Origin of the sequence: Acinetobacter sp. YH12219, assembly GCF_013417875.1 — a bacterium.
GTDB lineage: Bacteria > Pseudomonadota > Gammaproteobacteria > Pseudomonadales > Moraxellaceae > Acinetobacter > Acinetobacter amyesii.
Genome location: NZ_VPDC01000012.1, coordinates 57,114 through 139,612, shown reverse-complemented (window position 1 = coordinate 139,612; position 82,499 = coordinate 57,114). Strand labels below are relative to the sequence as shown.

Annotated in this window: 77 protein-coding genes, 3 tRNA genes, 2 other RNA genes and 6 pseudogenes (1 of these 88 only partly in view); 47 read left to right on the top strand and 41 right to left on the bottom strand. The window is 40.4% G+C overall.

Translation table 11 applies throughout. The features are described 5' to 3' along the window. Together FTV04_RS09530 and FTV04_RS09525 are read left to right on the top strand one after the other, a co-directional pair. Window positions 1-91, top strand: a pseudogene (locus tag FTV04_RS09530) (IS5/IS1182 family transposase); the annotation flags it as partial. Between the two features lie 272 nt (window positions 92-363). Then, window positions 364-1,692 carry a hypothetical protein gene (locus tag FTV04_RS09525; RefSeq protein WP_180089323.1) on the top strand — a complete coding sequence of 443 codons (1,329 nt, stop codon included), beginning with the start codon at window positions 364-366 and terminating at the stop codon, window positions 1,690-1,692. 53 nt (window positions 1,693-1,745) lie between these two features. On the opposite strand, the gene smpB is transcribed toward FTV04_RS09525, so the two are convergent. After that, the gene (gene smpB, locus FTV04_RS09520) at window positions 1,746-2,219 is read right to left on the bottom strand and encodes an SsrA-binding protein SmpB (protein WP_078191351.1); all 474 of its coding nucleotides are present in this window, start codon (window positions 2,217-2,219) and stop codon (window positions 1,746-1,748) included. 137 nt (window positions 2,220-2,356) lie between these two features. On the opposite strand from smpB, the gene coaD reads away from it, so the two are divergent. From coaD to FTV04_RS09500, 4 genes are all read left to right on the top strand, one after another. After that, a complete protein-coding gene (gene coaD / locus FTV04_RS09515) occupies window positions 2,357-2,848 on the top strand; it encodes a pantetheine-phosphate adenylyltransferase (RefSeq protein ID WP_180089322.1) in 492 nt (163 codons plus the stop codon). A 1-nt stretch (window position 2,849) separates the two neighbouring features. Beyond that, window positions 2,850-3,113 carry a YfhL family 4Fe-4S dicluster ferredoxin gene (locus tag FTV04_RS09510; protein WP_078191349.1) on the top strand — a complete coding sequence of 88 codons (264 nt, stop codon included), beginning with the start codon at window positions 2,850-2,852 and terminating at the stop codon, window positions 3,111-3,113. A 26-nt stretch (window positions 3,114-3,139) separates the two neighbouring features. Beyond that, window positions 3,140-3,519, top strand: an RNA gene (gene rnpB / locus FTV04_RS09505) — RNase P RNA component class A. A 73-nt stretch (window positions 3,520-3,592) separates the two neighbouring features. Continuing rightward, window positions 3,593-3,669 (top strand) — tRNA-Met (locus tag FTV04_RS09500). Between the two features lie 68 nt (window positions 3,670-3,737). Here the strand turns inward: FTV04_RS09500 and FTV04_RS09495 are convergent. Further along, window positions 3,738-4,316, bottom strand: coding sequence for a hypothetical protein (locus tag FTV04_RS09495; protein WP_180089321.1), 579 nt, complete (start codon window positions 4,314-4,316; stop codon window positions 3,738-3,740). A gap of 127 nt (window positions 4,317-4,443) precedes the next feature. Here FTV04_RS09495 and FTV04_RS09490 point away from each other — a divergent pair. Beyond that, window positions 4,444-4,514 (top strand) — tRNA-Tyr (locus FTV04_RS09490). A 36-nt stretch (window positions 4,515-4,550) separates the two neighbouring features. On the opposite strand, the gene FTV04_RS09485 is transcribed toward FTV04_RS09490, so the two are convergent. The 3 genes from FTV04_RS09485 to FTV04_RS09475 form a co-directional block, all read right to left on the bottom strand. After that, window positions 4,551-5,315, bottom strand: coding sequence for a hypothetical protein (locus tag FTV04_RS09485; protein ID WP_257221006.1), 765 nt, complete (start codon window positions 5,313-5,315; stop codon window positions 4,551-4,553). A 145-nt stretch (window positions 5,316-5,460) separates the two neighbouring features. After that, window positions 5,461-6,087 carry a CatB-related O-acetyltransferase gene (locus FTV04_RS09480; RefSeq protein ID WP_180089319.1) on the bottom strand — a complete coding sequence of 209 codons (627 nt, stop codon included), beginning with the start codon at window positions 6,085-6,087 and terminating at the stop codon, window positions 5,461-5,463. An 84-nt stretch (window positions 6,088-6,171) separates the two neighbouring features. Then, window positions 6,172-6,582, bottom strand: a complete 411-nt coding sequence (locus FTV04_RS09475) for a RidA family protein (RefSeq protein WP_180005422.1) — start codon at window positions 6,580-6,582, stop codon at window positions 6,172-6,174. 111 nt (window positions 6,583-6,693) lie between these two features. Between FTV04_RS09475 and FTV04_RS09470 the strand changes: the two are divergent. Further along, a pseudogene (locus FTV04_RS09470) lies at window positions 6,694-7,280 on the top strand (TetR/AcrR family transcriptional regulator). A 77-nt stretch (window positions 7,281-7,357) separates the two neighbouring features. On the opposite strand, the gene greA reads toward FTV04_RS09470, so the two are convergent. From greA to carA, 3 genes are all read right to left on the bottom strand, one after another. Then, the gene (greA, locus tag FTV04_RS09465; RefSeq protein ID WP_078191345.1) at window positions 7,358-7,834 is read right to left on the bottom strand and encodes a transcription elongation factor GreA; all 477 of its coding nucleotides are present in this window, start codon (window positions 7,832-7,834) and stop codon (window positions 7,358-7,360) included. Window positions 7,835-7,941: 107 nt separating this feature from the next. Further along, window positions 7,942-11,172, bottom strand: a complete 3,231-nt coding sequence (gene carB / locus FTV04_RS09460) for a carbamoyl-phosphate synthase large subunit (RefSeq protein WP_180008915.1) — start codon at window positions 11,170-11,172, stop codon at window positions 7,942-7,944. A 13-nt stretch (window positions 11,173-11,185) separates the two neighbouring features. Continuing rightward, the gene (carA, locus tag FTV04_RS09455) at window positions 11,186-12,328 is read right to left on the bottom strand and encodes a glutamine-hydrolyzing carbamoyl-phosphate synthase small subunit (protein ID WP_180089317.1); all 1,143 of its coding nucleotides are present in this window, start codon (window positions 12,326-12,328) and stop codon (window positions 11,186-11,188) included. A 309-nt stretch (window positions 12,329-12,637) separates the two neighbouring features. Between carA and FTV04_RS09450 the strand changes: the two genes are divergently transcribed. Continuing rightward, on the top strand, window positions 12,638-13,123 hold the full coding sequence (locus FTV04_RS09450) for a hypothetical protein (protein ID WP_180089316.1): 486 nt from the start codon (window positions 12,638-12,640) through the stop codon (window positions 13,121-13,123). Between the two features lie 238 nt (window positions 13,124-13,361). Here FTV04_RS09450 and FTV04_RS09445 read toward each other — a convergent pair whose 3' ends face one another. Both FTV04_RS09445 and FTV04_RS09440 read right to left on the bottom strand, forming a co-directional pair. Then, complete coding sequence (locus tag FTV04_RS09445; RefSeq protein ID WP_180005425.1) at window positions 13,362-13,901, bottom strand: DOMON-like domain-containing protein; 540 nt, start codon at window positions 13,899-13,901, stop codon at window positions 13,362-13,364. A 6-nt stretch (window positions 13,902-13,907) separates the two neighbouring features. Further along, on the bottom strand, window positions 13,908-14,231 hold the full coding sequence (locus FTV04_RS09440) for a YhbY family RNA-binding protein (RefSeq protein ID WP_078191340.1): 324 nt from the start codon (window positions 14,229-14,231) through the stop codon (window positions 13,908-13,910). 195 nt (window positions 14,232-14,426) lie between these two features. On the opposite strand from FTV04_RS09440, the gene rlmE reads away from it, so the two are divergent. The 4 genes from rlmE to FTV04_RS09420 all read left to right on the top strand — a co-directional run bounded on the left by rlmE (window position 14,427) and on the right by FTV04_RS09420 (window position 18,481). After that, the gene (rlmE, locus tag FTV04_RS09435; RefSeq protein ID WP_078191339.1) at window positions 14,427-15,077 is read left to right on the top strand and encodes a 23S rRNA (uridine(2552)-2'-O)-methyltransferase RlmE; all 651 of its coding nucleotides are present in this window, start codon (window positions 14,427-14,429) and stop codon (window positions 15,075-15,077) included. 136 nt (window positions 15,078-15,213) lie between these two features. Continuing rightward, the gene (ftsH, locus tag FTV04_RS09430; RefSeq protein WP_078191443.1) at window positions 15,214-17,112 is read left to right on the top strand and encodes an ATP-dependent zinc metalloprotease FtsH; all 1,899 of its coding nucleotides are present in this window, start codon (window positions 15,214-15,216) and stop codon (window positions 17,110-17,112) included. Window positions 17,113-17,224: 112 nt separating this feature from the next. Further along, window positions 17,225-18,079, top strand: coding sequence for a dihydropteroate synthase (gene folP / locus FTV04_RS09425; RefSeq protein WP_218949917.1), 855 nt, complete (start codon window positions 17,225-17,227; stop codon window positions 18,077-18,079). An 87-nt stretch (window positions 18,080-18,166) separates the two neighbouring features. Then, on the top strand, window positions 18,167-18,481 hold the full coding sequence (locus FTV04_RS09420; RefSeq protein ID WP_078191338.1) for a DUF5713 family protein: 315 nt from the start codon (window positions 18,167-18,169) through the stop codon (window positions 18,479-18,481). Between the two features lie 61 nt (window positions 18,482-18,542). Here the strand turns inward: FTV04_RS09420 and FTV04_RS09415 are convergent, their stop codons facing one another. The 3 genes from FTV04_RS09415 to FTV04_RS09405 all read right to left on the bottom strand — a co-directional run bounded on the left by FTV04_RS09415 (window position 18,543) and on the right by FTV04_RS09405 (window position 20,289). After that, window positions 18,543-18,995 (bottom strand): hypothetical protein, encoded by a 453-nt coding sequence (locus FTV04_RS09415; protein ID WP_180089315.1) that lies wholly within the window; start codon window positions 18,993-18,995, stop codon window positions 18,543-18,545. 304 nt (window positions 18,996-19,299) lie between these two features. Further along, window positions 19,300-19,385 (bottom strand) — tRNA-Leu (locus FTV04_RS09410). A gap of 169 nt (window positions 19,386-19,554) precedes the next feature. Next, window positions 19,555-20,289: a hypothetical protein gene (locus tag FTV04_RS09405; protein WP_180005427.1), complete on the bottom strand. Its 735-nt coding sequence runs from the start codon at window positions 20,287-20,289 to the stop codon at window positions 19,555-19,557. Window positions 20,290-20,484: 195 nt separating this feature from the next. Here FTV04_RS09405 and FTV04_RS09400 point away from each other — a divergent pair, with 195 nt between their 5' ends. Beyond that, window positions 20,485-20,991, top strand: coding sequence for a hypothetical protein (locus FTV04_RS09400; RefSeq protein ID WP_078191335.1), 507 nt, complete (start codon window positions 20,485-20,487; stop codon window positions 20,989-20,991). A gap of 95 nt (window positions 20,992-21,086) precedes the next feature. Here FTV04_RS09400 and FTV04_RS09395 read toward each other — a convergent pair. From FTV04_RS09395 to FTV04_RS09385, 3 genes and pseudogenes are all read right to left on the bottom strand, one after another. After that, a pseudogene (locus tag FTV04_RS09395) lies at window positions 21,087-22,426 on the bottom strand (CitMHS family transporter). A 599-nt stretch (window positions 22,427-23,025) separates the two neighbouring features. Next, window positions 23,026-24,354, bottom strand: a complete 1,329-nt coding sequence (locus FTV04_RS09390; protein WP_078192153.1) for a hemolysin family protein — start codon at window positions 24,352-24,354, stop codon at window positions 23,026-23,028. 129 nt (window positions 24,355-24,483) lie between these two features. Next, complete coding sequence (locus tag FTV04_RS09385; RefSeq protein WP_078191331.1) at window positions 24,484-25,476, bottom strand: LysR family transcriptional regulator; 993 nt, start codon at window positions 25,474-25,476, stop codon at window positions 24,484-24,486. 684 nt (window positions 25,477-26,160) lie between these two features. Between FTV04_RS09385 and FTV04_RS09380 the strand changes: the two genes are divergently transcribed. From FTV04_RS09380 to FTV04_RS09370, 3 genes are all read left to right on the top strand, one after another. Further along, window positions 26,161-27,765 (top strand): isocitrate lyase, encoded by a 1,605-nt coding sequence (locus tag FTV04_RS09380; RefSeq protein ID WP_168378085.1) that lies wholly within the window; start codon window positions 26,161-26,163, stop codon window positions 27,763-27,765. A 519-nt stretch (window positions 27,766-28,284) separates the two neighbouring features. Next, on the top strand, window positions 28,285-29,481 hold the full coding sequence (locus tag FTV04_RS09375; protein ID WP_257221007.1) for a YncE family protein: 1,197 nt from the start codon (window positions 28,285-28,287) through the stop codon (window positions 29,479-29,481). Between the two features lie 90 nt (window positions 29,482-29,571). Further along, entirely contained in the window at window positions 29,572-30,036 is a 465-nt protein-coding gene (locus tag FTV04_RS09370; RefSeq protein ID WP_168378083.1) for a hypothetical protein, read from the top strand. A gap of 472 nt (window positions 30,037-30,508) precedes the next feature. Here FTV04_RS09370 and ssrS read toward each other — a convergent pair. The 3 genes from ssrS to FTV04_RS09355 all read right to left on the bottom strand — a co-directional run bounded on the left by ssrS (window position 30,509) and on the right by FTV04_RS09355 (window position 31,632). Further along, window positions 30,509-30,691, bottom strand: a non-coding RNA gene (gene ssrS / locus FTV04_RS09365) — 6S RNA. Window positions 30,692-30,790: 99 nt separating this feature from the next. Continuing rightward, window positions 30,791-31,078: a cell division protein ZapA gene (locus tag FTV04_RS09360; RefSeq protein WP_168378082.1), complete on the bottom strand. Its 288-nt coding sequence runs from the start codon at window positions 31,076-31,078 to the stop codon at window positions 30,791-30,793. A gap of 2 nt (window positions 31,079-31,080) precedes the next feature. Further along, entirely contained in the window at window positions 31,081-31,632 is a 552-nt protein-coding gene (locus FTV04_RS09355; RefSeq protein ID WP_078189180.1) for a hypothetical protein, read from the bottom strand. Window positions 31,633-31,696: 64 nt separating this feature from the next. Here FTV04_RS09355 and FTV04_RS09350 point away from each other — a divergent pair, with 64 nt between their 5' ends. From FTV04_RS09350 to FTV04_RS09325, 6 genes are all read left to right on the top strand, one after another. Further along, window positions 31,697-32,314 carry a UPF0149 family protein gene (locus FTV04_RS09350; RefSeq protein ID WP_168378081.1) on the top strand — a complete coding sequence of 206 codons (618 nt, stop codon included), beginning with the start codon at window positions 31,697-31,699 and terminating at the stop codon, window positions 32,312-32,314. A 102-nt stretch (window positions 32,315-32,416) separates the two neighbouring features. Further along, window positions 32,417-33,751 (top strand): Xaa-Pro aminopeptidase, encoded by a 1,335-nt coding sequence (gene pepP / locus FTV04_RS09345; RefSeq protein ID WP_180089314.1) that lies wholly within the window; start codon window positions 32,417-32,419, stop codon window positions 33,749-33,751. A 190-nt stretch (window positions 33,752-33,941) separates the two neighbouring features. Then, complete coding sequence (locus FTV04_RS09340) at window positions 33,942-35,117, top strand: tetratricopeptide repeat protein (RefSeq protein ID WP_168378079.1); 1,176 nt, start codon at window positions 33,942-33,944, stop codon at window positions 35,115-35,117. 382 nt (window positions 35,118-35,499) lie between these two features. Further along, complete coding sequence (gene ubiH / locus FTV04_RS09335) at window positions 35,500-36,708, top strand: 2-octaprenyl-6-methoxyphenyl hydroxylase (RefSeq protein WP_180089313.1); 1,209 nt, start codon at window positions 35,500-35,502, stop codon at window positions 36,706-36,708. After that, entirely contained in the window at window positions 36,705-37,949 is a 1,245-nt protein-coding gene (locus tag FTV04_RS09330; RefSeq protein ID WP_180089312.1) for an FAD-dependent monooxygenase, read from the top strand. Before ubiH ends, FTV04_RS09330 begins: the two co-directional genes overlap by 4 nt. 174 nt (window positions 37,950-38,123) lie before the next feature. After that, entirely contained in the window at window positions 38,124-38,372 is a 249-nt protein-coding gene (locus tag FTV04_RS09325) for a hypothetical protein (protein WP_078189169.1), read from the top strand. A gap of 113 nt (window positions 38,373-38,485) precedes the next feature. On the opposite strand, the gene FTV04_RS09320 is transcribed toward FTV04_RS09325, so the two are convergent. Together FTV04_RS09320 and rsmI are read right to left on the bottom strand one after the other, a co-directional pair. Then, complete coding sequence (locus FTV04_RS09320) at window positions 38,486-38,908, bottom strand: hypothetical protein (protein WP_180089311.1); 423 nt, start codon at window positions 38,906-38,908, stop codon at window positions 38,486-38,488. 104 nt (window positions 38,909-39,012) lie between these two features. Beyond that, a complete protein-coding gene (rsmI, locus tag FTV04_RS09315) occupies window positions 39,013-39,855 on the bottom strand; it encodes a 16S rRNA (cytidine(1402)-2'-O)-methyltransferase (RefSeq protein ID WP_180089310.1) in 843 nt (280 codons plus the stop codon). A gap of 10 nt (window positions 39,856-39,865) precedes the next feature. Between rsmI and FTV04_RS09310 the strand changes: the two genes are divergently transcribed. From FTV04_RS09310 to FTV04_RS09295, 4 genes are read left to right on the top strand one after another with little or no spacing between them, the layout of a single operon-like run. Next, entirely contained in the window at window positions 39,866-40,810 is a 945-nt protein-coding gene (locus tag FTV04_RS09310) for a penicillin-binding protein activator (RefSeq protein ID WP_180089309.1), read from the top strand. A gap of 46 nt (window positions 40,811-40,856) precedes the next feature. Continuing rightward, a complete protein-coding gene (locus FTV04_RS09305; RefSeq protein ID WP_180063273.1) occupies window positions 40,857-41,264 on the top strand; it encodes a YraN family protein in 408 nt (135 codons plus the stop codon). A gap of 60 nt (window positions 41,265-41,324) precedes the next feature. Next, window positions 41,325-42,023, top strand: a complete 699-nt coding sequence (locus FTV04_RS09300) for a BON domain-containing protein (protein WP_180004165.1) — start codon at window positions 41,325-41,327, stop codon at window positions 42,021-42,023. Window positions 42,024-42,048: 25 nt separating this feature from the next. After that, window positions 42,049-42,921, top strand: coding sequence for an alpha/beta hydrolase (locus FTV04_RS09295; protein WP_180008944.1), 873 nt, complete (start codon window positions 42,049-42,051; stop codon window positions 42,919-42,921). Between the two features lie 286 nt (window positions 42,922-43,207). On the opposite strand, the gene FTV04_RS09290 is transcribed toward FTV04_RS09295, so the two are convergent. Continuing rightward, window positions 43,208-44,140 carry a hypothetical protein gene (locus tag FTV04_RS09290; protein WP_180009976.1) on the bottom strand — a complete coding sequence of 311 codons (933 nt, stop codon included), beginning with the start codon at window positions 44,138-44,140 and terminating at the stop codon, window positions 43,208-43,210. Between the two features lie 266 nt (window positions 44,141-44,406). Between FTV04_RS09290 and FTV04_RS09285 the strand changes: the two genes are divergently transcribed. Then, window positions 44,407-44,895, top strand: a complete 489-nt coding sequence (locus FTV04_RS09285) for a YaiI/YqxD family protein (protein ID WP_372491130.1) — start codon at window positions 44,407-44,409, stop codon at window positions 44,893-44,895. A gap of 5 nt (window positions 44,896-44,900) precedes the next feature. Further along, window positions 44,901-45,806 (top strand): DMT family transporter, encoded by a 906-nt coding sequence (locus tag FTV04_RS09280; protein ID WP_168378072.1) that lies wholly within the window; start codon window positions 44,901-44,903, stop codon window positions 45,804-45,806. Window positions 45,807-45,813: 7 nt separating this feature from the next. Here the strand turns inward: FTV04_RS09280 and FTV04_RS09275 are convergent, their stop codons facing one another. Then, window positions 45,814-46,383: a PilZ domain-containing protein gene (locus FTV04_RS09275; protein ID WP_078192054.1), complete on the bottom strand. Its 570-nt coding sequence runs from the start codon at window positions 46,381-46,383 to the stop codon at window positions 45,814-45,816. A gap of 26 nt (window positions 46,384-46,409) precedes the next feature. Between FTV04_RS09275 and FTV04_RS09270 the strand changes: the two genes are divergently transcribed. From FTV04_RS09270 to FTV04_RS09260, 3 genes are all read left to right on the top strand, one after another. Continuing rightward, window positions 46,410-47,645, top strand: a complete 1,236-nt coding sequence (locus tag FTV04_RS09270; protein ID WP_078190389.1) for a lipoprotein-releasing ABC transporter permease subunit — start codon at window positions 46,410-46,412, stop codon at window positions 47,643-47,645. Continuing rightward, window positions 47,638-48,321, top strand: coding sequence for a lipoprotein-releasing ABC transporter ATP-binding protein LolD (gene lolD, locus FTV04_RS09265; RefSeq protein ID WP_168378071.1), 684 nt, complete (start codon window positions 47,638-47,640; stop codon window positions 48,319-48,321). Before FTV04_RS09270 ends, lolD begins: the two co-directional genes overlap by 8 nt. A 106-nt stretch (window positions 48,322-48,427) precedes the next feature. Then, window positions 48,428-50,887, top strand: a complete 2,460-nt coding sequence (locus FTV04_RS09260) for a DNA internalization-related competence protein ComEC/Rec2 (RefSeq protein ID WP_180089308.1) — start codon at window positions 48,428-48,430, stop codon at window positions 50,885-50,887. Between the two features lie 32 nt (window positions 50,888-50,919). Here the strand turns inward: FTV04_RS09260 and FTV04_RS09255 are convergent, their stop codons facing one another. Further along, window positions 50,920-51,888, bottom strand: coding sequence for a lysophospholipid acyltransferase family protein (locus FTV04_RS09255; protein WP_180089307.1), 969 nt, complete (start codon window positions 51,886-51,888; stop codon window positions 50,920-50,922). A gap of 127 nt (window positions 51,889-52,015) precedes the next feature. Here FTV04_RS09255 and sppA point away from each other — a divergent pair, with 127 nt between their 5' ends. Both sppA and FTV04_RS09245 read left to right on the top strand, forming a co-directional pair. After that, window positions 52,016-53,041 (top strand): signal peptide peptidase SppA, encoded by a 1,026-nt coding sequence (gene sppA / locus FTV04_RS09250; RefSeq protein ID WP_180089306.1) that lies wholly within the window; start codon window positions 52,016-52,018, stop codon window positions 53,039-53,041. Then, window positions 53,038-53,847, top strand: coding sequence for an alpha/beta fold hydrolase (locus tag FTV04_RS09245; protein ID WP_180089305.1), 810 nt, complete (start codon window positions 53,038-53,040; stop codon window positions 53,845-53,847). Before sppA ends, FTV04_RS09245 begins: the two co-directional genes overlap by 4 nt. A gap of 77 nt (window positions 53,848-53,924) precedes the next feature. On the opposite strand, the gene FTV04_RS09240 is transcribed toward FTV04_RS09245, so the two are convergent. The 3 genes from FTV04_RS09240 to purM all read right to left on the bottom strand — a co-directional run bounded on the left by FTV04_RS09240 (window position 53,925) and on the right by purM (window position 56,380). Then, window positions 53,925-54,362, bottom strand: a complete 438-nt coding sequence (locus FTV04_RS09240; RefSeq protein ID WP_078192049.1) for an META domain-containing protein — start codon at window positions 54,360-54,362, stop codon at window positions 53,925-53,927. A 308-nt stretch (window positions 54,363-54,670) separates the two neighbouring features. Further along, complete coding sequence (gene purN, locus FTV04_RS09235) at window positions 54,671-55,300, bottom strand: phosphoribosylglycinamide formyltransferase (protein WP_180089304.1); 630 nt, start codon at window positions 55,298-55,300, stop codon at window positions 54,671-54,673. A 9-nt stretch (window positions 55,301-55,309) separates the two neighbouring features. After that, window positions 55,310-56,380, bottom strand: a complete 1,071-nt coding sequence (purM, locus tag FTV04_RS09230) for a phosphoribosylformylglycinamidine cyclo-ligase (protein WP_078190382.1) — start codon at window positions 56,378-56,380, stop codon at window positions 55,310-55,312. A 134-nt stretch (window positions 56,381-56,514) separates the two neighbouring features. Here purM and cxpE point away from each other — a divergent pair, with 134 nt between their 5' ends. From cxpE to FTV04_RS09210, 4 genes are all read left to right on the top strand, one after another. After that, on the top strand, window positions 56,515-57,732 hold the full coding sequence (cxpE, locus tag FTV04_RS09225; protein WP_180089303.1) for a chloramphenicol efflux transporter CxpE: 1,218 nt from the start codon (window positions 56,515-56,517) through the stop codon (window positions 57,730-57,732). 18 nt (window positions 57,733-57,750) lie between these two features. After that, on the top strand, window positions 57,751-58,455 hold the full coding sequence (hda, locus tag FTV04_RS09220) for a DnaA regulatory inactivator Hda (RefSeq protein WP_078190380.1): 705 nt from the start codon (window positions 57,751-57,753) through the stop codon (window positions 58,453-58,455). A gap of 118 nt (window positions 58,456-58,573) precedes the next feature. Next, window positions 58,574-60,385 (top strand): rhombotarget A, encoded by a 1,812-nt coding sequence (gene rbtA / locus FTV04_RS09215; RefSeq protein ID WP_180089302.1) that lies wholly within the window; start codon window positions 58,574-58,576, stop codon window positions 60,383-60,385. 24 nt (window positions 60,386-60,409) lie between these two features. Then, window positions 60,410-62,824 (top strand): CSLREA domain-containing protein, encoded by a 2,415-nt coding sequence (locus FTV04_RS09210; protein WP_180089301.1) that lies wholly within the window; start codon window positions 60,410-60,412, stop codon window positions 62,822-62,824. An 85-nt stretch (window positions 62,825-62,909) separates the two neighbouring features. Here the strand turns inward: FTV04_RS09210 and FTV04_RS09205 are convergent, their stop codons facing one another. The 5 genes from FTV04_RS09205 to FTV04_RS09185 all read right to left on the bottom strand — a co-directional run bounded on the left by FTV04_RS09205 (window position 62,910) and on the right by FTV04_RS09185 (window position 66,199). Continuing rightward, on the bottom strand, window positions 62,910-63,314 hold the full coding sequence (locus FTV04_RS09205; protein ID WP_078192044.1) for a DUF3106 domain-containing protein: 405 nt from the start codon (window positions 63,312-63,314) through the stop codon (window positions 62,910-62,912). After that, window positions 63,304-63,624: a hypothetical protein gene (locus FTV04_RS09200; RefSeq protein ID WP_078190377.1), complete on the bottom strand. Its 321-nt coding sequence runs from the start codon at window positions 63,622-63,624 to the stop codon at window positions 63,304-63,306. Before FTV04_RS09200 ends, FTV04_RS09205 begins: the two co-directional genes overlap by 11 nt. After that, window positions 63,621-64,235, bottom strand: a complete 615-nt coding sequence (locus FTV04_RS09195) for an RNA polymerase sigma factor (RefSeq protein WP_180089326.1) — start codon at window positions 64,233-64,235, stop codon at window positions 63,621-63,623. The genes FTV04_RS09200 and FTV04_RS09195 overlap by 4 nt, the downstream gene beginning before the upstream one ends. Before the next feature lie 160 nt (window positions 64,236-64,395). Beyond that, entirely contained in the window at window positions 64,396-65,172 is a 777-nt protein-coding gene (locus FTV04_RS09190) for an RNA methyltransferase (RefSeq protein ID WP_078192042.1), read from the bottom strand. 52 nt (window positions 65,173-65,224) lie between these two features. Next, complete coding sequence (locus FTV04_RS09185; RefSeq protein ID WP_078192041.1) at window positions 65,225-66,199, bottom strand: class 1 fructose-bisphosphatase; 975 nt, start codon at window positions 66,197-66,199, stop codon at window positions 65,225-65,227. A gap of 184 nt (window positions 66,200-66,383) precedes the next feature. Between FTV04_RS09185 and FTV04_RS09180 the strand changes: the two genes are divergently transcribed. Continuing rightward, window positions 66,384-66,581 carry an NF038105 family protein gene (locus FTV04_RS09180; protein ID WP_078190373.1) on the top strand — a complete coding sequence of 66 codons (198 nt, stop codon included), beginning with the start codon at window positions 66,384-66,386 and terminating at the stop codon, window positions 66,579-66,581. A gap of 266 nt (window positions 66,582-66,847) precedes the next feature. On the opposite strand, the gene pal is transcribed toward FTV04_RS09180, so the two are convergent. The 3 genes and pseudogenes from pal to FTV04_RS09165 form a co-directional block, all read right to left on the bottom strand. Then, window positions 66,848-67,417 (bottom strand): peptidoglycan-associated lipoprotein Pal, encoded by a 570-nt coding sequence (gene pal / locus FTV04_RS09175; RefSeq protein ID WP_180034379.1) that lies wholly within the window; start codon window positions 67,415-67,417, stop codon window positions 66,848-66,850. A 68-nt stretch (window positions 67,418-67,485) separates the two neighbouring features. Then, window positions 67,486-68,769 (bottom strand): Tol-Pal system beta propeller repeat protein TolB, encoded by a 1,284-nt coding sequence (gene tolB / locus FTV04_RS09170; RefSeq protein ID WP_171319182.1) that lies wholly within the window; start codon window positions 68,767-68,769, stop codon window positions 67,486-67,488. Window positions 68,770-69,323: 554 nt separating this feature from the next. Then, window positions 69,324-69,629, bottom strand: a pseudogene (locus FTV04_RS09165) (cell envelope integrity protein TolA); the annotation flags it as partial. Window positions 69,630-69,872: 243 nt separating this feature from the next. Between FTV04_RS09165 and FTV04_RS09160 the strand changes: the two are divergent. From FTV04_RS09160 to tolA, 6 genes are all read left to right on the top strand, one after another. Beyond that, window positions 69,873-70,532: an IS1595 family transposase gene (locus tag FTV04_RS09160; protein ID WP_180010416.1), complete on the top strand. Its 660-nt coding sequence runs from the start codon at window positions 69,873-69,875 to the stop codon at window positions 70,530-70,532. Window positions 70,533-70,667: 135 nt separating this feature from the next. Beyond that, on the top strand, window positions 70,668-70,973 hold the full coding sequence (locus tag FTV04_RS09155; protein WP_180089300.1) for a hypothetical protein: 306 nt from the start codon (window positions 70,668-70,670) through the stop codon (window positions 70,971-70,973). A gap of 215 nt (window positions 70,974-71,188) precedes the next feature. After that, the gene (gene ybgC, locus FTV04_RS09150; protein ID WP_078190367.1) at window positions 71,189-71,596 is read left to right on the top strand and encodes a tol-pal system-associated acyl-CoA thioesterase; all 408 of its coding nucleotides are present in this window, start codon (window positions 71,189-71,191) and stop codon (window positions 71,594-71,596) included. Between the two features lie 27 nt (window positions 71,597-71,623). Next, on the top strand, window positions 71,624-72,322 hold the full coding sequence (gene tolQ, locus FTV04_RS09145; RefSeq protein ID WP_180064292.1) for a protein TolQ: 699 nt from the start codon (window positions 71,624-71,626) through the stop codon (window positions 72,320-72,322). Then, complete coding sequence (tolR, locus tag FTV04_RS09140; protein ID WP_078190369.1) at window positions 72,322-72,771, top strand: protein TolR; 450 nt, start codon at window positions 72,322-72,324, stop codon at window positions 72,769-72,771. The genes tolQ and tolR overlap by 1 nt, the downstream gene beginning before the upstream one ends. Before the next feature lie 3 nt (window positions 72,772-72,774). Then, window positions 72,775-74,067, top strand: coding sequence for a cell envelope integrity protein TolA (gene tolA / locus FTV04_RS09135; RefSeq protein WP_180089299.1), 1,293 nt, complete (start codon window positions 72,775-72,777; stop codon window positions 74,065-74,067). Window positions 74,068-74,403: 336 nt separating this feature from the next. Here tolA and FTV04_RS17010 read toward each other — a convergent pair. Next, window positions 74,404-74,520 (bottom strand): annotated as a pseudogene (locus FTV04_RS17010) (IS1595 family transposase); the annotation flags it as partial. Between the two features lie 90 nt (window positions 74,521-74,610). On the opposite strand from FTV04_RS17010, the gene FTV04_RS09130 reads away from it, so the two are divergent. Continuing rightward, window positions 74,611-75,480, top strand: a complete 870-nt coding sequence (locus tag FTV04_RS09130; protein ID WP_180048875.1) for an IS982 family transposase — start codon at window positions 74,611-74,613, stop codon at window positions 75,478-75,480. A gap of 13 nt (window positions 75,481-75,493) precedes the next feature. Here FTV04_RS09130 and FTV04_RS09125 read toward each other — a convergent pair. The 5 genes and pseudogenes from FTV04_RS09125 to FTV04_RS09105 form a co-directional block, all read right to left on the bottom strand. After that, a pseudogene (locus FTV04_RS09125) lies at window positions 75,494-76,036 on the bottom strand (IS1595 family transposase); the annotation flags it as partial. A gap of 9 nt (window positions 76,037-76,045) precedes the next feature. Then, complete coding sequence (locus FTV04_RS09120; protein WP_180089298.1) at window positions 76,046-76,309, bottom strand: hypothetical protein; 264 nt, start codon at window positions 76,307-76,309, stop codon at window positions 76,046-76,048. 97 nt (window positions 76,310-76,406) lie between these two features. Further along, the gene (gene ruvB / locus FTV04_RS09115; RefSeq protein WP_180034375.1) at window positions 76,407-77,414 is read right to left on the bottom strand and encodes a Holliday junction branch migration DNA helicase RuvB; all 1,008 of its coding nucleotides are present in this window, start codon (window positions 77,412-77,414) and stop codon (window positions 76,407-76,409) included. Window positions 77,415-77,661: 247 nt separating this feature from the next. Continuing rightward, window positions 77,662-78,264 carry a Holliday junction branch migration protein RuvA gene (gene ruvA / locus FTV04_RS09110; RefSeq protein WP_180089297.1) on the bottom strand — a complete coding sequence of 201 codons (603 nt, stop codon included), beginning with the start codon at window positions 78,262-78,264 and terminating at the stop codon, window positions 77,662-77,664. A gap of 110 nt (window positions 78,265-78,374) precedes the next feature. After that, entirely contained in the window at window positions 78,375-79,715 is a 1,341-nt protein-coding gene (locus FTV04_RS09105; protein WP_180009963.1) for a deoxyguanosinetriphosphate triphosphohydrolase, read from the bottom strand. Window positions 79,716-80,174: 459 nt separating this feature from the next. Between FTV04_RS09105 and purL the strand changes: the two genes are divergently transcribed. Further along, a protein-coding gene (gene purL / locus FTV04_RS09100) for a phosphoribosylformylglycinamidine synthase (protein ID WP_180089296.1) crosses the window boundary here: on the top strand, window positions 80,175-82,499 show its 5' portion. It continues 1,512 nt past the right edge of the window; the window shows 2,325 of its 3,837 coding nt (coding positions 1-2,325); the start codon lies at window positions 80,175-80,177; its stop codon lies off the right edge, out of view.

Here is an 82,499-nt window from a genome sequence, read left to right as displayed (position 1 = left end):
TAGAGGAATTGCCACAAGATACGATAAGCTAAAACGTAACTATCAAAGCGCTGTTGCTTTAGCTTGTATATTTATATGGTTGCCTCTTTAGCTCAATTTATCGGCTGTAAATGTCAACACACCCTAATTAATTTGTAAATAAATCGTTTGAACTATCATTTATAAATCTTTGAAAACCCTAGTGATGGAAATGTTACTGGGGTTTTTATTGGCCTAAAATTCGTGAAAATTGGCATTTTGTATAATTGAGTTGTGATGCGTGTCACAAATTGCTATTCATTTACGCCAAAGCTATTGATTTAATCTTCTCATAAATTTCACTCTGGATGAGTGGTAAATATTAAAAAGGATTAAACAATAGTAATGGCATTGACCTTATGTGTTTCTGACGTTGTTTTTGCAGCAGAAGGCTTGGTGGGATTAGCCGATGAAGAATTATCTGCCATCAATGGTGCTGCATTGATGAATATGTCCTATACCGATCCTGTTTTAGTCAACCAACAAATGGTCGATGAAAATATTGGTTTCTACAAACTCAGTTTAGATGCGGTTATGGATCTGAACGTCAATGTCAAAAGTTTGCAACTCGGCTGTGGTGGGGTAAACGGGTCAAATGGCTGTGATATTGATATTCGTCATCTAGCGCTGAGTGGTAATGCTACTTCAACCGATGCCAATGGTAATCCCGTCTTTAATGGTGATCGAGCGTCGACAAGTGCCGAACTGAAAAATCCGTTTATTGAATTTGCAATTAAAAACCCAAAACAAGCCGCTTTACGAGAAGTTAAAGGCTTCCGTGTCAGTGCTGAATCAATTACAGGTTTACTGACCACTGGTATTCAAAACACGGGTGCGCCGACAGACGGGATTAAGTCACTGAGCGGTTATATGAAAATTGCACCGACTACAGGGACAGCAAAGACCCAAGCCGCGATCTTTGGGGATAGCAGTAGCGAGACTTTATCCGGTAACTTGGTGATTAATACGATTTGGAACAATGATCGTAGCTTTGTCAGCCAACCTGAAAATAGTAAGGGTTTAAAAATTCCTTCAATGAATGTGCCGTTTACCGTCCCTGAAATTACCATCAACGGAAAACGACAAACTCAAGCCGTTGCCAAAAATATCAGTGCGACTGTACCGTCGATTCAACTCAACCGTGATAGTGGTAGTTTGCAGGTCAAACTTGACCGTAATTTGTTATGGGTAGAAGGGGCGCAGTTCTTTATGGATTCGGGTTCATCAATTGATGGTTTGAAAATGAACATTACCTTTGAGCAAGCCTTAAATATGATTCATAACATTCCATTAAATGGCACAGCAGGTTATTTATCGCTTCAATCTCAAGATATCAGTTGGCCAGATGCCAATGCAGATGATATTGCACGTACAGGTTGGTGGATGTCATTTAAAGACCCGATTAATATTGGCAAATTAAATCCAACATCTGAAGTGGATATCTCAGGCGTCTTACCTCAAGTTGCAGAAAAAGTATCGCAAATTTTAACCAATGAACCGATTTATATTCCCTTAGGTTCTGCTGTTGGTGCAGCATTTGGTTTACCGATTTATAAAAATGTCGGTTCAATTAACCTCAGTAATGCAGGTGCGGCCAATTTAACTTTAAAAAATCAGGTCTTGGGGAATCAGGAAGTGAGGACTAACTGTTTTGGTGGGTTGAAATTCTGCTAAATCTGCAATTTAAAAATAAAAAAACCTCCATTTTGGAGGTTTTTTTATTGACCTTATTTATGAAAAATACGGGCTTTATCGCGCTGCCAATCACGGTCTTTTTCCGTTGCACGCTTGTCGTGAAGCTGTTTACCTTTTACTAGGGCAATTTCAAGTTTGGCATGAGGACCTTTCCAGTAACATGCCAAAGGCACACATGAATAACCTTTTTGGTTAATTGCACCTTGTAGTTTTTCAATTTCACGGCGGTTCAGCAATAATTTACGAGTACGTGTTGCTTCAGGCACTACATGTGTCGAAGCACTCAGTAAAGGTTGCACTTGAGCGCCGAATAAAAATGCTTCACCATTTTTAAACGTAATATAGCTCTCTACGATAGTCATACGACCCGCACGCATTGATTTGACTTCCCAGCCTTGTAATGAAAGACCCGCTTCAAATTTTTCTTCAATGAAATAATCGTGACGCGCACGCTTATTTAGGGCAATCGTACTGCTACTATTTTTTTTAACTACTGCTTTCGTCATAATCAAAAACTTCCAAACTTAGCACTATTGTACCCGAACTTTGAATAAGATGAAGGTTTTAAATTTACATGCTGACTTCACCTATAAATCAAGATTTTGTTAAAATACCCATCTACAAAATAACAGAGTACAACTGGATGTCTAAAACTCGTGTAATTTATCCGGGCACATTCGATCCAATTACTAATGGTCATATCGACTTAGTGACACGTGCATCGCGCATGTTTGACGAAGTTGTCGTGGCAATTGCAATTGGACATCACAAAAACCCTGTGTTTAGTCTGGAAGAGCGTGTTGCACTAGCGCAAGAGTCTTTAAGTCATTTGTCAAATGTTGAGTTTGTAGGTTTTGATGGGCTGTTGGTCAATTTCTTTAACGAGCAAAAAGCAACAGCCGTATTACGTGGTTTACGTGCAGTTTCAGATTTTGAATATGAATTTCAATTGGCAAATATGAATCGCCGTTTGGACAGTAAATTTGAAGCCGTGTTCTTAACCCCATCAGAGCAATATTCGTTTATTTCATCTACGCTCGTGCGTGAAATTGCACGTTTAAATGGTGATGTCACTCAGTTTGTACCACAAGCTGTTGTGGAAGTCTTTAAGCGTAAACAACAGCAAGGTTGGTAGAGTGTCTTTATATATCACTGATGAATGCATCAACTGCGATGTCTGTGAACCTGTATGCCCCAATGAGGCGATTTTCATGGGGGAACTCATTTATGAGATTAACCCTGATTTGTGTACGGAATGCGTTGGGCATCACGATAAACCGCAGTGTCAGTTGTTCTGTCCAGTGGATTGTATTCCATTGGATCCGGCACATCCTGAAACTCAGGAACAGCTTCAACAAAAGTACGAAAAACTAACTGCTCAAAAAACATCAAGCAATTAGTTGTCAGATTTGTTAGAATGCGCCCCGAAGTGAACCAGACGATCGCTGCTGTGTATAGGTCTCCGTGACTAAAGCAGGGGAGGAAAGTCCGGGCTTCATAGGGCAAGGTGCCAGGTAACGCCTGGGCGGTGTGAGCCGACGGAAAGTGCAGCAGAGAGTAGACCGCCTTCATTATGGTTTCGAGTAATCGAAATCGGAGGTAAGGGTGAAAGGGTGCGGTAAGAGCGCACCGCGTGTCTGGTAACAGTTCACGGCATGGTAAACCCCACCGGAAGCAAGACCAAATAGGGATCCTTTAGGCATGGCCCATGCTGGATCCGGGTAGGTCGCTTGAGCGTATGAGTGATTGTACGCCTAGAGGAATGATCGTCCTCGACAGAACCCGGCTTATCGGTTCACTTCAACAAATTTTGATCAAATACGCGCATTATGGGCTTGACGATATTTAAATATCCCTCCATAATGCGCGCACAGTTTAAGGCTATGTAGCTCAGTTGGTTAGAGCACCGCACTCATAATGCGGGGGTCACAAGTTCAAGTCTCGTCATAGCCACCATATTCAAAAAAAGACCACTCCGATTGAGTGGTCTTTTTTTTATGTCTCAATTTTCCAAATTTAAAAAATTAACGATAAACAAAACGACGCATACCTGCACGTAAGGCAAATGCGCCTTGCATATATACGCCACCGAGCCAATACGGCACATTGTAAATATCTTCATGGCGATATTTAACTAAAGCAAACTCAGCCAATAGTCCTTCAAAGAACATGCCACCAATGGCAAGTATAATGGCCAAAATCAGTAACCATGTCCGCTCATAGCTAAATAGCCAGCGAATAAAAAAGCTCAGGTAAAAAATCCAACAAAGTGCTTCGGGATGAAAATTACCAAATCCGCTGAGTATATAGACTATGGCAAATAGTATTAGGCTCTCGACGAGGGGCGCAGTGCCGTCATGATGGCAACTGAGCTGGGTCATCACATAGTGTTTAAGTAGTTGTGTAAGTTGAATATAGCTATATGCCATGAAAGCAAAGGCAATAAAAAAGCCGGGGAATACCCACCAAGCCTGATGGAAAAATAATGGGTTGGGATAACTAAGCGTCTGAGTATAGACATGAATTGCATCGCAAAAAGTTGCGACGACTGCTGCCAGCAGGGCAAGTATAAATATGCCTGAGAATTGAGTGGTTCTCGTCATCATTCATCCTGAAAAGTGGGGTCTTTTTATTTTATGTGTTCTTTATAGTCTGATTGAGTAAAAAAGGCTAGGAATAAAGATGGTCGTAGTAATATTTTTAGTTAGCTACATGTGTACACATAAAAAATATGTAGCTTAGTTGGTTAGAGCCCCGTGCTTATAATGCAAGGGTCACAAGTTCTACTCTTGTTATAGCCACAATATTATGAAAAACCCACTCAGATTGAGTGAGGTTTATGCCTGAAATTTATGTTTGTTATTTTGTATGTCTAAAATTGCAGATTTTAATACTTGAAGGCAAATTTTTGCCGTTTCTTCTCTTGGTGAAAATTGCTCACTCATTTGTTGAAATGGGTGGATATAGTTTCTGAAATCTCTTAATTCTTTACTGAAACGATAGGTATCTTTTTCAAGTATTCCAATAGAGTGGGATACTTCGATAAAGTTATTTAGTGTCCATTGGTCAAAATTTTTAACTTTTCCATCTTTTTTAGGGCTTTGTCTGGATAAATTAAAAACTTTGGGGTTTAGAGATGCTATGTTTAAAAATAATCCTTCTAATGTACTACCTGCTAATAAAACGACCGATAAATATGCTTCAGCTTTGAAAGCTTTTTCTATTTCTTGCATTCTCTTATCAATTATTGGAACTAACGCTGGTATTAAATTGAGTTTAGAGCAATCAACATTGAACTCATGTTTGATAAAATTATTTTCCAGATTTTCTTCTTCAGTATTTAAATTTTCGTCTAAATTTACTTCACTAACTGATTCTATAAAAATTTCTGTGTTTCTTCGCGCCACACGAAATTTATCGAATTGAAGATATTTGTTAAAATTAGCTATTAGAGAATCGAGCCTTTTTAAATCATCCATGTAATTAATGGGATTAAAGAGTGTCTGAATACATATTTTTATCTTTTCAGTTTTATTAATTCTTCCTAACCGAAAATCTGTATATGCCCATCTTGCTGGAAAGCCCTGACCATAAGTATCCATGTAATCGAAGGTTGAGAAAAAATCTATAATTTTGGGACCTGATCGGTATTCGGTAGTTTCGTTAATTAGGTCGCGAAGTTTTTCCAGAGTTTTTGATGATAGGTGCATATTTATTAAGAATAATTATTTGAAATAAATATAACTTTTAACTTGAATTTTGTACATAAAGAAGTAGCGAATTAACATCATCCGTCTGCAACTGCTCCCGCATCTTTAAAAACTGCTTTTCATCTAAATCATAGAGCTTAAGTGAAAGTAGTTTTTCGATATCTTCCAGAGGGAAACGATATTTAATAATTTGAGCAGGCACGCCGCCGACAACAGCATAAGGTGGTACATCTTTAGTTACCACAGCGCCTGTAGCCACCACAGCACCTTCACCGAGTGTAACGCCTTGCATAATCATGGCGCGTGAGCCGATCCAGCAGCCATCACCAATGATTGTATCACCCGCAGGGACAAAACTCCGTGTATCAAACGGAAATGCTGAAATCCAGTCTGTGCGGTGGAGTTGGTTACCGCCCATCATAATCACGCATTCTGCGCCAAAGCAGACAAAATTACCGATATGTAGCTGGTCTATCGGCTTCTCTGGGGTCGCAGGTTTGTCGTGCAAATAACGCACCACACAGCGCTCAAAACCCTGATCCCAATATGCAGAATAATATGAATAATTACCCTTGATATGAATATTAGGGTTCTTCACTGTTTTAGAGATGAACTCAAATTCACACCAATGATTTACAGGTGAATTAATCAATTTTTCAGACATAAACAGTACAACTTAAAAAGGGTAAACCATTATAACCAATTGAACTGATGTCATGCGTCGTTCATCCCTATTAAAAATCAATCGCTAGACCGAAGTGTTTGTAGGGAGGTTTGGGATCCGAGCAATGACTTTAATTTCAAAATCAAAACCTGCAAGCCAATTAACACCTATTGCTGTCCAGTTTGGATAAGGCTTTTGTGTAAACACCTCATTTTTAACTTTCATGATGACTTCAAATTGCTGTTCAGGGTTTGTATGGAAGGTGGTGACATCGACAATTTCATCGAAAGTACAGCCTGCCGCAGCGAGAGTATGGCTAAGATTCTGGAATGCTAGTTTTACCTGTTTCTCAAAATCAGGTTCAGGACTGCCATCTTCACGGCTACCGACCTGGCCTGATACAAAGAGTAAATTTTCCGATTTAATAGCAGCAGAGTAACCATGCTGTTCATACAAGGCATGGCGATCTTGGGGAAATATTGCAATTCTAGTCATGTTTATTCTCATTCAATATCTGGTTTTAAAAGTGGGGGGAAAGCAGCTTTATTTTTGACATACGCCTGGTATGTCAATTAAAATTTTTGTGATTATGAGGTAATCAAAGCAATGTCTGTTCGTGAAAAAAAATGGCGGCAACCCGCAAGAAACTGATTGAAGTGGCACGCCGTACGTTTGCTGAGTATGGCTATGCAGACACCTCAATGGATAAACTCACGGCAGAAGCAGGGCTGACCCGTGGTGCGCTGTACCATCATTTTGGCGATAAAAAGGGCTTATTTGCTGCTGTGGTTAATCAAATTGATTCAGAAATGGCTTTATCTGCCCAGAAGTATCTGGAGCAACCCGAAGATCTTTGGGAGGGGTTGATACTTGAGGGGAAAACCTATATTGAAAATGCCTTGAATCCTGAGTTTCAGCGAATTGTATTACGCGACGGACCTGCGGTATTGGGTGATCCTGCGCATTGGCCGAGTCAAAACAAATGCTTGAAGTCTACACGTGAATGCGTAGAACAGTTATTGGCAGCAGACCGAATTAAAGCAGTGAATTCTGAAGCGGCAGCCATATTTTTAAATGGAGCAGCCATGAATGCGGCGCTTTGGGTGGCTTCTAGCAAGAATCCTGAGCAGGTGTTGTCAGAAGCATTACATGCCTTTCAACTTTTTGCATCAGGATTATTAAAAGAAGGATAGAGCAGAGGTATAATAATTATTTGTCTGATTATAAAAAACCCCTCAAAAGAGGGGCTTAAAATTGCTATCTTAATGAATTAAAGATATTCAACTTTAGAAACTTCGTACTCAACTTCACCTTGTGGTGTGTTGATTTTTACATCGTCGCCTTCATTTTTACCCAAAAGACCACGAGCAATTGGAGAGTTCACAGAGATTTTGTTGATTTTAAAATCTGCTTCGTCATCACCAACGATTTTATAAGTCTTTTGTTCTTCAGTATCTAAGTTCTCAATGGTCACAGTCACACCGAAAACCACACGGCCATTTTGCTCAAGTGATTTAACATCAATCACTTGGCAAGCACCCAGTTTACCTTCGATATCTTGGATACGGCCTTCACAGAAACCTTGTTGCTCGCGAGCAGCGTGGTATTCTGCGTTTTCTTTCAAATCCCCATGTTCACGCGCTTCAGCAATTGCTGCAGTAATACGTGGACGATCAACACTTTTAAGTTGCTGTAATTCTTTCTCTAGGGCAATTTTGCCTTCGGGAGTCATAGGATAACGTTGCATTGTTGTCCCTCATGTTTGTAAAAAGAAAAAATCAGTAAAATTTTTACTGACCTAGAAATGAAAAAAAGCCCGCCACCGAGAGGTGGCGGGACTTCTCGGTAACTTAATTAACCTTTAGTAAGGTCTTGTAAGCGGTATACATCCATTGGCAATTTGATTGCTAAAGCTTGGCATACTGCATCAGCACCGTTAAGGGTAGTTGTGTAATACACTTTACCTTGTAATGCAGAGCGGCGGATCGAGAATGAATCTTCTTGAGCCTGTTTGCCTTCAGTTGTATTGATAATGAGGTGAACTTCGCCATTTTTCAAGCGGTCTACGATATTAGGACGGCCTTCAGTCACTTTGTTCACACGTTCACATTCAATACCAGCATCTTTAATCACATCATAAGTACCGCCAGTAGCGATCACTTTGAAGCCAAGATCTGTCAACTGTTTCGCAATACCAACAGCACGAGGCTTGTCAGAGTGACGAACAGATAAGAATGCATGTTTTACTTCGCCTTCCGTTGGTAGGCCTGGTAAACGGTCATTAGAGCCTAACACAGCTTTATAGAACGCTTCACCAAATGTTTTACCTACACCCATCACTTCGCCTGTAGATTTCATCTCAGGGCCAAGAATTGGGTCAACACCAGGGAATTTGTTGAATGGGAACACCGCTTCTTTTACAGAGAAGTGTTCAGGAATAATCTCTGTAGTGAATCCTTGAGATTCTAGAGATTGACCTGCCATACAACGTGCAGCAACTTTTGCTAAAGATTCGCCGATACACTTAGATACGAATGGAACTGTACGTGATGCACGTGGGTTCACTTCTAAGATGTATACGTCAGTACCTTTAACCGCAAACTGTACGTTCATCAAACCAATTACGCCAAGCTCTTTTGCCATAGCGATGGTTTGACGGCGCATTTCGTCCTGTACTTCTTTAGATAAAGAGTAAGGAGGAATAGAACATGCTGAGTCACCTGAGTGAATACCCGCTTGTTCGATGTGCTGCATGATACCGCCGATCACAACGTCTTTACCGTCAGATACGCAGTCCACGTCAACTTCAATCGCATCGTCTAGGAAGTGGTCAAGAAGTACAGGCGCTTCGTTAGATGCTTGAACCGCATCACGTAGGTAGCGTTTCAATTCGTCATCGTTGTATACGATTTCCATCGCACGACCACCAAGTACATAAGATGGACGTACCACAAGTGGGTAGCCAACTTTTGCAGCTTCAGCCATACCTTCTTCAGCAGATTTTACGATGCTGTTGTTTGGTTGACGAAGTTGCAGACGTTGAATCATTTGTTGGAAACGTTCACGGTCTTCTGCACGGTCAATCGCGTCAGGTGATGTCCCGATAATTGGCGCACCAGCTTCTTCTAAAGCACGAGCTAATTTAAGCGGAGTCTGACCACCGTACTGAACGATAATGCCTTTAGGCTTCTCGATACGCACGATTTCAAGTACATCTTCCAAAGTGATTGGTTCGAAGTACAAACGATCTGATGTGTCGTAATCCGTAGAAACAGTTTCAGGGTTACAGTTCACCATGATGGTTTCATAGCCGTCATCACGCATTGCAAGGGCAGCGTGTACACAGCAGTAATCGAATTCGATACCTTGACCAATACGGTTTGGGCCGCCACCGATGACCATGATTTTGTCACGGTTCGATGGGTTTGCTTCACACTCTTCATCGTAAGTTGAGTACATGTAAGCTGTATCAGATTCGAATTCTGCAGCACATGTATCTACACGTTTGTAAACTGGAGTTACGCCCAAGTTCCAACGGTGTTTACGGAATTGTTTTTGTGAAATGCCCATCAAGTCTGCAATGCGAAGATCTGATAAACCTTTACGTTTGAAAGAACGGATGTTGTCCGCGTTCAAATCACCAAAACCTAAAGTTTTGATTTGGTTTTCAGTTTTGATGATGTCTTCGATTTGAATCAAGAACCAACGGTCAATTTTGGTTGCTTCAAATACTTCATCAAGAGTGAAACCGTGACGGAATGCATCGCCTACGTACCAAATACGCTCTGGACCTGGAACTTTCAATTCAACAAGAATTTTCTCACGTGCGCCTTCAGTGCCCACAGCGATTTTTTCGTCAAAACCACATGCGCCCACTTCAAGACCACGAAGCGCTTTAGACACAGATTCTTGGAAGTTACGGCCAATGGCCATTACTTCACCTACAGATTTCATCTGAGTCGTCAAAGTTGCGTCAGCTTGCGGGAATTTCTCGAAGTTGAAACGAGGAATTTTCGTTACAACATAGTCGATCGCAGGTTCGAAAGATGCAGGAGTTGTGCCGCCAGTGATGTCATTTTTCAACTCATCGAGGGTATAACCTACAGCCAATTTCGCCGCGATTTTCGCAATTGGGAAACCAGTTGCTTTAGAAGCAAGGGCAGATGAACGAGAAACACGTGGGTTCATCTCGATCACAACCATACGGCCGTCTTTCGGGTTGATACCGAACTGAACGTTAGAACCGCCAGTTTCAACACCAATTTCACGAAGTACAGCTAAAGATGCATTACGTAGAAGTTGGAATTCTTTGTCTGTTAATGTTTGCGCAGGAGCAACAGTGATTGAGTCACCAGTGTGTACGCCCATTGGGTCAAAGTTTTCGATTGTACATACAATGATACAGTTGTCGTTTTTGTCACGAACAACTTCCATTTCGTACTCTTTCCAACCAATTAAAGATTCATCGATCAATAGTTGGTGAGTAGGAGAGAGGTCGAAACCACGTTCACAGATTTCAATGAACTCTTCACGGTTGTATGCGATACCGCCGCCTGAACCACCCATCGTGAATGATGGACGGATAATCACAGGAAAGCCGAAACGTGCTTGGATTTCCAAAGCATGTTCCATGTCTTCTGCAACATCAGCGCGAGGGCATTCCAAACCAATTTTGCGCATTGCGATATCGAAAAGTTTACGGTCTTCCGCTTTTTCGATTGCTTCTTTCGTCGCGCCAATCAATTCAACATTGTATTTTTCTAAAATACCGTTGGCATCGAGTGCAAGGGCACAGTTCAATGCTGTTTGACCACCCATTGTAGGAAGAACTGCGTCTGGGCGTTCTTTCTCAATGATTGCAGCTACAGTTTGCCAAGTAATCGGCTCGATGTAAGTTGCGTCTGCCATCGCAGGGTCTGTCATAATGGTCGCTGGGTTAGAGTTCACCAAAATAACACGGTAGCCTTCTTCACGAAGGGCTTTACATGCTTGCGCACCTGAGTAGTCAAACTCACATGCCTGACCGATCACAATCGGACCAGCACCAATAATTAAGATGCTTTTAATGTCTGTACGTTTAGCCATGATGCTTCCTTAATTACTTCTTAGATGCTTCGATAAGTTCGATGAAATGATCGAACAGTGGTGCGCAGTCATGTGGACCAGGGCTTGCTTCTGGGTGGCCTTGGAAACTGAACGCAGGTTTGTCTGTACGATGAATCCCTTGAAGGGTTTGGTCGAACAGCGATTTGTGCGTAGCTTTCAAGTTTGCAGGAAGAGTTTCTGCATCCACTGCGAAGCCGTGGTTTTGAGAAGTAATCATCACTGTACCATTTTCTAAGTTTTGTACAGGATGGTTAGCACCGTGGTGACCGTGAGGCATTTTCACAGTTTTTGCACCTGATGCAAGTGCAAGAATTTGGTGACCTAAGCAAATACCGAATACAGGTACATTGCGTGCGTCTTCTACAATTGTTTTTACAGCTTCAATTGCATAATCACATGCTGCTGGATCGCCGGGGCCGTTCGATAAGAACACGCCATCTGGATTCAGCGCAAGTACATCAGCAGCAGGAGTTTGCGCAGGCACGACAGTCAATTTACAACCGCGGTCTGCGAGCATACGTAAGATGTTGGTTTTGACACCGTAATCGTATGCTACAACATGGAATTTAAGTTCTGGTTGAGCGAAACCTTTACCAAGCGCCCAAGAGCCTTTAGTCCACTCGAAACCGGTCGGATCACAGCATTCTTTTGCAAGGTCTAAACCATTCAAACCACCGAATGCGCGTGCTTTTTCTAGTGCTTCTTCTTCAGTGATGTTTTCGCCTGCAAGGATACAGCCGTTTTGTGCACCTTTATCACGTAAGATACGTGTTAATCGTCGCGTGTCGATGTCAGCAATGGCAACTACATTGTGCTGTACTAAATATTCACCTAGTGATTGTTCAGCACGGAAGTTGCTATGCAATAAAGGTAGGTCACGAATGATCAATCCGTTCGCCCATACTTTATGAATTCGACCTGACTCAGCGTCTTCATCATTACAACCTGTGTTACCGATATGTGGGTAAGTTAGTGTCACAAGTTGTTGTGCATAACTAGGGTCAGTCAAAATTTCTTGATAGCCAGTCATTGCTGTATTAAAAACGACTTCACCAGTCGTACTACCCGATGCGCCAATAGAAGTACCTTTAAAGATAGTTCCGTCGGCAAGGGCTAAAATTGCTGGGGTGCTCAAACCAAAGCTCCTGAAATTTAGGCTGTAAAAAAGCGAGAAGACGAAAAAAAAGGAAGGCTGCTTAAAAACCTACCCTCCTTACATCTGCTCGCTTGAACTTAACACGGCATTATACGCAGAAAGCCACTGAAAGTCCATCGTAAATATCAGGAATAAAGCAGATAAAGCGCTTGCATTTTAGAATAAAGTTTGGTTTTGCAAAATCTTAGAAAAATGTAAGCAATTAATTATTGTCAGACAAATCATAAATTAAAATTTATCAAAAAGCGCTAATGTGGGTCGGTCAGCAAAAACTATAGGTACAAAGTCATGGCAATACAACAAAAACAAACAGCGGCTAAAACCTCCCTGAAAGAAGTCGTTATCGAAGGTGCTGAAAAGCTTGAACAAGTTGCAAAAGAGGCAAGTGTTCAAGCCACAGAAGCGGTCACTGAAAGCAAAGAAAAGATCGGAGCAGAGGCAAAGCAGTTGAATGCCAGTGTGCAAGATCAATTGCGTCAGTTGAAGCAAGATGTATTGAATAAACTTGATCAGTTAAAAGTTCAGTTTGGTTCATCGCAAAAAGATTTTAGTGAACTCAAAGAATTTGTGAAAACTGAATTTAATACGGTTATTGATGATCTTTCAAAACTTGGAAAAGAGCTGAAAGAAGATGTGACCCAAATTTCAGGAAAGCACAAAGATCATCTAACAGAAACATTTAAGCGTTCTAAGGAGCATACTTTGGAAGCGTGGAAAAAAGTTTCACCAGTGAAAGCTGAAGTTACGGATCAAACCACAGATCTTAAAAGTTAATTGTGAATGACATGAATTTTAAAACGCTTGAGCTAAATCTAGTCATTCCAGGGAGCTGGATTCGGTGAGAGCGAATTAAACTTCAATTTAACGCTAAATATGCAAAAGGGAGTCATTAATGGCTCCCTTATTGTGAATGGTACATTTAAGTCCAAAGCACCTATTTAAAAATAGACAGGCAATAAAAAAGCAAAAGATCGTACTTTTGCTTTTTATTGAAGATCAAAACATTAAAAATTTAGAACTGATGTAGCCAATCACGTTTGTTGTGAAAGTCAGCATTTGGACTACTATGCTGCATGGCATAGTACTGTTCACCTTGAGAGGTTTTCAGTACTGCAGTTAGACCAATATAGAGATCTTCCCATTTAAGTTTGTACTTCAGCATAAATTCTGTCAGATCAAGACTGACATTTAAGCCATAGTGCGTCCGTTTCAACTGATTCAGTTCAATATCGTAAGCAGCTTGTGGCGGCATATCTTCTGGATAGCGATATTCTTCAAACTGGTAAGCCTGCCAAGCTTGTGAAGGGGAGAGGTTGATTTCACGATAAAAGTCTTCGTTGTGGACACCAATAAAAACTTCTAAGCAGGTCTGTTCCCACAAAAAATCGATTCGTGGGTGAGCTGATACCAGTTCTGGCCATTGAATCAGTTGGTTTGGGTCTCGAATCCAATAACCCACATTCAAAGTATATGGGCTTTGTTGTTCGATAGCACCAACGACTGATACAGCCTGAAAGCGACGATCAAAAGCGCTGAGTTCGAAACTTGCCATAAATGTTTAGTTAGACAGGTGTGCGTAGCGAACAAGGTTAGACAGTTTTGCATTTTGTTTTGCCGCTTTGCGGTAAATCAAAGCAATCTTACCAATCGTTTGAACAACTTCAGAACCTGAAACAGTCGCAATCTCAGTAATCATTGCAGCACGAGCTTCACGGTCTTCTGCCACAACTTTCACTTTAATTAACTCATGGTCGTTTAACGCACGGTTTAATTCTTCAACAACGCTTTCTGATAAGCCTTTGTCCGCAACCATTACAACTGGGTTTAGGGTGTGACCAATTTGACGTAAGCGTTTACGTTCTTGAATAGATAAAGCCGCCATAAATATAACCTAATTTTAAAAACGACCTAGTATAGCAAAATCAAAGTTGAAGCGCTGTATTTAATCGGCATTTTCTCGATGAAGATTATTGAAAAAAACATGATTTAAGATGCTTTTTAGATACACATGTCTACTGCAAAAGTGCTGAATTTCACGTACAATCAAGACTGAGAAGTTTTTTTTATTTAGAGAGTTATGGCTACCCGCATTACTAACCAGAAATTATCCAAAAGTAGTCGTGACTGGATGCGTGAGCATCTTGATGACCCCTTTGTGAAAAAAGCACAAAAGGAAGGATATCGTGCGCGTGCCGCTTATAAATTGCTTGAAATTCAAGAAAAATACAAATTGATCAAGCCGGGCATGACCGTTGTCGACTTAGGTGCTGCACCAGGCAGTTGGTCGCAAATTGCCGGAAAACTTGTTGGTGACAAAGGTTTGGTTATTGCTTCTGATATTTTACCAATGGATGCTTTACCGGATGTGACCTTCTTGCAAGGTGACTTTCGTGAACAAGAAGTGTTCGATGAATTGTTAAAAATTTTAGATGGACGTACTGTAGACGTTGTAATTTCAGATATGGCCCCCAATACATCAGGTAATAAGGCTGTAGATCAACCGCGTCAGATCTATCTTTGTGAATTAGCAATCGACTTTGCTCAAAAGGTTCTTGGACCAAATGGACAGTTTGTTGTTAAAGTGTTCCAAGGTATTGGATTTGATGAATACCGTAAGCAAGTTGTAGACACATTTGATGTGCTGAAAACAGCAAAACCGGCGGCTTCACGTGCTCGATCTAAAGAAGTGTTTTTAATCGGGCAGGGACGTAAGAAAGCTTTCAAGTAAAGTTTACTTGCCAACTCGTTAAAAATTGTGCATTTTGTACGTTTTTAAATTATTGCGAAGCTACTCTGCAGCGTAAGTATTAGAGTCACCCATGTAAGTGGGATTGAACGAATTAGATAGAAATGGGAATAAAGCTTTGAGCGATCTTTTTAAGAATGCCGTGTTGTGGCTGGTTATCCTAGGCGTGCTGGTTTTAATCTTCAGCAACGTCAGTGACCGCAATCAACCGACCGCGATGAACTATTCTGAGTTCGTGGCAGCCGTAAATGCGGGTCAGATTAAACAAGTCACCATTGATGGCGAAAGAATTCGTGGCGAAAAATCAAACGGTTCAGAGTTTGAAAGTATCCGTCCTGCGGTTCAAGATCCTGAACTTATGCCGAACCTGATCAAGAACAATGTTGTTGTTGAAGGTACAGCGCCACAGCGTCAAAGTATTTTGATGCAACTTCTGATTGCAAGTTTCCCTGTTCTTTTAATCATTCTGTTATTCATGTTCTTTATGCGCAACATGGGTGGTGGAGCTGGTGGTAAGAATGGCCCAATGAGTTTTGGTAAGTCAAAAGCAAAAATGCTGTCTGAAGACCAAATCAAAGTGACATTTACTGATGTAGCGGGCTGTGATGAAGCTAAACAAGAAGTTGTTGAAATCGTTGACTTCCTAAAAGATCCATCTAAGTTCAAACGACTTGGTGCAAGCATTCCGAAAGGCGTGCTTATGGTTGGTCCTCCGGGTACGGGTAAAACTTTACTTGCTAAAGCGATTGCGGGTGAAGCGAAAGTACCGTTCTTTAGTATTTCGGGTTCTGACTTTGTTGAAATGTTCGTGGGTGTGGGTGCGTCTCGTGTCCGTGACATGTTTGAACAAGCAAAGCGTCATGCGCCATGTATCATTTTCATCGATGAGATCGATGCCGTTGGTCGTCACCGTGGTTCAGGTACAGGTGGTGGTAATGATGAGCGTGAGCAAACATTAAACCAAATGTTGGTTGAAATGGATGGCTTTGAAGGCAACGAAGGTATTATCGTTATTGCTGCAACAAACCGTGCTGACGTATTGGATAAAGCTTTACTTCGTCCGGGTCGTTTTGACCGTCAAGTGATGGTATCTCTACCGGATATTAAAGGTCGTGAGCAAATCCTGAATGTACATTTGAAAAAATTACCTTCTGTGACTGGTGTAGATGTTAAAGTCTTGGCACGTGGTACACCTGGCTTCTCAGGTGCTCAGTTGGCTAACCTTGTAAACGAAGCAGCACTGTTTGCTGCACGTCGTAACAAGAACACGGTCGATATGCATGACTTTGAAGATGCAAAAGACAAGCTTTACATGGGTCCTGAACGTAAATCGATGGTGATTCGTGAAGAAGAACGTCGTGCGACGGCTTATCATGAAGCAGGTCATGCGATTGTTGCTGAAATCTTGCCGGGTACAGACCCTGTGCATAAAGTGACAATCATGCCACGTGGTTGGGCACTGGGTGTGACTTGGCAGTTGCCTGAACATGACCAAACCAGCCATTACAAAGACAAAATGTTGAATGAACTTTCAATTTTGTTTGGTGGTCGTATTGCAGAAGAAGTCTTCATTAACCAAATGTCGACTGGTGCTTCAAATGACTTTGAACGTGCAACAAAAATGGCACGTGCAATGGTTACTAAATACGGTATGTCCGATAAAATGGGCGTCATGGTTTATGAAGATGACTCACAGCAGTCATTCATGGGTGGTTTAGGAAGTCGTGTGATTTCCGAAGCAACGCAGCTTGAAGTTGACCGTGAAGTTCGCCGTATTTTAGATGAACAATATAAAGTTGCTCGCGACATTCTTGAAAATAACAAGGATATTGCGCATGCCATGGTGAAAGCATTACTTGAATGGGAAACCATTGATCGTGATCAAATCCGTGACATTATGGAAGGTCGTGAACCACAACCACCAAAAGTGTACATCGCTGAAAATCCAGTGATTGATGTAACACCAACGGATGGTCCAGATGTTCCACCACCATTACCGTCATTGCCAAAAGCATAAAAATTTAAAACCACCTTCGGGTGGTTTTTTTATATGAAAATAAATGCATGTGAGCGAAATGCTGAGCAAACTTAGCGTTAAAATAAGCATAGCAAAATCTGGGATGTGTAATATGAAGTTGGTGTCTTTGCCGAATAAAATTTTAAACTGTGGTAATTTGCAATTAGATTTGTCAGAGCCACATGTGATGGGAATTTTAAATGTCACACCGGACTCTTTTAGTGATGGTGGCAAACACAATGGTAAAGACCAAGCTATAGCACATGCCTTACAAATGATTGCGGATGGTGCGACAGTGATTGATGTCGGTGGTGAGTCAACACGTCCGGGTGCATCTGTTGTTGAGGTTGAAGAAGAAATTCGACGGGTCGTACCCGTCGTTGAAGCCTTATCTAAACACAATGTAGTGATTTCTATCGATACCTCACAACCTGAGGTGATTGAGGTAGCGGTTCAGGCAGGTGCGCATATCTGGAATGATGTACGTGCATTAACTCGGCCGAATGCCTTAGAAACCGCTGCAAAACTGGATATTCCAGTGATCATTATGCATATGCGTGGCGAACCTACCACGATGAATAATCTAGATCAGTATCAAGATGTCGTGGCTGATGTAATCGATGAATTAAAGCAACGTGTGCAAGATGCATTAGATGCAGGTGTACGTGCAGAAAACATTATGATTGATCCGGGTTTTGGTTTTGCTAAAAATGCGCAACAAAACTTAAAGCTTTTACAGCAATTCTATCAATTGAATGACATGGGCTATCCGATCCTTTCGGCATTATCTCGTAAGCGTTTTATCGGTGAAGCACTTGGCGGTGCAGATGCACAAAATCGCGCAGTAGGCTCGGTTGCAGCGCATCTACTCAGCATTCAACAAGGTGCATGTATGGTTCGCGCACATGACGTCAAAGCAACGGTAGATGCGATACGTGTTTGGCAAGCCATGCAGAATGCAGTGTGATTTGAAAATACTGAATTCCAATAAATTTGGTGAATTGTAGTATTTGTGTTATATAAGCGCCCTGAATGTTTTGTGATAGAGTTTCGTATGTTTGCAGATTTACTGCTACCCATGTTTGATGATGAATATTACCCAGATGTGTTGGTTGCAGAGGTGAAGTTATTGGTTGTTCAATTTGCGAAGAAAATTGCAAAAGCAGATTTAAGTTCAACTGATATCTACCATTTTGCCAATGAAACGGTTGCACAGCTCAATAAGATGAAACCTCAATTTGAAGATTTAGATTCGTCTTTGGATGATACGGCTGCAGATTATATTGCAGAAGCCATGATGATGGTGCTGCAAGATGAAGGCCATATGGATATTGAAATGGAAGAGTTGGTTGCTAACCGAGAATGGTAATTGAACTTTAAAAAAAGCCCTGTAGTGACAGGGCTTTTTTGTGTTTAGGGATTTAAAAAAGTCATTGAGCATTGTTTAAAAAATCTTTAAATGATGATTTGATCGATGCTGATAGTTTTTGTTCTTCTTGCATAGCTTGTAAGTGTAGGGTGTAGAAATACAATTGATGTTCTTTTTGTTTTAAAGATTGTTGATAAGACCAAAATGCCAGTTGGCGAAGCTTTTGTAGTTTTACTCGTTCAATGGCGCTGCTTTCAGGTTTATAAAATAATTCAGTAAATACACATAAAAACAGACTGAAAAAAAGTCCACAGAGACTGATGAGGTTTAATACATCTGTTTGTAGATACTTAAAGTTTATAGCGAGGATAAGTGTGAATCCGCCAAGGAGATACAGTTGTATTTGCAGACGCGGAACTGCGGACTTACTGCTAAAACGTGCTTGATAATGTGCATACCAGACATAGCAATAGATCCATGGAAGAATAATCAATAAACCAAGATTAAACGCCATTTTGGGGTCGTGTATTGAAAGTGCCGTTGAAAGCATATGACCAAGTACAGCGCTGCTAAGGGGGATAGAAAGTATCAGGCAAAAGCTAAAGATTAAAACAGGTGCAGTGGGTGTGAGATTGATAATTTTAAGATGTGCAAACAGCAGCCGTTGATAAAAGGCATCGGGATGCTTGAGTTGTAGTGCGGGGAGATTAAAATCTGAAGGTGTCGGCATCGAATAATAATAGATTTCTAAATTTTAGGCATAAAAAAACCAGCAAATTGCTGGATCTTTTATTGCACCAATCTTAGAAGTATAAGAATGGTGCCCGAGGCCAGACTCGAACTGGCACGCTTTGTGGGCGGGGGATTTTAAATCCCCTGTGTCTACCGATTTCACCACTCGGGCATGTGCGCAATAATAGAGGACGAAATGAAGCTTGGCAAGAGTATTTGATGGTGTTTGTTTTAAAATCAATCAATTCATGCATATAAGTTGAAAATATTCAAAAATAGCGATGTATTGAATGACTTTTTGAGCAGTGATTTAAAGTTTTTTGCACTATATCAATGCCAGCTTATTTCATTAACTCATCAAGATAATGTTCAACATTTTGGTGCTTTAGCTTTTTACATAGCTGATTTTCCTGATGCAGCATTTGTATGTGCAAATTTTGGAACAGGGTAAAGCGCTCAGATAACTGTTTATGATTTGCCTGATTCGGATTACTGAGCGACAAACGTAATTTTGCTTTAAGCATTTGTTTATACGACCAATATGCAATACGACGTGTCTCTTGCAGAAAATAGTATTCTTGGGTGTTACTTCCACCTTTGAAAAGATTTTCTTTATAAAAACGCACAAAGCCGAAACTCATGGCGAAAAAGAACAATACAGATTGAACAAAGGTGCTTTGTAAAAAGGCGATATTGAGTAATTGTAATAAAATCACGATCGCAAGTCTGAACGGCGTATTTTTCAAACTTTGATACAGGGACATTGAACTGTGCTTGATTTGCTTGATGACTAAGGGCACAACCAGCATGAAAAACAGCATAATACTTAGTACAGCAATACCATGAGCGCGAAACTCACTCATTTCTGGAAAATACAGTTGCACTGCATGTCCAATACTCATGCTCAAAGAAATAAAAATCATCGCCGCCAAAACCCAAGGAATAAGTTCTTTGAGTTCGTCTAAAATGCCTTGAGTTTTCAGTTGGCTATAAAATAAATAATTATGTTTAAAGGCTGCTGGATATTGCTGTTTCAGTTGTTGAAGGTAAAGCGCAGCCTGTTTCTTTTGAGCCATATTGTGACGTTAGTATTAAAGCGTGAAAGTAATATAGTTGATTTCGATATTTTTGACAGAATTTTTTTCTAAATCATGTTGTATATCTGAACATTATAAGAGAAATCACAATTTCTATAGTGAAGGTCGCAGTTTTCATCCTTCTTTTATGCGAAAATACATACTTATTGAATATTAAGTTTTTATAGGCAGTTTATGACTGATCATTCTCCTGAAACATTAAGCGATATCGAAATTCTAGACATTCTTCAGTCGATGAAATCAGATGTTTTAAATACTGAAGCAAATGAAGTGATTCGTAGTGGGGGAAAAGCTGGTCGTCAAGAAGCACACAAACAAGCTTTGGTAAAATTAAATCAAGCATTTGAAGATAAATTTGTTGAAGCTGTGACTTTAGCTTTAGGCTTAAATGAAGGCCAAAGTAAAAAAATCCGCTACAAAAAAGACCGTATCCGTATTTTGAAAGTTCGTGGTATCGATTATTTAGCGATTGATGGTGCTGAAACTGCACAAGTATTGTCGCAAGTTGCACAAGCGATTGTACGTGAAGACGCAACGGTGACTCATGACCTCCATAACATTTTTCCATTTTGGAAAGAAGGCTGGCCAATGGTTCAATTCGACAATGTTTATAAAATTTTAGAAGATGACATTCGTATTCATTATGAAGCAGTTCTAGAAGCATTAATTTCAAAGCATTAATCACTACAAATGAACCTGTGAGTGTAAAACACTGGCTAGTTCAGTATTGTTAAGCATAAAAAAGCACCTGATGGTGCTTTTTTATCTTTAAAATTTTAAGTTAAGCTCGAATAAAAGGGAAACATTCCAAAGATCAGACCTGCTGCTAACATGACAAAACACGTGATTACAGCCCAGATAATGGTAAATTTCTGATGTTGTCCAAACTCGATACCCGCAAGTCCACAGAGTAAATATGTCGAAGGGACAAGTGGAGAGAGTAGGTGTACAGGTTGCCCTACGATGGAGGCACGTGCCATTTCTACAGGTGCAATTCCATAATGAGCTGCTGCATCTGAAAGAATTGGCAAAACCCCAAAATAGAAAGCATCATTCGACATAAAGAAAGTCATCGGCATACTGATGACAGCGGTTATCGGTGCTAAATAGGGACCCATACTTTCAGGGATAATTGCCACAAGTTGTTTGGACATGGCTTCTACCATGCCTGTTCCAGCTAAAATTCCGGTAAAAATACCTGCAGCAAAAATGATGCCGACCACGTTTAAAGCACTACCTGCATGATGTGCGATTAACTTTTTCTGCAAGTCGACATTTTTGTAGTTGACGACTAGCGCAATACATAAAGCCACCATGAATAAAATAGGCATAGGTAAAATACTAAAAACCAGACAAATCATCAGAACGACGGTTAACAGTGCATTAAACCAACGTAGATCTGCGCGGTTGGCTTCTGGATTATCTGAGATTTGAATGTTTTCACCATGGCTGATATCCAATTGGACAATTCCTAGACGCTTTCTTTCCATGCGACCATACATCGTTCCTAAGAAGTACAACCAGCCGATGGCAAATAACATCGGTAAAACCATCGGGACAAATACATCACTTGGGTCGACATGAAGTGCGCTGGCGGCGCGGGCTGTAGGCCCACCCCATGGCGTAAGGTTCATAATGCCGCTAGAGAGCATAATCAAACATGCCATAATCAATGGGCTCATACCTAAGCGCTTATAGAGTGGCAGCATGGCAGCAACACAGATCATATATGTTGTAGAACCATCTCCATCCAAAGAGACAATTAACGTCAGGGTAATGGTTCCAAGAACGACTTTTAACGGATCACCTTTGACCATTTTTAAAATAAATTTCACCTAAGGGTCGAACAAACCTGTATCAATCATGATGGCAAAATACAGAATCGCAAAAAGCAGCATGATGCCAGTCGGTGCAAGTTTTTTACACCTTCAATCATCATGTCGCCAATTTCATTTATTTGTATGTGTGACAAGCTGTCAAAATAAAAACCAAGTAACCACGCAATCAAGGCAAAAAGTAGGGGAATTAAAGTCAGTGCAACAAGTGGGCTTAAGCGTTTCGACATGATCAAATACATAAAGCACAAGATCATGCCCAAACCGAGTACGGTTAACATGGTTCATTCCTTTGAAATATAAAGCTGTTTTTAAATCCAAGGGCAGAGCATAAAGATAAATTTCATCAGTCAAAACAAAGGTGAGAAAATGTGAAATACATCACTATTTTAATGAAAAATAGTCATTAATAATGAAGGTATTAGGGAAGGGCGGTTTTTCGATTTATTTTAATTTGTATTCAAAAAAAGTGGTCTGTTTACATTTATTCAACATCAGTAGAGAACTGTAAGTGCGTGTAGATCCAGTTTGATCACAATAAGTGCGCTTAAGCAAAAATAGACAGTAGCGTCCGAATCGGCCAACTAAAAAATCGGAACCAAAAAATTAAGGGATTATAAAAAAACAGACCAAAACGCATAGTTTCGTCAAAATGTTGTCTGCCGCGTTCATAAGGATAAGGCGTTAAAAACCAAGCAGTGACGATCAGTGCAACACCGAGCAATAGAAATAAAGGTTGTGGATGAGCTTTGAAAAAATAATAGATTAGATAAGCCCCAGTATAAAAACTAAAGCAAGTCAAAATAGCTTTAAGTGAAAAAGACATCTTCGTATTCCATCGTATTTATATTTTATTGTTTTAGAAAAAAGAAGAATCGAATTAATCCGATTCTTCTGGTGTATCAAGTTCAGTTTCAGCCTGTTGTAAGCGGGTCACTAATAATTGGTCAATTTTAAAGTGGTCTACATCCACAACTTCAAATTTGTAGCCATGATAAGTAACAAAGTCAGCTGGACGTGGAATTTTACGCAGTTTAAACATCATAAAGCCCGCAAGGGTTTCATAGTTTTCTTCATCGGGCATTTCATCTAAAGCGAGTGCATGTTTTAGATCTTCGATTGGTGTACTGCCATCGATAAGCCAAGAATCTGCATCTCGTTTAATAATTTGTTGCTCTGCTTCAATCGGTGTTACCCAGTCGCCCATCACGGTAATCATAATGTCGGAGAGGGTAATAACGCCAACAACCAAAGCATATTCGTTAATTACAACGGCAAATTTTTCTTTGGTTGAACGGAAACGATCGAGTAATTCAGACAGTGTTAAGGTATCTGGAATCGTGAGGACATTACGAATAGTATTTTCGTTGAGCTGTAAAAGTGACTGATTGTTGAGGATTCGAACCAAAATATCTTTGGCATCCACATAGCCAATCACGTCATCAATATTTTCACTACAGACCAAAAACTTTGAATACGGAAATTCAGCGAGTTTTTGACGAATACTGGCTTCAGATTCTTTGAGGGTAAAGTACACCACGTTTTCACGTGTGGTCATACTTGAAGGGACGTTACGTTCTTCCAGCTCAAATACGTTTTCAATAAAGTGGTGTTCTTGTTTTTGTAGTACACCAGCTTGAGCACCGGCATCCATCACAGCTGAAATGTCGTCAAAGGTAATATTGTCATCACGTGTTGTATTCACTTTGAATAAACGAAACAACAAATTGGCAATGGCATTAATCACCCATGCCATTGGCTTACACACTTTAATAAAGATTTGAATCGGGTCAACAACAGCAACGGCAATTTTTTCAGGTGCGATCATCGCCAAACGTTTTGGCATCAAATCAGCAAATAGAATGAATAAGGATGTGACTAAAGTAAACGACAGGGTGAAACCGATAGTTTCAGTCCACGGGCCCTGATAAAAACGAGTGACTAAGCTAATGAAGTAAGGACGAAAAGCACCTTCACCCAAAATACCGCCAAGAATTGCCACAGCATTTAAGCCAATTTGTGATGCGGCGAAAAAGTCTGCTGAGTTGGCTTGTAAGTCAAGCACACGTTGTGCACGTGAATCTCCAGATTCAGCCAAAATTTTAAGTTTTACTTTTCGTGCACCCGCAAGGGCAATTTCTGTTAATGAAAGAAAACCCGCACCGACGATCAGGAGAATAATAATGACAATATTTTGGAAAAGGCTCACGAATACACCTGTTTGTGATTCATTCTATTTTTCTGTATTTCTAACACAAAAATGGGCAAGGTAGTAGTCTTAACTACTACCTATATAGTGACAGTATACGTTTGAATTAATAAGGAATTAAAGAACTAATTACTGATACTGTGAAAACTGAGAGTTATTCATTAAGTATTCGCGGTTTTCTTCTTCAATCATTTGACGTGCAACATATAAAATAAGTTGACGTAACCAGCGATGAGCAGGGTGATGATGAAGTAATGGACACCAAGCCATTTTTAATTCAAATTCAGGAATATAGAATGGTGGATCACGAAGTAACAGGTTTTGACTTTTGGCTTGAAGTCGAGCAATACGGCTTGGCAGAGTCGCAACCAAGTCAACATTCGATGCCAATAAGCCCGGCATTTGATAATGACGGGTGAAAACTGAAATTTTACGTTTTTGGCCAATACGTTCTAAGGCTTGATCAATCCAACCAAGACCCGCTTGTTTTTCAGGATTGACACCAAAACCAACACCCATACCTGTTTTAGACACCCAAATGTGTTGTGCATCTAGATAACTTTTCAGGTTTAAGTTATTTGCAGCAGGGTGCTTGGCATTTAAAAGGCATGAAAAACTGTCACGCCAGACCAATACTTGGTGAAAACTTTGCGGAATTTCATTAAAGCGGTTAATCGCCAAGTCGACTTTACCTTGTTCCATATCTCGATAAGACACATCACTTGGTGTTAAAAAGTCCAGAACCACATTGGGTGCTTCGGAGCGCAAAGCTTTTACTAGGCGCGGTACCAGTGTTGCTTCAGCATAATCTGAAGTCATGATGCGGAAGACACGATTTGAAGTGTAAGGTCGGAACTCGGTACGGGGTTCCAAAATCATCGAAAGGTCAGAAAGTGCATCACGGATACGTGGCTGTAATTCAAGTGCACGTTCTGTAGGTGTCATACCTTCTGAAGAACGAATAAGAAGTGGATCATTAAATAAGTTGCGTAGACGACGTAAAATATTACTCATCGCAGGCTGAGTTACACCCAGTTGCTCGGCAGCACGAGTCACATTTTTTTCACGAAGTAGTACATCAAGATAAATTAATAGATTGAGATCGACCCGCTCCAGATTCATAAAATAAATACCGACAATAAAATCATGAAATTTATCTGATTATGCCATAACTACTAAGGCTTGTGTAAAAAATGGATGAAAAAATGACGTGTACTTTTGTACTAAAAATCGGCAGTTTTAAGACAAATTTGCTGAAGTGCCAGCATATATTATCTTAAATACTTATTACCTGTTTAGACCGATATTTTTAAGTAAATGAAATAAAAATACGGAGCAATCTTGTTTATGCGAAGTGATATTCATAAAACAAAAAAATTAGATGAAATATCTCATTTGTATGATCATTTGAAGACGGAATAACCGAGTATTTAGCTCGGTAAATTTGGGCAAAAATGGCGTAAAAAATGCTGTTTTTTTTAAAAGTGAATGCTCAGTCGACTTAAGTCTAATGAAGAATAATTCATCAAAATGTTTGAAAAATAGACAAGAAAATTAGCAAAATATATTAATAAAAGTATTTAAATACAAATGCTTATAAATTTTGGTTAATTATTATAATACGACTTTAATCTACATATTTTTTAAATAAATACCGAAAATTAATGCAGAATATTGGATTAATTTTTTTAGTCAATCTACTCTGTGTCTATCGCAACGAAGTGTTCTAAATCTGAACAATCATTCGAGGGTATGATTTTAGCCTTACGTTGCAGAAAAATCCTAATATTATTACAGGAACATATCATGTCTACATACTTAACAGCGATTGATGCAATCCGTGAATTAAAAGCAAAATTCGGAAGCACTTGGCGCGATATTAGCCCAGAAGATGCTGCACGTATGCAAATGCAAAACCGTTTCAAAACTGGTTTAGACATTGCGAAATATACAGCTGCTATTATGCGTCGTGATATGGCTGCTTATGATGCTGATTCTAGCAAATACACTCAATCATTAGGTTGCTGGCACGGTTTCATCGCACAACAAAAAATGATTGCGAACAAAAAATACTTCGGTACAACTGAACGTCGCTATATCTACCTTTCAGGTTGGATGGTTGCAGCTCTTCGTTCAGAATTCGGTCCACTTCCTGACCAATCTATGCACGAAAAAACTTCAGTACCTGCATTGATCGAAGAAATCTACACTTTCCTACGTCAAGCTGACGCGAAAGAATTAAACGACTTGTTCCGTGCGCTTAAAAAAGCAAACGAAGCTGGTGATACTGCTAAAGCTGCTGAAATCACTGCTCAAATCGACGGTTTCCAAACTCACGTTGTGCCAATTATTGCTGACATCGACGCTGGTTTCGGTAACGAAGAAGCGACTTACTTACTAGCTAAGAAAATGATCGAAGCGGGTGCTTGTGCACTACAAATCGAAAACCAAGTATCTGACGCTAAACAATGTGGTCACCAAGCTGGTAAAGTTACAGTTCCACACGAAGACTTCATCGCGAAAATCCACGCTCTTCGCTATGCATTCTTAGAAATGGGTCTTGATGACGGTATCATCGTTGCTCGTACTGACTCTGAAGGCGCTGACTTGACTCAAAAAATCCCAGTGGTTAAAGAGCCAGGCGACATCGCTTCTCAATACATCAGCTACTTAGACACAACTGAAATTGACATTTCAGAAGCTCAAGAAGACGAAATCCTAATCAAGCGTAACGGTAAACTTCACCGTCCAAAACGTCTTGCTTCTGGCTTGTACCAGTTCCGTCCAGACACGCAAATTGACCGCGTTGTACTTGACTGTGTATCTAGCCTTCAAAATGGTGCTGACCTTCTTTGGATCGAAACTGCGACTCCAAACGTTGAAGAAATCGCTCACATGGTTAACCGTGTTAAAGAAACAGTTCCAAATGCGAAACTTGTTTATAACAACTCGCCTTCATTCAACTGGACTTTAAACTTCCGTCAACAAGCTTACGACCGTTGGGTTGCTGAAGGTAAAGACGTTTCTGCTTACGACCGTGCTAAACTAATGAGCGCTGAATACGATAACTCTGAATTAGCTGCTGAAGCTGACGAAAAAGTTCGTACGTTCCAAGCTGATGCTTCTCGTGAAGCGGGCGTGTTCCATCACTTGATCACACTTCCGACTTACCATACAGCTGCTCTTTCTACTCACGAGCTTGCTCAAGGTTACTTCGGCGACCAAGGTATGCTTGCTTATGTAGCTGGCGTTCAACGTAAAGAAATCCGCGGTACGATTTCTTGTGTTAAACACCAAGCAATGGCTGGTTCTGACATCGGTGACGACCACAAAGAAATCTTCGCTGGTGACAACGCGCTTAAAGCGGGTGACGATGCGAAAAACACAATGAACCAATTCGCTGCTCACTAAGCATTGAACTGATTCGAAAAAAAGCCCAGCGAAAGCTGGGTTTTTTTATGGCCTTAAAATCGTGTTGAATTTAGGTTCTGTTGATATTACATAATGACAGCCAAATAAATATGTAAGCTAAGGCAACTGATTTTTCATAGTTCTGCTTGAGTCTTGCAAATGTATTCTGGATTGTTTTTTTGGATAGATAGCAAGCCAAACTGGGACAACTCTTAAATAAGCTTTTGAAATTGAAAAGATTTGAATGAAATATTTGAAGCAAAGAAAAGTGGTGGAATGGAGCAGAGATAGAATATTACATTATTGAAGAAGCCTTTAGTGGCAGGTTTGTGCGCCTTTAATCAACAACTCATCGGAATTAAAACAAATACGCTATATCTACACTTGTATATTTAATAAGCTTTCTTTGCGCTAAAAAAGCGACACTTATCTGATGGCTTTGGTCAAAAGGTATGCATAAAAACAAATGAATGGACAATAAAAATGGAAAAAAATCTCTGGATCAGGACACTTCTTTGTATGACAGTTACGGTGTCGCCACTTATTTTCGCAGCGACAACCACTGCACCCGTTCCACCCAATAGCCAGCAAGTCTTTTTTGTCGGCAATAATTGGGATGGTACGGTTACAGTGATCAATCCTGCAAAAAACTATCAGAAAGTTGGTGTCATCAATATGGTGCCCGACAAAAAACAACGCCTCACTGAAATTTACCTCAACCCAGTAAAATTAATCGCTTATAGCTATATTCGTAATACGGCAGGAGAGGGAAATGATCAATTGGTCGATGACATGTATTCCACACCAGATGGCAAATCGGTGGTTGCATCACGCCCAAGTTATGCAGATGTAGTCTCGATTAACATTGCAACGGGGAAAATCAATTGGCGCACACCCGTTGAAGGATTTCGAGCAGACCATATGGCGGTTTCACCCGATGGGCAACAAGTTGCTGTTTCAGCATCTTCAGGGAATGTTGTACATGTACTCGATATCAACACGGGCAAAGAATTAGGACGTTTTGCGACGGGCGATAAACCACATGAAAATATCTATTTTGCCAACGGTACTAAAATTCTAAATTCAGCCATTGGAAATGTCGAAACAGCCATGGATGCATCTTGGCAAGATTTTACTAAAGGCAAACGCTATATCACGATCGCAGATGCTCAAAATTATAAAGTCCTTAAAAAAATCGATTTTAGACCTGCTTTAGATGCCGTGGGACGAAAAGATCTGTCTAACTCAGTTCGACCGATTGTATTTAGTAAAGATGAATCCAAAATCTATGCTCAGGTCTCATTTTTTAATGGTCTGGTCGAATATGATCTCAATCAAGACAAAGTCACGCGCATTGCACAGCTTCCGGGAAGTACAACGATTCCCTCAGATCGCACCAAATGGGTGAATGACTCACGCCATCATGGGCTTTCAATCAGTGGTGATGGTGAAAAACTGTGTGTCGCAGGAACCATGGATGATTATGCCACTATAGTAGATCGTAAAACTTTGACCGCGGCGAAATTGATTGCTGCAGGTAAACCGTATTGGGCAACGCAAAGCCCAGATGGAAAACGCTGTGTAATTTCTGAAAGTGCGACAGATGCAGTAACAGTGATTGATTTCGCGACAGGTGAAAAAGTCATCACAGTTCCAGTTGGCAATCACCCACAGCGTGTTCGTTTGGGTTATGCGCCAGCAGGATGGGGCAACTAATAATTTAGATAAAATTAAATAAAAAGGTAAATTCAGAGTCAAATCGGCTCTGAATTTTTTAAATATCAGAAGGTGTCTAGAGACTGCATCATGAATAAAAAATGGATTGTTTTAGGTTTGACGTTTAGTTTAATTTTATGGTTGATGATTCAGTTTTTAAAACCACGGCAGCAGGAGGTTCATGAACAGCTACCTTTAGATCAACAAAAAGTGTCCGAAACACATTCAGATCAAACCACGGAAAATGTTTTACAGCATTCAAGTTCCAAACCCAAACAAGAAAGACAAGATAATGAAACGCACACCCAGTTATTACAGCAACGTGAACAGGTATTTCAACAATTTCAGCAAATAAACACACAGATGAGTCAGGGGCAGCAGCCGAATCAAAATCAAGTACTCGCTTTACTCGAGCAGCAATACAGATTGGTTGAAAAAGGCGTCGTGAACGTGGATGAAGCTATTTCATCTATTCAATATTTACGCCAAATACTTCCCGAAATGGATCGATTTTTAGATGGGCAGCAAGCTAAATTGGAACAACTCAAAAATTGAATAAGGCGGATTAAATCAGCTTTTGAAGGTGAACAAACTTGAATAAAAATTTTTAACTGATGTTACGCAGTAACATCAAAGCGCAATTTGCTTCAAATAAAACAACGATACGCGGTAACGTCATCCGCAAGTGTTTAAGACAGGACTACTTCTAATCAAAAATGTTTTTGTGATGCTTTGAATAATTTGGCGGTAGTGAACGAGTTTTGCGGATGACAATGGTTTTGGGTACTTTTGCCGAAACAAAAGTATCTCCAGCCGAAGGCTAATCTCTTTATTTAATCCTTAGATGTAAGACTCCGTCGAATAGGCTTAAAATTATTTTAAAAATGCGAAATTACTTTTATGTGCGTAACATCAGTTTTTAAGAAAAGAACAGGAGTCGAATAGCGCAGAAATAGAATAGTGAATTTTTTAGAATATTTTTGAATTGAGTTGAATGCTGAAAATTCATTTAATGACTTGGAAGATAAACACTCCGAAGATGCCGCTGCAAATGTCGTGACCCTGAACCCGATGAGTTCAAGGTGGACGCGACGTACACTCGCTGGGTTTCCCACACGAGGAGGGCATACGCTCAGAATATACAGAACACATCCATAAGTTTAAGTATCGGCAGGGGATTAGACCTAGCTGGCGAACACCTCAGAGATGTACTCAGTATAACGAATTCAGCGTTATTGGCAAATCACCAAACGCTGACAAAGTGTTTAAAATGAAGCAATCGGGCAAAGTATAATCACTAAACCACCGATTAATCAGTCAATTCTTCCACTTGTTCCAAAATATTTTGCAACAAAAGTTCGCAGTTTGCATATTCTTGCAAACTCTTATTCATCGACAGGACTTCTTGCATTAACTCAAGTGCGACCATAATGATCAACTTGCTTGGTTCCATACGTGGCGCTTTACGACGAAATTCATCGTATTTGTCATTCAGCAGCTGCGCTGCACGTTCTAAATCTGCTTGTTGGTCAGAGGTCGTTGCTAAACGGAAACTATGACCTAGAACTTTTAAATCAACTGCAATTTGTTCACTCATGATCAAACTTCCTCATTGCTTTCAGTCGGATGCGCCAATTGTTGAATTTCTTGTGCATGTTGATCTTGAGCAGTACCTAAAATGGCTAAACGTTGAATAATCGCTTCAACTTTGGCTTTGGCATGTTCATTTTTTTGAAGCAGACGTTCACGTTCTTGCTTTAAACCTTGAATTTCTTGCTGAGCATGACGTTGTTCATTTTGCATTTTTTCTTTGACGATACGTAACTCATTACGCTCTGCCAAAATTTCCTGAAAACGATTTTTTAGATCAGTACAGCTTTTTTCGAGGCGGCTGTATCGGTCAGCCAAAGCAGTTGCATCAGTATTGAGCTGTTGAAGTTGAGCACGTGAATCAGTTAATTGCTCATTCAGTGTTTCAATTTCTTCTTGTTTCGAGGTGATAATGCCGTTCTTATGTACAATTTGAGCATGATGCTGCTCATTAGATGAGTTTTTCTCATCTTGTAAGGCACCATTTTCGCTTTCAAATTGCGCCAGTCGCGTTTTTAAAACGCTAATATGCGCTTGGAGACGCTGTAATTCTTCTAACATAACGTAGTCGCACAGTCTTGCAAACAAAGGTAATATATACGAAGTATAGAGATTGGATAAGCGAATGCAAGACGATATTTCAGGTTGGTCAGATTGGTCCCACAATTTTTCTAAAATTGAAGAAATTTCAAGCCCAAGTGAGTTACATGGTTTACTCACTGGTATAGTTTGTGTGTCACAACCACCGAGTCGTGAAGAGTGGCAACAAATTTTAGCAACACTTGATGTAGCTGAATTAGATGAAGATGCATTGGCATTGTTAACTGAAGAAGCAGAAGATGTTGCTCATTCACTTTCAGATGATGAACTCGACTATCTTCCTTTATTACCAGATGATGATCACTTACTTGGTGAGCGTGTGCAAGCCTTGGCAGACTGGTGTGCAGGTGTGGTTCTTGGTTTTGGTTTGGCGGCAGGACATCTGCGTACCAATGAACAAGAATTGATTGAGCATTTACAAGATGTCGCTTCAGTAGAATTTGAAGATTCAGATGATGATGAAGAAGGTGAAGAAAGCTATCAGGAATTATACGAATTTGTTCGTTTAATCCCAGTAAGCCTGTCTATGGGACGTACCAAAGTAGATGTTTCAGAAACACCGTTGCTACAACTGAGTGCTAAAAATTCATCGGCTCAAGCGGGCAATGTGGTTGAAATGTTCACTCCACACCGTCCAAGTTAAGGCATTCTTTTTGCATTAATAATTAATAGATGATGGACTCTATCTAAGGAGTTCATCATCCTATTAAATCAATCATAGTCCAAACGTATAAGAAGCATATCCATGAAGAAATTAACTCAAGCAGATTTTCAGGAACGTCGTGACATCCTTGCAGGTGAAATGGGCTTACGCAGCATCGCAATTATTGCCACGAGCAAAGAAGCCATGCGAAACCGTGATGCCGACTATAAATTCCGTGCTGATAGTAGTTTCTTTTATTTAACAGGTTTTGCTGAACCTGAAGCGGTTGCAGTGATTGAAACCTTTGATAGCGAAGAAGAAGGTTATAGCTATAGTTTGTTCTGCCGTGAACGTGACCGTGAAATGGAAATTTGGAATGGTTACCGTGCGGGTATTGATGGCGTGATTGATGACTATGACGCGGATGAAGCCTTTGCTATCGATTTATTAGACGAAGAAATTTTAGAAAAATTACAAAATAAAGATAAATTATTTTACCGTATCGGGCAGCAAGCAAATTTTGATGCTCGTGTGGCGCAGTGGATTGCAGCTGCAAGCGGTGAATCACGTAAGGGTGCAAGTGCGCCTGCACAAGTCATTCAACTGGACCGCATTATCGATGAAATGCGTTTGCATAAGTCTGATGATGAACTCGAATTGATGCAGATTGCTTCGGATATTTCAGCAGAAGCGCATACCCGCGCCATGCAAACAGTCAAACCGGGCATGATGGAATATGCACTAGAAGCAGAACTGAATTATGTCTTTGGTATAAATGGCTGTGTACCGTCCTATAACAGCATCGTTGGTGGTGGTGAAAATGGCTGTATTTTGCACTATGTGGAAAATGACAAAGAATTGAAAGATGGTGATTTGGTACTGATTGATGCAGCGTGTGAATATCAACTGTATGCCTCAGACATTACCCGTACTTTCCCTGTTAACGGTAAATTCAGCCCTGAACAAAAAGCACTTTATAATGTCGTGCTCGATTCGCAAATTGCGGCGATTGATGCTGTGCGTATCGGCAACTCGTATAAAGAACCGCATAACGTTGCAGTGCGTATTTTAGTTCAAGGTTTGCTTGATTTGGGCATCATGCAGGGAGATATTGACGAAATCATCGCAAAAGAAGGTTATCGTCAGTTCTATATGCATGGCACAGGCCACTGGCTCGGTATGGACGTGCATGACGTTGGTTCATATAAACAAGACGGTGAATGGCGTGCCTATGAAGAAGGTATGGTCGTGACTGTTGAGCCGGGGCTTTATATTGCGCCAGATGATGAAACTGTTGATGAAAAATGGCGTGGTATTGGTATCCGTATTGAAGATGATGTTGTAGCAACTCAAAATGGTCCACGTGTTTTAACCGCTGCAGTGGTGAAATCTGTAGAAGAGATTGAAGCGCTGATGGCGAAAGCGAAAGCCGCTTAAGTTTATACAGTATTTAAAAAAGCCGGTCAGATGATCGGCTTTTTTTTATCTATAAGCAGTCATATAAATACTAATCATACAGACAATGTTAATTAGCAATGTAGTTGATTTTCTGATGTTAAGTTTTTACAAAAATTAGATATAAGTCTTTTAAAATTAATCGTATAAATTTTTTATTTTAATCATAATTATGGGCGTTAGAAAAGCTGGGGTGGTTATTCCCTTTAATGGCAATCAACAGGATATAGAAAGACTGGTAAATGATTGGCTGGTTTATTTTGAAGAAAACTCAAAATCTGCATTAGATATAGAGTGGCTGACGGATCATGTTGTTTGTATCAATAGTGCCGGATTAGCGCATTTTGCTTTTACTGAACCTGAAAAATGGAGCAGCTTGCTGAGCAGTGGGTTACCGATTAAATGGATGATATTCTTTGATTTTGCAGACACAAATTCAAGCTATAGCTATGCGCTTTATAAAGAGGGTGCAGAAATTAGATGTGTCATTCAAGCGGAAGAAGATGAACTTTACATGGATGGGCAAATACAAGATTTTGAAAAAGAATGGTTAAACTTTTCAACAAGATATTTATACGAATATGTTGAAAATGGCAAAATTCAAAAAAAATGGATGACTGATTTAAACAGTTTAAAAGAAGAGATCAATGAAGATTTGGAAAGCTATTATCAATATTATTATTTTAGCGAAAAGGATCATTTAATTTATCATACTCAATTGGTTCGGCTGTTATTGATTGAACTCTTTAAAATCTATGTCGGTTTTGAAATCTTTGATAGTGATTATAATCCAGTAAAGAAAATAAAGTTTAAGTATAACAATCAGCGTACTTATGATGATTATTTAAGTTTAGCATCAAGAGGGGATATTGCAGCCCAAATTAAATTGGGTGAAATGTATGAAATGGGATGCGGCGTCGAAAAAAATGATTTAACAGCACAAGGATGGTATCAAAAAGCGGTTGATCAAGGGGATGATGCGGCGATGCTGAAGTTAGCAGCGCTGTTGTTCAAAAAACCATGTAAAACAGAGGTTCATATTGCTTTAGATCTACTGAATCAGTCAGTGGAAAAGGGAAATATAAACGCAAGAACGGCCCTTGCTGAAATATATGAAAAGGGCGAAATTCTTGATCAAGATTATAATCTAGCTATGAACTTGTACAAGCAATCGGCAAAACAAGGCTGTGCAATTGCCCCCTATAAAATTGGTTTAATGTATGAGCTGGGTAATGGTGTAAATCTAGACTTAAAGATAGCAAAGCGCTGGTATCACCAAGCGGCGAATGCTTTTAATCAAGATGCAGAAATTCGATTACAGAAATTAATCCAGTATTTTAATGCTTAACTTCCTAAGCACCTTATTTAAATTACTGATGTTACTGCGTAACATCAGTTAGGCAGAATAACAAGGCACTTTTTATGAAGGGCGATGTGAATCATTTGAATGAGGAAGCTGATGCTTGAAATTAAAATGATCTGTGGTTGAGCCGGAAATTTAATCGGCTCAGTCATTTTTATTGTGATTTTAAGTGATTCGCTATTTTTTGAGATGAATATTTACGGCGAGAGATGATTTATTTTGTATTTATTCAGTGCAAATACCCGCAACAAATTTGTATTTCATTATAAAAAATCATGCCCTTGATGTAAGATAAAATCCATTACAGATTATATGTATTTCGAGTGAATTTCCTAAATTCGAATACTTGATAAAAAAGGAAGTAAGCATGCAGCAAGAAGTCATCATTGTCGGTGGTGGTATGGTCGGTTTAAGTCTGGCACTCATGTTGGCCAAAGCCAAAATTGGCGTAAAACTTTTAGAAGCCATTAAATACCCAAATTATGATGATGCAAACCTTGCGCCTTATCACTCTAGTTTTGATGCGCGAAACAGCGCCTTGTCACGCCGTACGGTGCAGATTTATCAAGAACTTGGTCTGTGGGATGCTTTGCAAGAACATGCCACGCCTATTTTAGAGGTGAATATTACAGAGCAAGGCAGTTTTGGTAAGGCACGACTAAAAGCAGAACAAGAAAAAGTCGAAAGCTTTGGACAAGTCATTGAAAATGCATGGCTCGGTCGTGTGTTGCTCACAGAAGTCAAAAAACAACCATTAATCGAATTAATTGATGGCGTACAAGTGACTTCACTGACGCAAGATGCAGACTTTGCATATATAGAAGCACAGCGTGCTGAAGAACAGCTCAAACTACAATCTAAAATCGTGATTGCCGCAGATGGCCGTGATTCATTCTGCCGCAAAGCCTTAGGCGTTGGCGCATCAGAACATGACTATGACCAAGTGGCGATTGTTACTACGGTGCAAACCTCTAAACCGCATGCTCATGTCGGTTTCGAGCGTTTTAGTCCGCTTGGTCCGCTAGCGCTGCTGCCACTTCCAGGTGAATACCGTCGCTCAGTGGTTTGGCCTGTTCCTAAAGGAACTGAAGGCGAGTGGATGGGGGATGAAAATGATCAGCACTTCTTAGATGCTTTACAAGAAACCTATGGCGACCGTGCAGGTAAATTCCAAAAAACGGGTAAACGTTTCAGCTTCCCATTGTCGCAAGTACTTGCAGAGAAACAAGCTGTAGGTCGTGTAGTGCTCATGGGAAATGCTGCCCATACTATTCACCCAGTGGCGGGTCAGGGCTTTAACTTATGTATGCGCGATGCCTATGTACTACGCCGTTATTTAAAAGAGCAAGTTGAAAAAAATGCAGATCTGGGTGATGCAGCTATGTTGCTTGATTATGAAAAATCGCGCCTGACCGATCAGCAGCGGGTGATTAAATTCTGTGATTCAGTTGTACGTGGTTTCAGCAACCAGAACCCAATTTTAAAATTGATCCGCAATACTGGGTTAGTTGCCTTTGACACCATTCCGGGGATCAAGCCTTTGGTCGCGAATTATGCAATGGGGCTAAAAGCATGAGTTTAAATCAAACAAATGTACTGGATGCAGTGATTGTAGGCGGTGGCTTGGTCGGTGGCTTAACGGCATTGCTGTTGGCGCAGGGCGGTGTGCAGGCTACGGTATTGGATGCGGCACCTATTTTGGATGCAGAAAAAACCAAAAGTGTTGCGAATCCTCGAGTTTTGGCGCTCAGTCAAGCCACCATTCATTTACTCAAGACTGTGGGCGTTTGGGAAAAACTTGCACGTCAGCAGCCTTATACAGGCATGCAGGTGTGGAATAAAAATGGCTATGGAGAAATCAATTTTGGTCATGTGGCAGAGCAAACACCATCAGTTGAGCAAGCTTTAGGTTCAATGGTTGAACCAAGTGTATTGAATTTAGCCATTCAAGAAAAAATGCTAGAACAGCTTGAAGACTACCGAACCCAAGTTAAGGTCAGTCGAGTTGAGCGTGGCGTTGGTGTGTGGATCATTCACCTCGCAGATGGTACCCAGCTCAAAACAAAACTGGTGATTGGTGCAGATGGTGCAAACTCATTTGTCCGTGAGCAAGCTTTCATCGATCTAGATGTGCTGGACTATAAACAAGCCGGTGTAAGCTGTGCAATTAAAACCGCCCAAACGCATCAGCATGTAGCGCGTCAAATTTTCTTAGAAACAGGACCTTTGGCATTTTTGCCGATGGCGAGTCTGAAAAAAGAAGAAAGCGGTTATTGGCAATCGATTGTGTGGACCTTACCAGATGATTATGCCGATGAATATGTGGCTTTATCCGATATTGAATTTACTGCGTTGCTCACTCGAGAAAGTCATCACATGCTCGGTGAAGTCTTAGAAGCAACACCACGTGCCAAATTTCCATTGAAAGCGCGAGCAGCACAGCAATACGTTCATGATGGTCTGGCGTTGATTGGTGATGCGGCTCATGTGATTCATCCACTTGCAGGACAAGGCGTGAATATTGGCTGTTTAGATGCAGCAGTGCTTTGCGATGTGCTTTTGACCGATAAAAAACGTGGTGTGTGGGCACATGAACAAAGTTTGAAGCGCTATGAGCACCGCCGTAAAGGGCAAAACGATGCCATGATGCATAGTATGTCCGCGATTGGTTGGTTAGAAACCACCACTTTTTCACCTGTGGTGTGGGCGCGAAACTTTGGTTTAAAACAAGTGGAAAATCAGACTGTTCTAAAAGATGCATTTATGGCTCAAGCCAATGGTCTGAGTATTTTAAAAGATACAATCTACGCAGCTTAGGTCAAAGTCAGATATTTTTTAGACAGTCGTATAAACAAGGTTACGATTTTGATTAAAAAAGATACGATTTTTTGATTGTGGGTACTAGTCGAAATGCTCAGAGATTGCTAAATTTCTGTTAATTTAAAACCAGCCATTCGCTGGCAAACAGAAGTCATTCGCGGGGAGAACACAATGACTGATATGAACGATTATGATGATCCAGAAGATTCAGTAGTTGATGAAGATGAAGCACAAGCAGCTGAAAAAGGTGCAGGTGACGCAGCTGATTCTGCCTCTGATGGTGACACCTCTGAAGCTGAAACATTAACAGTGACTGCAAAACTAAAACAACGTCAGGCGCTTGAAGATGAAGTTGCTGCGTTCTTAGCGCGTGGTGGTCGTATTACCGAAGTCCCTCCAGACGAATCGGCAAAAGATTAAAATGAAAAAACACCACGTCATGTGGTGTTTTTTTTGCTTCATTCACTTGTGCGAGGCTGAAGGTCATTCATTTTTAAACTAAGCATGTTTAGTTATGACGTTGTGTAGTTATTTTAAGCCGTCTTTGGCTTCATATATTTACGACTGATCGCGTAAATAGGATAGAAAACAAAATGCAGTAAAAGCAAAAACATACAATTAATAATAAATGCAGCAATATACGGCGGTGCATGCATGGCCGCCACAGCAGCGACAAAAGATTGAAAAAGTAATACCGCACTCAAAACGACATAAGCCCAATAGCGATGCCTATCCCAAAATTGGCTCAGTTTGAGTAAATTACCGACTACAAAATAGAGGGAACAATATCCACAGACCATCGCAATCGCGCTATGATCGGCCGTCATTTGCTCGCCACTAATATAGTGCGGATAGGGTTGAATGCCAGTATAAATAATATGTGCAAGGGTCGTGAGCCAAACCAGATTAAAGAGAATGAACACCAGCGGTTTTTTGACAGACAGATTTATGGACATGTTATAAGCAACTTTTTTCATTCTATTTAAATTATTGTATGGGATAGCTTATGGAACCCGTAGGTCCCATAAGCGGTTCAAATTAAAAATAAAAAAAATTAAGCTTAATCGTTCGCTTGGGTTAATTCTAAAGCATGTTGATAGGCCACTTTCTTTTTAATCCCAGTTAAATCTGCAGCCAACTGAGAGGCAGCTTTAACGGACAAATCTTGAAGTAAACGGGTCAGCAATTTGTCTAACTTTTCTTGCTCTAGGTCTTTTTCTTCGGTCGCACCACCAATTACCAATACGATTTCGCCTTTTTGCTGATTGTGATCAGATTCGACAAAATGAACTAACTCACCCAAAGACATTTTTTTAATGGTTTCAAATGTTTTGGTAATTTCACGTGCAAAGCCCACGGGACGATCGGCACCAAAGACATTCGACATATCTTTTAGGCAATCCACAATACGGTGCGGCGCTTCATAGATAATCATGGTTTGAGTTTCGTCTTTCAGTTTTTCCAGTGCTAAAAGACGTTGTGACTGTTTAGACGGTAAAAATCCTTCGAAACTAAAACGGTCACTGGGCAGACCGACAGCACTGAGAGCTGCAATGGCAGCACAGGCACCCGGTACAGGAATGACACGAATATTTTTTTCTTGTGCAGCACGAACCAGTTTAAAGCCAGGGTCACTGATTAATGGCGTGCCTGCATCACTGATCAGCGCCATATTTTCACCCTTTTCGAGGCGTTCAATGAGCTGGTCGATTTTGTTGCTTTCGTTATGGTCGTGGCAGGCGGTTAAAGGTGTATTGATACTAAAATGTTTAAGTAATTGTGCAGAAGTTCGTGTATCCTCGGCGGCAATAATTTTAACCGACTTCAATACCTCAATTGCACGATAACTAATATCATCTAAGTGCCCGATTGGAGTTGCAACAACAAATAACTGAGCACTCATAGGTTTCTCCATGTTGGATAATAAGAACAAAATTTTGGGTCTTTGCCTTTTAAGCAGTCTGTTTACTGCTGCACAGGCAGACGTCTTGGTCATTCTACCTGAATCTGGCCCTATGGCGCGAGCCGCATCCAGTATTAAGCAAGGTTTCAATAGCGCATATCAATCGTCAGACTACAAAGTGCCCATTAAGTTTGTAGATTCAAATCAAAAGCAAATTGCAGCGATATTGAAGCAACAGGTAAATAAAAAAACTCAATTGGTGATTGGCCCTTTAGCACGCCAAGATGTTGAAGCACTTGTAAAAGCAAAGCCTAAAGTCCGCGTGTTGGCTTTAAATGAAACGACAAGCCAAATTCCCAATGTCTGGCAGTACAGTTTATCGAAACGTGATGATGCCTTAGCACTCCAAAAAGTCTTCGAAAAAGACAAATTGGCGCACGTGTTAGTGTTACGTCAGCCTGCAACAGAGGCAGAACATGAATTATTGCTCATGTCCTTAATCAGTCAAAGTTCAGTGCCTATACAAGTGATTGAACAGTTCCCAACGAAGCTAGACAAAAATCAAGGGATACTGTTGCTGGGCAATAATGAATGGTTAAACAGTCAAAAAAAACTACCTAAAACAAAACTATATAGCGTCGCCAATGCGATTGAAGCCACTAAGCCCATTCCTGTAGGGCTGAAATTTTGTGATGCACCTGCCTTGCATGACGCACGTTGGCCAGACCTGATCCGAGCTTATGAGGAAAATCCAGTAGATATGTCATATCAACGTCTTTTAGCTTTTGGTGGGGACACATGGCATATCGCAAAACAATATTTGCAAGAACCGAAATTAAAAAGCATTGAGTTTCAGGGGCGAACAGGGCTAATCAGAATTAGTCAAAATAATATTCAGCGTGTTCCTCACTGCTATGAGCGAAGTAAAAAAGGCATCGTGGCGATCTCACTTTAGGGATGAAACGATGCAGCTAAACTTAGAGCAGATGAATTTGGGACAGATGAATCTGGGGCAGTGGGCAGAACGGCAAGCGCTGCGTTTGGTTGAGCAGCAAGGCTATGTACAGGTGCAACAGAATTATCATAGTCGTTATGGTGAAATTGATTTGATCGTTGCACGTGGTCAAGAATTGGTGTTTATCGAAGTTAAAGCCCGTTCAAATACCCGCTATGCCCAAGCCATCGAAAGTATTTCCATTCACAAACAACGTAAGATGATGAAGACTGCGTTGCTTTTTTTAAATGAACAGTCACATTTTCAAAATTATTATTGTCGCTTTGATGCAATTTGTTTTGATTTTTATCAACACTTTGCAAAAACACTACAGCAAGATTTTTCTAAATACCCGTATCATCAGCAATGGATTGAAAATGCTTTTACTTTTGATCAAGAGTTGATTAATCTTTGATAAAACAAACTGTGTAAACGCATAGAAAAATACGTGTGGAAATTTGAGGAGTCGTGCTGAGTGGTTAAGCGTATTGCAATAACGATGCTTTGTGTCGCAAGTTTATCTGGCTGTGCGAGTTTTATTTCGAATGGAACAGGATCAGCACCTGTAGGAACTGAAAGCGGCGCACGCTCATTGGGACAAGTTTTTATTGACTCTTCCATTGTTCGAACAGCAAAAATTAACTTATATAAATTAGATACTCGTTTTAAACAGTCACGTGTCAATATTGAAAGTTTTCATGGCAATGTCTTATTGACTGGGCAAGTGCCAGATAATCATTTAAAAGAATTGGCAGAAGAAAATGTCCGTTCAATGAGTGATGTCAAAACTGTACATAACTATATTACAGTGGGTAATCAGATCAGCTATAGCACCATCATGCAAGATACTGCGGTCACTGCGAATACCCGTGGTTTGATTATGAAAGCGCCTGTGGTATCTGACAGCAAAGTACACATTCATACTGAAGATGCTGTTCTTTATGTGATGGGCCGTTTAAACAGTGCGGAAATCACAGACTTAAATCAAATCTTGCAACAAGTGGGTAATGTAACGCGAATTATCACTTTAATCGATAATATTGATCAGAACCCAAATCCACAGGCACGTTCAATTAACTCAAGTTACACCACACCTGCTGTAGGTAATGTGCAACCTGAAGTACAAACGCCTGTAGCGATAGATCCGGATGCTGTCGATCCAAATGCTCAATAAAATGTCGGAAATGATGCTGTAAAATATGAATCAATGGTCTCTGCGGCTTCAGCAAAAAATGGATTTGGCTAAATCTTTATATCGAAATTTTCGGTTATATGATTTTGGCAGTTATGCATTAAATCGACTGACACCCAAACAAGGATATCATGTTCAAAACAATATCCCTTATGGTCTAAAAGCGCGCCATCGCCTAGATTTGTATCGCACGTCAGCACCTCGTCAGCAACGTCCACTCATCGTGTTTGTACATGGTGGAGCGTGGATGCATGGTGACAAAAAGGACTATGGATTCATTGGTGAAGCTTTTGCCAAAGAAGGCTTCGATGTTGCTGTCATTAATTACCATCTCGCACCTGAATATATTTTTCCGGCTTCAATTGATGATCTTAGCCTTGCATTAAACTATTTGACGCAGTCTCAGCATAAGTTGCAGATTGAAGTGGAAAATGTGGTGTTAATGGGACATTCGGCAGGGGCATTTAATGTCATGTCTGCACTGTATCATCCGACGCCTTATCAGCTACAAGTGAAAGAGAATATTCGTGCAATTGTGGGATTGGCAGGGCCATATCATTTTGATTATAAAGGTGATCCGATTTGTGCAGATGCCTTTGATCAAAATGTACCGTATCAACAAGTGATGCCGTATTATTTTGTTGAGCACAATCAAGTGAAGCATTATCTATTTACTGCGGATAAAGACAATATCGTTGGCTATAGCAATAGTGAAGATTTAGATCGTCGATTAAAAGCCTCAGGCAACCACAGTCAGTTGATTCAAATCCCACGTGTTGGGCACATCACGATGATTGGTTCAGTTTCGAGTTTATTTAGTCGCTTCTTTAAAACCAAAGCTGAAATCATGCGTGTACTCGATGAAATTAGTCCACGCTAGTAGATAGCTTTCATAAGTCAAAAAAATGATCATTAATTCGTAGCAAGATTAATACTGAAAGCCCTTCTTCCTCTAAGATGAGGGAAATTTTTCATATAAATCCTCTCCTTCTTGCGCGTAATTATGCTCATCCTTGAAAAGGAGAGGGAATATTTTTTGTGAATTAAGTATTGATTTAAAATTGATTTATGAAAGAAGTTTAGTGTTTGACGTTAAATACTAATTTAAGTAATAAAAAAAACCACCATATTTTGGTGGTTTTTTTCTTCTTAGATTTGAATTCCAATTAGGCAGATTTCGCGTAAATATTGGCTTGTATCCACAGATTGCCACGAATATATTGCCCAACATTGAAATCTTTATGCGCCGGATTTCGTGTTGCAACACGAACAATCACCGCTTCTTGGTTTTCTTCGTGGATTAAGGTCACATCATACAGCGTATAGTCTTGCTCTTTAAATTGCATGGCGGTTTTGCCAACTATATGCCCTTGGAACCATGCTTCGTCTTCTTGGCCAAGATTTTCACCATATAGGTATGCAACCATTTTAGAAAAATCGACTGTGACTGGTGCTTTGTCATCTTCAGACTTCGGTTGCCACGCTTTAATCTGTTCGTGTAAGTCTGCAGGGGCAACACCATTATTTGCTGCCAAGATATCGTTTAAAGCACGATGATGTTTAATCGATGCAGGATCATCAACAACAAGCTGTTCATGTTCTGCGACAGCTTCGAGTTCATAGGCCCAAGCATTGAGTTGCACACTGTAGCTTGCATCTTTTTCATATTGGTCGTGATTGACGCTATATAAACTATCAAAAGCATACACACTGGTATTTGCGCCTAAGTCGAGGCAAAGCACAGCTTGCGTATTGGATTTACAGGTAATAATACGTTCAATGGTGGCTTTGGTTTTATATGGGCTATCAAAACTTGGAAATGCAGTTTTAACGGCTTTAGGTTTATTATTTTCTACCGCAATCACTTGGCACAGTTGAATCGACGCTTGTGATGGACCTTGAATCAGCCAGGTACTTTGATCCATATCAGATTCTTGTGCGCATAAGCCCATCGGCATAATGGGTGCATCCAATGCCTGACCCAGCCAAACTGGTACATCCGTTGTCGGGTTGCCGGTGAGCAAATTCCAATGTTCAACATGACTACCAAAAGTTTGATCTTCAATAGTGATAATTTCAGGGCTATTTTGTTTTTTCATATGCACAATTGATATTGGGTTGGTTTCATAATTAATAAATCGAGGGTTATTTGAAATTTTCAAGTCACCGACGTCATATTTATCATGAAATCATGCATAAAAAATGTTTTCAGTAGGATTTAAATGTAAAAGCATTGGAAAATAAGCCCAAGTTGGACTCATTTTGCAGCTTTTCGATTCTCATAATTAGAGAAATGTAGATCCATTCAGCGGATGCAGATCCCCAAAATGTCATGTAGATTTGTTACTATGAGTCATGTTTAAAAGTGAATGGAAAATCAGTGCTGCCATTTAAATTATGGGTGGATGCAGATGCGTTACCACGCATTTTACGTGATGTGATTATTCGGGCTTCTGATCGTTACCAGTTAGAAGTCACTTTTGTCGCCAATCAAAATGTTGGGATAACGCCTTCGGTGCGGATTAACTCAATTCAAGTCATGAGCGGGGCGGATGCCGCGGATAAAGAAATTATTCAGCGCATGAAAGAGCACGACATCGTGATGACACAGGATATTCCACTTGCTGCTGAAGTGATTGAGCGGGGCGGTATAGCGATACATCCACGCGGTGAGATTTATACCACAGCAAATGTCAAAGCTCGTCTACATTTACGCGACTTTATGGATACATTACGGGGCGCAGGTGTGCAAACTGGTGGTCCAGCACCGATTTCAGAACGAGATAAGCGCGAATTTTCTAGTAGCTTAGATCAAACCATTCAAAAGCAAAAACGAAAAACGGCGCAGAAGTAAAAACCATGCCATCTAAAACAAATCTAGCGACCACCTATGCGTTGTTGGTCTTTATTTGGTCGACCACGCCACTTGCCATCGTTTGGAGTGTCAGTGATATCAATGCGTTTTGGGCACTGACATTACGCTTTTTTATCGCATTACCCTTGGCTGTCGCATTATTGTTTATTTTTAAACATAAACTGCCGATGGATAAAACCTCGCTGCACAGTTATTTGGCGGGGGCGTTTAGTTTTATTGGTTCTCAGATTTTTACCTATATGGCAACGGCCTATCTCAGCTCAGGCATTATTGCCCTGATGTTTGGTTTGGCACCAATTATGACGGGTCTGATCGGTCGTTTCTTCTTTCATACCTATCTGCATCGCTTGCAATGGATTGGGATGTTGATTGCCGTCTGTGGTTTAGCCATTATTTGCTTAGGCGGCAGTGATCAGCACGTACAGCCTGTTGGTATCGTCTTAATGTTAATGAGCGTGTTCGTCTACTGTATGTCGATTTTTTGGGTGAAAAAAGTCAATGCACCTTTGCAGCCCATGTCTCAAGCCACAGGTTCGATTCTTATCTCAGCACTATTTTCTGCCGCGATGCTACCGTTTATATGGCAGTATGCACCGACACAGATGCCTTCAACTAAAGCGCTCATTGGCTTATTTTATGCAGTGATTATGGCTTCATTGATTGCCATGTTTTGTTATTTCAAACTGGTACAAAACATCAAGGCGACAACTTTGTCTTTAACAACGGTACTCACACCCATGCTTGCTATGCTCTTTGGTGCTTTACTGAATGATGAAAAATTATCATTGATGGTTTTACTTGGTGCTGTGATTCTATTATCAGGCTTGTTTGTTTATTTTTATAAAGATTTTCGGGCGAACAGAGAGCTCGCCCACAAATTAAAACATTGATTAAAAATCACTCTTTGTTTTGGGTCAGTGCGATACACTCTGCAAGTTTGACGCGGTCTTGAGGGAGCAGCGTGATAAAATAGGCACCCGTACGATATAAGTTGCTTTCTTCTTCACGGCTATAAACCACTTGTGCTGTTGCCGCAATATGGAAGAAATTTTCAGGGTGGCTTAAGGTCACATGGATATAAGTACCTTCTTTAATCGCGCGTTCGCTAAAAAAGCTCAAACCAGTCTCTGAGAAATTCACATGCTCAGGCACTGGTAACATGCTTTGTACAATTGCGTCGTATAAAGAACCCGTAATAAGGTTTAACTTTTGGTTAAATAAGGATAAGATTCGAGCAATTTGTTGATCTTTCTCAGCTAATTGTTCTAATTCGTAGTTGAGTGCATGATCAAATTGATCTAATTCAGCAAGTAGTAGAAAATAGCGCGGCAATACAAAATTAGGATCGTAAGGATCATTCAGTGCAACATCATCAGAGATAATCTGATAGTTGATGCGCAAAGCAGCATCGATACGCGACATTACACGGCGTTCAGTTTGAACGCTTTGATGCTGTAAATTTTCCATAATATATTACCTCGGACTAGATGGTTATGTTTAAACCAATCTCGCTGTATATAGGGTTGAGATACACTCGCGCTCGGCGCAGTAACCACTTTATTTCTTTTATTGCTCTGGTATCCATGATCGGCCTCACGCTTGGTGTGGCAGTCCTTATTACAGTTTTATCTGTGATGAATGGTTTCGATCGTGAGCTGAAAACTCGTGTCTTAGGAATGATACCTCAAGCCACTGTTTCTTCAACACAAATTTTAACAAATTGGCCTGAACTTGCAAAAAAAATTGAGCAGCATGAGCATGTTCAAGGGGTCGCACCATTCACCCAATTACAGGGAATGTTGACGGCACAAGGTCAAGTGTCTGGCATTATGGTCAGTGGGATTGAACCGCAGTATGAAAAAAAGGTATCAATTATCCAAGACCATATGGTGGAAGGCAGTATCGATAACCTGAAAAAAGGTGAGTTTGGTATTGTCCTTGGCAAGCAAATGACAGATGCCTTAGGTTTAGGCTTGAATGACAGTGTGACCTTAGTGCTTCCTGAAGCAACTCCTTCGCCGGCTGGGGTCGTTCCGCGTTTTAAACGATTTAAAATTGTGGGTATTTTCAGTATTGGTGCAGAGGTTGATTCGATGATGGGCTACGTGGCCCTGAACGATGCGTCGACTTTATTAAGACTGCCAGATGGTGCGCAAGGCATCCGTATGAAGTTGGATGATATTTTTGCAGCGCCACAAGTGTCTCAAGAAATTGTGCGTGATCTACCTGCAAACTTCTATGCTTCTGACTGGACTTATACACACGGCAACCTATTCAGCGCGATTCAAATGGAAAAGGCAATGGTGAGTTTATTGCTGTTCCTGATTGTATTGGTTGCAGCATTTAATATCGTGTCTTCATTGGTGATGGTGGTTACTGATAAAAAATCCGATATTGCCATTTTGCGTACTCTAGGCGCTTCACCGGCTACAATCACACGGATCTTCATGGTGCAAGGTACAGTGATTGGGGTGATTGGTACGGTGTCTGGGGCGATTTTAGGGATTATCGCTGCATCGAGTATTAGTAATTTAGTCGGTTGGTTGAATACAACATTGGGCTTAAATATGTTTGATGCTTACTTCATCAACTATTTACCGTCTTATTTAAGATGGCAAGATGTTGTGGTGATTGTATCTTTATCATTGGGTCTTAGCTTTATCGCGACTATTTATCCGGCATTACGTGCAGCTAAAGTTCAACCTGCAGAGGCTCTACGCTATGAGTAATTTAGTTTTAGATGCCCAAAACATTACCAAATCTTTTACCGATGGGAAGTCTACAGTCGATGTGATTCGTGGACTTTCATTACAAGTCAAAGCAGGTGAGTTTGTTTCGATTGTGGGGTCAAGTGGTTCTGGTAAAAGTACGTTGTTGCATGTATTGGGTGGCTTAGATCGTCCAACATCGGGTCAAGTGATGATTAATGGTCAACGCTTTGACACTTTAGGTGAAGCAGAGCGTGGTTATATCCGTAATGAGCATTTAGGTTTTGTATACCAATTCCATCACTTGCTGCCTGAATTTACCGCCTTTGAAAATGTGGCAATGCCATTGATGTTACGTAAGTCGAGTAACTTCAAAGAAGTGAAGCAGCAAGCTGAATATCTTTTGGAACGCGTTGGACTTTCCCACCGCATGACGCACAAACCGGGTGAGCTTTCAGGCGGTGAACGTCAACGTGTGGCTTTGGCTCGTGCATTGGTAGCAAGACCTAAGTTGATGATGGCTGATGAGCCAACAGGGAACTTAGACCGCAAAACCGCGGTGAGGATTTTTGAGTTGCTGTCTGAATTACGTAAAGAATTTAACATGGCAATGCTAATTGTGACCCATGATGAATATTTAGCTCAATCTGCTGATGCGATTTTGCATATGCAAGATGGTTTATGGGTAGATGACTAAGCGCTAAATTGATTTTGTAAAAAATTAGTGGATTAAGATTGTTTGATTGAAGCTCACCGCGGTGGGCTTTATTATTGCCAGCACATAATAAAAATAATGACGACTCATGTTACAAAGTTTTTGTATTGGCTGGATTTTAGGTATTTCTTTTATGGGGTTCATGTTTTGGAATCCACAACTCTCGACAGCTCAGTTGCTTTTTATTGTCCTGATTTGGCTAGTGCTACAGCTCTACATTTCACCAAAACTAAAAAGTATCTTTTCGAAAATCTTACAGCTCAGTGCAAATCTTTGCATAGGTGCAATTCTCGGCTTTAGTTTCGCCAATACTCAACTCGATCAGCGTTTGGCATTGGTTGAACATCAGAGCAGACAAGGCGAGTTTATAGCGTATATTCCACAGATCAGCCAACTCAAAGACCAAGCAATTCAGCAAAAAATTGAAGTGCTCAATGTGAATCAGCAGATTCAATATTTTATGGCGTATTTACCCAATTCAATTTTGCAAAATAATGAACAGACGATTCAGTTGGTCCCTGGACAATACTATCGTATGTATGGTGAGTTACGACCTACCCAAAGCTATGTGACAGAAGGTGCATTTGACCAAGAGCGGTGGAGCGTACAGCAAAATATACATGCCAGTTTAAAGGTGAAGTCGGTGGAATTAATACCACCTCAACATGTGATTGCGATGGGCTATGGGCAGCAGTATCAACGACATCAAGGTGTGCTACACCAGTTCAAAATAAAAGTCGAACAACAACGTTTATATTTAAGAGCGTTTATATACCAACAACCGCTACGGAATCATGGCTTGCTGTTAGCACTGCTTACTGGTGATAAAAGTTTACTCACTGAAGGCACCAGTGAATTATTTCAAAGCTTTGGCATGAGTCATTTACTAGCGATCTCTGGTCCGCATGTACTGGTTTTTGCCAGCATGCTCTGTTGGGCGATGCAGTTGGGTATCCGTAAGTATTATCCCAAAATCTATCTCAAGTGGCCGAAACAATATGTATTGGTCGTGCCCTTTATCTTCTGTGTCCTTTTATATTGTGCATTTACCGGTTTTGAAATACCAGCACTAAGAACGCTGACGATCTGCCTTGTCGCAAGTAGCATGCTTTTGTTACGGCAAACCATTCAGCCTTTTCAACTGCTGGTTTTTAGTGCCGCAATTTTATTGCTCGTGGATCCCTTTAGTATTTTATCCGCGGCATTTTGGTTGTCTTATGGCGCATGCTTTATTTTACTGCGGATATATCAAACCTTAAGGATGCATTTACTGGCTCAAGCGGAAGTCAGTTTTTGGCAAAAGTTAAAGCATTCAATGTGGTTGATGGTGGAATCACAATGGAAAATCTTTGTCGCTTTATTTCCATTGATGGTGATTTTTTTCAAGCAAGTCACGTGGATTAGCCCATTAAGTAATTTATTCGCCATCCCATGGTTAGGGGCAGTGGTGGTTCCTTTAGATATCATCGGAGGGGCACTTTCATATATTTCTACACCTTTGGCGCATTTGGTCTTTTTATTCAATGATCTGTGCTTAGAGATGTTGCATGTATTTCTCTATGGTTTAGATCGACTCTTTGCACCACAAATGCAAAATGTTGCATTGACGTCAACTCAAATCATACTGTTGATACTGGCCATAGTAATCTTATTTTTACCTGAAGGAATCTTGCCAAAATTTTGGGCAGTCATTGCCTTTTTAGCCCTGTTTATTCCATGGGAAAATCCATCAAAATTTCAGCTTTCAATTTTAGATGTGGGACAAGGGCAGGCGATTTATATCCGCTCTGCGGACCATCACATGATGGTGGACTTCGGTGGAAACTATGATGAAAGTCAATTTAGTGTCGGGCAGAATATCATCCGGCCATTTTTGAGTGTGCAAGGCGTTCATCGGCTAGATCGGGTGTTATTGACTCATTTAGATCAAGACCATAGCGGTGGCTTTTTCTCATTGGAGCAACAGCTTGATATTGGGCAGCTTTTAAGTAATGAGCGGGTACAAACCACGAACCATGCACCACAAAGCTTATGTCAGCGTGGTCAGCAGTGGAATTGGGATCAGCAAATTTATTTTGAAATACTTTCGCCAAAGCCAGAAGATCTCACAGATGCTCATTGGAATGCCAATGAGCGTTCTTGTGTTTTATATGTCACGGTCAAAGGTGTCAATGGGCCACAACATTTTCTATTGATGGGGGATGCAGGTTGGGAGACTGAATATCAAATACTACGTGATTATCCAGACCTTAAAGTCGATGTTTTGGTGCTTGGACACCATGGTAGTCGGCACAGTTCAGCTTATGCGTTTTTAAACCATTTTAAGCCCAAGTTGGCGATTGCTTCTGCGGGTAGGTTTAATCGTTATGGACATCCTGCAAAGTTGACCCAAACACGGCTCAAACAATTAGACATCCCACTCTTACAGACCGCACAGAGTGGAAGTATTCATTTCAAGCAAAATAAACAGCAAATCGAGTTGATCGAAGAGCGAACAAAGTATAAATGGCTCGATCTATATCGCAGGCTATCAAAAGAATCCGAATAGAGAAACTCGCTCAAGGGCAGGGTTTGAAGATGTTATTCAGACACTATCATTGTTTGCTGTTGTTGATATTCCTCACGAATATCACGAATGCGTTGAGCGGCTTCTTCATCACTAATATTGTATAGATTTCTCAATTTTGGATTGGCTTTAAAGCGTTTATAGCTCCAGTGATAATGCTCTGGATAACGATGAATTAAATCTTCCACTGCTTTAAAGATAACTATTGAGCCATCATCTGCATTGCCTTGATAGATATTCTCATCCATAGGTTCGATATGCATATCAAAACCATGATTATCGTTACGAATGGCATACAGTAAGAGCGCACGTGCTTTGGTTTTTTGAATTAATTTTGCACTTAAGTTGCTGGTTTTTAGTGGAATACCAAAGTATGGAATCATTTCGCCGCCGGCATTGGGGGTATGATCTGGCAAGATCACAGTCGTCCCACCTTGTTTTAATGCTTTGAAAATCTGACGTACACCTGATTCATCCGTAGGAACCAATATTGCTTGCTCACGGCTTCGAGCAGCACGGACAAAATTGTTGGCAGATTCGCTTTTTACCGGCTTGTACATGATGGTCATTTGAGTGTACTGCGCAACCCATGCATTCATGATTTCCCAAGTACCAAAATGTGGTACCACGAGTACAACGCCTTTTTGTAGGGCGAGCGCTTCATGTAAATATTCAGCGCCATGTACGTGATGAATTCGTTGAATATTTTTTTCTGTACTTGCACCCCAAATGTTAAAAAATTCAAAATAAGAACAAAGTTCGTTTCGAATCGCTTGTTTAGTGAGTTGAATGCGAGCTGACTCTGATAATTCAGGCAATGCAATTTTAAGATTGCGTTGAATCGTAGAGTAGGTTTTAGAGATTTTTAAAACATTGACTAACCCAGCCAAACCTTTTGCAATTAATCTAGAAATTTGAATAGGTTGACGGCTGATAAATTTTAACAGGTGATATGTGGTGTCCTGTGAATTTTGGTCGGTCATCTTATTTAAGTCTGAAAGAAATGAAAGAAAATTTAAAATAATTATAGGGGAAAATGAATTGATTAGACAGTTATAGCGATTAGCGTGTATATAATGACTACAAATTAACGATCAAATGGGTTTTTTTATGTCCGAATGGCCACCAAAACCTGAAGAAAAACAGCAAAGTTCTTCAAACAATATCCAGCAGCCAACTGGAAATGAATGGAAAATATTAGAAAAAGCCGTGCTTTCTTCCGTTGAAGAACAACGTAGAGCACGTAGATGGGGTATATTTTTTAAATTTTTAACCTTTGCTTATTTGTTATTTATTATCATTGCGATGGCAAAAAGTTGCAGCATGTCGTCATCTGATCCAGCAGCGACAGCGGGTTCACATATTGCTGTGGTTGATATCATTGGGACCATTGCAGCGGACAAGCAAAGTGTAAACAGCGCAAATACCATCAAAGCTTTGAAAAAAGCTTATGAAAATAAACAAAGCAAAGCGGTTGTTTTAAATATTAATTCACCGGGTGGTTCACCTGTTCAGTCTGATGAAATCTGGCAAGAAATTCAGTACTTGAAAAAAGCCCATACCGATAAAAAACTGTATGCCATTATTGGTGATACTGGTGCTTCAGGTGCGTACTATATTGCTTCTGCCGCAGATGAAATTATTGTCAATCCTTCAAGTTTAGTGGGTTCAATTGGCGTGATCATGCCGAACTATGGCGTTAGTGGTTTGATGCAAAAGTTTGGTGTAGAAGATCGCACCATGACTTCGGGTGAGAACAAAGCGATTTTATCCATGACTCAACCTGTCGATACTGCACAAAAAGCACATGTTCAAGGTGTACTCGATAACGTTCATGCGCATTTTATTAATGCCGTGAAAGAAGGTCGCGGTAAGAAATTAAAATCGAATGATCCGGCTATTTTCTCAGGTTTATTTTGGACAGGTGATCAGGCTGTGAAGCTGGGTATTGCTGACCGTACAGGTAGTTTAAATAGCCTGAAACGTGAGTTGAAAACTGAAAAAGCTGTGAACTACACCATTGAAAATAGTCCATTTGATTCTGTACTTGGTCGTATGGGAAGTTCATTTGGTCAAGGTTTGGCAAGCGCATTGTCACAACAGGTTCAATCTGAAAACAGCACGAAGTTACAATGAAACCGTTAATTCATTTTGCGCACGCCAATGGCGTGCCATCACGGGTTTATCAAAAATTGTTTGATTTACTGAGTGATGAATATGATGTGATCTATGTGCCGTTACTTGGGCCTGATAAGCGTTACCCAATCGATAACCATTGGAAAAGCTTAACACAGCAAGTCATTGACAGTATTGTACGTCAGGCCAATGGTCGTAAGGTGATTGGATTAGGTCACTCATTAGGTTCGGTTTTAACATTTCAGGCTGCTTTACAACGCCCAGAATTGTTTGAACAAGTGTTAATGATTGATCCGCCTATGATCATGGGGAAAGAGTCTTTTGCTTTGCACATCGCAAAACTCCTCAAACTTAAAGTCCTCGATAAAATGTCCCCAGCAGGATTGTCGAAGCGTCGTCGTGATCATTGGGACAGCCGTGAACAAGCAGCAGAGCTTTTAAGGCCGAAAGGTTTTTATAAAGATTTCGATCCAGACTGTTATCAAGCTTATATTGATCATGCCTTGATGGACGATAAACTGCGTGGTGGGGTGGAGTTGACGATTTCACGTGATGATGAAGTTCATATTTTTCGAACCAATCCTTCACTGTGGTGGTTACCTCATGCTCAACCGCAAGTACCTGTACAGCAGTTAATTGCAGAGCAGGGACCATTTTTAGCTCGGCACTTTCCACAAAAGGTTGAGAAAAAATTTGGGATTCCATTTAAAGTTGTTGCGGGGAGTCATATGTTCCCATTGGAACATCCTGTGGAAACTGTTGAATTGATCAAAGATTTACTTAAATTGCCTAAGCGTCATCATTAAAGCTTAAAAACGACAACACAAAAAAAAGCACTCTATAGAGTGCTTTTTTTATGAATGAAACATTCTACTTTTGAGATTTATTTCGCATTTTCAAATTGTAAAACAACTTTGTTGTTGGCATCTAAAAATTTCAAATGATCTTTAGAGGCATCATAATGAGTAACTTGGCTCAATGCCTGCGAAAAATGTTGAGGAATATTTGTCGCAGTCAAACACGCTCTTTGTGTTGTAGCAAGGTTTGAAAATTGGATTTTTGTGTTTTGCACAGCGTAACCGCCCATGAATCGATTACAACCATCAGAACCACTTACACGAGTATCGTCGAAAGTGATGGTGGGTACGTTCGAATTGTTAGGGTCAGCTTCAAGCTTAACGCCTTGAATTTCACTCGCAACCCAATTTTTGTTTTGTAATTTATCTAAATTACGATCAGTAGCCGGATTTGATGTCGTAGCACAACCAATCATACCCAGTGTTATACATGCACAAGTCGCCAGTGTGATGGATTTTAACATGTGATTTTCTCCACTTTTTTTGAAGGATGTAATATTTCTAGATTTATAAGGTTTACTAATTGCAATATAAGCTTATTATTTTAATGATGCTAAAAGCTTTAATTTAACTAAAAACTACATATTGATCATAAAGTTGAACATTCTGCAAAAATGGATTTTAGATTTTAGATTTTAGATTTTAGATTTTAGATTTTAGATTTTAGATTTTAGATTTTAGATTTTAGATTTTAGTAATAAATAGAGTTTTATTTGGCACTGAAAAACAAAACGCACCCTAAGATGCGTTGATTGTTAAATTATACAGTTGCTTAGAACTTACAGAATTGAACAGGTTGTTGCAAAGGCTCGCCACGATATAAAACACCGTTTTCAGTGTGTTGAATGGTGCCATTACAAATCCATTCTGCCACTTGAGGGTAAATCACATGCTCAAGCACGTGAACCCGATCTGCCAGACTTTCAGCATGATCATGCACATTGACTTTAAGTACGCCTTGAGCAAGCGCTTGACCAGCATCCAGCTCTGCAGTCACATAGTGAACTGTACAGCCATGGAAGACATCACCGGTGTTTAAAACACGTTGATGAGTATGCATTCCTTTATAATTTGGCAGCAGAGAAGGGTGGATGTTAATCATTTTTCCTTCCCATGCTTTGACAAATTTTGCGCTTAAAATGCGCATAAAGCCTGCTAAAATGACCAAATCAACATCCCAGTCGAGCAGTTGTTGATGCATCACATCATCAAAAGCTTCACGACTTGGATATTGTTTATGTTCAATGACTGCAGTTGCAATATTTGCTTTTCTTGCACGTTGCAGTGCAAAAGCGTCAGGTTTATTGGAAATTACCCCAACGATTTGACCTGATAGATTGGCATCGATCAGGGCTTGCAGGTTAGATCCGCTGCCTGAAACAAGTACAGCAATTTTAATCATGAACGTTGCTTATGCGAAAACTACACGGATTTTTTCGTCAGCGCCTTCAACAGATTCAGCATTATCTGCAATGTGACCCATTGTGAATGCTTTTTCGCCAAGGCTATTGAGTAATTCAACAGTTTTGTCAGCATCGGCTGCATCAACCACGAGAACCATACCTACGCCACAGTTAAATGTGCGGTACATTTCAAATTGTTCAACACCACCTTCTTTTTGAAGTAGTTTGAATAATTCTGGCCATTCCCAAGATGCTTCATTGACTACCGCTTGAGCACCATTTGGCAGTACACGAGGTAAGTTACCCGGTAAACCGCCGCCTGTGATGTGCGCCATAGCGTGTACATCCACTTCTTTCAATAACTGAAGAATTGGTTTTACATAAATACGTGTTGGTTCCATTGCTGTATCTGCAAGTGGACGACCATCAACGATTTGAGTAAGGTCGACGTTTTTCACATCTAAAATTTTACGAAGAAGTGAGTAACCGTTTGAGTGTGCGCCAGAAGATGCAACACCAACTAAAACGTCACCCGCTTTAACTTTAGAGCCATCAATAATTTTACTTTGCTCAACTACACCTACGCAGAAACCTGCAAGGTCATAGTCTTCGCCTTCATACATACCTGGCATTTCAGCAGTTTCACCGCCAACCAATGCACAGCCTGCAAGTTCACAACCCGCACCGATACCAGTCACAACATTTGCTGCAACGTCAACGTTGAGGTGGCCAGTTGCATAGTAGTCAAGGAAGAACAGTGGTTCAGCACCACATACAAGAAGATCGTTTACGCACATTGCAACCAAGTCTTGACCAATTGTGTCATGACGGTTCAAATTCAATGCTAAACGTAATTTTGTACCAACACCATCTGTGCCAGATACGAGAACAGGTTCTTCATAACCTTTAGGAATTTTACAAAGAGCGCCGAAGCCGCCTAGGCCGCCCATTACTTCAGGACGTGCAGTACGTTTCGCGACAGATTTGATACGATCGACTAACGCGTCGCCCGCTTCAATGTCGACACCTGCATCTTTGTAGCTTAAACCAGTGTTTGGGGTAGAAGTTGAGTTGCTCATAATGAAGTCTCCGCATTCGCGCGGGGATTATAACCTGAATATGCAAAACTCTTATGCTATTTCGCACTAAAATGTTATCTTTATTAAAATATTTTCCTTTCTATAACGATTACATTGAAAAAAGGTGACTTTATATGGGTGATCGCACCTTGCGCCGAATATTTGTTCTTGCTGGGATAGCATTGATCATATGGGTTTTATACTTATTAAAGCCTGTAGTTGTTCCTTTTATCGGCGCATTTCTAATTGCATATTTATTTAGCCCTTTAGTCGATAAATTACATAATATTGGCTTGCCGCGCTGGTTATCTATCAGTTTGGTCTTTATTGGAATTGGTGTTGCTATATTCCTTGCAATGTGGTTCCTCGTACCACTGGTATGGGAACAGTTGATGTATGCGAAAAACAATATTCCAAGCAATATTCATTGGGTCAACTATACATTCCTGCCGTGGTTATCAGAGACATTTAATCTTGTACCGATGGAAATTGATACAGAGCAAATGTCAGCAGCGATCATGGAGTATATTCAAACCAACTATAGTGCAGACAGTATCCAAGCCATGTTGTTAAAAGTGGCACAATCGGGTCTGAATTTCATACAGATTGGTGGCACGATTGTCTTAATTCCAATCATAGCTTTCTATTTCTTATTAGATTGGGAACGAATGTTAGAAAACATGCGTCGACTTATTCCACGTAAATATGAAAAAAGCACACTCACAATCGTGGGCGAATGTCATGAAGTTTTAGGTGCATTTGTAAAAGGCCAATTCTTGGTAATGTTCTTATTGGGCGTTGTATATGCGGTTGGACTTCAATTGGTGGGTATTGAGGTCGGCATCATCATCGGGATGATTGCGGGTCTAGCCAGTATTATTCCGTATTTGGGTTTTGCGGTTGGTATTATTTCGGCAATTGTGGCTTGCCTGTTCCAATTCGGTTTGGATTGGGTGCATTTGGCCTTAGTACTGGTGGTATTCATGGTAGGGCAGGCAATAGAAGGTTATATTTTACAGCCTTTCTTATTAGGCGATAAAATTGGTTTGTCTCCTGTGGCAGTGGTATTTGCAGTCCTTGCAGGCGCGCAATTGGCAGGACTCCTCGGAATGCTCATTGCACTACCCGTTGCAGCGATTATTGTGGTCTTATTACGTCATGCACGCGAAAATTACGAGAAAAGTAATTTATACCGAAATGATGGACTTGTCGTAAATGATGCTGCAAGTGGCACTTTAAACGTAGAAACCAATCAAGTTGCTGTCGATATTGATCTCAAAAATCAGTCTGCAAATTCGCTGCAAGATCCTGAAATTTCGAGTAACATTGAAAGATCAGAACATAAAGATTGATAAGGCCAAAATATAGATATGCGTCAATTGCAGCTAGATATAGAACCACAACTCGATGCCCGAATTAGTGATTTTTCTGGGCCGAGTTGGGGGCATGTAATCGATGGTGTTCGTCAGTTACATGCTGGTTTAATGAATCGTTTCTATATCTATGGTGGAGCTGGCACAGGAAAAAGCCATTTACTGTCTGCAATATGTGACTCCTATTTAGAAATTGGCAAATCAGCAATTCAAGTTTCATTGCTTGAATTGCTAGATGCTCCCACTGAAGCGATTACTTCGCTCGATCGCTATGACTTGGTGGCTTTAGACGATATTGAAGCGATTAGCGGAGTTCCACATTGGCAAAAAGCTGTTTTTCACCTGATTAATTATAATAACGAAGAAGGTGGTCAATTGGTCTTTTCATCTCGGCTGGCGCCCATTGAACTCAAACTTGAACTGCCAGATTTACAGTCTCGATTAACTCAGGCTGTCAGTGTAAAAGTACCAAATGGTAGTTTATACGCAGACCGACAAGCGCTCGTAAACTCTGTTTTGGCGCGACGTGGCATCCATATGGATCAACAAATTGTAGATTATTTGTTGGCACATGGGCCGCATCAGGCATCCATTTTACTTAGATCTTTAGAACAACTGATTCAGATGTTAAAAGGTGAAAAAGTCAAATTGAGTCATGCCAATTTAAGACAGATTTTTGCCCTAATTGATGAATATCGGTAAGCAATAAAAATTCTTGAGTAATTACTCAAGCTGTGACAAAGTACATAAAAATATTTTAATGTTGCAAGGATTGTGCAACTTAAGAATAAAAAGATAAAAAATATTTAAGGAGATGGATATGCTCAAACAGAGCATAGGCATTGGCATGCTTCTCATGGCAGGTCATGCATTTAGCGCAGAAATTACCGTTACAACCACTGAAGATGTTGTAAAGGATGACAAGGAATGTTCACTTCGTGAAGCCATAGAATATATCAATAATGGTATGCCAGAAGCCGGATATAATGGTTGCGGGGGGAAAGACGCCTATGCCTCAATTTCTCTGAAAAAAAATGAAGTTTATAAACTCACTAAAAAAATTGATATTAAAGCAGAACTGAATCTGAAAACGGCGTATGACAGTAACGTCAATGAAGATGTCGTACTCGGTCTTAATAATGCCGTCATTGAAATGACCGGTAAGGATCAAATTTTTAATATTAATGACGGCGAAAAAGAACTAATTGCGATCAATTTTAAAGAAATTTCATTTAAAGGATGTAAGCAAGATCAGTGCGCTGATAAAGGCGGCATCCTTTTTAATAATGAAAAACTCACACTTGAAAATGTAAAGTTTGAAGATGGTAATGCACGACTTGGTGGTGCAATCTACAATGTAGGATTTTCAGAAGATGGCGCAGCTGTAGCAAGCCGTCTATATATACGAACCACGATTTTTCAAAACAACAAAGCGGTAGATGGGGGTGCAATTTACTCAGAAGCACCGGCTTATGAAATCTATACATCTTTGTTCAAAAATAATGAAAGCACTTCTGGTCGAGCGATTGTTTACAATCAAAATGGGCTCGCAGACATCAGTAAGTTGGTGTTCAGTAACCCTCAAAATATCATTGCCAATAGTACCTTTTTCAAAAACAAAGGTTTTGCTGTCAACTTACGTGATGGTTTAGCACTCAATAATATTACAGTACTGAAGAACAGTGGCGGTATCGAACTAAATAGTACCTCTGAGCATGCTTATTTAGCCAATAGTGTGGTGATTGGTAATGCGCTCAGTGGTACCGCTCAAGATTGTAAAGTCGTGAACTCAGGAACAGACCAATCTGTTTTTTATAACAACTTAGTGGCTGCGAGTTGTCCTGTTGGGCCTGCTGCAAATTTAAATGATGTATGGTCTGGGACGAGTTTAATTGCGGGTGAAGATGAAGGTAGCTGTAAAACCTTAACAGAAGATCGTAATGCACTTTTCTGTCCATTTACCACAGCAAATAACGCATTTATTGGTTATTTACGTCCTCGTATTTTATTAGATTACGAAACGATTTTCTCAAGCCCGATATTAAATAAGGGGAAGACCACAGCAGATGGCAATGAGCATCATGTGTATTGTGAGTCTTCTGATCAGCGTGGAAAAAATCGTAATTTGGATGATGTTTGGTGTGATCGTGGGGCTATAGAAATTGTGGTTCCTGTGAGCATGCCTCGCTTAGGTAAAGACATACGTACAGGTGAAGTGGCGAAGTTTAATATTTTAGATGCTTTAGGTGACAGTGATTTAATTCCAAAAGAAGAATGTACAAAAGTGATGGGTATGGCAAATCCAACGGGTGAGCCATGGCAAGATGGTTGCCCGATAATTGTACAAAGCACCGAATCTAAAGGTAAATTTACACTGAATTTGAATGGTGATTTTGAATACACGCCAAATGGAAATTGGCATGGCGCAGATATTTTTGAATTGCGTGTGGTGACGTCTTCAACCCGTTTTAATACTTCGGCAAAAAATTATTTAGCTGCAGAAGTGCGTATTTTCCAAGAACCAAACAATGAAATGGAAAGTAAAACCGTTAAAACTTCGGGTGGTGCTCTAGGCTGGGCGAGTATTTTTGCGCTGCTTGGCTTAGTTGGATTTCGTCGCTTTAAAAAATAGTCTGGATAGAATTAAGGACAGCACATGAAAAATTATAAAAAAGGATTGCTGGCGGTCATGGTCCTTGCGGCTATGTCATCTATGGCAGCAACAAGTAACATCATCAAAGTTACGACCTTTGATGATGAAAATGGTGAAAATCTCAATCAATGTTCTTTACGTGAAGCGATTGAAACTGCACGTAAAAACAAATCTTTTGGTGGATGTAATGTCGGTAATCCAAATAATGGGCAGACCGATTATATTCAACTTGAAGCAGGTGAATATCTTCTGACTAAAGGTGAGTTAGTTCCGGTCAATCAGATCGTGATTGAAGGGAAAAGTCGCTTTAACTATGATTCAAAAAATTTACTGACGCAGAAATTTCCTGCCTATGAAGATATTAGAACGACGATTAATGCCCAAGGCAAATCTCGTATTTTTAATACTTCACGTTCAGAAGCCAACTTTGTCGTCAATAATGTTCGCCTTACTGGCGGGATGGCAGAAGATCGAGGTGGTGCCTTGTATTTAGGGGGAGCATTTACCTTAAATAATGGTGCAATTGAAAACTCTCAAGCCAAAGTTGCTGGCGGTGCAATCTACTCCGTTGCGCATAATATGTCGAAAAAAACATTATTGGTGAGCAGTTTAGTTCAGGGCAACATCGCACCTAAAGGTAGTGTTGTTGCTATGGACTGTATCGGGAACTTGGGGGATACCCAGCCTGAAATTGTGTTCCAGCAAAGCAGTATTATTCAAAATGGTTCATCGACGAGCAATAGTGTGATGGACTTCTGTGGAAATGCCAAGGTTGAACTGACAGCAAATACGATTGCAAAAAACCAAGCAAATCCAAGTACGGGTAGTATTATCCGTGCCATTTCTCAGGGAACGGATCGTTTAAGTGCTTTTTCTAGCTTCGTTTTAACCAGTAATACAATAGTCGAGAACAATGCGGCTAGTACCTATTATTATGATAACAATGGTACAAAGGCTTGGTATTTCAATGTATTGGCCTACAATACTGGTGGAAAATCTTGTCGTTATCTGAATAATGCAGTACCTGATAATGGTCAAAAATTTGTGGCAAGTAATAATGCATTTGAACTGGCAGCCGCACAGTGTGATTTACCAGAAAGTGTGCTGAATAGTACGGAAAGCTTTCTGCAAAACCATGATGTAAGTAGTTATGCTATGGGGACTTTATTAAGCGCCCTACAAACAAAATCTGCTTATAATTTGTATTTACCTTTGTATTACCCGAAAGCAATCGGCAGTGGTTTTGACTTGATCAATCTGGGCTTAGACGGCTGTAGTGATGCGGATCAACGGGGCATTTTGCGGATCACAGATGGTACTTTACAGTTATCACCTACGCAAAGAAACACATGTGATATTGGCTCGGTTGAGTTAATGAATTTAACCGCAGCAGATATGGCAGATATTACCAATGAGTCTTTAACAGCTCTGCAAGATAAGTATCAAAATACAATTGATGCTTTGAAAAAGGATATCGACGATCCAGATTATGCAGAATACAAAGTTGCCAATCAGGATGATTTAACAAAATACGAAGCGGTATTAAGTGCATTAAAAAATAACCTCAAATATCGTGCAGTTTATTTTGATCCATTCCCAGCATCATTACCTCAAGAAGAGTCTGTGAACGGAAGTGCTGAAACACGACAAATTGCCTTAAATGCTGACAACTATACCGTGACGACTTCACCAATCGGCATTGGTAGTGAAATTACGGTGTCTAGTACAGGCGAAGCAAGTATTGTGGGTAATCCACCACATGACCTGCACTGTGATTGGGATGCTGGAATAAAACAAATCGTTATATATCGCACCAGTGGGGCAACAACAGCGCCTACCGAATACGGTTTTTGTAAATATACGCTAAAACAAAAGACAGGGAGTCAGGCGGAATCCTCTGGTGTGGTCCGTGTGGCATTTAAAAATATGACCCCAGTGGCCAAAGCTGCTCAATATACAATTAGTCCGTCAAATAATTTGTCTGTTACCGTCAATAATTTATTAGAAAATGCTAATGATGATGGTGATGGTCCAGTTACATCTATGCCAGCGGGCAAATCGGTATGGCATAAAAATGAAGAAGGTCAAATTATCCCAATTCGTTTTACGAAAATCCCAGCAGGTTTAAACTTTGAAGCTGAGTATAGTGGCAGTTGCCCAGCAAGTTATTTAAAGGAAACTTGCTACGGTGGCAAGATTACCTTCTCTGTAAAAAATGGCTTTAGTCAGTTTGACTATCCTGTTGAATATAGCGTTGTCGATAGTGATGGCATTGCATCAAGCAATGCAATTCTGACTCTTAAGAATACCGCGAAAAACACCAACTCTTCTTCTAGCGGCGGTGGTTCGATGGGATTATTTGGGCTGTTGACACTGATTGGTTTAGGTATGTATCGTCAACGTCGGTTGAGCAAGTAATACAATAAAAAAGCCTCGATAAGAGGCTTTTCATGGCTTAACTAATTTAATTGATTTGATTTTCGCAACATGCTGCTGTTTTAGATTAGTGAGCGACAGCGATAGGCTGTAAATATTTGTTGATATACTCATCGCGAATAGCAGGTCGTTCATCAGGACTAGCTTTTTGCATACGTGTCGCGAGTTCTTTACGTTCTAAAGTACTCATTTTTTGCCAAGTTTCGCGCATACGTTGCTTTTCACTATCTGGAAGTTGAGTGAACCAATCCATGCGCTGTTGCAAGCTGACACGTTGATCTGCAGGAATCTCTTTGAGTGCCTGATACTTTTTAATTAAAGCCTGTTGTTCTGCTTCAGATAGCGAATCCCAAGTTTCATTGACTTGAGTATCTGCATCTTTTGAAAATATCCAAAAGCGATCAAAGCCAGCAAAACTGGTTTGCAAAAAACTAAAAGCACAGAATGCAATTGCTAATTTTTTAGCTGCCATGTGGAACTTTGTCCTCACCCAGAACCATCAACATTTCAAGATCTTCTACCATTTGAGGGGAGAGCTTAGGGGTTGAAATCACCTGATTTTGTGGTTTGTCATCCAGTACAGTCGCATTCGGTAAAATGACAAAACCTGCAATTGCTGCTGCAAGTGCAAAGCCAGACATTTTCCAGAAACCATAACGTGAAGTTTCGCGCTGATGAATATCTTCAAGCACGTTATTCATGACAGTTGCTTTGTCTTTATGGTGCTGTGCGAGTCCATCAAGTTTGGAAGTTACTTGCTTTAAGAAATCATCTTGTTTCATTCGGATGATCCTCCCATATGTGGATTCAAATGTGCCAAAGCGGTACGTAAACCTTGAATGGCACGGTGGTAATGTGTTTTCACACTGCCTTCGGAACAATTCATAATTTCTGCAGTTGTATGCGTATCAAAGCCTTCCCAAGCTCGCAACATAAATGCTTGTTGCTGGCGGACTGGAAGTTCTGCGATAGCATCTTGTATTTCCTCTGCAGTGACAGCCTGATCCAGAAAGTCGAAAGGGTTTGGTGTAGATTCATCTACCACATCCTGTATCTCGACATCGTCGTCATCTAGGCTGACTTTTCTAAATAAGGAAAACGGCTGCGAACGACGTGCTTCTTTTCGACGCCAGTCTTGCAGCTTGTTATTTAAAATGGTGTAAAACAGGGGATACCATTCCTCTGTGGATTTTTCAGCATAAGCTTTATGTAAGGAAATAAAGGCTTCTTGCACCAAGTCCATGGCAATGCCATGTTGACCGTGCGTTGCACTTTCCATCATTACTAAAGCACGCCCCGTCACTTCATTCATGAAGTTTTTCAGGCGAGACTCAGCCGTGCTTTTTAAAACACTGCTGTCTCGCGTCTCGGACTTTTTGGGTGCTAAATCCATAGAGATGGAAAATCCTGTCATCGGATACCCACCATTATTTCCATATTCATATACAAATAACGATGGAAATAACGGTTAGGTTGACAAAAAGAATTATTATTTTTTCTAGTGTAGTCTATTTTTTTCAGGCTTAAGCGCTAAATACAATAAAATAACGATTTTACTGACGCTGACGTACCATTTCAAAAAAACAGATCGAGCCAGCAATGGCTACGTTTAATGATTCTTGACCACCCGGTTGAGGAATCGCAACGGCTTCTGCATGTTGTAATGCATACTCAGAAACACCTTGACCTTCATTGCCTAAAATCCACACACATTGTTTGCGCAAATTTTTGCTATATAGGTTTTCAGACTGATGTGAGCTTGTTGCATAAACTGGAATTTTGAATTTCGTCAAAATATCTTCAAGGGCAATATTTTCAAACGTATTTAATGAAAAATGTGCGCCCATACCTGCGCGTAATACACGTGGTGACCAGAGCGATGCAGAGCCTTTGGTACAAACAACTTGCTCAATACCTGCCGCAGCAGCAGAACGGAGTAGGGTGCCTACATTACCGGGGTCTTGAATATTGTCTAAAATTAAGGTGTCTTCACTGAAGTTAAGTGCTTCACTTGAACTTGGTAAATCCACAATCGCTAAGCAAGCAATAGATGTTCCAAGTGTACTGATATCTTTGTATAAAGATTCACTTAGAATGAACACCGCACCTTGATATTGTTCCGCAATGCGGTCGAAATCGGCATGGTTAATCGCTTGTTCAGTGGTGAAAATCGATTTGATTGGACGTTTTGAGTCTAACCATGACAACACCAAGTGTGTGCCTTCCAAAACAGTTTGACCTTGTTTTTTACGGTAGGCATTTTGTTCGATTAAGCCACGGAGGTGCTTAATTTTCGGGTTGTCTTTTGATTCGAGATAAATCAGAGCCATGAGGGAGATATCCACGAAAGTCAGCAAAAATACTGACTTTCGTTATAAGAAATTAATTATGGTATGACGTAACTAGGTCAACTTCGTTTTTAGAACCAATAATCACAGGAACACGTTGATGAAGTTCTGTTGGTTGGATGTCTAGAATGCGGACACGGCCTGTTGTAGAAGCACCGCCAGCTTGTTCCATCAACATACTCATTGGGTTTGCTTCGTACATTAAACGTAGACGACCTGCTTTTTTCGGATCTTTGAAGTCGTATGGGTACATGAAGATACCGCTACGGCAAAGAATACGATGAATATCACCCACCATGCATGCGACCCAACGCATATTGAAGTCTTTTTCACGCGGGCCAGTTTTACCTGCAAGAAGTTCGTCGATATAACGTTTTACAGGTTCTTCCCAGTGACGTTGGTTCGATGCATTAATTGCATACTCTTTAGTGTCTGCTGCAACCGCAATCGCATCTTTAGTTAATAAGAATTCTTTGCTTTCTGGATCAAAAGTAAAGAAGACTACGCCAGCACCGACAGTTAGAGCCATCATTGTTGATGGGCCATACAGTACATAACCTGCAGCCGCTTGGTTAACACCCGCTTGCATGAAATCTTCAGCTTGCGTTACGGCATTTTTTGCAGGAAGAATTGAAAAAATTGTGCCGACACACATGTTGATATCGATGTTGCTTGAACCATCTAATGGGTCGAACAAGACAAGATAATCGCCATTTTCTTGAGCTGGTGTGAATTCATCTAATTCTTCAGATGCCAAACCACCGACATGTGGATGAACTTTTAATGCATCGATGAGGTAATCATTTGAAATGACATCAAGTTTCTTTTGTTCTTCACCTTGAACGTTTTCGTGTTGCGCGCTACCCAATACACCAGCCAAAGCACCTTTTTGTAAAAGAAGGTCGATGTCTTTGCATGTATTACCAATTGTTTCAATAACTTGTGCTAATGCAGGAGTAAGATTACCACTTTGTTGTTGTAGAAATTGGGAAAGGGTGAGATTTGACATAACCGGAAAACTCCAAATATTAATTTATCAAAAATGATAAAAATGTGATTGTGCAACATTTTAGATGAGAACGAAGGAAAAGAAAAATTAAACTAGACTATTTGTCGTGATTTTACCCTTGCAAGTCCTGAATAACATGCTATGTTGAATCTAATGTATAAATCGAAAGACAGGGAGCACAACAATGACCACACAAAAATTTGATGCGACTCCGACTGCAACTGAGGGATTGAATTTAGACGATATTTCTGCGGATACCGTAAAAGCTGCTTGGAGCAGTTACGAAGCAAAAGCAGAGTATAAAAAGTTCAATAAACATGATCTCATTGAGTCGATGCAAACAGAAAAAGAAAATGCTGAACATCCAGAAGCAGAAGCGTAATGATTTGGATTGTTACGGTGATTTTCTAGTTGGTAAAGCTAAGGATCTCGTTTTAAAAGTCGTTCATTTGCATTTTAATTGATTATTTTTTATGTTCTAAAGTTGCTAACTGAATTTATCCTGAGTTAAAGGGCTAGATTGAGTTAAAGCAAAGAACGTTGAATAGAACGATGAAAATGAAACAATATAAATTAAATGATACGGGTTAAATAAAAAAGCACTCATTAATGAGTGCTTTTTTATTTAGCTCAGAATTTTTTCAAGTCTTATTTAAGCAGCGGAGGAACAGCTTCGTAGTTAATTTCTACGCGGCGGTTTTCTTTCCATGCATTTTCATCATGACCCGCATTGATTGGCATTTCTTTACCATAGCTAACTGCTTCAAGCTGATTTGGACTTACACCCGTTGTAATCAGGAAGCTTTCAACAGCTTTGGCACGACGTTCACCAAGTGCCATGTTGTATTCACGAGTACCACGTTCATCGGTGTGACCTGTTAAAGCAACGCGTGAGTTTGCATTAGCAACAAGGAACTGTGCATGAGCTTGAAGGGTTTGTAAGTCTTCATTGCTAAGCTCTGTACTGTCGTAGTCAAAGTGTACTACGCGCTTCGCTAAAAATGCTTTATTCGCTTCAGTTACACCTTTAGATGATGCACCGGCTAGGTTTTGTGCATTGAGTGCTGCATCTTCACTTAAACCAGAAGTGTTTACAGTGGTTGAGCTATTTGGGTTTTGTCCTGCTTGTACGTCTGCTGCAGGTTTACGGCTGGCACAACCAGTCATTACTAATGCTGTAGCTAAAACAGGTAATGCAATCAGTTTCATCGCTTTCATATTGATCTCCATGACGGTTATTTATGATGTTTCATTAAAAAGTTATTGTTGAATAAATCATGCAGTGTTTATTTCGGTGCCCAAGCTGGTTCACGAACTTCACCTTGTTCACTTGGTAAGTTCATGCGGAAACGACCATCTAAAGACATGATCGAGAGCAAACCACGGTTTGCTTCACGTGTTGCATACACCACCATTTGACCATTTGGAGAGAAGCTTGGGGATTCATCTAAACTTGTTGGTGTTAAAATATTGGTTACACCAGAACCAATGTCTTGAACCGCAACTTTATAGTTACTACCGCTAGGACGATGCACCAAAGCTAATTTTTTACCGTCCGCACTTAGCGTACCACGCGCATTGAAAGCGCCACGGAAAGTTAAACGTTTTACACTTTCAGCACTTAAGTTGTAGGTATAAATTTGTGGAGAGCCACCACGGTCAGAGGTAAAAATAAATGATTTACCGTCAGGGGCATAACGTGCTTCTGTATCAATCGCTGTGTCATTGGTCATGCGTTTTAATTGGCGAGTCTGTAAATCCATTTGATAGATTTCAGGATTGCCATGCATTGAAGCGGTAAACAACATCGATTTACCATCAGGTGAGAAGCTTGGTGCACCATTTAGACCACGGAAACTTGCTACTTTTTCACGGTTACCACTTGCTAAGTCTTGGATGTAAATTGCAGGGCGCTTGGTTTCAAAAGAAACATAGGCTAGCTTTTTCGCATCAGGCGTCCACGCAGGGGAAAGGATTGGATCTCGTGAAGTCAAAATCGTACGGGGTTGTTCACCATCTGTATCTGCAATTTGTAGGGTATAGCGCTGATCTGGTGTTGCTGCATTACGCAATACATAGGCAATACGGCCGCTGAAGTCACCTGGAATGCCAGTTAAAGCTTGATAGATCGCATCACTGATCATATGCGCTGCTTGACGGTAACGTGAAGCAGGTACAGTGAGTAGTTCATTTAACAGGTATTGTTTTTTTTCAACATCATACAGTTGGTAGTGAATTTCATAAGAGCCATCAGCCGTTGTTTTTGATGTACCTGTCACGACATAGGGTACGCCCGCAGCTTTCCATGCTTCTGCATTAGGTGAATTTATTGTTGCAGTTGCAGGTAAGTTTTTAGAGGCACTGGTAAATTTACCTGAGCGGTTCAAGTCATTTTCAACCACTGGATAAATATTTGAGTCATTACTAAAAGGCACGATCGCAATTTTAGGTGCTTCTTCAGGAGCTTTAGTGATTTCGAGGTGAAGCTGCGCATGCGTTTGAGTCACTAAAACTGGGCTCAAAGCAGTGAATACGGCTAAGCAAAGAAGATGTTTACGCGTCATTTCCATCATTCGCTAACTACTCTAAAAATGTGAGTTATTGTCTGTATTAGGTTGTGTCACATAATGGCATGATTTTGAATTATTAAAAGCATGAAAATATGACTGAACTGTTATAACACTGTGAAAAATGCAGAGATTTTATCCGAGTTTCGTCAAGTCTAGCTTAAAAATCATGAACACAACATCACATTTTGGAATGAAAATGATAATTCTTTAGTTATAACATTCTATTTTTGAATCAAGTGTTTAGAAAATTTTAGTAATACTTGATGTTGCTGAGTCCCACATACACGGCGTTATATAGAACGAAGACAAGAATGGATCAATTAGTCGGGGCTAGAGCTTTATAAAAGCTCAAGTATTGAAACACACAGGTACAATCGATTGAGTATTCATTTTAGGAAAGGGGGGGAACTGGGGGGATGGATGTAGAAGCTTAAAAATAAACATCATACCAGCGATGAAACTTGATCTATTGAAGATAAGAAAAAATGGGTATGGGGTGATTCATTGCTTAACCACAAAAAAATCCCCGCAAGCAATGCACGGATTTATCAAACTTAATTTGAAGATCTAAATGTAGAGGTAAAACTTTGTGCTTCACGTCTAGCATCTGGGTCGCTAGGCATCGGATATGGTGCAGCAGCACGAACTGCAGCCTCAATACTGGCTTTCATATCAGGATCACTGGAGCTTACGATGACTGCTTGGACAGCACCTGTTTTAGATAAAATCACGCGAGCAATGGCCGTTTTACCGCTAGAGCCAGGTGGTGTATCCCAAGCACGTTTGATTTTATGTTCAAAATCACGTTTAGCTGTTGAAGCGATTTTCTTGGCTTCCGCTTTTTTCTTTGCATCTTCTTCATTTAGAGCATGTGAAATGGGTTTAAGAGGCTTTTTTACGTCCTGTACTGATTTCTCAGGTTGAGTTGTTTTAGCATGATCCATCAGCAAAGCATTAAATTGTTCAGGTGGAATATGGTCAGGCATGGTCGAAGAGGGGATATAAATTGACCGACTTTTAGCAAATGTCTGGGTGCTTATAAATAAGAGTGTCGAAACTAAAAATAATGTTGGGGCTGTACTAGATTAGCACTATGTTAATCGATGAAAATGAAGCTAACTAACTGTAAATTAAATAAGAAAACTCAATTAAAACTACTAGAGTTTTTCGTGCTAGGAGTGACTGCAAGAGCTGCTGCTGATTTATTAAAAATTCATCATAATTCAGCAGCACTTTTCTTTACTAAGATTCGTAAAATTATTTCTTATCATTTAGAAGTTGAAGCCTTTGAAATATTCGATGGTGAGATTGAATTAGATGAAAGCTATTTCGGCGGAACCCGTAAAGGGAAACGAGGACGTGGAGCTGCTGACAAAGTTATCGTATTTGGTCTATTGAAGCGAAATGGTAAAGTTTATACTGTTGTTGTTCCTGATACTAAGTCTGGTACTTTAATGCCTGTAATTTCTAAGAAAATCACACCAGATAGCATTGTTTATACAGATCAATGGGTAGCTACAATGCTTTGGATGTTGCAGGTTTTTGCCACCATAGAGTTAACCATTCAACTCATTTCGCAAATGGGAAAAATCATATCAATGGAATTGAGAATTTTTTGGAATCAAGCGAAAAGAATATTGAGAAAATATAATGGTATTCCTAAAGAATCTTTTCGCTTGTTTCTAAAGGAATGTGAGTTTAGATTTAATTATGGCAGTCCAAGTCAACAGTTAAAAACTTTGCGAGTTTGGACTGGAATTTAAATCTTATCTAGTACAGCCCCTAATATTTTAACTATTAAGCAATCGCCTTCTACATATCGTATAAAAAACCTGAGCTTCAACTATGCTTCTGCCCTCATTTTTATTGGGACGTACTATCACGACGACGTACAAGCTTTGGTCAAGGAAAACTTTAAGCCAGCAAAAATTAATACGTTGTATTTCAGCTTCTCATTCTTTGCTTTAGTCATACTCGTTTATGTGTTTTTCTGGATAGATCTACCTAATAAACTTTTACTCATGGTAGTTATTGGCCTTGGCTTTTGCTGCTTAACGTATATGTATGAATCTTTAAAAGCATTACTTCCAAAGCAACAGAAAAAGAAAATGGAAGAAACTCACTTTCATATTGCGGGATATTTAGCAGCTCATCTACAGGATTTTGTCGATGCAAAATTTAAATTAGATGAACAAACAAATTAAAAGCAGCCACTTTTTAACCAATAATTACAACTACGAAAGTTAAAGATTTACGTGAGTTGAAACCTTGTGCCATTGGACTGATGACTCACGGTGCTAAACTGCCCGTCATTGAAGCACTTGACGAATCATTGAATTATCGCCATTTTTAAATGCTCTAATTCTTTGCTGAAGTGCAGACCAATATTTTTCAGATTTTATAAAGACGGAACACTCTCATGGCGAATAAATTCGAATTCAACATTCGTGTATATATTGAAGATACAGATGCAGGTGGCATTGTTTACCACGCAAATCATATTCGCTTTATGGAACGTACCCGCACAGAATGGCTACGCGCTTCAGGTGTAGACCATTATTGGCATCAAAAAGATTACAACTTTGTCGTTCATAAAATTAATGTGAAATATTCACGTCCTATATTAATGGATGACCTGATTACTGTTACAGCAAGTGTAGTTTCGTGTAAGGCTACGTCATTTGTGTTGCAACAAAATATTTATCGTGGTGATATTATGCTGGCATCAGGTGAGGTAGAATTGGCATGTATCAGTGCAGAGATGAAACCCCGTCGCCTTCCTGATGAAATACGTGAACTGATTCTGAAAGAATTGGAACAAGATTAAAAAAATTATTTGGCACATGTAGTAACTATGGCAACTCAACTAGAATCAACACTCAAAGTTTCAGACCTAATCTTACAAGCAAGTCCTGTCGTACAACTGGTAATGCTCCTGCTGCTCTTAGCTTCGTTATTCAGTTGGTATCTGATTGCCAAGTTACACATGAGTTATAAAAAAGCGCAGGCCGATGATGAACATTTCCAAAAAATCTTTTGGTCTGGCGCCGAACTCAACACTTTATACAACAATGCTCAGCTCAACTCGAAACGTGTTGGCCTTGAAGATGTCTTCTATCAAGGTTTAGGCGAGTTTTTCAAACTTAAAAAACGTAATGCCAGTGCAGAACAATCAATTGAAGGTACAGAACGTATTCTTCGCGTGGGTTTAAGCCGTGACCAAGGACATTTAGAAAATGGTTTAGGCGCGCTTGCGAGTATTGGCTCAGTTGCTCCCTATGTTGGTTTATTTGGTACCGTTTGGGGCATTATGAATGCCTTTATTGGTTTGGCAGATGTTGACCAAGTCACCCTTGCTACGGTTGCTCCTGGTATTGCAGAGGCATTGATTGCAACGGCAATTGGTCTTTTTGCAGCGATTCCTGCTGTACTTGCATTTAACCATTTCACAGCCAAAGGTGAAGCCGTTTATAACGATCGTGCACTTTTTGCCGAAGAAATGGTTGCGTTATTACAACGCCAGTCTGTAGGTTCAACTCAGGACGATGACTAATGGCTATTCAACGTTCTGGACGCTTTGAGCGCATCAAAAAACCATTAAAAAGTGACATGAACGTCGTACCTTATATTGATGTCATGTTGGTTTTATTGGTGATTTTCATGGTCACTGCACCTATGATCACCACAGGTGTCAAAGTCGACTTACCACAGGCGAATGGCACGCCTATGCAAGCGGAAGATCGCCCTGCGATTGTTACACTTGAGGCGGATGGTACGATCAAACTCGAAGATAAAAATCATCAAAATGATGTACTCACACTCGATGAACTAAAATCTGTTTTAACTGCTTCACAAAATGAAGCCAACGAACAGAAAAAGCAAATGAGTGTCCTGATTAACGGCAGTGAATCTCGTCCTTATGGTGAAGTCATGAAACTCATGTCTGCCCTTCAAGATGCAGGTTTAACACAAGTAGGTTTACTGACTGAGCCATTAAAATAATTTATGAAAGATTTCAACAAGCCGCCTTTTAAACAAAAAGCCGTTGCGATTGGTTTCACACTAGGTGTGCATATCGTCGCTGTGGTTGGCTTACTTTATCTTGGCATGAGTAAACCACCTGAGCCCCCTAAAAAAATAACCACTGTTTTGGTAAAACCGGAAGATTTAAAACCTGTAACACGTGAAGTCACAGAGTTTGATGAAACCGCGCATGAAAATGTAGCTGAACAAATCACGCAAACAGCAGAACCTAGCGTTGAACCAGCACCCGAGATTCCAACGGCTGCACCACCTAAGCCAGCAGAACCACCTAAGGCAGATCCACAGATTGCTGCTCAACAGGCACGCGCTGCGGCAAAAGCACAGCAGCTTGCTGAACAAAAAGCTGCGGACAATGCAAAGCGTGCTCAAGAACAAGCTAAAGCGGCTGAAGCTGCAAAACTAAAAGCGCAACAAGAAGCCAAAGCGGATGCGGCTAAGGCAAAAGCAGATGCTACGGCGAAAGCCAATGCTGACGCAGCAAAACGTAAAGCAGATGCTGATGCAAAAGCCAAGGCTGAAAAAATCCGTGCCGATGCATTAAGAAAAGCAGAAGCTGACAAAGCCAAAGCTGCAGCAACGGCAAAAGCCAATGCAGATGCAAAAGCCAAGGCCAATGCAGATGCGGCGAAACGTAAAGCAGACGCCGATGCCAAAGCTAAAGCCAATGCGGAAGCTGCAAAACGTAAAGCTGATGCTGATGCAAAAGCTAAAGCCAATGCAGAAGCTGCAAAACGTAAAGCTGATGCTGATGCGAAAGCCAAGGCCAATGCGGAAGCTGCAAAACGTAAAGCAGATGCTGATGCCAAAGCTAAGGCCAATGCAGAAGCTGCAAAACGTAAAGCAGATGCTGATGCCAAAGCTAAGGCTGATGCAAAGGCAAAAGCCGATGCCGAAGCACGCGAACGTGCAGCCGAAGAAGCCAAAGCTTCATCTGCAAAAAAAGCAGCTGAAGAAGCAGCACAGAAAAAAGCTGAAGCGAAGAAAATTGCTTCAACAGCAAAACGTGATTTTGAAAATAGGATTAAGCGTGCGTGGGATACGCCTTCTGACTCTGCAGGTAAAACGGCGACTGCTCGCGTTACCCTTACGGAAAGTGGTTCAGTTCGATCAGTGATCGTGAACTCTAGTGACCCTGATATGAAAGCCAGTATTGAGGCTGCTATTCGAGCTGCTGCACCATACCCAATGCCGAGTGACCCAGATGCAAAACGTGAAGCTCAAAGTTTTACGTCCACCTTCAAGTCATCACGTTAATTTTTAAATCCCTGCATTCGTTGCGGGGATTTTTTTATTTACTTACTGATGTTACGCAGTAACACCAGAAGCGTAATTTGATTTAAATAAAAGTATATGATACGCGGTAACGTCATCCGCAAGTGTTTGAGACAGGACTACTTTTAATCAAAAATGTTTTTGCGATACTTTGAATAATTTGACGCTAGTGAACGAGTTTTGCGGATGACAATGGTTTTGGGTACTTTTGCCAAAACAAAAGTACCTCCAGCCGAAGGCTAATCCCTTTATTCACCCCCTAGATGTAAGACTCCGTCGAATAGAATTAAAAATCATTGGGGCTGTACTAGATAAGATTTAAATTCCAGTCCAAACTCGCAAAGTTTTTAACTGTTGACTTGGACTGCCATAATTAAATCTAAACTCACATTCCTTTAGAAACAAGGGAAAAGATTCTTTAGGAATACCATTATAACCCGAATCGCGGATAAGAAATTGACTTGAAAAATATGAGGACTAGAGCCATCAGTTGAGTTACCACACAAAACTCACAACTCTATCCTCATGTTTAATAGTACCGAATTATTTTGCGTAATTGATGATTTCTTTCTTAAATTTGAAGCAACTTATTGGCAATTCCTTAAGCAAAGCCATCGTTTCTCAAGAATTCGAGCGGCTCACTTGAGTCTTTCAGAAATCACCTTTATTGCTATTTGGTATAAATGCTCTCATTTCACTAATTTCAAAGCATTTTTCACATGGCTAAGGCAGGATAAAAGCTCTTTATTTAAGAGCTTACCCTGTTACCAACGGCTGATTCACCTCATTAATACGCACCAGTTAGCACTACATGCTTTACATGTAGCCTTAATGAAAGGTCAACGGAGCCAATATTTATGGATTGACTCAACCACTTTACCTGTCTGTAAAAATCAACGAATTCAACGCCATAAATCTCTAGCAGAAATTGCATCTCGTGGTAAAAGCTCGATGGGTTGGTTCTACGGCTGTAAATTACATATTATGATGAATCAACTTGGAGAAGTCGTTTGTTCAGCATTATCCAATGGACATGTGGCTGACATAAGAATGGTTGAGCATTTGGTTGAAGGCTTGGAAGCAAAGCTTTACGCGGATCGTGGTTATATCAGTCAGGATTTAAAAAACAGATTAAAAGAACAAGGTATTGATTTAATTACTTATCATCGAAAGAACATGCGGTCTGTTCAACTCTGTACATCAGATGCATATCACTTAAAACAACGTAATAAAATAGAAACGTTATTCAGCTTATTGAAAGGTCAATACAATTTGGTGACGAGTAGAGCTAGAAGTATCTCAGGCTTTTTAAGTGGTATTTACGCATCACTATGTGCATACCAATTAACTCAGCAGCATAAGCCCACAATTCAAATTATGCAGTCATTGGCTTAAAAAGGATTCGGGTATTATATTTTCTCAATATTCTTTTCGCTTGATTCCAAAAATTCTCAATTCCATTGATATGATTTTTCCCATTTGCGAAATGAGTTGAATGGTTAACTCTATGGTGGCAAAAACCTGCAACATCCAAAGCATTGTAGCTACGCTATTGATCTGTATAAACAATGCTATCTGGTGTGATTTTCTTAGAAATTACAGGCATTAAAGTACCAGACTTAGTATCAGGAACAACAACAGTATAAACTTTACCATTTCGCTTCAATAGACCAAATACGATAACTTTGTCAGCAGCTCCACGTCCTCGTTTCCCTTTATGGGTTCCGCCGAAATAGCTTTCATCTAATTCAATCTCACCATCGAATATTTCAAAGGCTTCAACTTCTAAATGATAAGAAATAATTTTACGAATCTTAGTAAAGAAAAGTGCTGCTGAATTATGATGAATTTTTAATAGATCAGCAGCAGCTCTTGCAGTCACTCCTAGCACGAAAAACTCTAGTAGTTTTAATTGAGTTTTCTTATTTAATTTACAGTTAGTTAGCTTCATTTTCATCGATTAACATAGTGCTAATCTAGTACAGCCCCAAATATTATTTTCATCAACTTCTATGGTTTCTTTGCTGAGAATTTTTTCACATTCGACAGTGATAAAATAATTGTATTCGGCGTGAAATAAGCTTTCAAAATCACTCATTTGTTTAGGGCTAAATGAACTGATGGGTTGTTCTCTGGGAATGTTTTCAATGGCACTGTCTAATGGAAGGTTTTGAATGTATTCGCTATTAATTTTGTTAATTATTCTATTCTCAAGATTTATCATTTTAGTTTGCTGTTTGTAGTGGATTGAATTTATTTTAAAATTTAAATAAACATTCAGGGAGCATTTAACTCCCTGAAGTCGTTCAGTGAATAATCGTCTATTTATCTTTCGGCTCTGGTGGTGTCATCCCAAACTGTAAATAAGCCATATTGGTGGCAATACGTCCACGTGCAGTACGCATGACATAGCCTTGCTGAATGAGGTAGGGTTCGATCACATCTTCTAGGGTCCCTGAGTCTTCTGCCATAGCAGCAGCTAAAGCTTCTACACCTGCAGGGCCACCATCAAAACGCTCTAGTAGCATTGATAAATAACGGCGGTCTAGCGTATCTAAACCATCTTTATCGACATTTAGCATGTCCAAAGCACGTTGAGCCATCTCTTGGGTTACTTCACCCGTACCTTTAACTTGCGCATAATCACGGACCCGGCGTAATAAACGGTTTGCAATACGAGGTGTCCCACGAGCACGGCGTGCAACTTCTTGAGCACCTTCGGCAGTCATGGGTACATCCATCAAGTTTGCAGATCGAGTCACAATATGCGTTAAGTCTTTGACAGAATAAAACTCTAAACGTTGTACGATACCGAAACGATCACGCAAAGGTGAGGTGAGTAGTCCCGCACGTGTGGTTGCTGCAACTAATGTAAATGCAGGTAAGTCGAGCTTGATAGAACGGGCAGCTGGTCCTTCACCAATCATGATATCCAACTGATAATCTTCCATGGCTGGATATAAAATTTCTTCAATCACCGGTGAAAGACGATGAATTTCGTCAATAAACAGTACGTCACCTTCTTCAAGGTTAGTCAGCATGGCTGCCAAGTCGCCGGCACGCTCAAGGACGGGGCCTGATGTTGATTTTAAGTTGCCACCCATTTCACGGGCAATGATATTGGCCAGTGTGGTTTTACCTAAACCCGGAGGGCCAAAAATTAAGGTGTGATCGAGTGCTTCTTCACGGCCACGCGCAGCACCGATAAAGATTTCCATTTGTTCACGGACGACAGGCTGCCCGATGTAGTCATCGAGGGATGTTGGGCGAATGGCACGGTCGAAGTGGTCTTCGGGTTTTTCTGAACCACTGATAAGACGGTCTTGCATATAATTAAATCAATCTCTGGCTGAACTTTCGAGGCACAGCCTCAAGTTGTGATTTGTGTTTAGGTGCCATTGTGTAGGCATTGCTTTACTTTTGAAAGATCAAAATGAGGGCTTTTAAATATATTTAAAAGTCCGCAAGTAAATCTTGTGTTGGATTGAGGATATATCCTTATATCCCAATCTAACATGGCGACATCCATGTCGCCTTCGTGTATCCAATTTAGGTGTATTGGTATGTCTATTTGAATTATTTATTCATCGACTTAAGTGCAGCGCGAATGATGTCACTGGCTTCAGTATAATCAGCTTTGACGGCATTAATCAGTTTTTGTGCTTCAGCAGGTTTATAACCTAAAGACTGCAAGGCCGCTTCAGCTTCGGCTACGGCAGAGTTGCCCGTAAATTGAATTTGTTCAACAGTTGAATTGGTTGGTGCAGTGCCTGAAGCCATGGCTTTAAAGCGATCACGTAACTCAATCATGAGGCGTTCAGCGGTCTTTTTGCCTACACCCGGAACTTTGACTAAAGTGTTTATATCTTCATGTTCAACCGTGTGAATCAGCATTTCAACACTTAAGGTCGACAAAATGCCCAGTGCCATTTTAGGGCCTACGCCGTTAACTTTTAACAGTGTGCGAAAGATCAGTTTTTCTTGAGCATTGCTAAATCCGTAAAGCAGTTGTGCATCTTCACGAACAGCCAGATGTGTCCACAGGGTAATTTTTTGACCTTTTTGTAGTTGGCAAAATGTAGAAAGTGGGGTGTCAATTTCATAGCCCACACCATTTACATTGAGTAATACTGTTGGTGCTTCCAATGCCAGCACTTCGCCAATTAAACATCCGATCATGTCATTTATTCACTTTATTTCAGTTTAGTCTGAGCCATTTGCTCAATTTCAATTTGTTGTGAGATTAGCGTGAAGGCCAGCGAATTACTAGCCTTCACATTTTTTCAGCTTTAAAAGAAACCAACTTTATTACCTTGAAGTTCTTGTGCAAGGTTATAAGCCTGATGGTCTGAAAATTTAGAGATAATATCCAATACTTGCATGATGTTTTCATAATGCAACGGCCCAAAATGTGCCCCCGAACGGTGGAGAATGGACATCAGTCGCTGTTCTTTAAAACTCAAGGTTTTGTTTGGCGTAGTTAGAGGAATAAAAGCATCTAAAATATTTTGTAGACTTTGATGCGCAATAATCTCTAAGCCGGCTTTTTGTGGATGTTCAAAAATTTTATCGCGAGCTAACTCTTTCGCTCGGTTAATTCCACGCTCAATATCTTCACTGCAATATTGCAATAAACTGCCTTTGAGTTGACCTGACAAAATTTCATGATGATGGCGGGCGAAGGCAGTCGTGACTTCTTCGACTAGACGTTTCATCACTCGACCACGTAATGCGGCAATTTTTTGTTGCCAAGTGGTATCAGTCATCGCCAATTCGGCAGGTATGCCATAGTCACCGACCAAATCAAGGAAAATTGGCTCAACTTCGTTATAGTTCAACATGTTGAGGATAATGCCATCTTCAAGGTCAATTAAGGCATAACAAATGTCATCTGCGGCTTCAAGCAAATAGGTCAACGGATGACGACAGTAGTGATATTCACCCAGTTGAATTAAACCGAGTTGCTCTGCAATTTGCTGCAAGATTTCTTTTTCTGCCTGATAGCAGCCAAATTTAGCCCGTTGGCTCGCAGGTTTATTGCCTTGCGATGCAATGGTTTTTGAAAGCCACGGGTATTTTAAATATGCACCTAAAGTTGCATAGGTTAAACGCATACCACCATCATTCGGATGATAATCAATTTTAGTTAGTAGGCGTAAACCTTGGGCATTGCCTTCGAACTGACGCACATCGGCTTCTTCTTCAGGGCTTAAGTCCTGTAAAAAGTTGGTATGCGATGCATCATCAAACCATTCTCGAATGGCATATTCGCCTGCATGTCCAAAAGGTGGATTGCCAATATCGTGTGCCAAGCACGCAGCTTGAATAATTGCACCAACATCGGCAGGTGAAATCCACATCGGGAGTTCATCTTTAATTTTTTCAGCCGCGAGCATCCCCAATGAACGTCCAATACAAGACACTTCTAAAGAGTGAGTCAGGCGAGTATGAATGCCATCATGTTGGGTGAGGGGATGGACTTGGGTCTTGCGGTTTAATTGTCGAAAGCTTTGAGAAAAAATAATGCGGTCGTAGTCTTTGTGGAAGGGGCTACGTGCCTGTTCAGAGCTATGTTTATTACTACCAATACGAACTGTAGAAAGCAGTTCAAGCCAACGCATTTGAGTCATTTATCATTATTCAGTTATTTACTAAAAACTATGATGCCAAACTTGTGACTAAAGTAATAGTGGGTCGCGTCATAGCTTGACACTTTATTTAAGGGTATCGGTGTAGGTGTAGAATATTCGTATTAAGGTAGGGTGTTTTTAAGATAAATATTATTCATTGGCTAGACTATTCGCTGATTCAAACCCATTGGTAATGCCGCCTTGAAAGCCTCAAAATTCTAAAATTGATATTAATTTTCGATTAATGTTTTTTACAATTTATTTTGTGCTAAGCTGCGCTGCTGTATTCAATCTTTTTGACTGAAAATAAAAACAAAATTTAAAAAATCTTGTGCCATTCTCGAACAGAAAATGCTTTTCCCATCTAGCTGATTTCACCAATACACAGTAGAATATGCGCTCTCTTCAAGTCACATTGCGGCTTGGTTCAAAAGACCAGCCCGTGGAGCCAAAATCAGCATGTTTATCGTGGCCGGTGCACCAGCACACTCTTCTTTTAAGAAAACGCAACTATTAACACGTCTATCTTCGATTAGTTCTGTTCAAGCAATTGAAAGCCAATTGGTTTATTTATTTGACCAAGCGCTGAATGAGCAACAACAGCAATCTGCTTTACAGCTTTTAAACGATGGTCAATCTTTTGAACTGCGCCAAGCTGCAAGTGATGAAGTCCAAATATTAGTGACGCCACGCGTTGGTACAATCTCTCCGTGGTCGTCGAAAGCAACGGACATTTTCGCCAACTGTAATACACCGGTTCATCGCCTTGAACGCGGTGTTTTGTTTACTTTGAAGGGCGTAAATGCTGTTTCTGATGAAGTAAAACTGGCATTACATGACCGCATGACAGAAAGCGTGTTCAATCAAATTGAAGACGCGACTGCGCTGTTCTCTGAAACTGAACCAAAGCCGTTAAATGCTATTGATATTTTAGGTCAAGGCAAAGACGCTTTAGTGAAAGCAAACTCTGAGTTTGGTTTTGCACTATCTGACGAAGAAATTGATTATTTAGTTGCAGCGTTTAACAAGCTTGGCCGTAACCCGCATGACATCGAATTGATGATGTTTGCTCAAGCAAACTCTGAGCACTGCCGTCATAAAATCTTTGGTTCAGAATGGACAATTGATGGCGAAGTTCAGCCATTGTCATTGTTCCAAATGATTAAAAACACTTATAAAGAATCTCCAGATGACGTTTTGTCTGCATATAAAGACAACGCATCAGTGATCGTGGGCTTTGACACTCAACGTTTCTATCCGAAAAAAGACGAAGAAACAGGTCAGCACGTTTACAAATATAAGAGCCAAGCTGCTCACATCTTAATGAAGGTGGAAACGCATAACCATCCGACAGCAATTGCGCCATTTGCGGGTGCTGCGACAGGTTCAGGCGGTGAAATCCGTGATGAAGGCGCAACTGGCCGTGGCGGTAAGCCAAAAGCAGGTTTAACAGGTTTCACTGTTTCTAACTTGAACATTCCTGGCTTTGAACAGCCTTGGGAAGAAAACTACGGCAAGCCGTCTCGTATGGCATCTCCGCTTCAAATTATGATTGAAGGCCCATTGGGTGGCGCTGCGTTTAACAACGAATTCGGTCGTCCTGCTTTAAATGGTTACTTCCGTACGTTTGAACAAAATGTAAATGGCGACGTAAAAGGCTTCCATAAGCCAATTATGATTGCCGGCGGTTACGGTAACATCCGTCCTGACCATGTAGAAAAAGATGCAATCCAACCGGGCGATCTTTTAATCGTACTTGGCGGTCCTGCCATGCTGATCGGTCTAGGCGGCGGTGCTGCGTCTTCTGTAGACAGCGGTAAGTTAGGTGAAAACCTAGACTTCGCATCTGTACAGCGTGAAAACCCAGAAATGGAACGCCGTTGCCAAGAAGTGATTGATGCTTGCTGGCGCATGGAAGACCATAACCCAATCGTATCTGTACATGACGTGGGTGCGGGCGGTATCTCAAATGCAATGCCTGAACTTGTGAACGATCACGAGTTAGGTGCAATCCTTGATCTTCGTAAAATTCCATCACTAGAAAAAGGCATGTCTCCGATGGAGATTTGGTCGAACGAAGCACAAGAGCGTTATGTATTGGCAATTCGTCCAAGCTCTTTAGAATTGTTTGAATCACTGTGTGCACGTGAACGCTGCCCATTCGCCGTACTTGGTGAAGCAACTGAAGCACGTCAATTGACAGTAAACGATCCATTGTTTGAAAACAAAGCTGTGGATATGCCAATGCAAGTTATGCTTGGCGGTACACCGCGTATGAGCCGTTCGTATGAAACAATTGAACGTAAAGGCGATGACTTCACTGCTGAAACAGTAACAGATTTAAAAGATGCGATTTACCGCGTTCTTAAAAATCCAACTGTTGCATCTAAATCGTTCTTGATCACCATTGGTGACCGTTCGATTACGGGTATGGTTGCACGTGATCAGTTCGTCGGTAAGTGGCAAGTGCCTGTAGCGGATGCTGCGGTAACGACGACGAGCCTTGTAGGTTATACAGGTGAAGCAATGGCAATGGGTGAACGTCCGCCAGTTGCGTTGTTAAATCCTGCGGCGTCTGCACGTTTGTCTGTAGCAGAATCAATTTCGAACATCATGTCTGCAAAAATCGACCAGATCAGCGACATTAAATTGTCTGCAAACTGGATGGCTGCTGCAGGTCAACAAGGTGAAGACCAAGCGCTATTCGAAGGTGTTAAAGCCATCGGTATGGAAATGTGTCCTGCACTAGGTATCGCAATTCCAGTAGGTAAAGACTCATTGTCT

Coding starts and splice junctions, on each gene's coding strand:
- FTV04_RS09160 (WP_180010416.1), top strand. CDS start 69,873: ATGAAAATGAAGCTAACTAACTGTAAATTAAATAAGAAAACTCAATTA.
- FTV04_RS09205 (WP_078192044.1), bottom strand. CDS start 63,314: ATGGCAGCTAAAAAATTAGCAATTGCATTCTGTGCTTTTAGTTTTTTG.
- FTV04_RS09495 (WP_180089321.1), bottom strand. CDS start 4,316: ATGACGAGAACCACTCAATTCTCAGGCATATTTATACTTGCCCTGCTG.
- FTV04_RS09380 (WP_168378085.1), top strand. CDS start 26,161: ATGTCTACATACTTAACAGCGATTGATGCAATCCGTGAATTAAAAGCA.
- FTV04_RS09260 (WP_180089308.1), top strand. CDS start 48,428: ATGTTACAAAGTTTTTGTATTGGCTGGATTTTAGGTATTTCTTTTATG.
- FTV04_RS09195 (WP_180089326.1), bottom strand. CDS start 64,235: ATGGATTTAGCACCCAAAAAGTCCGAGACGCGAGACAGCAGTGTTTTA.
- FTV04_RS09200 (WP_078190377.1), bottom strand. CDS start 63,624: ATGAAACAAGATGATTTCTTAAAGCAAGTAACTTCCAAACTTGATGGA.
- FTV04_RS09305 (WP_180063273.1), top strand. CDS start 40,857: ATGAATCTGGGGCAGTGGGCAGAACGGCAAGCGCTGCGTTTGGTTGAG.
- FTV04_RS09280 (WP_168378072.1), top strand. CDS start 44,901: ATGCCATCTAAAACAAATCTAGCGACCACCTATGCGTTGTTGGTCTTT.
- purN (WP_180089304.1), bottom strand. CDS start 55,300: ATGATTAAAATTGCTGTACTTGTTTCAGGCAGCGGATCTAACCTGCAA.
- sppA (WP_180089306.1), top strand. CDS start 52,016: ATGTCCGAATGGCCACCAAAACCTGAAGAAAAACAGCAAAGTTCTTCA.
- FTV04_RS09270 (WP_078190389.1), top strand. CDS start 46,410: ATGTTTAAACCAATCTCGCTGTATATAGGGTTGAGATACACTCGCGCT.
- FTV04_RS09330 (WP_180089312.1), top strand. CDS start 36,705: ATGAGTTTAAATCAAACAAATGTACTGGATGCAGTGATTGTAGGCGGT.
- pepP (WP_180089314.1), top strand. CDS start 32,417: ATGAAGAAATTAACTCAAGCAGATTTTCAGGAACGTCGTGACATCCTT.
- FTV04_RS09480 (WP_180089319.1), bottom strand. CDS start 6,087: ATGTCTGAAAAATTGATTAATTCACCTGTAAATCATTGGTGTGAATTT.
- greA (WP_078191345.1), bottom strand. CDS start 7,834: ATGCAACGTTATCCTATGACTCCCGAAGGCAAAATTGCCCTAGAGAAA.
- smpB (WP_078191351.1), bottom strand. CDS start 2,219: ATGACGAAAGCAGTAGTTAAAAAAAATAGTAGCAGTACGATTGCCCTA.
- FTV04_RS09210 (WP_180089301.1), top strand. CDS start 60,410: ATGAAAAATTATAAAAAAGGATTGCTGGCGGTCATGGTCCTTGCGGCT.
- FTV04_RS09190 (WP_078192042.1), bottom strand. CDS start 65,172: ATGGCTCTGATTTATCTCGAATCAAAAGACAACCCGAAAATTAAGCAC.
- FTV04_RS09375 (WP_257221007.1), top strand. CDS start 28,285: ATGACAGTTACGGTGTCGCCACTTATTTTCGCAGCGACAACCACTGCA.
- rlmE (WP_078191339.1), top strand. CDS start 14,427: ATGGCTACCCGCATTACTAACCAGAAATTATCCAAAAGTAGTCGTGAC.
- tolB (WP_171319182.1), bottom strand. CDS start 68,769: ATGGAAATGACGCGTAAACATCTTCTTTGCTTAGCCGTATTCACTGCT.
- FTV04_RS09340 (WP_168378079.1), top strand. CDS start 33,942: ATGGGCGTTAGAAAAGCTGGGGTGGTTATTCCCTTTAATGGCAATCAA.
- FTV04_RS09105 (WP_180009963.1), bottom strand. CDS start 79,715: ATGACTCAAATGCGTTGGCTTGAACTGCTTTCTACAGTTCGTATTGGT.
- FTV04_RS09415 (WP_180089315.1), bottom strand. CDS start 18,995: ATGGCGTTTAATCTTGGTTTATTGATTATTCTTCCATGGATCTATTGC.
- FTV04_RS09240 (WP_078192049.1), bottom strand. CDS start 54,362: ATGTTAAAATCCATCACACTGGCGACTTGTGCATGTATAACACTGGGT.
- rbtA (WP_180089302.1), top strand. CDS start 58,574: ATGCTCAAACAGAGCATAGGCATTGGCATGCTTCTCATGGCAGGTCAT.
- tolR (WP_078190369.1), top strand. CDS start 72,322: ATGGCTATTCAACGTTCTGGACGCTTTGAGCGCATCAAAAAACCATTA.
- FTV04_RS09400 (WP_078191335.1), top strand. CDS start 20,485: ATGACTGATCATTCTCCTGAAACATTAAGCGATATCGAAATTCTAGAC.
- FTV04_RS09275 (WP_078192054.1), bottom strand. CDS start 46,383: ATGGAAAATTTACAGCATCAAAGCGTTCAAACTGAACGCCGTGTAATG.
- FTV04_RS09360 (WP_168378082.1), bottom strand. CDS start 31,078: ATGAGTGAACAAATTGCAGTTGATTTAAAAGTTCTAGGTCATAGTTTC.
- FTV04_RS09405 (WP_180005427.1), bottom strand. CDS start 20,289: ATGGCTCAAAAGAAACAGGCTGCGCTTTACCTTCAACAACTGAAACAG.
- tolQ (WP_180064292.1), top strand. CDS start 71,624: ATGGCAACTCAACTAGAATCAACACTCAAAGTTTCAGACCTAATCTTA.
- FTV04_RS09255 (WP_180089307.1), bottom strand. CDS start 51,888: ATGACCGACCAAAATTCACAGGACACCACATATCACCTGTTAAAATTT.
- FTV04_RS09245 (WP_180089305.1), top strand. CDS start 53,038: ATGAAACCGTTAATTCATTTTGCGCACGCCAATGGCGTGCCATCACGG.
- FTV04_RS09320 (WP_180089311.1), bottom strand. CDS start 38,908: ATGTCCATAAATCTGTCTGTCAAAAAACCGCTGGTGTTCATTCTCTTT.
- FTV04_RS09445 (WP_180005425.1), bottom strand. CDS start 13,901: ATGGCAAGTTTCGAACTCAGCGCTTTTGATCGTCGCTTTCAGGCTGTA.
- coaD (WP_180089322.1), top strand. CDS start 2,357: ATGTCTAAAACTCGTGTAATTTATCCGGGCACATTCGATCCAATTACT.
- FTV04_RS09355 (WP_078189180.1), bottom strand. CDS start 31,632: ATGTTAGAAGAATTACAGCGTCTCCAAGCGCATATTAGCGTTTTAAAA.
- FTV04_RS09440 (WP_078191340.1), bottom strand. CDS start 14,231: ATGGCGGCTTTATCTATTCAAGAACGTAAACGCTTACGTCAAATTGGT.
- rsmI (WP_180089310.1), bottom strand. CDS start 39,855: ATGAGTGCTCAGTTATTTGTTGTTGCAACTCCAATCGGGCACTTAGAT.
- cxpE (WP_180089303.1), top strand. CDS start 56,515: ATGGGTGATCGCACCTTGCGCCGAATATTTGTTCTTGCTGGGATAGCA.
- FTV04_RS09180 (WP_078190373.1), top strand. CDS start 66,384: ATGACCACACAAAAATTTGATGCGACTCCGACTGCAACTGAGGGATTG.
- FTV04_RS09130 (WP_180048875.1), top strand. CDS start 74,611: ATGTTTAATAGTACCGAATTATTTTGCGTAATTGATGATTTCTTTCTT.
- tolA (WP_180089299.1), top strand. CDS start 72,775: ATGAAAGATTTCAACAAGCCGCCTTTTAAACAAAAAGCCGTTGCGATT.
- FTV04_RS09370 (WP_168378083.1), top strand. CDS start 29,572: ATGAATAAAAAATGGATTGTTTTAGGTTTGACGTTTAGTTTAATTTTA.
- ruvB (WP_180034375.1), bottom strand. CDS start 77,414: ATGCAAGACCGTCTTATCAGTGGTTCAGAAAAACCCGAAGACCACTTC.
- FTV04_RS09120 (WP_180089298.1), bottom strand. CDS start 76,309: ATGATAAATCTTGAGAATAGAATAATTAACAAAATTAATAGCGAATAC.
- pal (WP_180034379.1), bottom strand. CDS start 67,417: ATGAAAGCGATGAAACTGATTGCATTACCTGTTTTAGCTACAGCATTA.
- FTV04_RS09185 (WP_078192041.1), bottom strand. CDS start 66,199: ATGTCAAATCTCACCCTTTCCCAATTTCTACAACAACAAAGTGGTAAT.
- FTV04_RS09295 (WP_180008944.1), top strand. CDS start 42,049: ATGAATCAATGGTCTCTGCGGCTTCAGCAAAAAATGGATTTGGCTAAA.
- FTV04_RS09290 (WP_180009976.1), bottom strand. CDS start 44,140: ATGAAAAAACAAAATAGCCCTGAAATTATCACTATTGAAGATCAAACT.
- folP (WP_218949917.1), top strand. CDS start 17,225: ATGAAGTTGGTGTCTTTGCCGAATAAAATTTTAAACTGTGGTAATTTG.
- FTV04_RS09525 (WP_180089323.1), top strand. CDS start 364: ATGGCATTGACCTTATGTGTTTCTGACGTTGTTTTTGCAGCAGAAGGC.
- FTV04_RS09450 (WP_180089316.1), top strand. CDS start 12,638: ATGGCAATACAACAAAAACAAACAGCGGCTAAAACCTCCCTGAAAGAA.
- ybgC (WP_078190367.1), top strand. CDS start 71,189: ATGGCGAATAAATTCGAATTCAACATTCGTGTATATATTGAAGATACA.
- ruvA (WP_180089297.1), bottom strand. CDS start 78,264: ATGATCGGATGTTTAATTGGCGAAGTGCTGGCATTGGAAGCACCAACA.
- FTV04_RS09385 (WP_078191331.1), bottom strand. CDS start 25,476: ATGAATCTGGAGCGGGTCGATCTCAATCTATTAATTTATCTTGATGTA.
- carB (WP_180008915.1), bottom strand. CDS start 11,172: ATGGCTAAACGTACAGACATTAAAAGCATCTTAATTATTGGTGCTGGT.
- lolD (WP_168378071.1), top strand. CDS start 47,638: ATGAGTAATTTAGTTTTAGATGCCCAAAACATTACCAAATCTTTTACC.
- purM (WP_078190382.1), bottom strand. CDS start 56,380: ATGAGCAACTCAACTTCTACCCCAAACACTGGTTTAAGCTACAAAGAT.
- ubiH (WP_180089313.1), top strand. CDS start 35,500: ATGCAGCAAGAAGTCATCATTGTCGGTGGTGGTATGGTCGGTTTAAGT.
- FTV04_RS09485 (WP_257221006.1), bottom strand. CDS start 5,315: ATGGATACTTATGGTCAGGGCTTTCCAGCAAGATGGGCATATACAGAT.
- FTV04_RS09350 (WP_168378081.1), top strand. CDS start 31,697: ATGCAAGACGATATTTCAGGTTGGTCAGATTGGTCCCACAATTTTTCT.
- FTV04_RS09475 (WP_180005422.1), bottom strand. CDS start 6,582: ATGACTAGAATTGCAATATTTCCCCAAGATCGCCATGCCTTGTATGAA.
- FTV04_RS09325 (WP_078189169.1), top strand. CDS start 38,124: ATGACTGATATGAACGATTATGATGATCCAGAAGATTCAGTAGTTGAT.
- FTV04_RS09420 (WP_078191338.1), top strand. CDS start 18,167: ATGTTTGCAGATTTACTGCTACCCATGTTTGATGATGAATATTACCCA.
- hda (WP_078190380.1), top strand. CDS start 57,751: ATGCGTCAATTGCAGCTAGATATAGAACCACAACTCGATGCCCGAATT.
- FTV04_RS09310 (WP_180089309.1), top strand. CDS start 39,866: ATGTTGGATAATAAGAACAAAATTTTGGGTCTTTGCCTTTTAAGCAGT.